114 protein-coding genes, 2 tRNA genes and 1 riboswitch (2 of these 117 running past the window's edge) are annotated in these 111141 nt (G+C 64.4%); of the genes, 66 read left to right on the forward strand and 50 right to left on the reverse strand.

Annotated features, from left to right (window positions below; all coding sequences use genetic code 11):
• The 4 genes in view from KUW62_RS17475 to puuE are tightly spaced (at most 27 nt apart) and all read right to left on the reverse strand, a layout consistent with a single transcriptional unit that may run on beyond the window.
• A protein-coding gene (locus tag KUW62_RS17475; RefSeq protein ID WP_224816737.1) for a uracil-xanthine permease family protein crosses the window boundary here: on the reverse strand, positions 1 to 268 show its 5' end (the start). It extends 1166 nt beyond the left edge of the window; the window shows 268 of its 1434 coding nt (coding positions 1-268); it begins with the start codon at positions 266 to 268; the stop codon falls past the left edge of the window.
• A gap of 27 nt (positions 269 to 295) precedes the next feature.
• Positions 296 to 787 (reverse strand): ureidoglycolate lyase, encoded by a 492-nt coding sequence (locus tag KUW62_RS17480; protein ID WP_224816738.1) that lies wholly within the window; start codon positions 785 to 787, stop codon positions 296 to 298.
• Entirely contained in the window at positions 784 to 1611 is an 828-nt protein-coding gene (locus KUW62_RS17485) for a bifunctional allantoicase/(S)-ureidoglycine aminohydrolase (RefSeq protein ID WP_224816739.1), read from the reverse strand. Before KUW62_RS17485 ends, KUW62_RS17480 begins: the two co-directional genes overlap by 4 nt.
• Positions 1608 to 3029, reverse strand: coding sequence for an allantoinase PuuE (gene puuE, locus KUW62_RS17490; protein ID WP_224816740.1), 1422 nt, complete (start codon positions 3027 to 3029; stop codon positions 1608 to 1610). The genes KUW62_RS17485 and puuE overlap by 4 nt, the downstream gene beginning before the upstream one ends.
• A 144-nt stretch (positions 3030 to 3173) precedes the next feature.
• Between puuE and uraH the strand changes: the two genes are divergently transcribed.
• Positions 3174 to 3530 (forward strand): hydroxyisourate hydrolase, encoded by a 357-nt coding sequence (uraH, locus tag KUW62_RS17495; RefSeq protein ID WP_224816741.1) that lies wholly within the window; start codon positions 3174 to 3176, stop codon positions 3528 to 3530.
• Here the strand turns inward: uraH and KUW62_RS17500 are convergent.
• Positions 3527 to 4429 (reverse strand): LysR family transcriptional regulator, encoded by a 903-nt coding sequence (locus tag KUW62_RS17500; protein WP_224816742.1) that lies wholly within the window; start codon positions 4427 to 4429, stop codon positions 3527 to 3529. The two genes, uraH and KUW62_RS17500, sit on opposite strands and share 4 nt — an antisense overlap.
• Positions 4430 to 4524: 95 nt before the next feature.
• On the opposite strand from KUW62_RS17500, the gene KUW62_RS17505 reads away from it, so the two are divergent.
• A complete protein-coding gene (locus KUW62_RS17505) occupies positions 4525 to 5772 on the forward strand; it encodes a urate hydroxylase PuuD (RefSeq protein ID WP_224816743.1) in 1248 nt (415 codons plus the stop codon).
• A gap of 14 nt (positions 5773 to 5786) precedes the next feature.
• On the opposite strand, the gene KUW62_RS17510 is transcribed toward KUW62_RS17505, so the two are convergent.
• Positions 5787 to 5863: transfer RNA gene (locus tag KUW62_RS17510), tRNA-Arg, on the reverse strand.
• Between the two features lie 142 nt (positions 5864 to 6005).
• On the opposite strand from KUW62_RS17510, the gene KUW62_RS17515 reads away from it, so the two are divergent.
• The gene (locus KUW62_RS17515) at positions 6006 to 6992 is read left to right on the forward strand and encodes a LacI family DNA-binding transcriptional regulator (protein ID WP_224816744.1); all 987 of its coding nucleotides are present in this window, start codon (positions 6006 to 6008) and stop codon (positions 6990 to 6992) included.
• Positions 6993 to 6999: 7 nt separating this feature from the next.
• Positions 7000 to 7683: a hypothetical protein gene (locus KUW62_RS17520; protein WP_224816745.1), complete on the forward strand. Its 684-nt coding sequence runs from the start codon at positions 7000 to 7002 to the stop codon at positions 7681 to 7683.
• A 22-nt stretch (positions 7684 to 7705) separates the two neighbouring features.
• Here the strand turns inward: KUW62_RS17520 and KUW62_RS17525 are convergent, their stop codons facing one another.
• The gene (locus tag KUW62_RS17525) at positions 7706 to 9118 is read right to left on the reverse strand and encodes an L-serine ammonia-lyase (RefSeq protein WP_224816746.1); all 1413 of its coding nucleotides are present in this window, start codon (positions 9116 to 9118) and stop codon (positions 7706 to 7708) included.
• A 161-nt stretch (positions 9119 to 9279) separates the two neighbouring features.
• On the opposite strand from KUW62_RS17525, the gene KUW62_RS17530 reads away from it, so the two are divergent.
• From KUW62_RS17530 to KUW62_RS17540, 3 genes are all read left to right on the forward strand, one after another.
• Entirely contained in the window at positions 9280 to 9990 is a 711-nt protein-coding gene (locus KUW62_RS17530; RefSeq protein ID WP_224816747.1) for a GntR family transcriptional regulator, read from the forward strand.
• A complete protein-coding gene (locus tag KUW62_RS17535) occupies positions 9987 to 10904 on the forward strand; it encodes a dihydrodipicolinate synthase family protein (RefSeq protein ID WP_224816748.1) in 918 nt (305 codons plus the stop codon). The genes KUW62_RS17530 and KUW62_RS17535 overlap by 4 nt, the downstream gene beginning before the upstream one ends.
• A 92-nt stretch (positions 10905 to 10996) precedes the next feature.
• Positions 10997 to 12325, forward strand: coding sequence for an FAD-binding oxidoreductase (locus KUW62_RS17540; RefSeq protein WP_224816749.1), 1329 nt, complete (start codon positions 10997 to 10999; stop codon positions 12323 to 12325).
• A gap of 33 nt (positions 12326 to 12358) precedes the next feature.
• On the opposite strand, the gene KUW62_RS17545 is transcribed toward KUW62_RS17540, so the two are convergent.
• Positions 12359 to 12434, reverse strand: a tRNA-Lys gene (locus KUW62_RS17545).
• A gap of 88 nt (positions 12435 to 12522) precedes the next feature.
• Here KUW62_RS17545 and dapF point away from each other — a divergent pair.
• From dapF to KUW62_RS17595, 10 genes are all read left to right on the forward strand, one after another.
• Positions 12523 to 13371, forward strand: a complete 849-nt coding sequence (gene dapF / locus KUW62_RS17550; RefSeq protein ID WP_224816750.1) for a diaminopimelate epimerase — start codon at positions 12523 to 12525, stop codon at positions 13369 to 13371.
• On the forward strand, positions 13371 to 14630 hold the full coding sequence (mtaB, locus tag KUW62_RS17555) for a tRNA (N(6)-L-threonylcarbamoyladenosine(37)-C(2))-methylthiotransferase MtaB (RefSeq protein WP_224816751.1): 1260 nt from the start codon (positions 13371 to 13373) through the stop codon (positions 14628 to 14630). The genes dapF and mtaB overlap by 1 nt, the downstream gene beginning before the upstream one ends.
• A gap of 33 nt (positions 14631 to 14663) precedes the next feature.
• Positions 14664 to 15317, forward strand: coding sequence for an FMN-binding negative transcriptional regulator (locus tag KUW62_RS17560; protein WP_224816752.1), 654 nt, complete (start codon positions 14664 to 14666; stop codon positions 15315 to 15317).
• A gap of 32 nt (positions 15318 to 15349) precedes the next feature.
• On the forward strand, positions 15350 to 15631 hold the full coding sequence (locus tag KUW62_RS17565; protein WP_224816753.1) for a hypothetical protein: 282 nt from the start codon (positions 15350 to 15352) through the stop codon (positions 15629 to 15631).
• Positions 15631 to 16230: a glutathione S-transferase gene (locus tag KUW62_RS17570; RefSeq protein ID WP_224817149.1), complete on the forward strand. Its 600-nt coding sequence runs from the start codon at positions 15631 to 15633 to the stop codon at positions 16228 to 16230. Before KUW62_RS17565 ends, KUW62_RS17570 begins: the two co-directional genes overlap by 1 nt.
• Complete coding sequence (locus KUW62_RS17575) at positions 16227 to 16652, forward strand: GNAT family N-acetyltransferase (protein ID WP_224816754.1); 426 nt, start codon at positions 16227 to 16229, stop codon at positions 16650 to 16652. The genes KUW62_RS17570 and KUW62_RS17575 overlap by 4 nt, the downstream gene beginning before the upstream one ends.
• Before the next feature lie 50 nt (positions 16653 to 16702).
• Positions 16703 to 17251 (forward strand): pyridoxamine 5'-phosphate oxidase family protein, encoded by a 549-nt coding sequence (locus KUW62_RS17580; RefSeq protein WP_224816755.1) that lies wholly within the window; start codon positions 16703 to 16705, stop codon positions 17249 to 17251.
• A gap of 231 nt (positions 17252 to 17482) precedes the next feature.
• Complete coding sequence (gene petA, locus KUW62_RS17585) at positions 17483 to 18058, forward strand: ubiquinol-cytochrome c reductase iron-sulfur subunit (RefSeq protein ID WP_224816756.1); 576 nt, start codon at positions 17483 to 17485, stop codon at positions 18056 to 18058.
• A 13-nt stretch (positions 18059 to 18071) separates the two neighbouring features.
• On the forward strand, positions 18072 to 19421 hold the full coding sequence (locus KUW62_RS17590; RefSeq protein WP_224816757.1) for a cytochrome b N-terminal domain-containing protein: 1350 nt from the start codon (positions 18072 to 18074) through the stop codon (positions 19419 to 19421).
• Positions 19422 to 19435: 14 nt separating this feature from the next.
• Positions 19436 to 20245: a cytochrome c1 gene (locus KUW62_RS17595; RefSeq protein ID WP_224816758.1), complete on the forward strand. Its 810-nt coding sequence runs from the start codon at positions 19436 to 19438 to the stop codon at positions 20243 to 20245.
• A gap of 159 nt (positions 20246 to 20404) precedes the next feature.
• Here the strand turns inward: KUW62_RS17595 and thiQ are convergent, their stop codons facing one another.
• From thiQ to thiB, 3 genes are read right to left on the reverse strand one after another with little or no spacing between them, the layout of a single operon-like run.
• The gene (gene thiQ, locus KUW62_RS17600) at positions 20405 to 21094 is read right to left on the reverse strand and encodes a thiamine ABC transporter ATP-binding protein (RefSeq protein ID WP_224816759.1); all 690 of its coding nucleotides are present in this window, start codon (positions 21092 to 21094) and stop codon (positions 20405 to 20407) included.
• Positions 21081 to 22646, reverse strand: coding sequence for a thiamine/thiamine pyrophosphate ABC transporter permease ThiP (locus KUW62_RS17605; RefSeq protein WP_224816760.1), 1566 nt, complete (start codon positions 22644 to 22646; stop codon positions 21081 to 21083). Before KUW62_RS17605 ends, thiQ begins: the two co-directional genes overlap by 14 nt.
• The gene (gene thiB, locus KUW62_RS17610) at positions 22622 to 23611 is read right to left on the reverse strand and encodes a thiamine ABC transporter substrate binding subunit (RefSeq protein ID WP_224816761.1); all 990 of its coding nucleotides are present in this window, start codon (positions 23609 to 23611) and stop codon (positions 22622 to 22624) included. The genes KUW62_RS17605 and thiB overlap by 25 nt, the downstream gene beginning before the upstream one ends.
• A gap of 38 nt (positions 23612 to 23649) precedes the next feature.
• Positions 23650 to 23766: riboswitch (TPP riboswitch) on the reverse strand.
• A gap of 71 nt (positions 23767 to 23837) precedes the next feature.
• Between thiB and aroC the strand changes: the two genes are divergently transcribed.
• Positions 23838 to 24938 carry a chorismate synthase gene (aroC, locus tag KUW62_RS17615; RefSeq protein ID WP_224816762.1) on the forward strand — a complete coding sequence of 367 codons (1101 nt, stop codon included), beginning with the start codon at positions 23838 to 23840 and terminating at the stop codon, positions 24936 to 24938.
• Positions 24939 to 25098: 160 nt separating this feature from the next.
• Positions 25099 to 25788, forward strand: a complete 690-nt coding sequence (locus tag KUW62_RS17620) for a hypothetical protein (protein ID WP_224816763.1) — start codon at positions 25099 to 25101, stop codon at positions 25786 to 25788.
• A gap of 12 nt (positions 25789 to 25800) precedes the next feature.
• Here the strand turns inward: KUW62_RS17620 and KUW62_RS17625 are convergent, their stop codons facing one another.
• The 8 genes from KUW62_RS17625 to KUW62_RS17660 form a co-directional block, all read right to left on the reverse strand.
• Positions 25801 to 26196, reverse strand: coding sequence for a thioredoxin family protein (locus KUW62_RS17625; RefSeq protein ID WP_224816764.1), 396 nt, complete (start codon positions 26194 to 26196; stop codon positions 25801 to 25803).
• A 26-nt stretch (positions 26197 to 26222) separates the two neighbouring features.
• Entirely contained in the window at positions 26223 to 26936 is a 714-nt protein-coding gene (locus KUW62_RS17630; protein ID WP_224816765.1) for a cytochrome c biogenesis CcdA family protein, read from the reverse strand.
• Between the two features lie 51 nt (positions 26937 to 26987).
• Positions 26988 to 27857 (reverse strand): DMT family transporter, encoded by an 870-nt coding sequence (locus KUW62_RS17635; protein ID WP_224816766.1) that lies wholly within the window; start codon positions 27855 to 27857, stop codon positions 26988 to 26990.
• A 97-nt stretch (positions 27858 to 27954) separates the two neighbouring features.
• Positions 27955 to 28245 (reverse strand): HU family DNA-binding protein, encoded by a 291-nt coding sequence (locus KUW62_RS17640; protein ID WP_224816767.1) that lies wholly within the window; start codon positions 28243 to 28245, stop codon positions 27955 to 27957.
• A gap of 135 nt (positions 28246 to 28380) precedes the next feature.
• Complete coding sequence (locus tag KUW62_RS17645; RefSeq protein ID WP_224816768.1) at positions 28381 to 29865, reverse strand: AMP nucleosidase; 1485 nt, start codon at positions 29863 to 29865, stop codon at positions 28381 to 28383.
• Positions 29862 to 30629, reverse strand: a complete 768-nt coding sequence (locus KUW62_RS17650) for a hypothetical protein (protein WP_224816769.1) — start codon at positions 30627 to 30629, stop codon at positions 29862 to 29864. The genes KUW62_RS17645 and KUW62_RS17650 overlap by 4 nt, the downstream gene beginning before the upstream one ends.
• Positions 30626 to 32410 (reverse strand): adenine deaminase, encoded by a 1785-nt coding sequence (locus tag KUW62_RS17655; RefSeq protein ID WP_224816770.1) that lies wholly within the window; start codon positions 32408 to 32410, stop codon positions 30626 to 30628. The genes KUW62_RS17650 and KUW62_RS17655 overlap by 4 nt, the downstream gene beginning before the upstream one ends.
• 284 nt (positions 32411 to 32694) lie before the next feature.
• Positions 32695 to 33393, reverse strand: coding sequence for an HAD family hydrolase (locus tag KUW62_RS17660; RefSeq protein ID WP_224816771.1), 699 nt, complete (start codon positions 33391 to 33393; stop codon positions 32695 to 32697).
• Positions 33394 to 33552: 159 nt separating this feature from the next.
• Between KUW62_RS17660 and msrA the strand changes: the two genes are divergently transcribed.
• Entirely contained in the window at positions 33553 to 34230 is a 678-nt protein-coding gene (gene msrA, locus KUW62_RS17665; protein ID WP_224816772.1) for a peptide-methionine (S)-S-oxide reductase MsrA, read from the forward strand.
• Here msrA and KUW62_RS17670 read toward each other — a convergent pair.
• Positions 34225 to 34512 carry a YggT family protein gene (locus tag KUW62_RS17670; protein WP_224816773.1) on the reverse strand — a complete coding sequence of 96 codons (288 nt, stop codon included), beginning with the start codon at positions 34510 to 34512 and terminating at the stop codon, positions 34225 to 34227. The two genes, msrA and KUW62_RS17670, sit on opposite strands and share 6 nt — an antisense overlap.
• A gap of 150 nt (positions 34513 to 34662) precedes the next feature.
• Here KUW62_RS17670 and KUW62_RS17675 point away from each other — a divergent pair, with 150 nt between their 5' ends.
• The 4 genes from KUW62_RS17675 to KUW62_RS17690 all read left to right on the forward strand — a co-directional run bounded on the left by KUW62_RS17675 (position 34663) and on the right by KUW62_RS17690 (position 38363).
• Entirely contained in the window at positions 34663 to 35193 is a 531-nt protein-coding gene (locus tag KUW62_RS17675; protein ID WP_224816774.1) for an acyl-CoA thioesterase, read from the forward strand.
• A 52-nt stretch (positions 35194 to 35245) separates the two neighbouring features.
• Entirely contained in the window at positions 35246 to 36670 is a 1425-nt protein-coding gene (locus KUW62_RS17680) for an MFS transporter (RefSeq protein WP_224816775.1), read from the forward strand.
• A complete protein-coding gene (gene mepA / locus KUW62_RS17685; protein WP_224816776.1) occupies positions 36667 to 37572 on the forward strand; it encodes a penicillin-insensitive murein endopeptidase in 906 nt (301 codons plus the stop codon). The genes KUW62_RS17680 and mepA overlap by 4 nt, the downstream gene beginning before the upstream one ends.
• Positions 37573 to 37772: 200 nt before the next feature.
• Positions 37773 to 38363, forward strand: a complete 591-nt coding sequence (locus tag KUW62_RS17690) for an outer membrane protein (protein WP_224816777.1) — start codon at positions 37773 to 37775, stop codon at positions 38361 to 38363.
• Between the two features lie 29 nt (positions 38364 to 38392).
• Here the strand turns inward: KUW62_RS17690 and KUW62_RS17695 are convergent, their stop codons facing one another.
• Positions 38393 to 39232, reverse strand: a complete 840-nt coding sequence (locus tag KUW62_RS17695) for a TIGR00730 family Rossman fold protein (protein WP_224816778.1) — start codon at positions 39230 to 39232, stop codon at positions 38393 to 38395.
• A 75-nt stretch (positions 39233 to 39307) separates the two neighbouring features.
• On the opposite strand from KUW62_RS17695, the gene KUW62_RS17700 reads away from it, so the two are divergent.
• Positions 39308 to 40036: a 1-acyl-sn-glycerol-3-phosphate acyltransferase gene (locus tag KUW62_RS17700; protein WP_224816779.1), complete on the forward strand. Its 729-nt coding sequence runs from the start codon at positions 39308 to 39310 to the stop codon at positions 40034 to 40036.
• On the opposite strand, the gene KUW62_RS17705 is transcribed toward KUW62_RS17700, so the two are convergent.
• Positions 40029 to 40424, reverse strand: coding sequence for a hypothetical protein (locus KUW62_RS17705; protein ID WP_224816780.1), 396 nt, complete (start codon positions 40422 to 40424; stop codon positions 40029 to 40031). The two genes, KUW62_RS17700 and KUW62_RS17705, sit on opposite strands and share 8 nt — an antisense overlap.
• A gap of 191 nt (positions 40425 to 40615) precedes the next feature.
• Here KUW62_RS17705 and dapD point away from each other — a divergent pair, with 191 nt between their 5' ends.
• The 3 genes from dapD to KUW62_RS17720 all read left to right on the forward strand — a co-directional run bounded on the left by dapD (position 40616) and on the right by KUW62_RS17720 (position 42309).
• Positions 40616 to 41443 (forward strand): 2,3,4,5-tetrahydropyridine-2,6-dicarboxylate N-succinyltransferase, encoded by an 828-nt coding sequence (gene dapD / locus KUW62_RS17710; RefSeq protein WP_224816781.1) that lies wholly within the window; start codon positions 40616 to 40618, stop codon positions 41441 to 41443.
• Positions 41443 to 41871 carry a hypothetical protein gene (locus tag KUW62_RS17715; RefSeq protein ID WP_224816782.1) on the forward strand — a complete coding sequence of 143 codons (429 nt, stop codon included), beginning with the start codon at positions 41443 to 41445 and terminating at the stop codon, positions 41869 to 41871. The genes dapD and KUW62_RS17715 overlap by 1 nt, the downstream gene beginning before the upstream one ends.
• A gap of 72 nt (positions 41872 to 41943) precedes the next feature.
• Positions 41944 to 42309, forward strand: a complete 366-nt coding sequence (locus KUW62_RS17720; RefSeq protein WP_224816783.1) for a hypothetical protein — start codon at positions 41944 to 41946, stop codon at positions 42307 to 42309.
• A 4-nt stretch (positions 42310 to 42313) separates the two neighbouring features.
• Here the strand turns inward: KUW62_RS17720 and KUW62_RS17725 are convergent, their stop codons facing one another.
• Both KUW62_RS17725 and KUW62_RS17730 read right to left on the reverse strand, forming a co-directional pair.
• A complete protein-coding gene (locus tag KUW62_RS17725; RefSeq protein ID WP_224816784.1) occupies positions 42314 to 43360 on the reverse strand; it encodes a Hint domain-containing protein in 1047 nt (348 codons plus the stop codon).
• Between the two features lie 16 nt (positions 43361 to 43376).
• Positions 43377 to 44900 (reverse strand): Hint domain-containing protein, encoded by a 1524-nt coding sequence (locus tag KUW62_RS17730; RefSeq protein WP_255599283.1) that lies wholly within the window; start codon positions 44898 to 44900, stop codon positions 43377 to 43379.
• Positions 44901 to 45253: 353 nt separating this feature from the next.
• On the opposite strand from KUW62_RS17730, the gene dapE reads away from it, so the two are divergent.
• The 3 genes from dapE to KUW62_RS17745 all read left to right on the forward strand — a co-directional run bounded on the left by dapE (position 45254) and on the right by KUW62_RS17745 (position 50541).
• Positions 45254 to 46405, forward strand: a complete 1152-nt coding sequence (dapE, locus tag KUW62_RS17735) for a succinyl-diaminopimelate desuccinylase (protein WP_224816786.1) — start codon at positions 45254 to 45256, stop codon at positions 46403 to 46405.
• Positions 46406 to 46587: 182 nt separating this feature from the next.
• On the forward strand, positions 46588 to 48840 hold the full coding sequence (gene rnr, locus KUW62_RS17740) for a ribonuclease R (protein ID WP_224816787.1): 2253 nt from the start codon (positions 46588 to 46590) through the stop codon (positions 48838 to 48840).
• Between the two features lie 186 nt (positions 48841 to 49026).
• Positions 49027 to 50541, forward strand: coding sequence for a lytic murein transglycosylase (locus KUW62_RS17745; RefSeq protein ID WP_224816788.1), 1515 nt, complete (start codon positions 49027 to 49029; stop codon positions 50539 to 50541).
• A 59-nt stretch (positions 50542 to 50600) separates the two neighbouring features.
• Here the strand turns inward: KUW62_RS17745 and KUW62_RS17750 are convergent, their stop codons facing one another.
• On the reverse strand, positions 50601 to 51068 hold the full coding sequence (locus tag KUW62_RS17750) for an MOSC domain-containing protein (protein ID WP_224816789.1): 468 nt from the start codon (positions 51066 to 51068) through the stop codon (positions 50601 to 50603).
• Between the two features lie 89 nt (positions 51069 to 51157).
• Between KUW62_RS17750 and KUW62_RS17755 the strand changes: the two genes are divergently transcribed.
• From KUW62_RS17755 to KUW62_RS17765, 3 genes are all read left to right on the forward strand, one after another.
• Positions 51158 to 52849 (forward strand): DUF6504 family protein, encoded by a 1692-nt coding sequence (locus KUW62_RS17755; protein WP_224816790.1) that lies wholly within the window; start codon positions 51158 to 51160, stop codon positions 52847 to 52849.
• A 263-nt stretch (positions 52850 to 53112) separates the two neighbouring features.
• The gene (locus tag KUW62_RS17760) at positions 53113 to 54804 is read left to right on the forward strand and encodes a calcium-binding protein (RefSeq protein ID WP_224816791.1); all 1692 of its coding nucleotides are present in this window, start codon (positions 53113 to 53115) and stop codon (positions 54802 to 54804) included.
• Positions 54805 to 54826: 22 nt separating this feature from the next.
• A complete protein-coding gene (locus KUW62_RS17765; RefSeq protein WP_224816792.1) occupies positions 54827 to 55261 on the forward strand; it encodes a VOC family protein in 435 nt (144 codons plus the stop codon).
• Between the two features lie 105 nt (positions 55262 to 55366).
• On the opposite strand, the gene KUW62_RS17770 is transcribed toward KUW62_RS17765, so the two are convergent.
• The 5 genes from KUW62_RS17770 to KUW62_RS17790 all read right to left on the reverse strand — a co-directional run bounded on the left by KUW62_RS17770 (position 55367) and on the right by KUW62_RS17790 (position 59577).
• Positions 55367 to 56224, reverse strand: coding sequence for a D-amino-acid transaminase (locus KUW62_RS17770; protein WP_224816793.1), 858 nt, complete (start codon positions 56222 to 56224; stop codon positions 55367 to 55369).
• Between the two features lie 33 nt (positions 56225 to 56257).
• Entirely contained in the window at positions 56258 to 57058 is an 801-nt protein-coding gene (locus tag KUW62_RS17775; protein ID WP_224816794.1) for a PHB depolymerase family esterase, read from the reverse strand.
• Positions 57059 to 57130: 72 nt separating this feature from the next.
• Entirely contained in the window at positions 57131 to 58081 is a 951-nt protein-coding gene (gene dgcA, locus KUW62_RS17780) for an N-acetyl-D-Glu racemase DgcA (RefSeq protein WP_224816795.1), read from the reverse strand.
• The gene (gene dgcN / locus KUW62_RS17785; RefSeq protein ID WP_224816796.1) at positions 58081 to 59082 is read right to left on the reverse strand and encodes an N-acetyltransferase DgcN; all 1002 of its coding nucleotides are present in this window, start codon (positions 59080 to 59082) and stop codon (positions 58081 to 58083) included. The genes dgcA and dgcN overlap by 1 nt, the downstream gene beginning before the upstream one ends.
• A 147-nt stretch (positions 59083 to 59229) precedes the next feature.
• Complete coding sequence (locus KUW62_RS17790) at positions 59230 to 59577, reverse strand: hypothetical protein (protein ID WP_224816797.1); 348 nt, start codon at positions 59575 to 59577, stop codon at positions 59230 to 59232.
• Positions 59578 to 59770: 193 nt separating this feature from the next.
• Between KUW62_RS17790 and KUW62_RS17795 the strand changes: the two genes are divergently transcribed.
• The 4 genes from KUW62_RS17795 (at position 59771) to cbiB (ending at position 63427) form a co-directional block, all read left to right on the forward strand.
• The gene (locus KUW62_RS17795) at positions 59771 to 60346 is read left to right on the forward strand and encodes an ABATE domain-containing protein (RefSeq protein ID WP_224816798.1); all 576 of its coding nucleotides are present in this window, start codon (positions 59771 to 59773) and stop codon (positions 60344 to 60346) included.
• 108 nt (positions 60347 to 60454) lie between these two features.
• The gene (locus KUW62_RS17800) at positions 60455 to 61444 is read left to right on the forward strand and encodes a glutathione S-transferase family protein (RefSeq protein ID WP_224816799.1); all 990 of its coding nucleotides are present in this window, start codon (positions 60455 to 60457) and stop codon (positions 61442 to 61444) included.
• Positions 61445 to 61496: 52 nt separating this feature from the next.
• Positions 61497 to 62522 carry a threonine-phosphate decarboxylase gene (locus KUW62_RS17805; RefSeq protein ID WP_224816800.1) on the forward strand — a complete coding sequence of 342 codons (1026 nt, stop codon included), beginning with the start codon at positions 61497 to 61499 and terminating at the stop codon, positions 62520 to 62522.
• Positions 62519 to 63427 (forward strand): adenosylcobinamide-phosphate synthase CbiB, encoded by a 909-nt coding sequence (cbiB, locus tag KUW62_RS17810; protein ID WP_224816801.1) that lies wholly within the window; start codon positions 62519 to 62521, stop codon positions 63425 to 63427. Before KUW62_RS17805 ends, cbiB begins: the two co-directional genes overlap by 4 nt.
• Before the next feature lie 4 nt (positions 63428 to 63431).
• Here cbiB and KUW62_RS17815 read toward each other — a convergent pair whose 3' ends face one another.
• Positions 63432 to 64190, reverse strand: coding sequence for a DUF2189 domain-containing protein (locus tag KUW62_RS17815; protein WP_224816802.1), 759 nt, complete (start codon positions 64188 to 64190; stop codon positions 63432 to 63434).
• A 415-nt stretch (positions 64191 to 64605) separates the two neighbouring features.
• Here KUW62_RS17815 and KUW62_RS17820 point away from each other — a divergent pair, with 415 nt between their 5' ends.
• From KUW62_RS17820 to KUW62_RS17830, 3 genes are all read left to right on the forward strand, one after another.
• The gene (locus tag KUW62_RS17820; RefSeq protein WP_224816803.1) at positions 64606 to 65562 is read left to right on the forward strand and encodes a calcium/sodium antiporter; all 957 of its coding nucleotides are present in this window, start codon (positions 64606 to 64608) and stop codon (positions 65560 to 65562) included.
• Positions 65563 to 65662: 100 nt separating this feature from the next.
• Positions 65663 to 66841, forward strand: a complete 1179-nt coding sequence (locus KUW62_RS17825; RefSeq protein WP_224816804.1) for a lytic murein transglycosylase — start codon at positions 65663 to 65665, stop codon at positions 66839 to 66841.
• A gap of 66 nt (positions 66842 to 66907) precedes the next feature.
• The gene (locus tag KUW62_RS17830; RefSeq protein ID WP_224816805.1) at positions 66908 to 67741 is read left to right on the forward strand and encodes a ParB N-terminal domain-containing protein; all 834 of its coding nucleotides are present in this window, start codon (positions 66908 to 66910) and stop codon (positions 67739 to 67741) included.
• 293 nt (positions 67742 to 68034) lie between these two features.
• Here KUW62_RS17830 and KUW62_RS17835 read toward each other — a convergent pair whose 3' ends face one another.
• The 4 genes from KUW62_RS17835 to KUW62_RS17850 form a co-directional block, all read right to left on the reverse strand.
• Positions 68035 to 69588 (reverse strand): RNA-directed DNA polymerase, encoded by a 1554-nt coding sequence (locus tag KUW62_RS17835; protein ID WP_224816806.1) that lies wholly within the window; start codon positions 69586 to 69588, stop codon positions 68035 to 68037.
• A gap of 198 nt (positions 69589 to 69786) precedes the next feature.
• Positions 69787 to 73242, reverse strand: coding sequence for an AAA family ATPase (locus KUW62_RS17840; RefSeq protein WP_224816807.1), 3456 nt, complete (start codon positions 73240 to 73242; stop codon positions 69787 to 69789).
• A gap of 180 nt (positions 73243 to 73422) precedes the next feature.
• Positions 73423 to 73644, reverse strand: a complete 222-nt coding sequence (locus tag KUW62_RS17845; RefSeq protein WP_224816808.1) for a helix-turn-helix transcriptional regulator — start codon at positions 73642 to 73644, stop codon at positions 73423 to 73425.
• Positions 73644 to 74186 (reverse strand): DUF2975 domain-containing protein, encoded by a 543-nt coding sequence (locus tag KUW62_RS17850; RefSeq protein WP_224816809.1) that lies wholly within the window; start codon positions 74184 to 74186, stop codon positions 73644 to 73646. Before KUW62_RS17850 ends, KUW62_RS17845 begins: the two co-directional genes overlap by 1 nt.
• Positions 74187 to 74256: 70 nt before the next feature.
• On the opposite strand from KUW62_RS17850, the gene KUW62_RS17855 reads away from it, so the two are divergent.
• The 3 genes from KUW62_RS17855 to rlmH all read left to right on the forward strand — a co-directional run bounded on the left by KUW62_RS17855 (position 74257) and on the right by rlmH (position 75838).
• The gene (locus KUW62_RS17855; RefSeq protein WP_224816810.1) at positions 74257 to 74775 is read left to right on the forward strand and encodes a hypothetical protein; all 519 of its coding nucleotides are present in this window, start codon (positions 74257 to 74259) and stop codon (positions 74773 to 74775) included.
• A gap of 150 nt (positions 74776 to 74925) precedes the next feature.
• Positions 74926 to 75354, forward strand: a complete 429-nt coding sequence (rsfS, locus tag KUW62_RS17860; protein ID WP_224816811.1) for a ribosome silencing factor — start codon at positions 74926 to 74928, stop codon at positions 75352 to 75354.
• A 16-nt stretch (positions 75355 to 75370) separates the two neighbouring features.
• The gene (gene rlmH / locus KUW62_RS17865) at positions 75371 to 75838 is read left to right on the forward strand and encodes a 23S rRNA (pseudouridine(1915)-N(3))-methyltransferase RlmH (protein WP_224816812.1); all 468 of its coding nucleotides are present in this window, start codon (positions 75371 to 75373) and stop codon (positions 75836 to 75838) included.
• A gap of 11 nt (positions 75839 to 75849) precedes the next feature.
• On the opposite strand, the gene KUW62_RS17870 is transcribed toward rlmH, so the two are convergent.
• On the reverse strand, positions 75850 to 76677 hold the full coding sequence (locus KUW62_RS17870; protein ID WP_224816813.1) for an ABC transporter permease: 828 nt from the start codon (positions 76675 to 76677) through the stop codon (positions 75850 to 75852).
• Positions 76678 to 76753: 76 nt separating this feature from the next.
• Between KUW62_RS17870 and KUW62_RS17875 the strand changes: the two genes are divergently transcribed.
• From KUW62_RS17875 to KUW62_RS17885, 3 genes are all read left to right on the forward strand, one after another.
• Positions 76754 to 77974 (forward strand): sugar transporter, encoded by a 1221-nt coding sequence (locus tag KUW62_RS17875; RefSeq protein WP_224816814.1) that lies wholly within the window; start codon positions 76754 to 76756, stop codon positions 77972 to 77974.
• Between the two features lie 10 nt (positions 77975 to 77984).
• Complete coding sequence (locus KUW62_RS17880) at positions 77985 to 78644, forward strand: ABC transporter ATP-binding protein (RefSeq protein ID WP_224816815.1); 660 nt, start codon at positions 77985 to 77987, stop codon at positions 78642 to 78644.
• Positions 78645 to 78769: 125 nt separating this feature from the next.
• Entirely contained in the window at positions 78770 to 81067 is a 2298-nt protein-coding gene (locus KUW62_RS17885) for a calcium-binding protein (protein WP_224816816.1), read from the forward strand.
• Here the strand turns inward: KUW62_RS17885 and KUW62_RS17890 are convergent.
• The gene (locus KUW62_RS17890) at positions 81032 to 84703 is read right to left on the reverse strand and encodes a glycosyltransferase (protein ID WP_224816817.1); all 3672 of its coding nucleotides are present in this window, start codon (positions 84701 to 84703) and stop codon (positions 81032 to 81034) included. The genes KUW62_RS17885 and KUW62_RS17890 overlap by 36 nt on opposite strands.
• Before the next feature lie 133 nt (positions 84704 to 84836).
• On the opposite strand from KUW62_RS17890, the gene gpmI reads away from it, so the two are divergent.
• Genes gpmI through KUW62_RS17915 form a run of 5 tightly spaced genes read left to right on the forward strand, consistent with a single transcriptional unit; the run spans position 84837 to position 89861 of the window.
• The gene (gpmI, locus tag KUW62_RS17895) at positions 84837 to 86357 is read left to right on the forward strand and encodes a 2,3-bisphosphoglycerate-independent phosphoglycerate mutase (RefSeq protein WP_224816818.1); all 1521 of its coding nucleotides are present in this window, start codon (positions 84837 to 84839) and stop codon (positions 86355 to 86357) included.
• Positions 86357 to 87484, forward strand: coding sequence for a peptidase M23 (locus KUW62_RS17900; RefSeq protein ID WP_224817150.1), 1128 nt, complete (start codon positions 86357 to 86359; stop codon positions 87482 to 87484). The genes gpmI and KUW62_RS17900 overlap by 1 nt, the downstream gene beginning before the upstream one ends.
• A 35-nt stretch (positions 87485 to 87519) precedes the next feature.
• Positions 87520 to 88845 carry a S41 family peptidase gene (locus tag KUW62_RS17905; RefSeq protein WP_224816819.1) on the forward strand — a complete coding sequence of 442 codons (1326 nt, stop codon included), beginning with the start codon at positions 87520 to 87522 and terminating at the stop codon, positions 88843 to 88845.
• A gap of 12 nt (positions 88846 to 88857) precedes the next feature.
• A complete protein-coding gene (locus KUW62_RS17910) occupies positions 88858 to 89334 on the forward strand; it encodes an RNA pyrophosphohydrolase (RefSeq protein ID WP_224817151.1) in 477 nt (158 codons plus the stop codon).
• Positions 89335 to 89381: 47 nt separating this feature from the next.
• Entirely contained in the window at positions 89382 to 89861 is a 480-nt protein-coding gene (locus tag KUW62_RS17915) for a hypothetical protein (RefSeq protein WP_224816820.1), read from the forward strand.
• A 53-nt stretch (positions 89862 to 89914) separates the two neighbouring features.
• Here the strand turns inward: KUW62_RS17915 and KUW62_RS17920 are convergent, their stop codons facing one another.
• Positions 89915 to 91093 carry a cupin domain-containing protein gene (locus KUW62_RS17920; protein WP_224816821.1) on the reverse strand — a complete coding sequence of 393 codons (1179 nt, stop codon included), beginning with the start codon at positions 91091 to 91093 and terminating at the stop codon, positions 89915 to 89917.
• Positions 91094 to 91258: 165 nt separating this feature from the next.
• Between KUW62_RS17920 and KUW62_RS17925 the strand changes: the two genes are divergently transcribed.
• Both KUW62_RS17925 and KUW62_RS17930 read left to right on the forward strand, forming a co-directional pair.
• Positions 91259 to 91567 (forward strand): twin-arginine translocation signal domain-containing protein, encoded by a 309-nt coding sequence (locus KUW62_RS17925; RefSeq protein WP_224816822.1) that lies wholly within the window; start codon positions 91259 to 91261, stop codon positions 91565 to 91567.
• 170 nt (positions 91568 to 91737) lie between these two features.
• Positions 91738 to 92031: a hypothetical protein gene (locus tag KUW62_RS17930; RefSeq protein ID WP_224816823.1), complete on the forward strand. Its 294-nt coding sequence runs from the start codon at positions 91738 to 91740 to the stop codon at positions 92029 to 92031.
• 61 nt (positions 92032 to 92092) lie between these two features.
• Here the strand turns inward: KUW62_RS17930 and KUW62_RS17935 are convergent, their stop codons facing one another.
• From KUW62_RS17935 to KUW62_RS17945, 3 genes are read right to left on the reverse strand one after another with little or no spacing between them, the layout of a single operon-like run.
• On the reverse strand, positions 92093 to 93025 hold the full coding sequence (locus tag KUW62_RS17935; RefSeq protein ID WP_224816824.1) for an alpha/beta hydrolase: 933 nt from the start codon (positions 93023 to 93025) through the stop codon (positions 92093 to 92095).
• 3 nt (positions 93026 to 93028) lie between these two features.
• Positions 93029 to 93730, reverse strand: a complete 702-nt coding sequence (locus KUW62_RS17940) for a hypothetical protein (protein WP_224816825.1) — start codon at positions 93728 to 93730, stop codon at positions 93029 to 93031.
• Complete coding sequence (locus KUW62_RS17945) at positions 93702 to 93995, reverse strand: hypothetical protein (protein ID WP_224816826.1); 294 nt, start codon at positions 93993 to 93995, stop codon at positions 93702 to 93704. Before KUW62_RS17945 ends, KUW62_RS17940 begins: the two co-directional genes overlap by 29 nt.
• A gap of 245 nt (positions 93996 to 94240) precedes the next feature.
• On the opposite strand from KUW62_RS17945, the gene KUW62_RS17950 reads away from it, so the two are divergent.
• From KUW62_RS17950 to KUW62_RS17970, 5 genes are all read left to right on the forward strand, one after another.
• On the forward strand, positions 94241 to 94699 hold the full coding sequence (locus tag KUW62_RS17950) for a hypothetical protein (RefSeq protein WP_224816827.1): 459 nt from the start codon (positions 94241 to 94243) through the stop codon (positions 94697 to 94699).
• A 149-nt stretch (positions 94700 to 94848) separates the two neighbouring features.
• Positions 94849 to 95325 carry a hypothetical protein gene (locus KUW62_RS17955; protein ID WP_224816828.1) on the forward strand — a complete coding sequence of 159 codons (477 nt, stop codon included), beginning with the start codon at positions 94849 to 94851 and terminating at the stop codon, positions 95323 to 95325.
• Positions 95326 to 95413: 88 nt separating this feature from the next.
• A complete protein-coding gene (locus tag KUW62_RS17960) occupies positions 95414 to 96013 on the forward strand; it encodes a ribonuclease HII (protein ID WP_224816829.1) in 600 nt (199 codons plus the stop codon).
• A gap of 108 nt (positions 96014 to 96121) precedes the next feature.
• Complete coding sequence (locus KUW62_RS17965; RefSeq protein WP_224816830.1) at positions 96122 to 97225, forward strand: site-specific DNA-methyltransferase; 1104 nt, start codon at positions 96122 to 96124, stop codon at positions 97223 to 97225.
• A 180-nt stretch (positions 97226 to 97405) separates the two neighbouring features.
• The gene (locus KUW62_RS17970) at positions 97406 to 98035 is read left to right on the forward strand and encodes an NAD(P)-dependent oxidoreductase (protein ID WP_224816831.1); all 630 of its coding nucleotides are present in this window, start codon (positions 97406 to 97408) and stop codon (positions 98033 to 98035) included.
• Between the two features lie 291 nt (positions 98036 to 98326).
• Here KUW62_RS17970 and KUW62_RS17975 read toward each other — a convergent pair whose 3' ends face one another.
• Complete coding sequence (locus KUW62_RS17975) at positions 98327 to 99460, reverse strand: alkane 1-monooxygenase (RefSeq protein ID WP_224816832.1); 1134 nt, start codon at positions 99458 to 99460, stop codon at positions 98327 to 98329.
• Between the two features lie 31 nt (positions 99461 to 99491).
• Positions 99492 to 100556 carry an A/G-specific adenine glycosylase gene (mutY, locus tag KUW62_RS17980; protein WP_224816833.1) on the reverse strand — a complete coding sequence of 355 codons (1065 nt, stop codon included), beginning with the start codon at positions 100554 to 100556 and terminating at the stop codon, positions 99492 to 99494.
• A gap of 81 nt (positions 100557 to 100637) precedes the next feature.
• On the opposite strand from mutY, the gene KUW62_RS17985 reads away from it, so the two are divergent.
• Both KUW62_RS17985 and KUW62_RS17990 read left to right on the forward strand, forming a co-directional pair.
• A complete protein-coding gene (locus KUW62_RS17985; RefSeq protein WP_224816834.1) occupies positions 100638 to 101162 on the forward strand; it encodes a DUF721 domain-containing protein in 525 nt (174 codons plus the stop codon).
• Positions 101163 to 101175: 13 nt separating this feature from the next.
• Entirely contained in the window at positions 101176 to 101865 is a 690-nt protein-coding gene (locus KUW62_RS17990; protein WP_224816835.1) for a DsbA family protein, read from the forward strand.
• Between the two features lie 57 nt (positions 101866 to 101922).
• On the opposite strand, the gene lpxK is transcribed toward KUW62_RS17990, so the two are convergent.
• From lpxK to KUW62_RS18005, 3 genes are read right to left on the reverse strand one after another with little or no spacing between them, the layout of a single operon-like run.
• A complete protein-coding gene (gene lpxK, locus KUW62_RS17995; protein WP_224816836.1) occupies positions 101923 to 102918 on the reverse strand; it encodes a tetraacyldisaccharide 4'-kinase in 996 nt (331 codons plus the stop codon).
• A complete protein-coding gene (locus KUW62_RS18000; RefSeq protein ID WP_224816837.1) occupies positions 102918 to 104210 on the reverse strand; it encodes a 3-deoxy-D-manno-octulosonic acid transferase in 1293 nt (430 codons plus the stop codon). Before KUW62_RS18000 ends, lpxK begins: the two co-directional genes overlap by 1 nt.
• Before the next feature lie 9 nt (positions 104211 to 104219).
• A complete protein-coding gene (locus tag KUW62_RS18005; protein ID WP_224816838.1) occupies positions 104220 to 104468 on the reverse strand; it encodes a DUF4170 domain-containing protein in 249 nt (82 codons plus the stop codon).
• A 173-nt stretch (positions 104469 to 104641) separates the two neighbouring features.
• On the opposite strand from KUW62_RS18005, the gene KUW62_RS18010 reads away from it, so the two are divergent.
• Together KUW62_RS18010 and KUW62_RS18015 are read left to right on the forward strand one after the other, a co-directional pair.
• Positions 104642 to 104848, forward strand: coding sequence for a hypothetical protein (locus tag KUW62_RS18010; RefSeq protein WP_224816839.1), 207 nt, complete (start codon positions 104642 to 104644; stop codon positions 104846 to 104848).
• 274 nt (positions 104849 to 105122) lie between these two features.
• Positions 105123 to 105305, forward strand: a complete 183-nt coding sequence (locus tag KUW62_RS18015) for a hypothetical protein (protein WP_224816840.1) — start codon at positions 105123 to 105125, stop codon at positions 105303 to 105305.
• A 3-nt stretch (positions 105306 to 105308) separates the two neighbouring features.
• On the opposite strand, the gene KUW62_RS18020 is transcribed toward KUW62_RS18015, so the two are convergent.
• The 3 genes from KUW62_RS18020 to KUW62_RS18030 all read right to left on the reverse strand — a co-directional run bounded on the left by KUW62_RS18020 (position 105309) and on the right by KUW62_RS18030 (position 109027).
• Positions 105309 to 106088 (reverse strand): 3'(2'),5'-bisphosphate nucleotidase CysQ, encoded by a 780-nt coding sequence (locus KUW62_RS18020; RefSeq protein ID WP_224816841.1) that lies wholly within the window; start codon positions 106086 to 106088, stop codon positions 105309 to 105311.
• Positions 106075 to 107424, reverse strand: coding sequence for a TldD/PmbA family protein (locus tag KUW62_RS18025; RefSeq protein WP_224816842.1), 1350 nt, complete (start codon positions 107422 to 107424; stop codon positions 106075 to 106077). The genes KUW62_RS18020 and KUW62_RS18025 overlap by 14 nt, the downstream gene beginning before the upstream one ends.
• 115 nt (positions 107425 to 107539) lie before the next feature.
• Positions 107540 to 109027, reverse strand: coding sequence for a DUF2125 domain-containing protein (locus KUW62_RS18030; protein WP_224816843.1), 1488 nt, complete (start codon positions 109025 to 109027; stop codon positions 107540 to 107542).
• Between the two features lie 146 nt (positions 109028 to 109173).
• Here KUW62_RS18030 and KUW62_RS18035 point away from each other — a divergent pair, with 146 nt between their 5' ends.
• On the forward strand, positions 109174 to 109926 hold the full coding sequence (locus tag KUW62_RS18035) for an SDR family oxidoreductase (protein ID WP_224816844.1): 753 nt from the start codon (positions 109174 to 109176) through the stop codon (positions 109924 to 109926).
• Positions 109923 to 110540, forward strand: a complete 618-nt coding sequence (locus KUW62_RS18040) for an enoyl-CoA hydratase/isomerase family protein (protein ID WP_224816845.1) — start codon at positions 109923 to 109925, stop codon at positions 110538 to 110540. The genes KUW62_RS18035 and KUW62_RS18040 overlap by 4 nt, the downstream gene beginning before the upstream one ends.
• Positions 110541 to 110599: 59 nt before the next feature.
• On the opposite strand, the gene KUW62_RS18045 is transcribed toward KUW62_RS18040, so the two are convergent.
• On the reverse strand, positions 110600 to 110905 hold the full coding sequence (locus KUW62_RS18045) for an HNH endonuclease (protein WP_224816846.1): 306 nt from the start codon (positions 110903 to 110905) through the stop codon (positions 110600 to 110602).
• A gap of 46 nt (positions 110906 to 110951) precedes the next feature.
• Between KUW62_RS18045 and KUW62_RS18050 the strand changes: the two genes are divergently transcribed.
• Positions 110952 to 111141, forward strand: partial view of a TIGR03862 family flavoprotein gene (locus KUW62_RS18050; RefSeq protein ID WP_224817152.1) — the beginning only. Its footprint extends 965 nt past the window's final position; only the first 190 of its 1155 coding nucleotides appear in the window; it begins with the start codon at positions 110952 to 110954; its stop codon lies beyond the right edge, outside the window.

Consider the following 111141-nt stretch of genomic DNA (forward strand, 5'->3'; position numbering starts at 1 on the left):
GCCCCAGGCCGATCGTCTGGAACAGCGTGGCGATGCCTGCGAATAGCATCGACATCTGGATCAGGTATGTCATGTCCGGGAAGCCATTGGCCCCCGCATCGGAGCCGAACCCGAACCCGGCGGCGCCGGAGATGATGATCGCGGGCGTGATGTTTGATACGAACATGGCCAGCACGTGCTGGATGCCCAGTGGAACCGCGCGGTGAAGCGCCGGTGTGTAATTCGGATCGCGGAGCTGCGCTGGCGTTCCGATGCTGTTGTCAGCCATCTTCTTGTCCCTCCAGATGACCTGTCGTCACCGTTTCGTTGATGTGACAAGCACCGGCTCCTCCATCCGGTACTCCTCAAGGTTGGGGCCATCGCCGACCCTGTCGATTACGGCGAAAAGGCCGGACCCGGCGATCGGCGCAAGAACGCCGTGCCAGGTGTTGCGTGCCAGGTTTACGGCGACCGAATGGGTGGCCAGAAATGCGGAAGCGGGGCCGGGTCGGCCCCCGTCGTCGGGCGCGACGATCACGAGATACGCGGCGTCGGACATCGGGATGAAGCATTGGGAGCCAAGCGGATGACGCTCCAGCAGGTCGCAGGTATACGGCATGTCGCGCAGCGTCGCCTGGAACAGGCTAAGCCCGACTGTGCCGTCTTCGATGTCGAATGTCGCAAGGTCGGTATACCGGTTGCACATCCCCGCATTGATCAACAGCGGTTGGACTGTGCCGACTTCGATCACTTCGCCGTAGGGCTTGAAAGCCTCCGCCGTGATCGCAGTGGCGACAAGCGATCTCATAGGTGCATCGCCGGATGCCGGTTGACGTCCTTGTAGAGCAGGTAGCGGAACGGCCCCGGCCCCCCGGCATAACAGGCCTGCGGGCAGAAGGCGCGCAGCCACATGAAATCTCCCGCCTCAACCTCCACCCAATCCTGGTTGAGGCGATAGACGGCCTTGCCTTCCAGCACGTAAATCCCGTGTTCCATCACGTGGGTTTCCGCGAACGGGATCACACCACCCGGCTGAAAGGTCACGACATTGACGTGCATGTCGTGGCGCAAATCGCTGGGGTCGACAAAGCGGGTTGTGGACCAGACGCCGTCCGTGTCCGGCATCGGCACAGGGTCCACGTCATCGTCATGGGTGAAGACCGGCTCGGGGCGGTCCAACCCTTCCACGGGTTGGTAACGTTTGCGGATCCAATGGAACTTTGCGTGGCCCGACGTCCGATTACGCAGGCTCCAACCGCTGCCGGCAGGAAGATAGGCATAGCCACCGGGGGTCAGGGTACGGGCGCTGTCGCCAAGGGTAATCTCGACCTCGCCTTCCATCACGAAGATCCCGGCCTGAACCGTCTCATCGGGCTCTGGCCTGTCCGATCCGCCACCCGGTGCCACGTCCATCACATATTGTGCGAAGGTTTCCGCAAAGCCGGTCATGGGCCGGGCCAGGACCCAGGCTCGGGTGTCATCCCAGAAGGGGAAGGCGCTGGTGACGATATCCTGCATCACCCCCTTGGGTATCACCGCGTAGCTTTCGGTGAACACGGCCCGATCGGTCAGCACCTGCGTCTGTGGTGCAAGCCCGCCCTGGGGCGCAAAATATGTGCGGCGTTCGGTCATTGTGCGAACAAATCCCTCAATCGGTGAAGCGCGATCCGTTCGACCTGGTGACAGGCCTCGGCGAATTCTGCGTCGCGGGAATGGGTCAGGCGCTCGTGAAAGGCCGACAGGATGCTGGCCTTGTCATGGTCGCGTACGGCGATGATGAAGGGAAAGCCGAACTGCGCCACATATTGCGTGTTGAGGTCCGTGAAGGTCTGGCGTTCGGCATCGGTCAATGCATCCAACCCGGCCGACGATTGCTCGGACGTCGATTCCGCCGTCAGCCGCTTGGCCTGCGCCAGCTTGCCTGCAAGATCCGGGTGTGCGTTCAACACGCCCAGCCGCCCCTCTTCACTCGCCAGCCGGAATTGCACGGTAAGGGCGGCATGGATGCCGGTGGCGCTGTCATGGGCGGGCCCAAGCTCCCCGTCAAAGACGCGCTCGGCGATCCACGGAGAATGCTCGAAGATGCTGCCGAACGCGGCCACGAAATCATCTTTCGACATGCGGGACGGGCGCAGGTCCGGCGCCTTGTAGGGATGCGTTTTCATCCAATGCTCCGCAATGTCGATCCGGCGCGCGACCCAGACGTCGTCATGGCCCTGCACATAGTCGAGGAACCGTGCCAGCGCCGCCGCCCTGCCGGGGCGTCCCAGAAGGCGGCAATGCATCCCAACGCTCATCATCTTGGGCGCGCCTGCCTGCCCTTCCGCATAGAGCGTGTCGAAGCTGTCCTTGAGATAGGCAAAGAAATGATCGCCGGTGTTGAACCCCTGCGGCGTGGCGAAGCGCATGTCGTTGGCGTCGAGCGTGTAGGGGATCACCAGCTGCGGGCGGTCGGCCACGTCGATCCAATAGGGCAGATCATCGGCATAGCTGTCGGAAACATAGTCGAAACTGCCGTCTTCCGCGATCAGCCGCACCGTGTTTTCGGAGCACCGCCCCGTATACCACCCGCGCGGCGCCTGCCCCGTGACGGCCTCGTGCAGCGCCTTGGCCTGCACGATGTGGCCGCGCTCGTCCTCCGGGGTGAAGTCCTTGTACTCGATCCATTTCAGACCGTGGCTCGCAATCTCCCACCCCGCGGCATTCATTGCGGCCACCTGCTCCGGCGATCGGGCCAAGGCTGTCGCCACGCCATAGACCGTCAGCGGTAGGTCGCGGGATGTGAACAGGTTATGCAACCGCCAGAACCCGGCCCGCGCGCCGTATTCATAGATCGACTCCATATTCCAGTGCCGTTGCCCGGGCCAAGCGGCGGCTCCGACGATCTCGGACAGGAACGCCTCGGATGCGGCATCGCCGTGGAGGATGCAATTCTCACCCCCCTCCTCGTAATTGAGGACGAATTGGAGGGCGATCTTCGCGCCACCGGGCCATTCAGCCGCCGGCGGGGTCGACCCATATCCGGACATATCGCGGTCATATCGTTTCAAATTGCACTCCTATCCCAATCTTCGCATAAACCGCGAGGACGCTTCGGTCTTTCAAGAAAAAGTTGAAAGTGTTTCAGAGCTTCTTGCATTTCAAAGCAATCTCCCATGTCTCAGTGACAGGGAACCAAGGCAAAGAGGTGCATCATGGCGGGATATCTGACAACACATGTTCTGGACACGGCCCGGGGTTGCCCGGCGGCAGGGCTGAAAATCATGCTCTACAAGCTGTCCGGCAATTCCCATCGCAAGCTTCTGGAGGTCGTGACCAACGATGACGGGCGCACCAATGCCCCGATCCTGCCTGCGGAGAGCTTTGAGACTGGTTCGTATGAACTGGTCTTCTGTGCGGGCGATTACCTGCGCGCCACGGGTCAGGCCGGGGATGATCCATTGTTCCTCGACGAAATACCGATCCGCTTCGGCATGTCTGACGCGGAGGCCCATTACCACGTGCCGCTGCTGTTGAGCCCCTTCAGCTACGGCACCTATCGCGGCAGCTAGGCCAATGCGGCTTTCAGCCGTTCGGACATGAAGTCGATGAAGAACCGGCTTTTCGGGTCTTGGTTCTTCTTGTGCGGGTAAAGGACTGCAAGTTGTGCGGGCAGGGGGTTGGAGGCCTCGCAGACGGCGACCAATTCGCCGGATGCCAGATGATCCTCCACCTCGAAAAGCGGCTTGTTGATGATCCCGCGCCCATCCAAGGCCCAAGCCGTCAACACATCCCCGTCGTCGCAGGCAAACGGCCCCGTGACGTCGAATTTCTCGTAGCCATCGCTGGTGCTGAGGGTCCATCTGAACTCGGTGGACCCGGGAAAGCGCAACAGAAGGCACGCGTGATTGTCATTGATCAGGTCGCTGCCATCCACCGGCATGCCCCGCCGCTCGATATAGGACGGCGCGGCGCATAGAACGCGGGGAAACTCGGCGATCGGCTTGATCCGCAGCCCGGAATCCGGCGGGTTCCCGACGACAAAGGCCACGTCGAGCCCTTCGCCCATCAGGTCCAGCGCGCGGTCCGACAGACGAAGGCGGGTGTGAACATCGGGGTACTTCTCGTGGAACAGGGCCACGTTCGGCGCGATCAGCCGCCGCCCGATCCCCAGCGGGGCCGAGACAAAGATCGACCCGCGCGGGTTCAGCGTGATCTCGTGCACGGCGGCCTCGGCTTCTTCCAGCGCCTCCAGCACCTTGATCGCCTTGGGATAGAAGATGCGCCCTTGTTCCGTCGGCTGGATCGACCGCGTGGTCCGGGTGAACAGGCGAATCCCCAAACGCTTCTCCAATTCCCCGATCCGCGATGACGCCACGGCGGCGGAGACGCGCAGATCACGGGCGGCGGCAGACATGTTCTCCAATTCATAGACGCGGGTGAACATGCGGATATTGTTGATGTTGGTCATTATTCGGCTTTTTTTGAAGCTGATGCAGATAATCGTGAATTATCATATAGCCGATGGGCAGTATAGCGTGTCCCGGATGTCAGGAGGGCCGCGCGATGTATGATCTAGCCGTATTCACAGATTGGTTGGCGTTTGCCGTGCGGTGGCTGCACGTCATCACGGCGATGGCGTGGATTGGCGCGTCGTTCTACTTCATCGCGCTCGACCTGATGCTGAAGCCCGCAGACGACCTTCCCGAAGGCGCCACCGGCGAAGAGTGGGAGGTTCACGGCGGCGGGTTCTACAACACGGTCAAATACAACGTCGCACCCGCTCGCCTGCCCGAACATTTGACATGGCACAAATGGCAAAGTTACTGGACGTGGCTGTCCGGTGCTGCCCTGCTGATGCTGGTCTATTGGGGCGGGGCGGAGATGTTCCTGATCGACTACGACAAGATCGAGCTGAGCGCGTTTCAGGCTATCCTGATCTCGGGCGGATCCTTGGCGATCGGCTGGGTGCTGTACGATTTCCTGTGCAAAAGCCCGCTAGGGGACCGCCCGACGCTCCTGATGCTGTTGTTGTTCGTGATCCTCGTGGTCATGGCCTGGGGCTACAACCAGGTGTTCACCGGGCGCGCCGCGCTTCTGCATCTGGGGGCCTTCACCGCCACGATCATGACGGCGAATGTGTTCTTCATCATCATGCCGAACCAACGGATCGTCGTGAAAGACCTCAAAGAGGGGCGCGTGCCGGATGCGAAATATGGAAAGATCGCCAAGCTGCGCTCGACCCACAACAATTACCTGACGCTGCCCGTCATCTTCCTGATGCTGTCGAACCATTACCCGCTGTCGTTCGCCACCGATTATTCCTGGATCATTGCGTCCCTCGTGTTCCTGCTGGGGGTGCTGATCCGGCACTATTTCAACTCGATGCATTCGGGCAAAGGCCGGCCCCACTGGACCTGGGGCGCAAGTGCCGTGATCTTCGTCATCATCATGTGGCTGTCCTCCGCCCCGATGTTCCGCGATTACGATTGGCAGGCAGAGGTCGTGGTGCCCGACGCGCTGGAATACGTCACCGCGTCCGCCGATTTCGACGATGTCCGCAATACCGTGCTCGGCCGTTGCTCCATGTGCCACAACGCGGAGCCCGTGTGGCCCGGCGTGAATTGGCCCCCGCGCGACGTGCGCCTGGACGACGACGCCCAGATCGCGCTCAACGCGCGGTCCATCTACCTCCATTCCGGCCTCAGCAACGCGATGCCGCCCGGTAATATCACCGGAATGACGGACGAGGAACGGATCCAGATCATCCGCTGGTATCGCGGCCTGAACCGGGACATCGCGGCAGCGGATTGATCCGGCAAGCGGGCTGGCGACCCCGGCAGGATTCGAACCTGCAACCTGCCCCTTAGGAGGGGGCTGCTCTATCCAGTTGAGCCACGGGGCCAGCCGATCCGTTTTCGGTGATTTGCCGGCATCCCGCAATCCCTTGCGGTGCTGCGCGTTGCGGGCGTATCAAAGGCGAAAGGCGCACACGACCAAAGGACGACCCCTTGCGCGGACGCAATCCATTCGACGGCAAACCCCAGATGACCCTGCGTGACGTGGCCGATGCAGCGGGCGTCAGTGAAATGACCGTCAGCCGGGTCCTGCGCAACCGGGGCGACGTGTCGGACCGCACTCGCGAGCGGGTGTTCGAGGCGGCGCGCACGCTGGGCTACGTTCCCAACAAGATTGCGGGCGCCCTGGCGTCGAACCGGGTGAACCTGGTGGGCGTCGTGATCCCGTCCCTGTCCAACATGGTGTTTCCCGACGTGCTCCACGGCATTGGCGCGGTGCTTGACGGTACGGAGTTGCAGCCAGTGATCGGCACCTCCCAATACGATGCCGACAAGGAGGAGAAGGTGATCTACGAGATGCTCTCGTGGCGCCCCTCCGGCCTGATCGTGGCGGGGCTGGAGCATACGGAACCGGCGCGGGCGATGATGCGCAATGCCGGTGTGCCGGTAGTCGAGGTCATGGACGTGGACGGCGATCCGGTCGCCGCTGCCGTGGGGATCAGCCACGAGGCCGCCGGGCGCGCCATGGCCGCCGAAATCGTCGCACGGGGCTATCGGCGGATCGGCTACCTCGGCTCAAGCTCCATCGCCGATGCGCGCGCCCAGAAACGCTATCGCGGCTTCCGCGCCGGTCTGGCGGAGGCGGGCTTGGAGCTTGCCGATGAGATCTTCTATGACGGCGCGTCGGGCTTCGGCACCGGACGTGGCATGACGCAGGCCCTGATGGATCGCACGCCCGGCTTGGATTTCCTCTACTACAACACCGACATGAATGCAGCGGGCGGGTTGCTTTATTGCCTCGACAAGGGCCTTTCGATCCCCGGCGACATCGGAATGGCCGGGTTCAATTCCTTCGAGGTGCTGGACGGCCTGCCGATGCGCATCGCGACCATGGACAGCCAGCGCGAAGCCATCGGTCGCCGCGCGGCAGAGCTGATGGTGGCCAACGAATTGACCACCGAGGTTGTACGGCTGGAGCCGGAATTTCTGCCCGGTGACACGGTGCGGGCGCGATAGGCAAGGCATGGCACTCGCCATGGGCACACCTTCAGACAAGGAAGTCGCACTGAAGGCCGGCTTGGATGCCTTCGAATCCGCGATGCGCCCGTGGTTGAGCCCGCGTTCTCCGCTATCCCCGCTCGTCATCGAGGCCACGACGCGGCCCGCGCCGCAGGTACCGCCGATGCGGCGCGATCCCATGGCGGTTCGGCAGACGGAGCGTTCCGCGGATCAGGTGCTGATCTCCTCGGGCGCAGGGCCGAGGCCTGACCAGTGGCAGGACCGACAATTCAGCGAGACCATCATCACGGTCCATAGCGATGAAGTTTGGTTGTCGTACAACGCCATGCACACCGTTTTCATACGCGGCTGGACCATCCGCGCACTGACGTTCAACGGCCTGCTCCGCGCACGGTTTGAACAAGCGCTGTTACGGGGCTTGCAAGACCGGTTAATCGACGTCTCGAAACCCAAGCATCGACAAGGTGGCGGCACAATGGCTGGCTTGGCCGGGCGGCGCAACCGTACGCTCGTGGGGCCTCGCCTATACCCTGACAGCGCATCGCAAGGAGAAGGGTTCAGCCCGAACTTGCGACTGGAATTGGGCCAAAAGATTAACGGTGTCCTGCGCACCACGCCCGAAATTCTCGGCGCTCAACGGATTATCTGGGGCGGCGACGATCCAAACCCGACGCCGTGGTTTCCATAGAGCGGCCTTTAGCCCATCAGCCTCAACATTCCGGCAAATTCACCGCCAACCCGCCCTGGCTCGTTTCCTTGTATTTCTTGCTCATGTCGATGCCGGTCTGGCGCATCGCTTCGATGCAATTGTCGAGCGGCATGAAATGGGTGCCGTCCCCGCGCAGGGCGAGCGATGCGGCGGACACCGCCTTGATCGCGCCCAAGCCGTTGCGCTCGATGCACGGCACTTGCACCAACCCACCTACCGGGTCGCAGGTCATGCCAAGGTGATGCTCCAGCGCGATCTCGGCGGCATTCTCCACCTGCTCATTGGTGCCGCCCAATGCCGCGCACAAACCCGCGGCGGCCATGGCTGACGCGCTCCCGACCTCCCCCTGGCATCCGACTTCCGCGCCGGAGATGGAGGCATTGTGTTTGATAAGCCCGCCAATCGCGGCGGCGGTCATCAGGAAGTCGCGCCGCCCGTCCTCCGTCGCGCCGATGCAGTGGTCGCGGTAATAGCGCAGGACCGCCGGTACCACGCCCGCCGCGCCGTTGGTGGGGGAGGTTACAACCCGGCCCCCCGCCGCGTTCTCCTCGTTCACGGCCATGGCGTAGACGCTCAACCAATCATTCGCGACATGGGGTTGCGCCTGGTTCGTGCCCGCCTCGGCTTTCAACTGGTCATGGATGTTCTTGGCCCTGCGCTTCACGGCCAGACCGCCGGGCAATTCGCCATCCATCCGCAGGCCCCGGTCGATGCAATCGTCCATCGCGGACCAGATCGCGTCCACGCGCGCCCGGACCTCCGCGCGCGGGGCCAGTGCCGCCTCGTTTTCCCACTTCATCTGCGCGATGCTCTTGCCCGAGGCACGCCCGAGCGCCAGCATCTCCTGTGCAGAGCCGAAGGGATGCGGGAACCCGGCTTGCGCCTTTTCCGCATGAAGGGCATCGGGGCCTTCCCCCTGGCCGTCCAATTCCCGCGCGGTCATCACGAAGCCCCCGCCGATGGAGTAGTATGTTTCCTCCAGGTAGAGGTTTCCGGCCGTGTCGAAGGCGCGCAGGATCATGCCGTTCGCGTGTCCGGGCAGCGTCGTGTCGTAATCGAAGACAAGGTCCTTGTCCGGAGCGAAGCGCAGGGGCGGCAGATCTGGCGGAGTGACGGTGCCGGTGGCGCGGATTTCGGCCTCCAGCGCCTCGGCCTTGTCGGGGTCCAACGTGGCGGGTTCGAACCCCGCGAAGCCCAGGATGACCGCGCGGTCCGTCGCATGACCTTTGCCGGTGAAGGCCAGCGATCCGTGGAGGGAGGCACCGAGCCCACCAAGTTCACCGGCCCCCGGCTCCTTCTCTCGTCCGTTACGCAGATCCTGCAAGAACCGCGCAGCCGCGGTCATCGGCCCCATCGTGTGGGACGAGGATGGGCCGACGCCGATCTTGAAGATGTCGAAGATACTCAGGAACATGGGCCGGGTCTCCACCGCTGGACTATGCCGCGCAATATACGACGCCGCCCGGCGGGGGAAGCGAAGGAAGCGACCGGCCAATGGCTCGGGCCGACGCAGCATATTTCTTTCCAATTGTATAAAATTTGTATAAAGCGGCTAGATCAAGGTAGGAGGCGTGTTTGGCGAGTGCCGTGCAAAGCAAGAAGGAAGAGGTCGCGCAGCACCTGCGCGCCGCGATCCTGACATTGGAACTCCATCCCGGTGCCGATCTTGATGAACCCGACCTGTGCGCCCGCTTTGATCTGTCCCGCACCCCGCTGCGGGACGTGTTTCGCGATCTGGCGGGCGAGGGCTATCTGTCTTTGCGCCCCAACAGGGGCGCGCGGGTGGCGGACCTGTCCCATACCACGCTGCGCGCATTCTTTCAGGCGGCCCCGATGATCTACGGCGCGGTTCTGCAATTGGCCGCGCTGTCCGCGACATCGCAACAGATCGAGGCATTGGAAGCCGCCCAGGCACGCTTCAAAGCGGCGCTGTCGAATGGATCGGTCGCGGCCCGCACCCTCGCCAATGCGCGCTTTCACGCAATCACCGGAGAGATGGCCGCCAATCCCTACCTTTTGCCGTCATTCCAACGGCTTCTGATCGATCATGCACGGATCGGCATGACCTTCTATCGACCCCAAACCAGCGAAGATTCCGACCGCCTCGCGACAGCCAGTACCCAGCATGACGCGATCATCGCGGCGATCCGGGCGCGCGATGGAGCCCTGGCGGGCCGCCTCGCGCTCGATCACTGGGACCTTTCGCGCAACCAGATCGCGCGCTTCGTGATGCCCGGCGGCCTCGACGTCGCGCTTGGCTCCCTTCCAGAAAGTGAACCCGCATGACCCCCCTGTTCCAATTCGACGGGATTTACACACCCGTTGTCACCCCGTTCCTTGCCGACGGCGGCGTCAATCGCGACGCCCTGGCCAATGTGATCGAATACCTGATCGGCGCGGGTGTGCATGGCCTGATTTCCGGCGGTTCGACGGGGGAGAATTATGCCCAAACCCTGGCCGAGCGGGTGGAGATCGCACGCTTCACCCATGACTGCGTCAAGGGCCGCGTTCCGCTGGTCATGGGCACCGGCGCGATGCTGACCGCTGACTCCATCGCCTTGGCGGAGGCGGGCAAGGTCATCGGGGCTGATGCGATCCTCGTGGCGTCGCCGCCCTATGCCGTGCCGACCGACCGGGAAAATGCCCTCAACGCCCTGGCCATCGACGCGGCGGCGGGTCTTCCGGTGATGCTTTACAATTACCCGCACCGCACCGGCACGATGATGGGGGAGGAATTCCTCACCCGTGTCGCTGGCAACCGGAATTTCTGCGGGATCAAGGAAAGCTCCGGCGACATCAACCGTCTGCATCTGCTGGCGACGGAGTATCCGCATTTCCAACTGGGCTGCGGGATGGATGACCAGGCGCTGGAGTTCTTCGCCTGGGGCGCGCCGTTCTGGGTCTGCGGCGGCTCCAACTTCCTGCCCGATGAACATGTCGCGCTTTACAACGCGTGCGTCGTGCAAGCCGATTTCGCCAAGGGCCGTCGCATCATGTCGGCGATGATGCCGCTCATGCGGGTGTTGGAGCAGGGCGGCAAGTTCATCCAGACGATCAAGTACGGCGTGACCCTGAACGGCATTCCCGTGGAAGACGTGCGCACGCCGCTGGAGGGACTGGCAGCAGAGGATAAGCAGGCGCTGGAACAGGTGATAGCTGACCTGAAACGCGCCGTCGCGGGCATTGTGGCCGAGGGCTGAGGCATGGCGGCGAGACGCGATTTGCAATGCGCAGGGCGGATGTCGGTCGCGATCCCGTCGAACCTCGCCGGTTCCACGAGAGAGGTCGTGACTTGACCCGGTACGTGGCGCGCAGATTGCCGCGGCTTGCAGGACCGGCGGCCTGGAACGAGATCCTGGGCCCCGCCCCCGCCTACCCGCCGCTGGAGGGCGACATCACCGCCGAATTCGTCGTCGTGGGGGCCGGGTTCGCGGGTCTATCCGCCGCGCAACGCCTGACCCAATTGCGCCCGAACGCCCGGATCGTCCTTCTGGAGGCCACCCGGATTGCGGAGGGCGCGGCGGGGCGCAATTCGGGTTTCATGATTGACCTGCCCCACGACCTGACCAGTGCCGATTACAAGGGCGCGGGCGACGATGCAGCCCGGATCGCGCTCAACCGACAGGCCATCGCCTTCGCGCGGGACGCCGTGGCGGAATACGGGATCAAGCCGGATTACTTTGATGAGGCGGGAAAGGTGAACGGCGCGGCCAGCCCGGCGGCGGAGGCCCATAATCAAAGCTACGCCGCGCATCTTGCGGGCTTGGGGGAAACCTTCGAACATCTAGACGCAAAAGCGATGCAGGACCTGACCGGCAGCGCCCATTACCATTCCGGCCTCTTCACGCCCGGCACGGTGATGCTGCAACCGGCGGGCTACATCCGTGGCCTTGCCGCCGGGTTGGCGCAATACGTGCAGGTCCATGAGCGGAGCCCCGTGATCTCCCTCAAGCGGCAGGGGAGTGGGTGGCAGGTACAGGTACCGGCGGGCACGATCTCCGCGCCGCGCGTCATTCTCGCCGTGAACGGGCACCTGGAAAGCTTCGGTTTCGCCAAGAACCGACTAATGCATGTGTTCCTCTATGCTTCGATGAGTTCCGTGCTTCCCGACGGCGCGATCGGTGGGGCTGCTCGGTGGGGTATCACGCCCTCCGATCCCATGGGCACCACGCTTCGCCGGATCGACACGGGGCAGGGCGGCAACCGGATCGTCACCCGAACCGTGGCCACGCTGCGCTCCGACATGAAGATCACCACCAAGGACATCGCGCGCGCCACGGCGGTGCAGCGGAAAAAATTCGATGCGCGGTTTCCGGGCTTCGCCGGTCTGATGCCGGAATACGAATGGGCGGGCGGGCTCTGCCTGTCGCGCAACGGCGTCTCGGTGACCGGGGAAATCGACGCGGGCCTCTTCGCCGCCTGTGTGCAGAACGGCCTCGGCACCGTGCGCGGCACGATGACCGGCATTGCCGCCGCCGAAATGGCCTGTGGTGAAAGCACCGCTTTCACCCGCCATTGCGCCGCCGAGGACGCGCCGACCAGGTTGCCACCGGCACCGATCCGCGACATCGGCGGCAACGCGGTCATCCGCTACAGGGAATGGAAGGCGCGGGCCGAATAGCGCGCGGGCCGGACCGTTCAGAGGCAGGAAAAATGGTGAGCCCGACAGGATTCGAACCTGTGACCAATTGATTAAAAGTCAACTGCTCTACCAACTGAGCTACGGGCCCACTCAGGGATGCGTACCTAGGAGAGCGCTTTTGCCCCGTCAAGCGAAAATCCCGCTGGGGTCTTTGAAGATCGGGGACTTGCGCGTATATGCCCCGAATGCCCGCGAACACGCCCCATACCCCTTTGCGCTTTGAGAAAATGCACGGCCTTGGCAACGACTTCGTTGTCATCGACGCGCGCGATGCGGCCCACGCGGTAACGCCTGCACTCGCGCGCGCCCTCGGGGACCGTCATCGCGGTGTGGGATTCGACCAGCTGGCCGTGATCGAGGCGGGCGAAGATACCGATTTGACCCTGACCTTCTGGAACGCCGATGGCTCGACCTCCGGTGCGTGCGGCAACGCCACCCGCTGCATCGCCCGGCGAGAGATGGAGCGGACGGGTGCATCCGCCGTGACCCTGCGGACCGAGCGGGGCGTATTGCATGCGATGGATGCGGGCAACGGGCGCACGTCCGTCAACATGGGGGCGCCGCAACTCGATTGGCAAAGCGTTCCGCTGAAAGGTGCCTGTGACACGCTGAACCTGCCGATTGACGGCGCGCCAGTGGCGACGGGCATGGGCAACCCCCACTGCACCTTCTTCGTGGAAGATGCCGACGCGGTGAATCTCGCCACGCTCGGCGCGAAGTTCGAGCGTCACCCCCTGTTCCCCCAGCGCACCAACGTCCAGTTCGCCCACGTGATCGACACCGACCACCTGCGGATGCGGGTTTGGGAACGGGGGGTGGGCGTGACGCTGGCCTCCGGCTCCTCCTCCTGCGCGGTGGCGGTGGCGGCGGCGCGGCGGGGCCTGACCGGGCGCAAGGTGCGCCTGACCCTCGATGGCGGTGACATCGCGGTGGAATGGCGCGACGATGGCGTCTGGATGACCGGGCCGACCGCCCATGTCTTCACCGCCGAGGTCAGCCCCGCCTTCCTGGAAGGTCTGTTGTGATGGACGCCAAGGCCCCGGTTTTCCATACGCTCGGCTGTCGCCTCAACGCCTACGAGACCGAAGCGATGCGAGAGATGACGTCCGCCGCCGGTCTGCAAGACGCGGTGATCGTGAACACCTGCGCCGTCACCGGGGAAGCCGTCCGCAAGGCCCGGCAGGAGATCCGCAAGCTCCGCCGCGACAACCCCACCGCCAAGCTGATCGTCACCGGCTGCGCCGCCCAGACCGAGCCCCAGACGTTTCAGGCGATGGAGGAGGTCGACCTTGTCCTCGGCAATTCCGAGAAGATGGACCCGGCCATCTGGCGCGCCCTGCCCGCCGACTTCATCGGAGAGACGGAGAAGGTGCAGGTCAACGACATCATGTCGGTGCGCGAAACGGCGGAGCATCTGATCGACGGCTTCGGCACCCGGTCCCGCGCCTATGTGCAGGTGCAAAACGGCTGCGACCACCGCTGCACCTTCTGCATCATCCCTTACGGTCGCGGAAACTCCCGCTCGGTGCCTGCGGGCGTCGTGGTGGACCAGATCAAACGCCTCGTGGACCGTGGCTTCAATGAGGTCGTGCTGACCGGCGTCGACATGACGTCGTGGGGTGCGGATCTTCCGGGTGCGCCGAAATTGGGTGATCTGGTGATGCGCATCCTCAAGCTAGTCCCGGACCTGCCGCGCCTGCGCATCTCCTCCATCGACTCGATCGAAGTGGACGAGAACCTGATGCAGGCCATCGCGACCGAGCCGCGGCTGATGCCGCACCTGCACCTGAGCCTGCAACATGGCGACGACCTGATCCTCAAGCGCATGAAACGCCGCCACCTGCGCGATGACGCGATCCGCTTTTGCGAAGACGCCCGCCGCCTTCGGCCCGACATCACCTTCGGCGCCGACATCATCGCCGGTTTCCCGACGGAGACCGAGGCGCATTTCGCCAATTCGCTCAAGCTGGTGCGCGAATGTGATCTGACATGGCTGCATGTCTTCCCCTACAGCCCGCGCAAAGGCACACCGGCCGCGCGCATGCCCCAGGTGCCTGGCCCCGACATCAAGGATCGTGCGCGGCGGTTGCGCGACCTGGGCGCGGCGCAGGTTGCCGCGCACCTGTCCAAACAGATAGGGCAATTGCACAACATCCTGATGGAAAACCCCCGCATGGGCCGGACGGAGCAATTCACCGAGGTTGCATTCCAGCAGGATCAACCGGAAGGGCAGATCATCTGCGCGCGCATAGGCGGACACGATGGACGGCAATTACGGGTCTGATCGGCGCGCGTCGTTCAACATTAGTGAGTAACGATGCATCCAAATCCAGCGTTTCGAAAAGAACCGGACTTCCTGAACCTCACCCTGTGCCGAAAGCGTGGGTTCGGAATGTTGTGTTTGAATGCCGACCCGGCCCCCTTGATCAGCCACGTGCCGTTCTTCCTCGACGAAGCCGGGCAGGTGGCGGAGTTGCACCTCGTCCGCTCCAATCCGATTGCGCGCCATGTCACGCAAGCGACGCCCGCCGTGATCGTGGTCAACGGGCCGGACGGCTATGTCTCGCCCGATTGGTATGACATGCCCGATCAGGTGCCGACCTGGAATTACGTCGCCGTGCACCTGCGCGGCGTGCTGCATCCGATGGACGAGGGCCTGATGCGTAAACATCTGGACCGCCTCTCGGGCCATTTCGAGGGGCGGCTGGCGCCCAAGCTGCCCTGGACCACGGACAAGATGTCCGACACTGCCTTGGAGCGGATGATGCGGCAGATCCTGCCCTTCCGGTTCGAGGTGACACAGGTCGATGGCACGTGGAAACTGAACCAGAACAAACCCGATGCCGCGCGGGAAGGCGCGGCGGAGGCGATCCGGCAAAGCCCCATCGGCCATGAACTCGAAACCCTGAGCGCATTGATGACCGGGGGCGTGCCGTCGATAGACAAGGGCACGCCGCTTACCTACATCTAGGGAAACGCCTCCTTTGTGAAAGGACGACCCCGATGGCCCTGCAAATTCCCCCGATGGCGTTCCTCGCCCTCAAATACGGCGCCGTGGCTGCCGCCGGCTTCACCGCGGCGCGCCTTGCCCCGCGCGGACGGTTCCCACAGGCCGTGGAGGCCGAGATGGACGCGACCCCGAACGGGCTCCGCTTTCGCAAGGCACACGGTCAGCTTTCGGCGGCCGGCCGGATCACGCGCGATTGGCGTGCCGGGCGGTTCGGACCGAAATTCCGGATCGACGGCACGGCGCTGGCGCGTCTCAGGATAAGGCGTCTGACATGATGGAACTCCTCGGCTCTCCGGCATCCCCCTTCGTGCGCAAGGCCCGCATCGCGTTGGCGGAGGCACGCATCACCGACATCCCGTTCGTGGAGGTCGCGGCCTCCCCCATGGGGGGTGACGACACGATCAACGCGGCCAATCCCCTGGGCAAGATCCCGGCCCTGCGCCGCGATGACGGCCCGACGATCTATGACAGCAACGTGGTGTGCCGGTTCCTCGACGATCGGGCCGATGCAGGTCTGTATCCGAAGGCGCGGCTTTGGGAAGTCCTGACGCTGGAGGCGACGGGCGACGGCATCATGGAGGCCGCGGTCGGCATGATCTACGAGAAGCGGTTCCGCCCCGAGGACAAACATTGGCAGCCCTGGTTCGACGGACAATGGGCCAAGATCAACCGTGCGCTCGACGTGCTCGGGCGGCAATGGATGAGCCACCTTTATGGACCCGTCGATATGGGGCAGGTCAGCGTCGCCTGCGCCCTGGGCTATCTGGATTTCCGCTTCCCGGACGACGATTGGCGCACCGGCCGCGACGGCCTTTCGGCATGGTACAAGACCTTCGCGGAGCGTCCCTCCATGGTGGAGACAGCGCCGGAGTGAGGATTGGACGCGCCGAAGACGACGCCGCGCGGCAGGCCTGTTTCGACATCCGCCGCGCCGTCTTCATCGAAGAACAGCGAATCCCGGAAGGTGAGGAATGGGACGCCCACGATGCGACCTGTATCCACTACCTTGCCGAGGATGCGACAGGCCCTGTCGGCACTGCACGGCTGATCGCGAAGGGGCAACGTGCCAAGATCGGGCGCGTGGCCGTCATGCCCTCCCATCGCGGCACCGGCCTCGGCGCGCAGATCATGCAGGCCGTGATGGACGACGCGAAAGCCCACGGCTTCGCCCGGGCGGAGCTGGAGGCGCAGGTTTACGCAATCGCCTTCTATGAGCGCCTCGGGTTCGTGGCCGAGGGGCCGGATTTCGACGATGGGTCCGGCATCATGCATCGGGTCATGCGCGCAGAGCTGTAGTCATCTCCACGTGTTCGCGATATGTTCTTTCTGAAACAGAAGGAATCGCCATGCCGCTTGGCCGGAAACTGAATGGAACGCTGCGCGCCTTTATCGAACGTCAGCAGGTGTTCTTTGTCGCGACCGCCGCGCCGACCGGGCGGGTGAACGTGTCGCCCAAAGGGGCGGACAGCCTTCGCATCCTCAGTGACACCCACGTCCAATGGCTGAACCTGTCGGGCAGCGGGAACGAGACGGCGGGCCATCTGCGCCAATCGAACCGCATGACGCTGATGTTCTGCGCGTTTGAAGGGGATGCCCTGATCCTGCGCCTCTATGGAACGGCCAGCGTCCTGCACCCGCGCGACGCGGGGTGGGAGGACGCGGCGGCGCGGTTCCCCAAGATGGCGGGCACGCGGCAGATCTTCGATATGCAGATCGCATCCATCAACATGTCCTGCGGGTCCGGCGTGCCGTTCATGGACTATCAGGGCGACCGCTCGGCCAAGGAAATGATCCCGTATTTCGAGGACCTGGGGCCGGACGGAACGGATGCATTCTGGCGTCGGAAGAACGTTGAGACCATCGATGGCCATCCCACGGGCCTGTTTGAGGATTAGGGCGCGGAGTTAATCCAGACGGGTCCCCTGGGTGCCGGTTTCGGGCTGCAGACATTGACGGGCGCGGATTCTGCGACATTTCGGCCAACATGCGCGTGTTTGTCCGCTGGACGCCTATACTGTCTGTCAGTAACACAAGCGCTAGCTTGGCGACCCAGAGATTCCTTCGCCAACGGAGCAGGTTTCCAGGTCCAAAGACGTTTGGACCCAGAGAGAAAGGACACAGAGCTCGTGTCAGATACGCATGATCAGTCCGGCGACCGCCGGGACTTTCTGTACTACGCCACCGCCGGCACCGGTGTTGTCGTTGCAGGCGCGGCTGCATGGCCGCTTGTGAATTCCATGAATCCCTCCGCCGACGTGCAGGCCGCCAGCCAGTTGCGCGTTGACGTGGGCGGTGTCGATCCCGGCACCCAACTGACGGTTCTGTTCCTCGGCAAGCCGATCTTCATCCGCCGCCGCACGGAGGAAGAGATCGAAGCCGCCCGTGCGGTCGAGATGAGCGAGCTTGTCGATACCGATGCGCGTAACGCCAATGCCGAAGGTGAAGACGCGGCCGACATCAACCGCTCATTGCCCACCCCCGATGGGGAAAACACCGGCGAATGGCTCGTGATGCAGGGTGTGTGTACGCATCTTGGTTGCGTTCCCATTGGCGAAGGTGCGGGCGATTTCGGCGGCTGGTTCTGCCCCTGCCACGGCTCGCACTACGACACCGCCGGCCGCATCCGTCGCGGGCCCGCGCCCGAGAACCTGCCGATCCCCGCGGCAGAGTTCATCGACGAAACAACAATCCTGCTCGGTTAAGGGAGAGATACGCATGTCCGGAATTCCCCACGACCATTACGAACCGAATTCGCGCGGCGAAAAGTGGCTCCACCGCCGCCTACCGATCGTCGGTTTGATGTATGACACACTGATGATCCCCACGCCCAAGAACCTGAACTGGATGTGGATCTTCGGTATCGTGCTCGTCTTCTGCCTGGTGATGCAGATCATCACCGGCGTTCTTCTGGTGATGCACTACACGCCCCATGTCGACATGGCCTTCGCGTCGGTCGAACACATCATGCGCAACGTGAACGGGGGATGGGCGATCCGCTACATCCACCAAAACGGGGCATCGCTGTTCTTCATCGCGGTCTACCTGCACATCTTCCGCGGCCTTTACTACGGCTCTTACAAGGCGCCGCGAGAGGTCACGTGGATTATCGGTATGCTGATCTATGTGCTGATGATGGGCACCGCGTTCATGGGCTACGTCCTGCCCTGGGGTCAGATGTCCTTCTGGGGCGCGACCGTGATCACCGGCCTCTTCGGTGCCATCCCGTTCATTGGGGAAAGCATCCAGACCTGGCTTCTGGGTGGACCGGCCGTGGACAACGCCACGCTGAATCGCTTCCTCAGCCTGCACTATCTGCTGCCCTTCGTGATCCTGGGCCTCGTGATCGTGCATGTCTGGGCGTTCCACACCACGGGCAACAACAACCCCACCGGTGTCGAAGTGCGCCGCACCTCGAAGAAAGAGGCGGAGGCAGACACGCTGCCCTTCTGGCCCTACTTCGTGATCAAGGACCTGTTCGCTCTGGCCGTGATCCTCGTGATCTTCTTCGCCATCGTGGGCTTCATGCCGAACTACCTCGGCCACCCCGACAACTATATCGAGGCGAACCCGCTGGCGACGCCCGCGCATATCGTGCCCGAATGGTACTTCCTGCCGTTCTACGCGATCCTGCGCGCCTTCGATAACGAGGTCTGGGTCGTGATCGCCGCCAATTGGCTGACCGGCGGGATCGTCGACGCCGCCTTCTTCGGCGTGGTCGCGATGTTCGGCGCGATCGTCGTGATGGCGCTGGCCCCGTGGCTCGACACCTCTTCGGTCCGTTCCGGTCGCTATCGCCCGATGTTCAAGTGGTGGTTCTGGGTCTTCGTGGTGAACTTCATCATGCTGACCTGGGTGGGCGCCCGCCCGGCGGAGGGGATATATCCCTATATCTCGCTGATCGGTGCCGCGTACTGGTTTGCGTATTTCCTCGTGATCCTCCCGCTTCTGGGCGTGATCGAGAAACCGCTGCCGCAGCCCGAGACGATCGAGGAAGATTTCCGCGAAAACATGGCCAAGCACGTCGGGGGCACCAAGACCCTCGGTGCCGAAACCCCGGCAGAATGAGAGAGGAGCTGACGATGCTCAGAAAACTAGCGATCAGCGCCACAGCCGCGCTGGCCCTCTCCACCGGGGGCGCGATGGCCGCGGGTGGCGCAGGTGAAATCACCAACGTCCCGTTCTCGTTCCAGGGGCCGTTCGGCACCTACGATCAGGACCAGCTTCAGCGGGGCCTTCAGGTTTATACCGAGGTCTGCGCGGGCTGCCACGGTCTGCAATACGTGCCGCTTCGCACCCTCGCGGATGAAGGTGGCGTCGGCTGGACCGAGGATGAGGTGCGCGCCTATATCGACGAGAACTTCATCGAGGTGTTTGACGAGGATCTTCAGGATTTTCGTCTGGCCACGCCCAATGACAACTTCCCGGCCAACGATGCCGTCGGTGCCCCTGATCTCAGCCTGATGGCCAAGGCCCGCACCGGCTTCTCCGGCCCGCGCGGTACGGCGATCTACCCGTTGCTCTACGGTTTGGGTGGTCCGGAATACATCTACTCGTTGCTCACCCATTACACGGGGGAGGAGGTCGAGCAGTTCGGCACCATCCTCTATGTGAACGAGACGATGGAAGGCGGCCTGATCTCCATGGCGCCGCCGCTGTGGGAAGGGGCCGTCGAATACGCGGACGGCACCGAAGCCACGGAATCTCAGATGGCCGAAGACGTCTCCGCGTTCCTGATGTGGGCGGCGGAACCGCACATGATGGCGCGCAAGCAGATGGGCCTCGTGGCGGTCATCATCCTCGGCATCTTCTCGGTCCTGCTCTACCTGACCAACAAGCGCCTCTGGGCACCGGTCAAGGCCCGCGCGAAGGGCCAGCAGCCCGCCGAATAAGCATCGGTCGTCCCAATTGAAAACGCGCTCCGGATTGCCGGGGCGCGTTTTTGTTTGTGCAGATGGGTTGCAGCGAATGTCGCTACCTTATTCTTATACTATAACGCGAATATATCCTGAAATCAGGGGCATGACCCCCCGTTTCAACCTTGAAACACCTCACATCCAAGGCTCGAGCACTGGTGCCCGTTCCGCCACGGAGCCCGCCAAGGGTGCATCCAAAACGACCGTTCCACCCTCCAGTAGCAGCAGATGGTCACACAGCCGCTCCGCATCCCGCAAATCATGGGTCACCATCACCAGCGTCTGCCCGGTCTCCGCACATAGCGCCTTTACGAGGTCCAGCATCTCCCTCCGCAAGCCAGGATCAAGCGCGGCAAACGGCTCGTCCAGCAAGACAAGCGGGCGATCCTGCAACAGCATTCGCGCCAGTGCGACACGGCTTTGCTGACCCCCCGACAGTTCCGCCGGTTTGCGGTGCCCCATTCCGTCCAGCCCGACCTTTTCCAAGGCCTCTGTGACACGCTCCTGATCCTCCCGGCGGAGCGTCAGGCCCGGCTCGATCCCGACCGCCACGTTCTGTTGCGCGGTCAGGTGCGGAAACAGGTTGCCGTCCTGAAACAGGATCGACATCGGGCGCTCGGCGACCGGGGCGTGGGTGACATCGGCACCGTTGATCCAGACGGTCCCGCGATCCGGCACGGAAAATCCGGCGATCACCGACAGCAGCGTCGACTTGCCCGACCCCGATGCACCCATCAGCGCCACGCGCGCCCCTTTCGGCACGTCAAGCGACAGGGACAGGGTGAACGCGCCCAGCCGCAGTGTCACATCCTCAAGTCGAAGCATTCACGCGCCCTCCCCGGTCGAACAGCCAGAACAGTCCCAGCGACAGGGCCATCAACAGAACCGCCGCCCCCTGCGCATCATCGGTGCGGTAGGACCCGAAGAGGCGATACATCTCCAGCGGCAACGTCTCCTGCCCCGGGGCGCTGAAAAGAGCGATGACACCCAAGTCGCCCATGGAAAACGCCGCCGCCAGCCCGGCTCCGAACCCAAGTGGGCGGCGCAGGCGCGGCAGGATCGCGTGGCGAAACCGCGCCATCCCATGCATCCCCAGCGCATCGGCCAACCGCCCGTGCGTGGCCTCTGCCTCCGTGGCGGCAGGGATGAGCGCGCGCAGCAGGAAGGGAAGCGCCACCAACGCATTGACCAGCCCCGTGATCGGCAGAGACAGGGCCACGGGATTGGCGACCGGAAAAACGATCAGGAACAGGCCTGTGCCGATGACGAGCGGCGACACGGCGATGGACAAAAGCCCCACGGCCTCCAGCCCCGCCCGCGCCGCCCGCCCGGCAATTAACAGCGCGATCGGCACGGCCAGCGTGACGGCCAATGCAGTAGACCCAAGCGCCACAAGGATCGACCGCAATGCCGCCGCCCAGGTCGAACCCGGCAAGCTTACGACCGCGCCGATCCCCTCCAACGTGACGGCCAGAAGGGGCAACAAAAGGAACAATCCCGCAAGGCCAAGCGCCAAACCATCCGTGAAACGGGCCGCTTGTCCATCCCCCGGCCATGACATTGCCGGACGGTCCAGCCCTGCCCCGAACGACGCCTGCGCGGCGAAAAGCCAGGCCAGAAGTCCCGCCCCGATGCAGATGCCGACCTGGACCATGCCCAGAAGGGCCGCGCGGCCAAGATCGAACTCGAACCGGAACGCCTGGTAGATCGCAAGCTCCACCGTCGTGGCCGACGGTCCGCCCCCCAATGTCAGCGCGACGGCGAAACTGGTGGTGCAGATCAGGAAGATCACCAGCGCGGCACCGGGAAGGGCGGCGCGCAGCACGGGAATTTCAAAATGCCGCCGCATGGCCCGTGGGCCGAAATTCAGCGCATGGGCCAGTCGCATCCGTTCCGACGGAATGGACAGCCACGCCTGCAACAAAAGCCGTGTTGCCAGCGGCAGGTTCAGGAAAACATGGGCCAGCACCACACCGCCAAGCCCGTAGATATCCACCGTCCCGGCCCCAAGGTCGGTCAGAACGGCGTTGACCCATCCCGCGCGCCCGAAGACGGCCAGCAAGCCAAGCACGGCCACGAGAACCGGCAGGATGAACGGCGCCCCCATCAGCGCGACATAGGCGCCGCGCCCGGTGAACCTGCGCCGTGCCAGGGCGCGGGCCACGGGAACCGCCGCCAGGCATGACAGGAGGGCGGACAGGGCGGCCTGCAACAGCGTAAACCGGATCGCGGCCCAGTCGGACGCGCCCAATCCGCCGAACCCCTCTGCCCGCAGCACGACGGCGATCAACGGCCCGAGGATCAGCAACGCGACCAGCAGGATGAACACCCCGCCGGTCGCCTGAACCCAGCTTAACGGCTGAGCGCGCGCTGCCATGTCTCAAGCGCCGTTTCACGGTTGGCCGGCACATCCGTATCCGGGAACAGAAGCGATGTGAGCGGGACGGTCAGGGTCTGGAACCCGTCGGGCAGGGCATCGGCGGGCAGGGCGGCGGGATACATCCAATTCGTGGTGGGGATCACCTGCTGGAAGTCCGGGCTCAGCATGAACTCCATGAACTGACCGGCCAGCGCGGTATCGTCGGCGGTGTTCAGGATACCGGCGACTTCAACCTGCATGTAATGACCTTCCTCGAACGCGGCGGCGGCGAAGCTGTCATCCTCTTCCGCGATCAGGTGGTAAGCGGGGGAGGTGGTGTAGGACAGGACCATGTCCGCCTCCCCCTCCACGAACAGGGCATAGGCTTCGGACCAGCCGGGGGTCACGGTCAGGATGTTGTCGGCAAGCCCCTCCCAGATCGCTTCCGCCTCATTCCCGTAGGCGCTTTGCACCCACATCAGAAGGCCCAGGCCCGGGGTAGAGGACCGAGGGTCCTGGATGACGATGCGCAAATCCGACGCGGCCAGTTCGATGAAACTGCCCGGAACGTCTTCCAGATCCGTGCGGTGGACGAAAGCGAAGTAGCCCCAATCAAAGGGCAGGAAGTTCGGATCATCCCACGTGACGGGCATGGTTAGGCCTTCAGGCGTGATCCCATGCTCGGCGATCAACCCGGCCTCAAGCGCGGCGGCCGTGAGGTTTGTGTCGAGGCCGAGGACGATGTCGGCCTCGGACCGATCCCCCTCCAGCCGCAGACGCGACAGGACGGCCGCGCCGTCGCCCGCGCCGACAAATTGCAGATCGCAGTCACAAACCGCTTCGAACGCCTCCTCGATCGCGGGGCCGGGCCCCCAATCGGCGACGAAACTGTCATAGGTATAGACCGTCAAGACCGGGGCGTCCTGCGCGAACGCGGCCCCCGCCATTACAGTCAATCCCGCAGCGATGATGGTGGGTTTCATACCTCACTCCTCCAAATACTGTGGGCGAAGTGAAGTCTTGGCGATTGCCGTACCCTTCCCTCCGCCGGTTCTAACCGGTTCAGGTTCAACGGGTCAGCTTTCGCAATCTCAGCCAGGCGTGGTGTTACCCGCGCAAGGCCCCCCGAGGTGCGACAAGAGGTAGGGCAAAGCGGCCGTGGCGGCAAGCGGCTTGGCATTTGTGTCGCACGGGGCTAACCCGGGGGCCATGAGCATGAATTCCTACGGTCACTTGTTCCGCGTCACCACCTGGGGCGAAAGCCACGGTCCCGCTTTGGGCGCGACGGTGGATGGTTGCCCGCCCGGCGTGCCGATTGACGCGGCAGAGATCCAGCATTGGCTGGACCGCCGCAAGCCCGGCCAGAACAAGTATACGACCCAGCGGCGCGAAGCCGATGAGGTTGAGGTCCTGTCGGGCGTCTTCGAAGGGCAAAGCACCGGCACGCCGATCCAGCTGATGATCCGCAACACCGATCAGCGGTCCAAGGATTACGGCGACATCGCCGAGAAGTTCCGCCCCGGCCATGCCGATATCACCTATTGGCAAAAATACGGTATCCGCGATTATCGGGGCGGGGGCCGATCCAGCGCGCGGGAAACGGCGGCGCGGGTCGCTGCCGGTGGCGTGGCGCGGGCGGCCTTGGCGCAGATGCTGCCGAATCTGCGGATCACGGGCTACATGGTCCAGATGGGGCCCCACGCCATCGACCGTGACCGCTTCGATCTGGCCGAGGTGGAGAATAATCCCTTCTGGGTCCCGGACACGCAGGCCGCGCAAGATTGGGCCGACTACCTTGATGCGCTGCGGAAATCCGGCGACAGCGTCGGTGCGGTGATAGAGCTGCGCGCTTCGGGCCTTCCCGCCGGTCTTGGTGCGCCGATCTATGGCAAGCTCGATACGGATCTGGCTGCCGCAATGATGTCCATCAACGCCGTGAAGGGGGTGGAGATCGGGGACGGCATGGCCGCCGCGGCCCTCACCGGGTCGGCCAATGCCGATGAGATTCACATGGGCGCGGACGGTCCGGAATACTCGTCCAACCACGCGGGCGGTATCCTTGGCGGTATCTCCACGGGGCAGGACGTGGTGGTGCGGTTTGCGGTCAAGCCGACCTCTTCCATCCTCACGCCACGGGCCACGATCACCAAGTCGGGCGAGCCGACGCAGATCGTAACCAAGGGTCGCCACGACCCCTGCGTTGGCATCCGGGCCGTGCCCGTGGGGGAGGCGATGATGGCCTGCGTTCTGCTCGACCACATCTTGCTCCACCGCGGGCAGATCGGCGAAAATCGCGGCGCGATAGGGTAAGCATTCCTTAATCCCTGCGCGGTGATTTGCCCAATCCCGGGAACCGGCTGGCTTTGGTTCCAAGCGGGCGACAATGTGTCAAAACTGCCCTGCCGTTGCCTTGTTTCTGCCTCAATTGGCCAAAATTAAGGCAGCACTGGGTTTTTGAATTGGATGTCGAATGGGGCAGAACGCTCGCATTGGGTCACGTCCGCGCGGGCTGATCACGATAGACTGGGTCCTTGCCTGCGTGGCAATGCTCTCCATCTTTCTGGCCGCTGGCGTGTTGATCCGGACCAGCGTGGAAACCGATCCCACGCGCGGCGTCGGCGGGGTGCGTATCCTGTCCGACAGCGACACGCTTCTTGCCTTCCAGGATTTCGAGTTCGAAGCCGAGGGGTGGCGCCCCGATCTGACGACCACCGAGATCGCCGGACTTGGCCCGGTCCTTGGCCCGTTCACGGATGATGCGGTGACGCGAAGCCTCTCCGTCGCGGACGACATCACCGACCTCTACATCGCGTTCGACCTGCACCTTCTGGGCGCATGGGACGGCGCGCTTGCGATTGCTGCCAACGAAACCGCATTGGCCGCGGTCACGCCGTCCGATCTTGCGGAAACCACGGCGGACAGGGGCGAGGGCTTCACGATCCTCACACGGGGGGAGGCAATCACGCCGCAACCGGGCGAAGCGGAACTGCCGGGCCGTGATGCAAGCTTCGTGACCCTGTCGGTCCGCATTCAGGCGCAGGACCCGGATACGAATATCGCCTTGCGCCTCTCGGCCTCCGATGCGGGCGAGGGCGCGAGCTGGGCCTTGGACAATTTCACCGTGATCGGCTTTGCCAGCGAGTTGAACGGGGGCCGCTAGACCCCCCAGATCTCAAAGCCCCGCTTCAAGCAACGCGCGGATATCAGCCTCCCGCGTGCCGGCCACGATGCGACCCACCTCGCGTCCGTCGCGGAACAGGACGAGCGTGGAGCGGCGCGGGATGTTGAGCTGCGTCGCCAGATCGCCGCGCCCGTAATCGTCCCAGTCCACCCGGTAGAAGGTGATGGCCTCCCCATAGGCCGGGTTATCGCCCAGAAGTGCGTTGATCGTGCGTTCCTGCGACCGGCAGGTTGAACACCAATCCGCTGCGAAATCGAGGAACACGGTCTCACCGGCGTTGATCGCCTGCTCCGCCGCGCCGGGCGTGTAATCGATCATGTTGGAGTGGGCGGCGAAGGGCGCCAGCGTGATTGCTGCGGCGGCGGCAAGTAGACTGCGACGGTTCATGGAAAGAACACTCCTGTAACAAGCGGTCAAAGTGATACGGACAGATCCTGAAGCCAGATCGGCATACGATCGAGGATCCAGATTTCGGCGACCAGATGCCAACGCATATAGATCGCCAGGCCGACAAGGAAAAACACGATCCCGAGAACGGGGCGGGACGCGGCGGCGAATTTGCGCAAGGTTCCCATGCGTTTCTGCATCGCCGCCCGCGCGCCGTAGCCAAGGGCGATGATGACGGTGCCGATGCCGAACGCGAACGCGACCATGATGAGGAAGGCGCGCACCAGCTCCTCCCCCTGTGACGCGAGCGAGATGGCGGAGCCGAGGACAGGGCCGACGCAGGGGCTCCAGACCGCGCCCAGAAGCAGGCCGCCCAGGAACTGCCCCTGCCAGCCGTCCGTCGACATCTCGCGCATTCCGTCATCGGCACGCGCGGCAATTCCGCCGGTCGCCGTGGCGAACCGGGCGGACAATTGCGGAACCAGCAGGACCGCACCGAACACCATCATCAGGATCGCGCCCGCCTGGCTGACGGTTTCCTCGCGCAGGCCCACAAGATGGCCCGCGGCGATCACCCCGAACCCGATGGTGACAAAGGCCAGTCCCATCCCACCGGCAAGCGCCAGAGGACCGTACCGGCTGGATTGGAGGGAGCCCGCCAGAACGATCGGCAAGACCGGCAGGACGCAGGGGTTGATGAGGGTCAAGAGCCCCGCAGCATAGGCAAGCAGAAATTCCATGGCGCGGTGATGCAGGAAGCCTTTCGCAGAGTCACATGAAATGCGCGTGAGTCAGCTTTTGATCCGTGCGCGCTGCACCGCAAGAATCCCGCCCGCGATGATCGCAACACCCAGCGCGTCGCTCCACCCCAGCGCCTCATTCAACAGCGCGAAGGCGATAGCGACGCCGAAGACGGGGTTGAGGAAATGGTAGGTCGCCGCCCGTGTCGGCCCGATGCGGCCCACCAGAAGAAACCAGATCAACGTCGCCGCAAGCCCGGGCATCAGGGTGGTATAGATGAACGCGAGGATGAACGGCGTGGTCCAATCGACGGCCAGCGTCTCAAGCATCAGGGCAGGCGGCAGCAGCGCGGCGGAGCCCACCAGCATCTGCAACCCCACGATCATCAGCACGTTGCCCCCGTCGGATGACGCGCTTTTGACGGTCAGGGTCGCGGCGGCCAATGCCACGGCGGCGATCAGGCACAACGCAATGCCAAGCGGGTCCGCCCCACCGCCGAAGCGTTGCGCCATGATGATCGCGACCCCGGTAAACCCCGCCACAAGGCCGAGGACGCCGAGGATCGGCAGCTTCTCGCGAAAGATTGTCCAGTTCGCCAGCGCCACCAGAAGCGGCATGGTCGAGGCGATGATCGCGGCCAGCGACGCCTCGATCCATTGCATCGCGACGAAGTTCAGGCCGAGGTAGATGGCGTTCTGGCAGATCCCGAACACCACGACGGCGCGCCATTGGTTGCGGGTCAGGCGGAAGGTCTGGCCAAGGGCCAAAGCGATGCCTATGCCGATGACACCTGAGATCGCGAAGCGCGCGGAGAGAGAGAAGAGCGGCGGCGCGGCCTCCACGATGATCCGGGCAGAGGTGAAGGCCGACGACCAGATCAGGGCGAAGGTCAGGCCCATGGCGACGGCGCGTAAATCCATCATGTCCCCGAACAGCAAAAGGGCCGCGACCCGTTGGGCGCGACCCTTTCAGAATTCAGTGGCGTGGGCAATCGGCCCGCGCCCGCAGCGTCCGGCTTCAGCCGTTCACGCTGTCCTTGAGTGCCTTGGCAACGGTGACCTTCACCTGCTTGTCGGCCTCTTTCTTGATCTGCTCGCCCGTGGCGGGGTTGCGAACCATGCGCTCGGGACGCTCGCGGCAATAGACCTTGCCGATGCCGGGAAGGGTCACGGCGCCGCCGTTGGACACTTCCTTGGTGACGACGGCCGTCACGGCGTCGAGTGCTGCACCGGCAGCTTTCTTGTCAGTGCCCATCTCATCGGCCAGAGCGGCGACGAGTTGCGTTTTGGTCATGGGTTTGGTTGCCATGTCTTTTTCTCCTGCTGTCTTTCCCCCGAGCCCTTGGGCCGGTTGCGGCGAAGCTAACCGAATATTGTGGCCGCACACAACGCCCCGGATGCGTTTTAGGCAGAAAAATAGGGGCTATGAGCGGATTTTATCGCCTCAAAGGAAGGCAGTTTCCTCGAACGAGCGCAATTTCCGGCTGTGAAGGCGTTCCAGCGGCATTTTCTGAAGGTGCTCCATCGCGCGGATTCCGATCAGCAAATGGCGTGAAACCTGGCTTTTGTAGAAGTCGGACGCCATGCCGGGCAGCTTCAATTCGCCGTGCAGCGGCTTGTCCGACACGCAAAGCAACGTCCCGTAGGGCACCCGGAAGCGGAAACCGTTGGCCGCGATCGTGGCGCTTTCCATGTCCAGTGCCACGGCACGCGATTGCGACAGGCGCTGCACCGGGCCGGTCTGGTCGCGAAGCTCCCAATTGCGGTTGTCGAAACTGGCGACCGTGCCCGTTCGCATGATCCGCTTCAGCTCGTAGCCTTCCAGCTCCGTCACGTTGGCCACGGCGGTTTCCAGCGCGACCTGGATCTCCGCCAGGGCCGGGACCGGCACCCAGACCGGCAAGTCGTCGTCCAGCACCTTGTCCTCGCGCAGGTAGGCATGGGCGAGCACGAAATCTCCAAGGCGCTGCGAATTGCGAAGGCCCGCACAATGGCCCACCATCACCCACGCATGGGGACGCAGGACGGCGATGTGATCGGTCGCGGTCTTCGCGTTCGACGGACCGACGCCGATATTGACCAGCGTGATCCCAGACCCGTCCGCCCGTTTCAGGTGATAGGTCGGCATTTGCGGCATCTTCACCGGCGGGGTGATCGCCGTTTCGGAATCCGTGATCTCCACGTTCCCGGTCGCCACGAAGCTGGAATAGCCGCTGTCCGCGTCGGCCAATCTGGTCCGCGCATAGGCTTCGAATTCGTCTACGTAGAATTGGTAATTGGTGAACAGGACGTGGTTCTGGAAATGGCTGGGGTCGGTGGCGGTGTAATGGGCCAGACGGGCCAGGGAATAGTCGATCCGTTGCGCGGTGAACGCGGCCAACGGCATCGCGCCGTCTTCATAGGTGAACCCCGTGCCGTTCACGATGTCATCGTTCGTGGTGGCAAGGTCCGGCACATCGAACACGTCGCGCAGGGTAAAATCGCCCGCACCTTCCTGCGGCACCGTGATCGCGGTGTCGTTGGCCACGGCGAAATGCACCGGCATCGGCGTGAGAGAGGGTCCGATACTTACCTGCACGGAATGGTTCTTCAGCAAAAGGCCGATCTGCTGGATCAGGTAATTCTCGAAAAGATCGGGCCGCGTGATGGTCGTGGCATAGGTGCCCGGCTCCGACACGTGCCCGAAGCTCAACCGGCTGTCGACGCCCGCAAAGGATGTCGTGCGCAGCCGGATCTCCGGATAAAAGGCCCGGTACCGCGTGCCAACGGGCGCGCCCGACGTCAGGGTTTCCGCGAAACGGGTACAGAGAAATTCCGAGGCTTCGGTATAGAGCTTTTGCAGATGCGCGACGGCCCCTGCGGCATCGGTGAAGGCCACGGGTTCACCGTGATCGGGCGTTTCGACGTGAAGGGTTGGGTGCGTGGTCATTCTTCCTCAATCACGTATTCATAGGACTCGCGCAAGATCGCGATTCCCTCTTCGCCCAGGATCTCCCTCAATTCGGAGGTGATGACGTAGGGATTTTCCGGCGTCATGCCGGGGATTGCGCCAATTTCGGGTTCGGGCATGACGGCTTCGATCCAGTCGCGGATCGGGTCCGGGGCAATGTCTGCGGGAATGGTAATGCCCAGGGCGCTGGCCCGGTCCGGCAGGGTGACGCCGAACGTGTCCGTCAAGAACGCGCGGAATTCCAGTGGCGGCACGGGCGGGTCCCCGAAATCCTGCAAGGCATGCTCGATGGGCGTCAGGCCAGGGTCGGTGATGGCGCCGGGTTCGGTGTAGCCAAGGGCAAGGAATTGCAGGGCGATCAATGCGTCGTCCGTCAGGACATAGGGGATGCCGTGATTGAAGACCACGATCCATTGCTTGCCGTCGTCGTCAAGCCAAAGCGAAAGGGTTCCGCCATCGCCCGCGATCTTGGCAATCGTGGCCACGCGCGCCATCGCTTCCGGCGGGGGCTGGTACAGGGGGGGTCCCGCCTCGAACCGGAACACGACATGGCTGGCCGATGGCAGGTTGCGCGCCGCCTGCGGGTAGATGAACAGCATCCGATTGCCGAAGTCCTGTGGGTCGCCGTTGGGAACGGTGTCGTGCCATCCCTGTGCCTCCAACCAGTCGAAGGTCCGCACGAAAGCGGTGGGCAATGTCAGGCCATCGGGCAGGTGCGTGGCCATGTCTTCGGCAAAGCTCACACGATCACCTCGGTCAGCTCGAACGCCCGCACATCCACCAGCCCGAGGTCCGAGATCCGCAATTCCGGGATCACCACCAATGCCAGAAGCGAATGCTGCATATAGGCGTTGTTGAGCGTGCACCCCGCCGCCGTCATTGCATGCACCAGCCCCGTGACCTTGGCCGCGACCTCCGTCGCCGGGCGATCCGACATCAGGCCCGCGATGGGCAATTCGACCAGCGCCCGCTCCGCCCCGTCCTGCCACAGGGTCACGCCGCCACCGACCTCCCCCAAACGCATCGCGGCTTTCGCCATCATCTCCCGGTCCGTGCCGACCACGATCATGTGGTGGCTGTCATGGGCCACGGTGGAGGCCATGGCCATGCCGGGGCCGTACCCGAAACCGCTGACCAAGGCATTGGTGACACCGCCGGTGCCGCGATGACGCTCCACCAGTGCGATCTGGGCGATGCCGTCCGGTTCCACCACGCCGTCCCGCACCGGCAGGTCCAGCCGCAGTGCCTTGGTGGGCGCCTGGTTTTCGACGACACCGATGACGTTGGCCGTCACCTGCGCGGCGTCCGAGCGGATTTCGAAATCCTGCGCCGTCAATGCCTTGCCCAGATGGACGGAGGCGCGGGTATCCTCCGGCCAGTCCAGATGCGGGCAATCGGCAAGACACTCCCCGGCCTCCGCCACCTTAACACCGCGCCCATAGACGATTTCGACAGGCAGCGTGTTCAGGTCGCTCGTGACGATCATATCCGCACGCCTACCGGGGGCGATCTGCCCGATCTCGCGCTCCAGCCCGAAATGGGTGGCGGTGTTGATCGTGGCCATTTGCAGGGCCACCAGCGGATCACAGCCGCAGTCGATGGCATGGCGCACGGCGCGGTTCATGTGGCCGTCTTCCACCAGCGTCTTGGCGAAGCAATCGTCGGTGCAGATAATCATGTTGCGCGGGTCTAGGCCGCGCTCGGTGATCGCGGTGATCTGGCTTTCGATGTCGTACCAGGCGCTGCCAAGGCGGATCATCGACCGCATGCCTTGCCTCATCCGTGCTATCGCATCGTCTTCGCAGGTGCCCTCATGGTCATCCGCCGGACCACCGGCGGCATAGGCATGGAAGGCAGGGCCCAGATCGGGGGAGGCGTAGTGCCCACCCACCGTCTTGCCCGCATCCTGCGTCGCGGCGATCTCGGCCAGCATCTGCTGGCTGCCGTTCACGACGCCGGGGAAATTCATCATCTCCCCCAAGCCAACGATGCCAGGCCACGCCATCGCCTCGGCCACGTCCTCCGGCCCGATCTCGTAACCCGTCGTCTCCAGCCCCGGCGCGGACGGCGCGCAAGAGGGCATTTGCGTGAACACGTTGACCGGCTGCATCAGCGCCTCGTCATGCATCAGCCGCACCCCGCGCAGGCCGAAGACATTGGCGATCTCGTGGGGGTCGGTGAACATGCTCGTCGTGCCATGGGGGATCACGGCGCGGGTGAATTCGGCGGGCGTCAGCATGCCCGACTCGATATGCATGTGCCCGTCGCAGAGTCCGGGGATCAGGTAGCGGTTGCCAAGATCCTGCACGTCCGTTTCCGGCCCGATGCAATGGGACGCATCGGGTCCGACATAGGCGAAACGGCCTTGTTTGACGGCGACTTGCCAGCCCTCCATCACCTCGCGCGTCTGCACGAGGACGACGCGGGCATGGATCAGGACAAGGTCGGCGGACGCGCGGCCCGCGGCGGTGGCGACAAGATCGCTTGCCACGTCTTGCCATGTGGGAAAGGAGTGATGTTCCATGTCCCAATTTCGCAAAGCGCACGGGGGGCCGCAAGGGACGATTGGAGGGCGGTGGCGGGTCGGTGCAGCATGACCAATCGAAGTGGAAACTTGGCCGGAGCCGCGACATTGACGGGCCTCGGGCTGGCGATCCAACCTGCCTTTTTTGAGCGCTTTATGGCGGCCAAGCCCTTCCTCAGAAGAAGCGTGGCGCCAACATCAACCAAATCGCCGGGCCGTGGGGAGGCCCGTCGATGGCGGGGCGGCTGCGCCGCTGTTAACCCCCTGATTAACAGAGAAAACAGTCAAACCCTCAACCGCCGCTCCCACATGGCGCAATAAATCGGCAGCGCCTCGTCCAGCAGAGCGCGGTGCGCGTCGTCCACATCCGGCAAGGCCCCTTCCGCCCCCGCGAACCCGATGGAGCGGTGGACCGCGTCGTACCAATGGGGGGCCCACGCGCCGTCGAAGGGCTTGGGTCCGGCAGGCCAGCTCAGCATGGCCTTGTCGAAGGGCAGATCAATGGCCCCACACAGCGCGCGCAGCATCGGCTCCGGGTCCGCCCTGATATCGGCGCTGTCGATAATGGGGCCGGGCAAGGCGTTGTATACACGGTCCACATCCGCGAAGCCGATATCGGCCATCGTGATGCTCCGTCGCTTCCGCCCGTAACTGGCAATCACCCGTGCGGGGTGGCGGATCAGGTGGACGTTCACGAAACCCTCCGCCCAATCCAGGGGCGTGTCGGGACCCATGTGATGGGTCATCAGCTTGAGGTATTGGACGGGTCGCGCGGGCCGTGCCAGCACCCGCTCCACCACCGCGCCGTAGTCGGGTGGCTGGCTGGCCAGCACCGCCGCGCGCATCGGGTGATCGGCGCCACTCTCCGCCAGATAGGCGGCGTAGAACGGCTCATCCCATGCTACGCAATCGGGGCGGTTTCCGAAGGCGTACATCATCGCCGTCGACAGGTTGCGTGGCCCCGACCACATCGCGATTCTCACAGGTCACACTCCTTGCGCAGGTGATGCACAGCCGATGCATACCGGCGATGCAGCCGCCGACGGGCGGTTTCACCCTTTCGTGACATCAAGCGCCTATGTCTTGCAATGGCGGGCCCGGCACGGTTCGCTGGACCCAACGGCAAGCAGAGGACCCGCGCCATGGCACGCACCCCGATCCGCGAAAGCGTCAAGACCCTGATGTTGAGCATCGGCATCCTGACCGGGCTGGCGCTCAGCCACGGCAAGGCCAATGCCGAGGATATCCGCACCACGATCGTGGCCGGTGGCTGCTTCTGGTGCGTGGAATCGGATTTCGAGCGGGTGGACGGCGTGATCGAGGTCGTGTCGGGTTTCGCCGGCGGGACGGTGCCGGACCCCTCCTACCGGGAGGTGGTCAGCGGCGGCACCGGGCATCTGGAGGTCGTGCAGATCACCTATGACGCGGATGTGCTGCCCTATGCCAGTCTGCTGCGCCTGTTCCTGCGGTCGGTCGATCCTCTGGATGCGGGCGGGCAATTTTGCGATCGGGGCGAAAGCTACACCACCGCGATTTTCGTCGATAACGCGCAGGAGCGGGAGATTGCGCGCGGCGCCATTCAGGAGGCGGAGGGCGTTCTGGGCCAATCCCTGGTGACGCCGATCCGCGACGCCGCGCCCTTCTATCCGGCGGAGGATTATCACCAGGATTACTACCGCTCCAACGACATAATCCTGACCCGCTTCGGCCCGCGACGGAAGGCGGTCGCCTACGAGCTGTACCGTCAGGCCTGCGGCCGCGATCAGCGGGTGCTCGACATCTGGGGGCAGGAAGCGGCCTTCGCCGCCGATCACCTATAGGAACAGCGCCACGTTGTTCCGCAAAACGATCTCCACGATGTAGAGGCCGAGGATCACGATCAGCGGTGCAAGGTCCAGTCCGCCCATATTCGGCAAGATACGCCGGATCGGGTCATAGATCGGTTGCAGAAGCCGGTTCAGCCCGTCCCAGATCTGCGCCACGATCGGTTGCCCCATGTTCAGGACGCCGAAGGTAATCAGCCACGACATGATGATGTGGACGATGACGATGAAGAACGCCACGTCGATCAGCAGCATCAGGATTTGAAAGATCGAGGTCATGGGGCAGGCCGTGAAGTTCGTGAATGATCCATGGCACATAGGCGGACATCGGCGTCGTCGCAAGCAATCGGCGCGCATTTGCAACAATGGGTCGGCCTTTGACGCAACGGCGGGCTTTTGGCCCCGCACGGTCTGCGGCAATGTCGCGCCATGTACCCCTATGCCCGTTTCGCCGCCCTGATCCTGTCCGAAAAGCGCAAGCCGCCCATCGGCCTGTTCGAGACCCACAGCCTGCCGATGCGGTGCTGGCCGCTCGACATCGACGGGTTTCTGGAGATGAACAACGGCCGCGTGCTGACATTGTTCGACCTTGGCCGGTTCGCGCTGGCGATGCGGATCGGCCTTTGGGATGTCCTCAACCGAGAGAAATGGGGGCTGGTCGTGGCGGGCTCGACCGTGCGCTACCGGGCGCGGATCACCACCTTCCAGCGCTTCGAGATGCGCACGCGGTTCCTGGGGTGGGACCACCGCTTCTTCTATCTGGAACAGGCGATGTGGCGCGGGGATACCTGTTGCAACCACGCGCTTCTGCGCACCGGGGTTACAGCGAAGGGCCGTCTTGCCCCGGTGGCCGACGTCGCACAAGCCATGGGGATCACCGACGGCTCCCCCCCGTTACCGGAATGGGCGCGCGCCTGGGCTGAGGCAGACGGGACACGGCCCTGGCCGCCCGAATTCTGACCACCACCCTATTCCATGGACAGGCGCGGCGGCGGAGGGCAGGGTTCGTCCCATGAAAACGCTCGCTGCCAGACGGCCCCTGCCGCCCTACGATTCCGCGTCCCCCGAGGGCAAACGTTGCATCTGGGGATGGTGGGCGTTCGACTGGGCCAGCCAGCCCTATTTCACCCTCGGACTGACCTTCATCTTCGGACCCTACTTCGCGTCTGTCGCGGCGGAGTATTACCTCGGCACCGGGCTGGATGAGCAGGCCGCGGATGCGCGCGCGCAAAGCCTGTGGTCGCTGGGCCAGACCGTGACTGGCGTTATTATCGCCATCTGTGCCCCGATCCTCGGCGCGCTGGCCGACAATGCGGGCAAACGGATGCCCTGGGTGATCGCGTTCTCGCTCTTCTACGTTTTCGGCGCGCTGTCGCTGTGGTTCCTGTTGCCCGACGGCGCGTTCCTGACCGGGGCGCTGATCGCGTTCGGTATCGGCCTGATCGGAGCCGAGTTCACCACGATCTTCACCAATTCCCTGCTGCCCGAGCTGGGCAAGAAGGATGAGATCGGGCGGATATCGGGCACCGGATATGCCTGGGGCTACGCGGGCGGCGTTCTGGCGCTGTTCATCATGTTGCTTCTGTTCGTGGAGCAAGACGGCGGCCGGACCCTGATCGGGCTGGCACCGCCCTTCGGGCTCGATCCAGAGGCGCGCGAAGGCACCCGCGCCGTGGGGCCGTTCATCGCCATCTGGTACGTGATCTTCATGATCCCCTTCGCCCTGTGGGTGCGCGAAGCCCCCCGCGCGCGCAAACCGGGCGGTGTGGCGCTTGCCATCAATGACATCATCACGGTGCTCAAAAGCCTGCCGCGCCGGATCAGCCTTGCGGCATATCTGGGATCGTCGATGTTCTACCGCGACGCGTTGGTGGCGCTTTATACCTTCGGGGGGACCTACGCGACGCTGGTGCTGAACTGGTCGATCACGCAGGTGGGCATCTTCGGCATCATCGCGGCAATCACCTCTGCCGTGACAACCTGGATCGGCGGCATCGTGGACGGGCGGGTCGGGCCGAAGCCGATCATCATCTGCATGATCCTGACCCTGATGGCGGTCTGCCTGTTCATCCTCGGCATGACGCGGGAGGCGATCTGGGGCATCGCGCTGCCCGAGGGGTCCGGCATACCCGACATCGCGTTCTTCATCTGCGGCGCGATCATCGGCGGGGCGGGCGGGGTGCTTCAGGCCTCTTCCCGGACGATGATGGTACGCCATGCCAGCCCCGACAAACCGACCGAGGCCTTCGGCCTTTACGCGCTGTCGGGCAAGGCGACCTCGTTCCTGGGACCGGCCTTGATCCTTCTGGCCACGTCGCTGTCAGGCGATGCGCGTCTGGGCATGCTGCCCCTTGTTTTCCTTTTCGCCATTGGACTTGTTCTATTATTCTGGGTGAACCCCGAAGGGGTGACGGACCCAAAGGAGGTTTCGCAATGAGACGCTTGTTTCCCTTCGCCATGATGTTTCTGGCCGCCTGCGGATCGGGCGGCGGGTCGTCGGTGCGACTTGATCCGACCGTCTCCGGGCAGGAAGCGCGGCAATATTTCGGGGCGGAGACAAGCGGATCGGGCGGGTCGAGCGAGGCGATCGGCTTCTATTCCAACGGGTGCCTTGCAGGGGGCGTGGAACTGGCCGAAAGCGGGCCGACCTGGCAGGCGATGCGGCTGAGCCGGAACCGCAATTGGGGTCATACGGAACTCATCGACTACCTCCAGACGCTCAGCGCAAACGTGGCCGCCAACACCTCTTGGCCCGGCCTCTATATCGGCGACCTGAGCCAGCCGCGCGGCGGGCCGATGTTGACGGGTCACGCCAGCCACCAGGTCGGGATCGACGCCGATATCTGGATGCTGCCGCCCTCGCGCCTCGACCTGACCGTGCAGGAGCGGGAGGATCTGTCGTCGATCTCCGTGCGCGCGCAGCGGGGCGCGTCGGTCAACGGCAACTGGACGGCGGACCATGCGGAGGTGCTTCGCCTCGCCGCCACCGACCCGCGCGTCGAACGCATTTTCGTGACAACCGGCGTGAAGGTCTGGCTCTGTCAGAACGTCACCGGCGATCGCTCATGGCTCAGCCATATCCGGCCCGCCAACGGGCACCATTATCATTTCCATGTCCGCCTGCGTTGCCCTGCGGGGGACCGCAATTGCGTGAACCAGGCCCCGCCCCAGGGCGATGGCTGCCAGGAGGCGTATGACCGCGCCGCCCGTATCCTCAACCCGCCGCCCCCCGGCCCGCCGTCCAACGACCCGCCGGTCGAACGACCGCCGCGCGGCATGCGCGTGGCCCTGGGGGACATCCCGAACCAGTGCGTGGGGCTGTTGAGCGGGTTGAACTAGGCCGGACAAAAACGCCTGATCAGGAATGACATGATCGCAGCGCACATCCGCGTTGGCGGAAAAACCGCGCTGCACCGGAGGCTATGTCATTTTCGCACCACGGCACGGTTTCTCTCCGAATTGGTATCGGCCTGAAGCTGGCCTCCGCTATGGTCGACACAAGGCCGAAAAGGTCGGGCAGTAAAATCATGGAGTTCTAAATGAACCGCTTAATCGTGCCATTGATCGCAATGGCGTTCTCAACCCCTGTTTACGCGCAAAGTAGTCTTTCAGGCGATGGCTCGCCCTGGTCCGGAAGCTATTTCGGATTTCAGTACGGTATTCCCACCGACAGCACGATCACCTCCGACGTGGCGCCCGCAAGCCGGGCTGAGATGAACGGCAACCTCGGCGGCGCGCAGATCGGGTTCCGTCGCCAGAACGGATCCCTCGTCTACGGGGCCGAAATCGCGTTTCTCGTGGGCGAACAGGTCATCGAAGAGACGGGCCAGCCCGACGTGGATGTCCGTGTCACCACAACCCGTTTCGGTGGGCAGGCCGGATACGCGTTCGGGCGTGTTCTCCCCTACGGGACCGCCGGTATCGGACGGATGACCTTTCAGGATACCACGGGGTTTGGCGACACCGCGTCCTTCGGAACCTATGCGGGCTTCGGGTTGCAATACCAACTTGCGGAAGACACATCCGTCGGGCTTGAGGCCGTGCGCCACAACTATTCAGATTTTGACCGTGGCAACAGTGTCAACGTGACGCAAACCAACATGAGTTTTCGGCTGAACTTCCACTTCTAGGCGGACGCGGCGGGGCGGGCCCGTGGGCGCTACCGCCCCGGGATCTCGCCGCGCTTGCCGCTGAGCGTCCAGCCGTCGATCACGTCCAGCGCATCCTGCGCCGTTTCCACGAACCGGAAGAGGTCGAGATCGGCCGCTGAAATCGTGCCCGCACGTACCAGCGCGTCCCAATTGACGATCTCGCGCCAGAACTCCTCCCCGAACAGCAGGACCGGCACCTGCTCCATCCGCCCTGTCTGGATGAGCGTCAGGGCCTCGAACGTCTCGTCCATCGTGCCAAACCCGCCGGGGAAGACGGCGATGGCCTTGGCGCGCAGCAGGAAATGCATCTTGCGGATCGCGAAGTAGTGGAAATTGAAGCACAGCTCGGGCGTGATGTAGTGGTTCGGCTCCTGCTCGTGGGGAAGCACGATGTTGAGCCCGATGGACTTGCCGCCCGCATCCTGCGCGCCGCGATTGCCGGCCTCCATCACACCGGGACCGCCACCGGTGACGACGACGTTCTCGGTGCAGCCGGACGCCACCGACCGCTCGGTGATCGCGCGGGCGAAATCCCGGGCCTCCTCGTAGTATTTCGACATGTCGCGCAAGGTGTCGCTGCGCGCCGCGTCGCGGTCTTCGGGGCGCGGAATGCGTGCGCCGCCGAACAAAACGATGGTCGACCGTATCCCATGTTCATCGAGGCCCAGTTCCGGCTTCATCAGTTCCAGTTGCAACCGGACCGGGCGCAATTCATCACGGCACAGGAAATCGTCATCGGCAAAGGCCAGACGATAGGCGGGCGATTGCGCCTGCGGCGTATCGGGCAGCGATTGCACCGCGCTTCGGTCCTGATGGGCGTCGCGGAAAGGCTTTCGGTCGTCTTTCATTACGGATTTCCGTAGTTGCAGGTTGGATGAACGCCTATACCCTTACCCGGGGCAGAGCGGCAACTGGACGTTTCGATGAATGCAATTCTCCGGCTTCTGGATGCGACCCTAGGGCGTATCCTTCGCCACGTCTTCTTCATCTGCCTGCGGACCTATTTCAGCCTGTTCTACAATATCAGCTGCTCCAACAAGCACCTGTTGCAGCCGTTGCCACGCGGGTTGATCCTCGCCACCCATGTGACGCGGCTCGACGGGCCGATGGTCGCCTCTTTGCTGTATCCCGCCCGCCGGGTGCTGCCGGCGGTGCATTATAACGAGTATTACCATCCGGCCCAGTTCCCGATCCTGATGCCGTCGGGCTGTATCCCGCTGTCATCGCCGAAAAGCTGGCCCGCGGAAAAGCGGGCGGAGCGGAAGGCCTGGGCGCAGGACAAGCTGAACAAGACGATCCGGCAGGGCAAGATCGTCCTGCTGTTCCCCGGCGGTCAGGCCAAGCGCCAGGAGCGGGAAGTCATTCAGCCCCATTTCAGCGGGGCCTACGACACCTTGAAAGCCAATCCCGATTGCCCGGTTTTGATCCTGCGCATCCGGGGCCTCAGCAAATACGACATTCCGGTCCATGATAGGTTCTGGAGTTTCCTGGGCATAATGCGCGGGCGCCGCCATGTGGGAATTTCCATCGAGCGGCTGGAGGATGGTCTCGACACCAGCGTCGGCCTTGAGCGCTTCAACCGCGAACTGGAAGAGAGGTTCAACGCCCCGCCCCACTGGCCTGCCGCTCACCCCGCCGAGGGGGTCAGTTGACCGCCCAGGATTCCTGAACGAACTCGCCAAGGGTGTCGTAGAGTTCGAGGAAGTCGCCGTCAAAGCGTACTGGGACACACGCGCCTCCGGCATAGGCGGCGACGGGGCCGGTGAAGCACATCGCGACCGAACTCTCCACCGTGCTCCAGGTCCCGAATGACTGCTGGTTTCCGGACGACATTGTGTAGCTGCCATCGCTCCACAGGTTCAGGGTTTGCCCGGTCTGTGTGTTCACATAGGCCCGTCCGCCCCCCACGGCACTGGCCAACGCACCCGTGGGTGCGGTCACGGATCCGGTGCCGCCGCCCTGCGGGCCAACGGGGACGGCCACGCAGCCCGCCGCCAGCAGTGAAAGTGCGGCCAATGCCGTCAGGCTAATCTTGTTCATTATGTCACATCCCCGTTTTCATGATCGGTGGAGACTGCGCGTATCTTGGCACGTGATGCAAGGACCTTGGCCTGGAGGGGAGCGCGTGACGGAGGGGGGTGTCGGCCAGTGCCCGCCCGCGTTGCATTGGGGCAGGCGCGCCACTATAGCCCTTTGCGACTGCCCAAAGCCGCAACCAGGAACCGCGCCCCATGTCCAACGCCCAACTTGAATCCGCCATCGAAACCGCCTGGGAGGCGCGCGACCAGATTACGCCGGCCACCCAAGGCGAAACACGCGAGGCGATCGAAGATACGCTGAACGCACTCGACAGCGGCAAGCTGCGCGTGGCCGAACGGCAGGAGAGCGGCGAATGGCACGTGAACCAATGGGCCAAGAAGGCCGTGCTGCTCGGGTTCCGCCTCAAGGATATGGAGATGCAGGGCGGCTCCGCCCAGGGCGGCAGCTGGTGGGACAAGGTCGACAGCAAATGGGCCAGCTGGGGTGAAAACGAATGGGGAGCCGCAGGCTTCCGTGCCGTGCCCAACTGCGTGGTGCGCAAGTCGGCCTATATCGCGCCGGGCGTGGTGCTGATGCCGTCCTTCGTGAACCTCGGCGCTTACGTGGACAGCGGGACGATGGTCGACACCTGGGCCACCGTCGGCTCCTGCGCGCAGATCGGAAAGAACGTCCACCTGTCGGGCGGCGTCGGCATCGGCGGCGTTTTGGAACCAATGCAGGCGGGTCCGACGATCATCGAGGATAACTGCTTCATCGGCGCGCGGTCCGAGGTCGTGGAAGGGTGTATCGTCCGCGAAGGCTCCGTCCTCGGCATGGGCGTCTTCATCGGCCAGTCCACCAAGATCGTGGACCGCGAGACGGGCGACGTGATGTATGGCGAGGTCCCCGCAGGCTCCGTCGTTGTGGCGGGGTCGATGCCGTCCAAGAACGGTGTGAACCTCTATTGCGCTGTGATCGTGAAGCGGGTGGACGAACGCACCCGCTCCAAGACCTCCATCAACGAGCTGCTGCGCGATTGATGCGCCGCGCGCTGGCTGGCCTCGCGCTGTTCGTGTGCCTGATGGCGGCGGGCTGGGCCTGGCAGGAGTTTGCGACAATCGCACCGGGCCCGGACCACGAAGGCACCTTCGTTCGTGTTACGGTGATGGAGGGGCGAGAGGCGCTGTGTGCTGACACATCGGACAGGGTGCCCGAGGGCACTATGCGCATCGGATCAACCGAGGTCTCTCGACCGGGGGGCGCATGCCGGATCGCATCCCGGGTGGCCACGGCGCAGGGCGGTGCCGAGCTTGCCTTGATTTGCGGTGATGATCCAAGGGGCCCCGATGGTTACGATGCGCTTTTGGCGCTATCGGGGCCCTATGCCGAATGGACGGGCTACGTCGAAACGGAGGCCGATGCATTTTTCGAAGCGCATGCCACGTTTATTCGGTGTGAAAACGTCTAGGCCGTGGGGCCACCCAAACGCCCCATACTTGCCGTGCTTGACACGCCGTCCTTGCTCCGCCATCCGCGACCCATGGCAGAAAAACCCGAAAAGAAATCGAAACACGCCGTCTACACCCTCCTTGTCCAGGTCGGCCGCAAGGAGGGCGACGGCCTGCCCGACGGATCGACAGGGGCGGGCCTGTTGTGCTTCGCCACCGGCGTCGATGAGGCGGAGGCGGTTCGCGAAACCGTGGCCGTCCTGAAGCAGGCGGACCTCGCGCCGCTCGATGTCACCGGCTACGGCACCTTGCTGGAGCGAGAGCAGCAGGGCGATGAGATCAGCGATGAGGAACGCGAACTCATGGCGCGCGCGCTGGCGGAAAACGCCGTGATCGTGGTTCAGATGACCCCGTTCTTCGACAAGGATGGCGGCGGCGCGGACGGCTCCGGGATCTGACGGCTCAGGCGGCGCGGGAATGCGCCGTGACCAGCGCGCGTGCCGTGGCGCGGTCCAGCAGCGGCAGGGATGGGGTCAGGTCCTGCTCCATCGGGGCGGCACCGTGGCTGATCTCCCGCCCGCCCTGTGCAAGCACATCGCCCAGATGCGCCGTCTCGACCGCGCAGCGTTCAACCACAACCTGCGTCGCATCATCCAGCATCATGTGAAAGAACATCCGCACGGGCCGGGACCGGTCGCGAAACACGGCGGAGCCATTGGTAAGGTCCCGCGCGTTGACCAGAACCGCCTCGGTCCCGCACAGGTATTCGACCATTGGCCCGGTCTGGAACAGGCGCGTCTGGGGCGTGACCACCAGATTGCGAGCCAGCCCGAAATACGGGGAGCGGAGCCGGATCGGCGCCATGCGCCCGAGGCAGAGGCGCGACCGGCCCTCGATCCAGCGGATCGGGTGCGCCTCCTTGTTACGATCCAGGATAAGGTCGCCCGGCCGCAGCATGTCCACGGGCCGCGGCCCCTGCGGCGTGTCGATCAGGGCGCCGCTTTCCACGCCCGGCAGGTCCGAGGCCGGTACGGCGGATGATGCGATGGCCACCACATGGGCCACCGTCAGGAAACCGCCCGAACGTGGCAACACTTCCGACAGGCGCGAGATGCGGCCAAGGCCCGATCGCAGGTGATCCGTCCGATCCTGATCGTAATTCGTCACCTCGAAGGCATCCGCGCGCCCCTCGGCGCAGGTGACATAGCGGATGCCGATGGTCTCTCCGGGTCGGATCAGGCCGGGCCGGGTGGCGAGGTCGATCTCGCCGTGGATCAGCCGCACGGCCCCGTCATGCATCATGTAGATGGCGACCGGGTCATCTGCGGACGCGCCGTGCCACAGGCGCAGGGGCATCGCCTTGCCCGGCCCAAGCTGGCCGCGTCCCCGCGGCAGGGGCAGCGGCCCGGACAGTTCCAGCCGCAAGGTCACGGACCGCAGCGGCGCGTCGCAATCGGCGGGTGGCGCGCGGCGTTCCCGCCCCTCGCTCCATATCGCCTGCCACGTCATCTGGTCGCTGCGCCGGTCAATTCAGCATCGCCTTCGCCTCGAACCCGCGCAGGGGGATGCGCGCCGCCGGGCCGTATCCCAGTTTCGTATCGGGGTCGATTTCCGGAAAGAGCGTCAGCACCTCATCCTGCACGTCAGCATCCAGATCGTTCAGGACGGTGGGGCCGGGCAGGAAGCTCTCCGTCGCCAGGCCCTCGGAAAAGACGATCTGGTGGGCGTCGAACAGAAGGTGGAAATACTCCACCTCGTCGCCCGCCAGCACCCGAACGGAGCATTCGTTGACCAGGTCCTTGGCGGCGACCAGCACCTCGTCCTCGCCGAACATCAATTCCGCCATCCAATGGGTCAGCATGATCCGGTGCTGCGGTGACACGACCAGCCGGCGATGCATCCCGAACGTGCCCGCCTCGATCACCACGGGGGCAAACCGGCCCTCCGCCGCGATCTTGCGCGATCCGATCCAGCGGATCGGTTGCAAGCCGTTATCCCGCGTCTCGACCAGATCGCCGGGGCGCAGGTCTTCCACCTTCTTTTCGCCCCGGTCGGTCAGGATATGGGTGCCGCGCACGAAGCACGGGATCGCCGTGACCGTGACGAAGGCGGTATCCGTGATCCCGGTGCCATCGTCGGCGGTATAGGTGAAGTTGATCGTCTCGTCCGCCGTCAGGCCGGTCTGCGTGGCGGGCGGATCAATCTCCAGGTCCCCGGTCAGCGTCAGAGTGATGACATGCCCGTCGCTGAGCGTGACGCTGTCGCCGGGACTGACCTCGATCCCGTTGATATGGGTGATGAACGCGATCCCGCCCGAGGTCGGATCATTCGCCAGCACGTCCAGGACGGTGGTGATCCCCTCCTGGTGGGTGATGCTGTCATCGTAGGCAATGAACTCGCCCTGGATCGAATCCGCCGCGATCAGGACCGAACTGTCGTAGGAGCTGTCGCCCACATCCGCGATGCCGATCTTGATGTCGTTGGCCGCATCCTTGATGACCGGAATGATGAACGACAGCGTCACCGTGAAGCCGTCCATCTCCGTGTTGAAGTCATCGTTGGTGTTGTCGTTGAATAGCGTCGCGTTCTCGGATTGGTTGACCGAGTTGATCTGGGTGACGTTCACCGTTGGCGAGGTGACGAGGTTGCCGTTGATCCACACCCCCACCGCGTCGTTGTAGATGGAGCCGGTGAATTCCGGATATTCCTCCGACGCGAAGGTGAATTGCATCGTCACGAAATCGGTCGTCGGCGTGAAGTTGATCTCCAGAAACGACGCATCATAGGTCGGCCCACCGGCGATCGCGTTGAAATCGGGGTCGTTGTTGGGGCCGGACGTGTTGGTCGATTCATTGGTCTGCCGGTTCGGATCACCGTTGGACCGCGTGATGTCGCTGGCCCGCCCGGTCGACAGGATCACGCCGGTATCCGCCGGTGTCAGCGCGCCCGAGACGCTGTCGCCATTGGTGTAGATGCCCGACGATTGGCTCCACCCCGTATAGGTTGCGCTGTTCACGGTCGTGCCGGGGCCGAAGATGGTCTCGGCCATCTGCAACGCCGTGGCGCTTTCATTGATCGGAAGCTCTTGTCCCGTTGCGGGCATGACCTGCCTTCACCCAATTCGGGCCGAGGTCTGGCAGACCGAAATATCCCCATCCCACAACGCAATGCGCCACGCGACGATGGCGTGTGCGGGGATGGTGAACCTCGTTACTCAACTCGATGTGGCGCGATTTTCCGCGTCCACTGCCTGCCTCGGCGTTATATTTATGAAGAAAGCGTTAACACGGCTGCCCGATTATTGGTCATGTTTCTGCACGCTTTGCGCCCTGTTCTTGTCGTATTGTGATCTTCCGGCCACGCCGATAGGGGTTGGAGAGGCCCTGACCAAGGAGGTTTCGCATGTCCCACACCCCCGTCGATCCCGTCGCCCTGACCGCCGATCTGGTGCGCTGCAATTCCGTCACGCCGCGCGAAGGTGGCGCGCTTGTGCTGCTGGAAAAGCTGCTCTCGGATGCCGGGTTCGACTGCACCCGTGTGGACCGTGGCGGCATCGCGAACCTCTATGCGCGCTGGGGCACGCGGGGCAACGGCAAGGCGTTCGGCTTCAACGGCCACACGGACGTGGTGCCGGTGGGGGATGAGGCCGCGTGGACCTTCCCGCCCTTCGGCGCGGTGATCGACGGCGACTGGCTCTATGGGCGCGGCGCCACGGATATGAAATCGGGGGTCGCGGCCTTCGCCGCCGCCGCCGTGGATTTCGTGCGCGACACCCCGCCGGACGGCGCGGTCATCCTTGCGATCACGGGCGATGAGGAAGGCGAAAGCACCGACGGCACCATCGCTCTTCTGGACTGGATGGCGGAGGCAGGCGAACGCATGGATGCCTGCATCGTCGGGGAGCCCACCTGCCCCGAGCGGATGGGCGACATGATGAAGATCGGCCGCCGCGGCGCGCTGACCGCGTTTTTTGAGGTGATCGGCAAGCAGGGCCATTCCGCCTACCCCCACAAGGCGCTCAACCCGATGCCCGCGGTCACGCTCCTGGGCCACCGGCTCGCGACCCACACGCTTGACCAGGGAACCGATCATTTTGATCCCTCCACGCTCGCCATCACCACGATCGACACCGGCAATCCGGCCAACAACGTCATCCCCGCGCGCACGAAAATGACCGTGAACCTGCGCTTCAACGATCTGCATTCCGGCGACAGCCTGACGGAATGGCTCCGGGCGGAGGCGGACAAGGTCGCGTCGGAAACCGGCACCCTGATCGAGATGTCCTCGAAGCTGAGCGGTGAGAGCTTCCTGACCCCGCCCGGCGACCTCTCCGCGCTGGTCGCCAAGGCTGTCACCGCCGAAACGGGACTCACGCCCGAGATGTCGACCACCGGCGGCACGTCGGACGCGCGCTTCGTGAAGAACCACTGCCCCGTCGTCGAATTCGGCCTTGTCGGCCACCGGATGCACGAGGTCGACGAACGGGTCCGCGTCAGCGACATCCACGCCCTCAAGGCCGTCTATGCTCGCGTCTTGAACGATTACTTCGCCTGATCACCCGCTAGGATCTACACGCGCCGACCCCCTACCCGTGGGGCGGCCCGGCCCGTGATCACGGCGGACGCCCCTCTTTGCTTTCCAAATACCTCCCCCGGAGGGTCCGCCCGCGCCACGCGCGCCAAACGCCCGCCAATTCCCCGATGACGCCCCCCCACGCCCATGATACGCCCGCACCCATGAGCAACATCCCCTCCAAAGACGAAATCCTGCAATGGATCACCGATAATCCCGGCCAGCGCTCCAAGCGCGACATCGCCAAGGCCTTCGGGATCAAGGGCGCCGCGCGGATCGACCTCAAACGCCTCCTGAAGGAGCTTGAGGCGGAGGGGCATCTCGAAAAGAAGGGCCGCACCTACCGCGACCCGGACAAGCTGCCTCCGGTCGGTGTGCTGATCGTGCAGGCCCCTGACAGCGACGGCGATCTTTTCGCGCGCCCGATGAACTGGGACGGCGACGGGGTGGAGCCTCGCGTGCTCTACACGCCCCGCAATTCGGACCCTGTTGTGGGTGAAGGCGACCGCATCCTCGCCAAGCTGTTCGCGGCGGACGGGGAAGATCACCAATATACCGCCAAACTGATCCGCAAGATCGGCACCAACCCGCGCAAGATCCTCGGCATTTTCCGCAAGGGCTCCGACGGTGGGCGCATCTCTCCCATCTCCAAGGGGTCCGACAAGGAATGGCTGGTCAAGCCCGGCGACACTCACGGCGCGAAGGACGGGGAATTGGTGGAGGGTGAGCTGGCCGGACCCAAGGCGCGCATGGGCCTGCCGCGCGCGCGGATCGTCACCCGGCTGGGTGATCCCGGTGGCCCCCGCGCCGTGTCCCTGATCGCGATCCATGAACACGGCATCCCCGACGCGTTTCCCGATGCCGCAATCGCCCAGGCTGACGCCGCTGAACCCGCCGGCCTGGACGGGCGGGAGGATCTGCGCCACCTGCCCCTCGTCACCATCGACCCGGCCGATGCGCGCGACCATGACGATGCCTGTTATGCCCACGCCGATGACGATCCCCAGAACAAGGGCGGCCATGTCATCTGGGTCGCCATCGCCGATGTCGCCCATTACGTGACCCCCGGATCGGCGCTCGACCGTGAAGCGCGCAAGCGTGGCAATTCCACCTATTTCCCCGATCGCGTCGTGCCGATGTTGCCCGACAGCCTCTCGGGGGATCTCTGCTCGCTCCACGAAGGGGTGGATCGCGCCACCATCGCCGTGCGCATGGTGATCAACGCAAACGGGGCCAAGATCGGCCACTCCTTCCATCGCGGCCTCATGCGCTCCCCAGCGTCACTGAATTATGAGGAGGTTCAGGCCGCCCGGGACGGCACTCCGAACGACAAGACAGCACCCTTGCTGGAGAACGTGATCGCCCCGCTCTACGCCGCCTATGACAGCCTTCTGACCGCGCGGGCCAAGCGGCAGCCGCTGGAACTGGACCTGCCGGAGCGGCGGATTGAGCTGGACGAGGATGGCACCGTCACCTCCGTCGCCTTCAAGGATCGCCTTGATGCGCACCGCCTGATTGAGGAATTCATGGTCCTGGCCAACGTCGCCGCGGCCGAGACGCTGATACGCAAGAAGACCCCGCTCCTGTTCCGGGTCCACGAAGAACCCTCGCCCGAGAAGCTCGATGCCCTTCGGGAAACGGCGCAGGCGTCCGGCCTGACGCTGGCCAAGGGGCAGGTGCTCAAGACCTCCCACCTCAACGCGCTTCTGAACGCGGCGGGGGAGGATCAGGCGGAACTGATTTCCATCTCCACCCTGCGGTCCATGCAGCAGGCCTACTACAATCCCGAGAATTTCGGCCATTTCGGACTGGCCCTGAAAAGCTACGCCCATTTCACCTCCCCCATCCGCCGCTATGCCGATCTGATCGTGCATCGCGCGCTGATCACCGCCCATGGCTGGGGAGACGACGGCTTGCAGCCCGACGAAATCGACCGCCTGGCCGAAACCGCGAAGCTGATTTCCGATACCGAGCGGCGGTCCATGGTGGCCGAACGCGACACGTCCGACCGCTACCTCGCCGCCTATCTCTCGGACCGGGTCGGCGCGGAATTTACCGGGCGCATCTCCGGCATCGTGCGGTTCGGGGCTTTCGTGAAGCTCGATGAGACCGGGGCCGACGGCCTTCTGCCGATGCGCGCGCTGGGGGATGAGTATTTCCACTACGACGACGAGACCCAGACCCTGATGGGGTCGGATACCGGCATCCTGATTGGCGTGGGCGAACGCGTGGTCGTGAAACTGGCCGAAGCGGTGCCCGTGACCGGTGGCCTGACGCTGGAGCTTCTGGAACATGCAGGCCAGGCCCGCCCGAAACCCGCGCGGCGCAACGGGCGACGCAAGGGGCCGGTCCGGCGCAAGGTTGGGGCCTCGAAATCCGGTAAGGCCAAGCTGCGAAAGAAGAAAGCGCGGCGGTGATCTTCACGCCCCGTTAATCGGACGCCGTGCATCGTAACCGGCAGAACCCCGCGCATTGGTACGAGGAAACCTGTCAGTTTCGGGCGAAAATGCTATATTGTTGCGCTATCGTGCACGATGATCCGACGAAGAATCCCTGTGACTGACCCACGTGACTGACCCACACCGATGAACCCACGTCCCCCCATGATCCTGTTCGCGCTTGCCTTGAGTGCCATGCCGGCCCTCGCGGCCCCGCCCGATGCGTCGCCCGTGCCGATGCCGCGCCCGGACCGCGCGCAGACGGAAGTGGCCCCGACCGCGGATCTGGCGGCAGAGCCGGCCGCGCCGCGCGGTGGCGTGGTGATCGAAGTGATTGCCCTTGCCGCCATCGAGGAGGCGGAGACGGAGCCGTCCGAAATTCAGCCCGCCGACGCCGCCAGCATCACCGGAACCGAGACCAGCGGCACCGGGGAGCCGAGCGCATTGGCCATCGCGACCTCCCGCAGGCCCGTCGCGCGCGGGGAGGTGCCCGAGGATTTCGCCGCCCGTGCCGCCGAGTTGCGCGCGGCCGCCGATGCGCCGACCCGCACGAATGATCCCGAATTCCGCGCCTGGATCACCGAATTCCAGGCCCGTGCGCGCGCCGCCGGGATCGCGCAATCCACCCTCGACGCCGCCTTCGCAGGCGTGCAGCTCAACACCCGCGTGCTGGAACGGGACCGCAACCAGGCCGAGTTTTCCCGCGCGTTGTGGGACTACCTCGACAGTGCCGTCTCCGACACGCGGATCCGCAATGGCCGCGCCCAGACGGAGGAGTGGTCCCAGACGCTCGCCCGGATCGAGGAGCAATACCGGGTGGAGGCCGAGGTTGTCGTCGCGATCTGGGGTTTGGAAAGCGCCTACGGGGCCGCGCGCGGCTCCACCGACATCATCGAAGCGATGGCCTCGCTCGCCTATGACGGGCGGCGGCGCGATTTTTTCGAGGAGCAGCTGATCGCCGCGTTGCAGATCCTTCAGGCGGGCGACACCAGCCCCCGCAACATGACCGGATCCTGGGCCGGCGCGATGGGCCACACGCAATTCATGCCGACAAGCTACCTGCAATATGCGCGGGATTTCGGTGGCGACGGGCGGCGGGACATCTGGTCGGACAATCCGCAGGACGCGCTCGCCTCGACCGCCCACTACCTGGCCGAACACGGCTGGACCTATGGCCAGCCCTGGGGGATGGAGGTGCGCATTCCCGATGGCTTCGATTACCGCCTTGCGGGGGAACAGGAACGCATCGGCGCGGCTTTCTGGAACGGGCAGGGGGTGCGCCTCATCAACGGCGACCCGATCCCGGATCACGGCCCGGCCTCCATCCTTCTGCCCGCGGGGCATCGCGGCGTTGCGCTTGTCGTCTACAACAATTTCCGCGTGATCGAACGCTACAACCCTGCGGACGCCTATGTGATCGCCGTGGGGCATCTGTCTGACCGGATACAGGGGCGGCCCGATTTCCGCGCGTCCTGGCCCCGTGGCGACCGCGCGCTGACCTTTGCGGAGCGGGAGGAGTTGCAGCGTCTTTTGCGTGCGGCTGGCCATTATTCGGAGGATATCGACGGCATCGTCGGGCCGATCACCATTGCGTCGATCCGCAGCTATCAGGATGCGATCGGCGTAACGCCCGATGGCTATGCGTCCCTGTCGATCCTGGAGCGGTTGCGCAACAGCTAGGCGGGAGGGAAGGCCCTTGGAAGGGCCTTGCCGGGTTTTTCGAAAAACCCGCCCCGCGCCTAGTCCGGGCGGACCGTATCCCCGATTGCGATGGCACCCGGTTCCACCACCTGCGCGCACCACCCGCCATGGCCCCGCATCGCGTTGTATCCGCCGGGGCCAAGGGCGGCTTCCATGCGCGAGCAGGGCGCGCAGGGGATCGTGATCTCCACCAGCGCGGAGCCGAGGCGCAGGCGCTTGCCGCGCAACGCGCCCAGGTTCAGACCCGCGATCACGAGGTTGCGGCGCAAGGTCTCCGGCGCGACCGCCTCGATATGGGCCAGCGCGGCGATCACCGGCAGATGCTCCGCCTGGATCAGGGTCAGCGCGCGCTTGCCCGGGCGGGCATGGTCGCCCTCCAGCCCCGTGTCGCGCAAGGCCGCGCGGTCGACGGCCACCATGTCGGCCAGGCGCTTGGGCCGCAGGCCGATCCAGTCGATCCGTCCGGTGCCCGCATGGCGCGCGGTAAGGGTGGCAAGCGTTTCCATGGGCTGACCGTATCAACATCGCACGGCGGACTCGACTCCCGGCAAGGGGCGTTCTAATTTGAGAACAAAGTGTGAACATAGCGTTGCCAATGCCCGCGTCTCCCGCCCAATTCGCCTTCACCAAGAACCGCCGGATCCTGTCGCTCTGGTTTCCACGGCTGGGAGCGGAGCGTGTCTTGCGCGCCGAGCCCAGCCTGGCGGAGGCCGCGCTTGTGACCGTGTCCCAGATCGGCAATACGCGGGAGCTTGCCACCACCACCGCCCCGGCCGAGGCGCGCGGCCTGTCGCGGGGGCAGCCGCTCAGCGAAGCGGTGGTGCTGTGCCCCGACATCATCACCCGTCCCGCCGAACCGGGGCAGGAGGCGGCGTTCCTGGCGGCCCTGCGCCGGTGGGCCGGGAGGTTCAGCCCGTGGGTGGCGGAGGAGGGGCCCGAAAGCCTTCTGATCGACCTGACCGGCTGCGCGCATCTGTTCGGCGGGGAACAGGCGCTGTTCGATCAGGTCCACGTGGATTGCGCCGATCTGGGGCTGACGGTCCGTGCCGGGATCGCCGATACCCCCGGCGCGGCCTGGGCCCTGGCGCGTTATGCGGGCGGCGGCGGCGTGGTGGCCGGGCGCAATGGCGATGCGATCGACCAGGAAGCGCCCGCAACCCGGTCCCGTGCGGGCAAACGCCATTGGGTGAAGGGCGGGGCCGCGCCCCCCGTTTCCGTCGCCGGCGGCGTGGTGGACCGGATCGCCGCCACGGGCAATACCCGCCGCGCCCTCGCCCCCCTGCCGATCGCCGCCCTGAGGGTGGATGCGGACCTCTGCGCGAGCCTCGCCCGGCTGGGCTTGCGCCGGATCGAGGATTTGCTGGGCCTGCCCCGCGCGGGCCTGACGCGGCGCTTTGGCCAGATACTCGTGCGGCGGCTGGATCAGGCCCTGGGCTTGCAGACCGAGTCGATTTCCCCGGTGGGGGCGCCGCTGCATTTCGCGGTCCGCATCAGCTTTCCCGATCCCATCGGGCTGGAGGCCGATATCATGGCCGGGCTCGACCGGGTCCTGTCACCCCTGTGCGAGAAGCTGCGCGCCAAGGGCCGCGGCGCACGGCGCGTCCGGCTGGAGGTCAGCCGCGTCGACGGCGATATCCAAACGGTGGAGATCGGGCTGGCCCGTGCCGCGGATCAGCCCGATACGCTTCGACCGCTGTTCGAGATGAAGCTGAAGGATGTCGATGCGGGCTACGGGATCGACCGGCTGCGGGTGCTGGCCCATGTGACCGAACCGCTCCACGCGGTGGAGCACAAGGGCGGATGGGCCGTCGCGCAGGAGGCCGCCGCCCCGCCCACCGACAGTCGGCTCATGGCCGACCTGATCGCGCGGCTGGGGGCGCGGGTCGGGCTGGACGCGATCCAGCGCACCCGCCCCGCCGACAGCCACATCCCCGAAAAGACCGACGTGTCCCTGTCGGCCGCCTGGTCCGAGCCCGAGCCGCCCGGCACCTGGCCCAAACCCGACCGCCCCCGGCCCCTGACCCTGTTCCGCCCCGAACCCGTCACCGCGCCGGATACGCCCGCGCTGCCCTTCGAGTTCCGCTGGCGGGGGCGGGTGTTCCAGACCCTCTCGGCGCTCGGTCCGGAACGGATCGCCCCGGAATGGTGGCTCGATGATCCCAACTGGCGTTCGGGCGTGCGCGACTATTGGCGGGTCGTCACCCAAGACGGTGTGATGCTGTGGCTCTATTACGCCCATGGCGGCCTGTCGTCTTCCGGTTGGTTCGCCCAGGGTGATTTCGGGTAGCCCCCCCGATTGGCTCCGAAGTGGAAACAACAAGCCGATTTTCGCGGAACTGTGGATCAAGATACTGAAAAACAGTCAAAAATTTGGCTAAAAAGAGTCTTCACAAAGACCCGCTATAGGTAAAAAATTAACACAATCATGCGGCCAGCCCGGATTCGTCTGCCAATGGACCGGGATCACCACAGAACGTGCCGCCGTAACGCGTTGAACAAAGCCAGCCGGGTCCCATTGGACCCGTGCGGCTCTGACCGGGGGAAATTTCAATGTTCACCATCTTACCGCTTCTGCTCATCGGCCTTGGCTTCGCGCTGTTTCTCGGGGGGGACGACGACGATGAAACAAGCGCGCCGCCCGTCGCCAATCCCGGCGGCAACGGCACGGCAGGCGCGGATGACCTCATCATCACCGATGCCTCGCAGCCCGACATCCTGACCTTCGCGGGCAGCGATTCCGTCGATGTGCAAGGCGCGGGCGATTACAACATCAACCTCGGCTTCGGGTCCGACACGATCAATCTCGGCGACGGCAACAGTACGGTGGATGCCAGCAACGGCCCCGACCTCGTGAATGGCGGCAACGGTCCCGCCACGGTCGATCTGGGCGCGGGCACCGACCGGCTTGTGGGCGGCGCGGGCGCGCTGGACGCCACGGGCGGCACCGGACAGGATTCCATGCTTGGCGGGTCCGGCGACGATACGCTGTCGGGCGGCAACGGCCCCGATACGGTGGATGGTGCCGGTGGCAACGACATCGTCGATGGCGATGCGGGCAACGATTCCCTCGATGGTGGGGACGGCAACGATACCGTGCGCGGTGGCCTGGGTGAGGATACGCTGAACGGCGGCGCGGGCGACGACAACCTGATCGGTGGGGCCGGCGCGGATTCCGTGCAGGGCTTCGAGGGTCAGGATACCCTGCGCGGCTATGGCGGCGCGGACACGCTTGATGGCGTCGGCACCGGCGGCGGCACGACCACCCAGGAATTGTTCGGCGGCTACGGCAATGATGAGCTGATCGGCGACAACGGCGACACCCTGACGGGCGGCGAAAACACCGACAGCTTCGTGGTCGACACCTTCTTCGGGAACGACAACGGCCCGGTTCTCATCCGCGATTTCGACCCGGATATGGAGACGCTGACCATCAAACTCGACGCGCTGCAATTCGGCGACCCGCGCGCAGATGACTTCGCCTTCGACGTCGAAACCCGTGACAGCGCCGACGGTATGGAAGTCCTGGTCGGCGGAGAGGTCTATGCCGTGCTGGCGGGCGTCACCGTCGATGATGAGATCGCCATCGAATTCGACGCCGACAACACGCTCTTCGCGGTGCCCGGCACGTTCGAGAACCTTGGACCGGAGGATGACACCGAAATGGGCGGCCCGCTCGATGACACGCTCAATGGCGGGGACGGTGCCGATGCGCTGGCCGGAATGGATGGCCGCGACGTGCTCAATGGCGAGGATGGCAATGATACCCTTGACGGCGGGGACGGTCGCGATGACCTGAACGGCGGCGCGGGGGACGACCTTCTGATCAGTGGCGGCTTCGACGGTGCCTTCACGACCACGCCGGTGGATGAGCAGCTGGACGGCGGCATCGGCAATGACACGCTACAGGCCGATGGCGCCTTCGTGGAGATGACGGGGGGCGACGGCGTTGACGTCTTCAACCTCACACGCTCCGCCGCGGATATGGATGACGGATCGGGCGCGGGCTTCCCCCTGAACACGATCACCGACTTCGATCCGGCGACCGAACAGGTGAACATCAACTACATCAACGGCGATGCGACCGCCGCATCGGTGCCCTACGTCCTGTCGAATGCCAGTGACGGGTCCGGCGTCGAGGTCAGGATCGACGGCGATGTCTATGTCCTGCTTGAGGGTCTGACCGTGGCGCAGGTTCTGGCCACCACGCCCACGCCGATCAACGTGACCGGCGCGGTTGCCTGATCGCGGCTTCCGTATACGGGGATTGGGTGAAATCGCCATCCGCTGCGACGATGTCGGGCGGATGGCGGACTTCTACGAAAACACGCTCGGGTTGGAGCGGATGGAGGGCAGTGCCGCAAGCGGCATCGTCTTTTTCCGCATTGCCGAAGGCTTCGGCGGCCATACCCAGATCTTGGCCCTGTTCGACAAGGCGATGACGGGCCGCCCCGGCCTGCACCCGACCGGCCCCGACGCGCCAGAGACCGGCGCGAAATCCTCGCTCCACCATATCGCGCTTAGCCTGCCTTACGCCGAACAGGACGCCGTGATGGCGTGGTACAACGCGCGGGGCCTGCCCTACCGGGTGGAACATTTCGGCTGGGTCGGCTGGCGCGGCGTATTCACCGAAGACCCCGAAGGCAACACGGTGGAGCTGGTCGCCTACCACCCGGATCTGCTCCAGCCTTCGGGCGCATAATGGGCCAATCGTGCCCTCTTTGCTTTGAAAATACCTCGGTGGGGGGTCTGGGGGGGAGGCAGCGCCTCTCCCCAGGCGGTCGACCGCGTCAGCGGGCGAAACCTCTCAGATCGCAGCCTTCCGCATCTCGTCGAGGTAAATCTCCCGCAGCCGGGCGGTCACATTGCCCGGTGCGCCATTGCCCACGGCCTCCCCGTCGATCTCCACCACCGGCATCACGAAGGTCGATGCGCTGGTGATGAATGCCTCATCCGCCGCCTTCGCCTCTTCCATCGTGAAGGGACGTTCCTCCACCTTCATCTGCGCCTCCTGCGCCATGCGCAGGACGGCGGCGCGGGTGATCCCGTGCAGGATTTCGTGGCCCAAATGCCGGGTGATGATCGTGTTGCCCTTGACGATATAGGCGTTGTTGGACGTGCCTTCGGTCACGACACCGTCCTCCACCATCCATGCATCATGGGCGCCCGCGGCCTTCGCCGCCATCTTGCCCATCGACGGGTAAAGCAGCTGCACCGTCTTGATGTCGCGCCGCCCCCAGCGTTCGTCGGGGATGGAGATCACCTTCATTCCCGTCTTCGCCATCGGGTTTTCCGCCAGCCCCGCCTTGGCCTGAGTGAACAGCACGATGGTCGGGTCTGTCTCCTCGGACGGGTAGGCGAAATCCCGATCCGCCGCCCCGCGCGTGACTTGCAGGTAGATCAGGCCCTCGGTCAGGTCATTGGCGCGCACCAATTCGCGGTGGATCTCCAGCAGCTCGTCCTCGGTGACGGGGTTTCGCATCTCCAACTCATCCAGCGACCGCTGCAACCGCTTCGCATGGCCCGCAAAGTCGATCAGCTTGCCGTCCAGAACGCTCGTCACCTCATAGACGCCATCGGCGAACAGGAACCCACGGTCGAAGATCGACACTGTGGCGTCGTGTTCGGGCAGGTATTCTCCGTTGACGTAGACGGTGCGGGTCATGGTCGGTGCTCCTGTATTCGTGTGGCGCTTGGTCTAGAGAGTGCCAAGGATCTGTTCAATCGCCCATTCGACCCGGTCCACGGAATAGCTGTGGCCGCCCTCGAACAGGCAGAGGGTCAGACCGATACCATCGAGGTTGAACCCCGCCGCACAGCTGGTGCCGTATGGGAAATCCAGGGGAACCGGCTGCAGGACCTGCATGTGGCGACCGTACATCTCGATGGCCCGCATCACGTCGCCCTGATGGGTCTGGCCGATAGGGCGCCCGGCAAGGGGAACCGTACGATCCTCGGTGCCGTGAATGTGGATGATATGGGCAGGCGGGGCCGGGCAGCTTTCGGGGACCGGGGCCCAGAACGTGCCAGCGTACGGTACAAACCCGGCGAAGACATCACCGCCCATCCCGCAGGCCAGGGTCCAGGTCATCATCCCGCCCGCGCTGAAGCCCGTGGCGATCAGGCGGTCGCGGTCCAGGTCGACCCGCCCCGCCACATCCTCGATCACCGCATTGACGTAATCGTATTCCGCCGCCTCGCTCTGGCCCGGGTTCCTTGGCCTGTGGGCGAGGTTCCAATCGTCCGCGTCGGCATTGATCGCGACGAAGACCATCCCCAGCCGATCCGCCATTGCCCGCAGGCTGGCATTGCGCATCGCACCGTTCGCGCTGCCGCGATAGCCATGGGCGTGGAAGAACGCGCCGACGGGCCCGTCGACCCCTTCGGGCATGTAGTAACGATAGGTCCGGTCGCCGAGGACGGAGCAGTCGGTCTCCGGCCCACATGCCAGCGCGGGGGATGCGGTCAGGGCAAGGAAGGCGGCAAGGATCAGGCGCATGGGGGACTCCATCAAAGCGTGAGCCGTGAGGGTGGAAGATCGCGCGCCGGGATGCACATCACACCCAAGTGATCACCCCCACAATTCTGCGTCGGGTGGATAGACAACGGACCCGTCGAACCGCAGCGGCGGCACGCGGTCTTCGGCCAGCAGCAGCGGACCGTCGAGGTCCACGATCTCCGCGCCCTGCGCCACGATCATCGCGGGCGCCATGGCGAGGGATGAGCCGACCATGCACCCGACCATGATCTTGTAGCCGTCCGCCCGCGCCGCGTCGCGCAGGGCCAGCGCCTCGGTCAGGCCACCGGTCTTGTCGAGCTTGATGTTCACCATATCGTATTTGCCCGCCAGCGCCGGAAGCGATTTGCGGTCATGGCACGATTCGTCGGCGCAGACGGGCAGGGGCCGCGCGATCTCCGCCAGCATGTCGTCGTCGCCCGCCGGCAGGGGCTGTTCCACCATCCGCACGCCCAACCGTACCAGGTGCGGGGCCAGCTCGGTGTAGATGTCCGCCGTCCAGCCCTCGTTCGCATCCACGATGATGGCCGCATCGGGCGCGCCCGCGCGCACGGCCTCCAGCCGCGCCATGTCGTCCGGCGTGCCGAGCTTGATTTTCAGAAGCGGGCGATGGGCGTGTTTCGCGGCGGCTTCGCGCATCCGCTCCGGCGTGTCGAGCGACAGGGTATAGGCCGATGTCACCGGGCCCGGCGCGGGCTCGTCGGCAATCTCCCAAACCCGCTGACCGGCGCGCTTGGCCTGCAAATCCCATAGCGCGCAATCGACCGCGTTGCGCGCCGCACCGGCTGGCATATCGTCAAGCGGCTGGCCGTCGCGAAAGGCCGCGATCTGCGCCTCAACACTGTCTAGCGTTTCGCCGTAGCGGGCATAGGGCACGCATTCGCCGCGCCCCGTCACGCCGTCTTCCTCCACCGTCACGGTCAGAACCTGCGCCTCGCTCCGTGATCCGCGCGAGATCGTGAAAACCTCGGCCAGCGGGAAGCTGTCGCGCGTGACGGTCAGCATCAGATCGCCTCCAGCGCATTGCAGAGCTTCGCCGCACCCTGCCGGAACGGATCGCAGGTCGGCAGGCCCATGCGCTTTTCCACGCCTTCCAGGTAGGACAGCGCCTCATCCTCGCCCATCGCGGCGGTGTTGACCGATACGCCCACGACCTGCGCCTTGGGATTGGCCACGCGGGCCAGCGGCAGGGCGGTATCGCGCAACGTCTCCAGCGTCGGCAGGCCATATCCGGGCAGGCCGCGCATGTGGGTTCGGGTGGGCTCGTGGCTCAGGATCAGCGCGTCGGGCTGACCGCCATGGACCAGCGCCATCGTCACCCCGGAATAGGAGACGTGGAACAGGCTGCCCTGCCCCTCGATCATGTCCCAATGGTCGTCGTCATTGTCGGGCGTCAGATACTCGACGGCCCCGGCCATGAAATCCGCGATCACCGCATCCAGCGGCACACCATCCCCGGTGATCAGGATGCCGGTCTGTCCCGTGGCGCGGAACGAGGATTTCAGGCCGCGCCCCTTCATTTCCTTGTCCATCGCCAGCGCCGTATACATCTTGCCCGCCGAACAATCGGTGCCCACGGCCAGGCACCGCTTGCCTGACCGCTTTTCACCATTGGCGATGGGATATTGCACCGACGGGATGCGCACGTCGTGCAGCTGGCGACCATATTCATGGGCGACGGCCACAAGGTCGGGCTCGTCCCGCAACAGATTATGCAGGCCCGAGGCGATGTCGAACCCCTGCGCCAGCGCCTCGATCAAGACCCGTTTCCAGGAGGAGGAGATGACGCCCCCCCGGTTCGCCACTCCGATCACCAGCGTCTTCGCGCCCGCCTTCTTGGCCGCGGCAAGGTCCATGTCGGGCACGCGCACATCGGCTTTGCAATCCTCCATCCGGAATTGGCCGACCACGTTGTCGGGCCGCCAGTCGCGAATGCCCTGGGCGACCTTCGCGCCAAGCTGGTCGGGCGCATCGCCCAAAAACAGAAGATATGGTGTCTGGATCATGGCTTGCCCCTCCGCCGTGCGTGTTCATTGCGCGGCACGTTAACCGCGATCGGGCGCAATTACTTGGGAAAGACGCCCGCTGATATCGCCAATCGAAGAAGATGACCGCGCCAATTCCGCCCCTTGCGAGGAAATCGTGCGCGACGCCTAGGTCTTGGTCAGAAGGGCGATGGGGCGGTTGTCTGGCTGTTCGAAATCCACCGGCGCGGTGTCGGAGGCGGCGGTGTTGCGCTTGAAATCGTAGCGCATCAATTCGCCATCCCGCGCGGCGGCCACGATCAGCGCCTGATAAAGGTGGCGCGGCCCCTCGAAAATGTCGACCAGCCCGCGCAGATGCGGGGTGGTGGTGTCGTCGACGGCGAATCCCTCATCGGACATGTCGAGGATCGCGAACGCCTCCTCCCCGATCTGGACGGACCGGGACGCGCGCTTGCGCCGCCCCTGCATCTGGGCCGCGGCAAGTTCATCGCGGATGCCTTCGGGAAGGAATTCCAATGTCTGACCCTCTGGGAATAGTTCCTGTTCGCAAGGCTATAGGTGAACCTGGTTAATGTCAGGTCAATGACAGAAGTTCGCCGATCCGGCGGCACTTGCGGGTCCAATATGGACATCACCCTAAAAACCCTGACATTACCGGTTGTTAGAAGTTGCGGCGCAACATCGTTGCATCTGAAGCTACGGGTAGAAGATGACAAAGGATCAGGGCACCGGATCGCATGTTGCAGGCGGGGATCACCCGTTTCTGGAATTCGTGAACACCGTGTCGGACGATGGCAAGACCCGGGCGGAGAACACGTTTCAGTCGCCGGCGGAACTCGCGGCGCGGCTGACCGAGCTTGGGATGCTGCGACAGGGCGCCCGGATCGGGGTCGAGGATATGGCCGCGCTCGTTGATTTCAGGGAAGCCGCGTATCGCGTCCTCTCCGCCCAGGCCGCCCGCAAGCCGCCCCCGGCGGAGGCTGCGGCAACGGTGGAGGACGCCCTGAAATCCGCCGTGACCCATGGCCAGTTCGTCTTTCGCACCAAGGGCTTGCGGATCACCTCTGCGCCAAGGGGGACCAGCCTTGATCGGCTCGCTCTCGCCATGCTCGACCTGTTGCAATCGGACGATGCCGCGCGCCTGTCGGAATGCCGCCGCTGCACGCGGTTATTCATCGACCGGGGTCGCGGACGCGGGCGGCGCTGGTGCGACATGGCCCGCTGCGGCAACCGCGCCAAGGCAGAGAGTTTTCGCGCGCGCAGGCGGGCTGCCAGAAGCGGCTGATCCGCCGATCCTGTGCGCTGATGCAAGGCCGCCCCTGCGCCGGTCCGCGTTTTCCGTCCACGCCCACCGCCCTATCTGTGTGCCGACACGAGATGAAGGAGTGAAGTGATGGGCCTTTTGGTGGACGGAAAGTGGCAGGACAAATGGTATGACACCAAGTCCTCCGGTGGCGCGTTCAAGCGTCAGGAATCGCAGTTCCGCAACTGGATCACCGCCGACGGCTCCGCCGGGCCAAGCGGGGAGGGCGGGTTCAAGGCCGAATCCGGCCGCTATCACCTCTACGTCTCCCACGCCTGCCCGTGGGCCAATCGCACGATGATCTTCCGCGCGCTCAAGGGGCTTCAGGATCACATCGACATCTCCGTCGTGCATCCCGACATGCTGGGTGACGGCTGGACGTTTGACACCGATTTCCCCGGTGCCACCGGCGACACGCTCTATGGCCTGCCGTTCGCCCGCGACCTCTACACCAAGGCGCAGCCCGATGTGACCACCCGCGTCACCGTCCCGATCCTTTGGGACAAGCAGCGGGAGACCATCGTGTCCAACGAATCCGCCGAGATCATTCGAATGTTCAACAGCGCGTTCAACGGGATCACCGGCAACACGGACGACTACTATCCCGAACCCCTCCACGACCGGATCGAGGAGGTCAACGCCCGCGTCTATTCCGACATCAACAACGGCGTCTACAAATCCGGCTTCGCCACCACGCAGGAGGCCTACGACAAGGCCGTCACGGCGCTGTTCGACGGGTTGGATTGGGTCGAGGGCCTTCTGGCGCAGTCCCGCTACCTGACCGGCGACCGCCTGACGGAAGCTGACTGGCGCCTCTTCACCACGCTTGTCCGTTTCGATCTGGTTTATCACCTGCACTTCAAGTGCAACCGCGCGCGGATCGTGGATTACCCGAACCTCTGGGCCTACACGCGCGAGCTGTACCAGCGTCCCGGCATCGCCGACACGATCAACTTCGACCACATCGTGCGCCACTACCATTACAGTCATGAGAGCATCAATCCGCACCGCATCATCCCGATCAATCCGGTGATCGACTGGCACGAGCCCCATGGTCGCGCGTCCTCGCGCGCTGCTTGAGGCGGATCGCGAGGGCTTGCGGGCCGCCTGAATTCAGGCTTCAACCGGGACCATGACCGGCCCCGGTAACACACGCGACCACGGTGGCGGCCTCGACGCCGCCATGGCCCGCTACGGCGGGTCGCGCGACCAATGGCTCGACCTGTCCACCGGCATCAACCCGGTGCCATATCCGATCGGTGACATCCCGCCCGATGCGTGGCACCGCCTGCCCGATGAAGGTGCAATGGACGCGCTCCTGCAAGCGGCCCGCCGCTTCTGGAACGTCCCCGACAGCGCCCAGATCATCGCCGCCCCGGGCGCGTCTGCCCTGATCGCGCGAATGCCTCTGCTGACCGGTTCCACCACCGGCGGGGTCCATATCCCGCGGCCCACCTACAACGAACATGCCGCCGCGTTTGAGGCCACTGGCGATCATTGGCTCTCCGATGACCCGAACGATGCCTTCACCCACGTCTATGTGCACCCCAACAATCCCGATGGCCGGCTGTGGAGCGCCGATCATATGGGTGGCCGGACGCTCACGGTGATTGATGAAAGTTTCTGTGACACCGATCCCGGGGAAAGTCACATCGCGCTGGCCCCCGACAAGGGGATCGTGGTGCTGAAGAGTTTCGGCAAATTCTGGGGTCTCGCCGGTCTGCGCCTCGGGTTTCTCATTGGCACGCCGGAAACACTCGCTCCGGTGGATCGCGCCAAACGCTATGGCATCTTGGGGGCCGAGCATGAGATGCGGCTGCAATCCATGGCCGATGCGCTCGGCCCCTGGCCCGTCTCCGGCCCGGCCCTCGAAATCGGGACCAGAGCGCTCGGTGACACCGCATGGGCCGAAGCCACCCGCGCCCGCCTCGCCCAAGATGCGGCGCGGCTGGACGATCTGATCTTGCGTACACGCGCCGAACTGGTCGGCGGTACAGGCCTGTTCCGCACCTATGCCGTACCGGACGCCGCCGCGCTCCACGACCGCCTCGCGCGCGCCCGTATCCTCACCCGCATCTTCCCCTATTCCGAACGCTGGATGCGCTTCGGCCTGCCGGGAACCGAGGCCCATTGGGCGCAACTCGAAGCCGCTCTATGAGCGCCGCGATTCTTGCCGCCGCCATGGCCCTTGACGCCCTGCTCGGTGAACCCAAATGGCTCTGGTCCCGCGCGCCGCATCCCGCCGTGCTCATGGGCCGCCTCGTGGATTGGTTTGACCGGCGGTTCAATCTCGGTGCGGCCCGAACCCTCAAAGGCATCGCCGCCACCGCCGCCCTCTCCGCCCTCGCCATAGCCCTCGGCCTACTGATCCAGGCCCTCCCCCTCGGCTGGCTCTGGTCGCTCCTGCTCACCGCCATCCTGCTGGCCCAACGCAGCCTCGCAGACCACGTTACCGCCGTCGCCGACGCCCTCCGCCGATCCCTGCCTGAAGGCCGCAAAGCCGTTTCCATGATCGTCGGCCGCGACCCCGACCAACTGGATGAACCCGCCATCGCCCGTGCCGCCATCGAATCCGCGGCCGAGAACCTGTCGGACGGCGTCGTCGCCCCCGTCTTCTGGTTCGCGGTCGCGGGCCTGCCCGGTATTCTCTTCTGCAAGATCATCAACACCGCGGATTCCATGATCGGCCACCGAACGACGCGCCACGCCGAATTCGGATGGGCCGCCGCTCGCCTCGACGATGTCCTCAACTACATCCCCGCCCGCCTCACCGCGCTTCTGATCGCGATCACCACCAAGCCAAGCGCCCTCAAGATCGCCGCCCGGGACGGCCCCAAACACCGCTCCATCAATGCCGGCTGGCCCGAGGCTGCCATGGCCGCCGCCCTCGGCCTGTCCCTCTCCGGCCCCCGCGCCTATGGCGGCGAGATGACCGACGACCCCCCCATGAACGCGACCGGCACGCGCGAGGCCACACCGGGCGACATCGCGGCTGCGGTCGGCGTGCTGTGGCGGGTATGGGTGGTTCTGCTCATCATCGTGGCCGCCTTCACGCTGGTCTAAAGTCTCACTCCTCCACCGGCGGCACGGCGCGCCGGTACAAGTGCCATGTCGTGTGCCCAAGGATCGGCAGCGTAAAGATCAGGCCCAGAAAGGCCGGCACAAGCGACAGCACCATCGTGACCGAGATGATCGCCGCCCATCCCAGCATCACCACCGGGTTCTCCGCGACGACCCGCACCGATGTGACCATGGCGGTCACGAAGTTGGTCTCCCGATCCAACAGCATCGGCATGGCCACGACCGTCACCGCAAACAAAACGGCGGATAAGCCCGCGCCAACCAATGTCCCCACGGCAAGGAACGTCCAGCCCTCCGGTGTGAAGAAGACAACGTTCAGGAACCCGCCCATGTCCGAGAACGACGAATTCTGCAGGATCAATGCCAGCCAAAGCCGGATCTGGTAAACCCACACCCAGAATACGAACAGCGTCACGAAGGCCATCCACCCCATCTCGCGGTTCCTCTGGTCCGCCATGACCGTCAGGATATCCGACCAGCCGAAGGGCTCGCCCCGCTCCATCCGGCGCGACATCTCGTACAGGCCCGCTGCCGCGAACGGGGCCACCAAGGGAAAGCCGACAAGTGCGGGAAGGATCATCCACAACATCTCGAGCCAGACGAGGCTCCAGACGATGAAAATTCCGAAAAGCGCGTAGAACAGGCCGAAAAAGCCGCTCATCACCGGGCGCGCCAGAAAGTCGGAAAACCCGGCTTTCAGGGCCGCGCGAATGTCGTCTGCGGTGATCTTGTTGATCTCCGGCATTTCTTTTCGGCGCGGCGCAAGATCATTTTGGGGTGCGGAGCCTGATGAACCGGACGCCATGTCATATCCTTCCAAAGCATGGCACCGCCCCGGTCACGTGCCACACGGCCCGGCGGTGATCCTGACATCGCGCTTCCAAACCAGATGCTGCCTCAGATGCGCCCTCGGAACAAGGTTTGGCTGACGACCTTTGCATCTGAATGGCGCATCTCGCCCCGCGTGCTGTCCGCCGCTCGTGACAGGGTCTGACGTCCTCAGACCGCTGAATTCCTAGCCTGAAATCCAAGCATCGACGATCTGCCCACCGTATCGGATCAGCCAATTCCAAGCGCGCAGCATTCTTTTTCGACACCCCTTGCAACGGCACGAAACGCACCGATTTCCTGTGGGCAAACCTGCCCCATGGACCACCGCGATGGCCGCTTCCCTCCTTGTCATTCTTGGCCTCGCCGGGCTGATCGTCGGCGGCGAATTGCTGGTGCGGGGCGCGGTCTCGGCGGCAAAATCCTTCGGCCTTTCACCCATGGTGATCGGCTTGACCCTCGTGGGTTTTGGCACATCCAGCCCCGAACTCGTCACGAGCCTTCAGGCGGTTTTGTCCGGGTCGCCCGGCATTGCCATCGGTAACGTGGTCGGAAGCAATATCGGGAACGTTTTGCTCATTCTCGGTGTCGCAGCCTGTCTTGCGCCTGTCGCCGTCGATCCAAGGGCATTCGGGCGCGACGGCGGCATGATGATCGCCGCAACGCTCCTCTGCCTCGGTGCGGTGCTGATCGGCGATATCAACCGCATCACCGGCGCGGGCTTCGTAGCCGTTCTGCTCGCCTATCTCAGCTACACGATCTGGTCCGAACGGCGCGCGGGCGGAACCGCCGCGGCGGAGGTCTATGTGGGCGAAGCGGAAATCGTGCCGGGCACCGATTATTCCCTTGGCCTGGCCATCCTCATCGCCGTCACAGGTCTCATCATCACGATTTTCGGGGCCCGGTTCCTCGTCTCCGGCGCGGTCTCCATCGCCGAGGCGGCGGGCTTGTCGGAAACCGTGATCGGTTTGACCATCGTGGCGATCGGCACCTCGATGCCCGAGCTTGTGACGTCGATCATCGCGGTGCGGAAAGGGCAGGGCGATGTGGCGCTTGGCAACGTCATCGGCAGCAACATTTTCAACATCCTCGGCATTCTGGGCATCACCGCCCTCGTTCAGCCCTTGGCGGTCCCGGCAGAGATCCTGCGCCTCGACATCTGGGTCATGTGCGCCGCCGCCGTTCTGCTGGTGCTCTTCGCTAGAACCGGCTGGCGCGTCAGCCGCCGCGAAGGTGCGATCCTTCTGCTGGCCTATGCAGTCTACCTCGGCGTTCTCCTCACCCGGTGATTTCGGGATCATCCGCCGGGGGTGCCAACCCACCCCCTTGCCTCACATTCCCCACCCTGTATCTTCCGGCGCAAACGCTTCTCCAACAGGGTCTTTTCACATGCGCCGTTTCCTCGCTCCGCTGCTCCTTTCCCTCACCCTTGGGACCACCGCCAATGCCCAGCAATGCGGCGGGGATTTCGGGCAATTCGTTCAAGGCCTCCGCGCGGAAGCGGCTGAGCGCGGCCATTCGCAGGAGAATATCGACGCCTTCTTCCGCCATGCCTCCTACTACCAGCGCGCGCTCGATGCGGACCGGCGGCAGGGCATCTTCACTGTCCCATTCACCGATTTCGCCCGCCGCCTCATCAGCCAGGGCCGCATGGACAATGGCCGCCGCAATGCCGACCGCTACGCCTCCGTCTTCAACGAGATCGAGCGTCGCTTCGGCGTCTCCCGCGGTATCCTGCTCTCCTTCTGGGCGTTCGAGACCGATTACGGCGCGTTCCAGGGCGATTACAACACGCTCGACAGCCTTGTGACGCTCGCCCACGATTGCCGCCGGCCTGAGCTTTTCCGCCCCGAGGTCTTCGGCGCGCTGGAACTCTTCGAGAACGGTGATTTTGACCCCGTGAACACCCAGGGCGCATGGGCCGGGGAAATCGGCATGGTCCAGATGCTCCCCGAAGACATCGTGAATTTCGGCATCGACGGCGATGGCGACGGCCATGTCTACCTGCAAACCTCCGCCCCCGACGCGCTCATGTCCGGCGCCAATATCCTGTCGTCTCTCGGCTGGCGGCCCAATGAGCCCTGGCTCGTCGAAGTCACGCTCCCCGATAATCTCGACTGGTACCAGACCGGCGTCCACACCACCCGCTCCGTCGCCGAGTGGGAGGCTGACGGCGTCCGCGCCCGCGCCGGTGGCAACCTGCCCATGCGCAACGCCCAGGCCTCCATCGTCATCCCCCAGGGCCGCAACGGCCCCGCCTTCATCGCCTACCCGAACTTCTCCGTGCTGTTTGAGTGGAACCAGTCCTTCACCTACGTTCTGACCGCCGCCTATTTCGCCACCCGGCTTGAGGGCGCGCCCGTCTTCGACGCCGGCAACCCCGAGCCCGGCCTCGACGGCAACCAGATGCGCCGCCTGCAAGAGATCCTCTCCGCCCGCGGCTATGACGTGGGCCGCATCGACGGCATCCTCGGCGCCGGCACCCGCGCCGCCGTGCGGGAGGAGCAACGCCGCCTCGGCCTGCCCGCCGACGCCTGGCCCACCCGCGCGCTCCTGAACGCGCTCTAGGTTAACCGAAACCTAACCCAACCGGTCGATCCTGCTTGCCCTCCAAGGCTTGCAGGATCGCCAAACATGCCCGACATCCATCACATCCCCCTCACCGACATCGACGAACACGCGCTGCCTCGCGACCGCGACGCCCTCGACGCGACCTCCCTCTCCGACCTCACCCTCTCCATCGCCGCCCACGGCCTCCGCATGCCGATTGAGGTCTTTCCCGCCACCGGCCCCAAACCCTACGGCCTCATCTCCGGCTTCCGCCGCCTCAAAGCCCACCGCGAACTGACCCTCGACACCATCCCCGCCTTCATCCGCCAACCCGCCGACATTCCCTCAGCCCTCGCCGCCATGATTGAGGAGAATGAGATCCGCGCCGACATCACCCCGTGGGAGCGCGCCAAAATCGTCCTCACCGCCATCGACCACGGCCATTTCGACACCATCGACCAGGCCCTGCCCCGCCTCTACCCCACCTACGACCGCAACCGCATCTCCCGCCTCCGCGCCATCGCAGAAGTCGTACAACACTTCGGTGACCACGCCCTCACCGACCCACGCAGCCTCTCCCAACAAAAACTCACCCGCATCGCCACCGCTTTGCGCGCGGGGGTGGGAGACACCATGCTAGTCGCCCTGCAAGAGTGCTCCGACAAATCCCCGGCAACCCAATGGAGCCTGCTGCAAGCCATCATCGAAGACGCCGAGGCCGAGGCCAAAGCCCCCAAACTCCACTACAAACCCGGCCGGCCCCGTTATCACCGCCGCGTGCAAGACGACCTCACCGTCCGCCGAGAGCGCACGAAAGACGGCTGGACACTCCGGTTTACGGGGAGAACAGCGAAAGGCCCGCTGATGGAGGACATCATGGATTATGTGGAGGATATGTTTGGACGGCGGCAGCGGTAGACCGGGCCTTGGCCCGGCTGCACAACCCGTAGGGCGGGACTTGTCCCGCCGCTCCGTCACCCGGAACTCCCAACCCACATTCAACGCACCCGGGCAGAATCAAGCGCGCAAGCGCGCTGCCCATCGCCGGGCCGCCCCCCGGCACGGCGATTTGTCTGATCTTGGCTCGCCGATCGTTCTGTGGGACGTGCTTGGCCACCATAAAGCGCGTTAGAACGACGGCTGGATCGCCGCACCGCGACCCGTCGAATAGCGCAAAATTTTGAGCCGGGTGATAATAAGAAACCTGTGGACTATCCCAATGGCTTGGTTTCTTGGACAGTAGCGCACCAATTGATGAAATCATTGGACATAGGAAACTGAAGTCTGCTCTTGATGCTTCTAAGCCAATGAGAATACTCGTCTTTTGGCAAACAGCTCGCTCCAAAAATGAAGCTAGGCTGTGCCCATGAATGGATTTCGTTTACTTTTGTTTTTCGAGATCTAAAATAGTTGAGATCGTTAGCGCGCCATCGGAGAAGATGGATCTGCCTTTGGTCGATCGTGCCTGTGAGGGCGTCAAGTTTACGGATTTGTGACGAGTTGAAAGATATACGCTCGCGCACACCTAATTCGAGAAACCAAGAGCGAGCAAATTCAAGTGGCTGCATCCGCGATGAGAGTAACAGCTCCGTTACTTCGTCTCCCATGTTCTCAAATCCGCTGACATCAGAGGTAACAAACTCCTCAATGAGCAAGCAAACGTCCTTTGCAAATGGTACCAGCTGAGACAAATTTGACCGAATGTACGCAGCTACGTCGGAGTTCTTAACCAGCCGCATTGCATGCAATACTATCCGAATTTGGCCCATGTCCCAGAATGGCTCTTTTAGAAGGTCTTCTAATTCTTGCCTTAGGTCCTTGAGCATGAGCGCTTCTAGCGCATCTTCATCGATCTCCTCTTGGCCATATGCAGCCCAAAAGAGTTTCTCGGTTGCGAACTCCTCTTTTGCGTCGTCGTCCTCGCCACCCGACAAACCACTCGACTCCACGAATTCTTGCCAAGCCATAATTTTTGTTTTCTGAACATTGAGGCTAAGGCCCTCATTTTCAGAAAGGTGTTTCGCAAGGTAGCCTAGAGCTGCGTAGGGGTCCTGATCCTGCCTGATGAATATTATCATATCATCGACGTATCGCGTATGATCGTAGTCCTCAGATATTAATGCCATGTCGGTGTCATGTAATGCTGCTTCCGCCAGAAGACGTGATGCATTGGTTCCGACTGGAAGCCCAAATGATTGGCGCCCTCTCCAATCCGAAATGAAGGCCTCCAGCTTCTTGACGATCTTTGATTCTCCAGAAAGGCTTTCAAGGATATTCTCCAACCTATGCCTATAGATGCGAGAATAGAAATCAGATATATCAGTTCGAATGACGTACCTGTATTCGCCGAAAAGAACTTTTGCTTGAATTGTGTTCAGCCAATGTCGATAAGAATGGTCTTCTTCAAAAAAATTTGGATCAAGTCCCTTTTTCTTTCGATACGAAAAGGCACGATGAAGTTCGATAGGGTCGCGCTGGGATTCGACTAAATCGAAGATTTTGAGGACAAGCGCTGTATAGATAATGGTGTCGATTGGAAACGGCTGATGAGCGTTTCGAAATCCAAAGCGAGACTTTGGAACTAAGGCTTCCACCAAACTCATGGGGTGGTATTGACCTAGGTCAATATTGCTTAACTTGCTAACTAAGACGTCCCTACTATCCTTCAGAAAACTAAGTTCAAACGGGTAAGGGAAGATATCTGTATCGCCAAATTGAAGAATATGGTCGAGCGCACAGGAATAGTAGCTTTCCTCAAGTCTCATGAAGAGGCCTTTTTATATGGGTCGTGTATGCCCTAGATTACCGCGAATTCTGCTTGTTGCGCGATGTAAGTCCACCGTGAACCCAAATGAGGGTATTCCAGCCAAACGTCTCAAACCCCCTAACAAATCCTTAACGCCAAACCCAAAACCCAACAATACCAATCACTTAACCCCTCTGCTCAACCTTGAGCAGCCCCCTCACGCCACCAGGGCCTCGGCCTTTTTCAGGTCCACCGACACCAGCTGGCTCACCCCCTGCTCGCCCATCGTCACGCCGAACAGGCGGTCCATGCGGGCCATCGTGACCGCGTGGTGGGTGATCGTCAGGAACCGTGTATCCGTCTGGCGGGTCATCTCGTCGAGCATGTCGCAGAACCGGTTCACGTTCGCATCGTCCAGCGGCGCGTCGACCTCGTCCAGCACACAGATCGGCGCCGGGTTCGCAAGGAACACCCCGAAGATCAGCGCCAGCGCCGTCAGGGTCTGCTCGCCCCCGGAAAGCAGCGATAGCGTCGAGAGTTTCTTGCCCGGCGGCTGACACAGGATCTCCAGCCCCGCCTCCAGCGGATCGTCCGATTCCACCAGCACCAGCCGCGCTTCCCCGCCGCCAAAGAGGTGTGTGAACAGTTTCGAGAAGTTCGCGTTCACCTCGTCAAACGCTTTCAACAACCGCTCCCGCCCTTCCTTGTTGAGCGAGGCAATCCCGGTGCGCAGCTTGGCGATGGCGCCTTCCAGGTCGGTCTTTTCGGAGGCGAGCGTGTCATGCTCCTCCCGCACCTCCCGCGCGTCTTCCTCGGCCCGCAGGTTGACGGCTCCCAAGGCGTCGCGCTGACGGCGCAGGCGCATGACGTCCGCCTCGATCCGATCGACGGAGGGCATCGGGTCCGGCAGGTCGCCCAGGCTTTCGCGCAGGGCATCGGGGGTCAGTTCGGTGTCCTCGAAGATGCGCTCCGCGGCGGCCTGCACAGCCTCCATCGCGGCATCGCGTCGGGCCTCGGCCGCGGCGCGGGCCTCCCGGGCCTCGGACGCTTTGCGCTCGGTGTCCCGCTCAGCCCCGCTTGCCGCGCGCAGGTTCGTCTCCCCCACGGACAGCGCATCGGCGGCGGCGGCCTTGCGCGCCTCGGCGGCCTGGATCTGCTCGGCCAGGGCTTCGCGGCGTCGGGCGATTTCGTCGGGCTTCTGGCGCGCGTCGGCAAGGGCGATCTCGGCCTCCCCCTTGCGCTTCTCCAGCTCCGCAAGGCGCGCCGCGGCGTTGGTCAGGCGCGATTGCCAGGTGGTGATTTCCGTCCCGATTTTCGCGATCCGGGAGACGCGATCCTCGCCGTCGCGTTTCACTTCGTCGAAAGTGGCGCGCTTGGCCAGCATCGTCATGCGCGCGGCCTCGACCGTTGTCTTGACGTCGTCTAGCCGCCCGCGCACGGCGTCCAGATCGTCTAGCTCCGCCAAGGCATCCTGCGCGCGGACCAGCTCGGCGCGGGCGCTGTCGGCCTCCTCGGCATGGCGCGAGGCGGTCAGGCGAAGGGTTTCCAGTTTTCCGTCGAGGACGCTTTGATCGGCCTCGGCCCGGGCGGCGGCGCGGCTGGCCTGGCTCAATTGGGTCTCTGCGTCCCGGCGGGCGGTGCGGGCGGCCTTGTCGGCCTCCGTCAGGTCCGCAAGCCGGGTGGCGAGGGCGTCGTGGGCGGCCTTCGCCTCATCCGCAACGGCGCGGGCCTTGCTGCGTTCGCTTTCAAGCTCGGTCAGCCGGTTGGCCTGTTCGAGGCGTCGGGCGGCGGTGGACACGGCATCGGCGGCGGCCACGGCAAACCCATCCCACCGCCAGAGATCCCCGTCGCGGCTGACAAGGCGCTGACCGGGGCGCAGGTCGATTTGAAGGCGGGGCCCGTCAGAGGCGTCGATGATCCCGATCTGGGAAAGGCGGCGACCCAGCATCGCGGGGGCCTCGGCCACGTCGGTGGCGGGTTGTGAGCCGGATGGAAGGGGGGCGCAGTCATCGTAGCCCGGCAAATCGGTCCAACCGGTCGCGCCGGGCGTTTCGGCGCGCGCGGCCTTCAGATCGTCGGAAAGCGCCGCGCCGATTGCGGCCTCAAAGCCCGGGGCGACGCTGATTTCGTCAAGGATCTGGGCGCCATCGCCCCGGTCCCGTTCCAGCACGCGGGCCAGTGCGGTGACTTCGGCGTCAAGCGTGCCGGCGCGGCCTTCGGCTTCGGACCGTGCGGCGCGGGCCTCCGCCTCGGTGGTCTGCAGTTCGGCGCGGGCCGCCTCGGTTTCCAAAAGCGTGTCTTCGGCGCGGGCGGCAAGGTCGGTGGCGCGTGCGAGGGCATCTTGCGCCTCCTCCGCCTCTCGTTTGAGATTGGTGAGGCGATCGGCGGCGTCGAAGGCGGCCGTTTCCGCGGCCTGCGCCTCCGCACTGTTGCGGGCGACGGCTTTCTCGGCCTCGCCCATGCGGCGTTCGATGGCCTGGTGACGCGCGGCAAGGGCGGCGGATTGTTCCGTCAGATCAGATAGTTCCGCCTCCTGACCGGCAAGAACGCTGCGTGCGTCGGTGACGGCATTGCGCGCATCGTCAAGTCGTTCGTCCTGCCCGTCCTGGGCAGCCTGAAGCTCCGCCCGTTCGGTGCGCAGACGCTCCACCGTTTCGCCCGCATCGGCGTTCAGGGCGTCCTCCCGCTCCCGATCCCGGTCGATCTGGGCAATGCGGTTGGTGAGGGTGTCGATGGAGGCGGCGGCGCGGTCCGCCTCTGCCTGGAGAGAGTCGCGTTCGACCAAAAAACGTTGGAGAATTGCGGCGGAAACGGCGTCTTCCTCGCGCAGGGGCGGCAGGGCGTCTTCAGCGGCTTCGCGGGCCTTCACGGCCTCCCGCGCGGCGGCTTCGGCCTGTGCCGCGGCGGTCAGTCCGTTGCGCAGCGCCTCTTCCGCGCGAAGGCGGGCGGCATCGGCGTCGCGCCAGCGCAGGAACAGGAACAGGCCCTCGGCAAGGCGAAGCTCGGACCCGATCTCCCGATAGCGGGCGGCTTGTTTTGCCTGTCTTGCAAGGGCGTTGAGCTGGCTGGCGAGTTGTTCGAGGACGTCGTCGATCCGCGCCAGATTGGCCTCCGCCCCCTTTAATTTCAGCTCCGCCTCGTGCCGGCGCTGGTAGAGGCCGGAGATTCCGGCGGCTTCCTCCAGTACGCGGCGGCGGGCTTTGGGGCGCGCGTTGATGAGCTCCGAAATCTGGCCCTGACGCACCAGGGCGGGGCTGTGCGCACCGGTGGAGGCGTCGGCAAACAGCATGGAGACATCGCGGGCGCGGACGTCTTTTCCGTTTAGTTTATAAGCACTTCCGGCGTCCCGCGTGATGCGGCGAACGATGTCGATCTGGTCTTCTTCGTTGAACCCGGCGGGGGCGAGACGGTCCTGATTGTCGATCTGCAAGGACACTTCGGCGAAGTTGCGGGCGGGCCGGGTGGCGGCACCGCCGAAAATCACATCCTCCATCCCTGCGCCGCGCATGGCGGTGGGACGATTTTCGCCCATCACCCAGCGTAACGCCTCAAGAAGATTGGATTTTCCGCAACCGTTGGGGCCGACAACACCGGTCAGGCCATCGGCGATCACAAGGTCAGTGGGATCGACGAAGGACTTGAATCCATTGAGCCTGAGCTTGGTAAACCGCACGTTGCCTGCCTTGTTCTGTCGCGATTCTGGTGTCGCAGGAGTTTCGGGACGGGATGGGGTCGAGTCAACATCGACCCGCTGCATATCGGTGCGATGGGCGGGTTATCCCCAAGATATGTGACGTTTCACGAAATCTATGTTAAGCCATTCCGCCGCCCACAAGGGTAGATCAATGCTATATCAATCTTTCGGCTTCGACGACGGGACCGCTTCCAGAATATCGCCCGGCTGACAGTCGAGGGCAGCGCAGATGCGCGCCAGCGTCTCGAACCGAATCCCCTTCACCTTGCCGCTTTTCAGCAAGCTGAGATTTTGTTCGGAAATGCCGATCTGGGCCGAAAGCTCCCGTCCCTTCATTTTGCGCAGGGCCATCATGACGTCGAGGCGGACGATGATGTCCATCACACGAACGCCCTGTTTTCGTCGGCGATCCGCACCGCCTCTCCCATGACCCAGCCGATTACGACGATCAGGCCACCGCCGAGGAAAAACCCGGCATTCCCGCCTGAGAGTTGTACCGCCAACGTCCGGTCCCCGGTCTCGTTCGCAAGGGTCAGCAGAAGTACGATCACGGTGTTCGAGAGCACGCCGAAGATGCCGATGGTCACAAGCGCCTGACCGCAGCGCAGGATGACCGCGGCGCAGCGGGTGCTCAGGATCTCTCCGCTTTTGTAGAGGCCGAACAGAACGCGCATCTGCCACAGGATGTAGAGCGTGATTGCGAAGCCGATCACCTGGATCGCGCGCACGGTAAGAACGATGGCGGGAGGGATCACGTCGGGCAGGGCGTAGTCGGCATAGCTGCGCCGCAACGCAGCCTCCCCGGCATCGCCGATTGCGATCATGTAGATCAGGAGGGCGGGCATCACGATCAGCGAAAGGGTGCAGGCCCAATGGAGTATCCGCGCCAGCCGTTGCACACGGGAAATCTGAGAATCATTCATTTTTGGACTCCAAACATTATCTTTTTCATGTTTTACGATAAATAATGGCGACATGAAAAGAGGAATCACCATGGAACAGCGAAAAACCTTTGCGGCCGTCACCCTTGTGACGGTGTTGTCCGTTCTGCCCGGCGCGGTCCGGGCGCAGGACCCCGATCCGGTCACGGCCGATCCCGACCAGATCGCCGCGCGGATCACTCTGCCGGAGGGGCTTGCGATGCAGGACGGCGGCGTCGTCATGACAATGGGTGCGATCAACGAGGTCACGGGCGCGCAAACCCTTGAGGTCTATGCCCTGGTCCCATCGCGCACCGAGCCGCATATGGTGCTGAGCGGCCCGGATCGGGCACGGCTGGCGGCGCAGCAGGCGCTGATCGTTGGATGGATGGACGCAGGACACGAGGTCGACGGCAGCTTTGCCGTAACGCTTGCACCTTGTCGGACGGGGGTGGAGGTGCCGGGGCGCGCGCGGGCGTCCATGGCGTTGCGCGCCGATGCCGAAAGCGGGTTCCAGGTGGTTGTCGAGGACATGCGTGTGCGCCGCCTGATCGGGCAGCCGATCCGCGATCTTCCGCCCTGCGAAGGATAGGGCCGGGATCGGATTTCGCGGCACGCGGGTTCGGGGAACCATATTGTTGCTGCAACACTTCGCCTATTCCCCGCCGTTACAGTTGAGATGGTGGGGGGGCGATGCTATCTTGAGAATATCCCGGCGCCGGGGCTTGTCAGGCGCGTTGCGATGGAGGACAGAGTCCTGACCGGACTTAATCAAGTGGTGGCTGAGACCACCGCCGCACCGGGGGCCAAGGCCCCGACCCAGACCGCCTATACCAGCGAAGAGCTGCTGGAGGCCGTCATCCACTCTCTCGAAAGCGACAAGGCCGAAGAGCTTGTGCAGATTGACCTGCGCGGCAAATCCTCGATCGGGGATTACATGGTCATCGCATCGGGCCGCTCCACCCGTCAGGTGGCGGCGCTGTCCGAAAAGCTGGTCGAGCGGCTGAAGGCCGATTTCGGACTGGTCTCGAAGATCGAGGGCAAGGATGCGGGCGATTGGGTGTTGATCGACACGGGCGATATCATCGTCCACGTGTTCCGGCCCGAGGTGCGGGAGTTCTACCAGCTCGAGAAGATGTGGCAGCCCCCGGCGGAAGCGGCGTCCAACTGACGCCGGCCCGGTTCCGGTGAAGGTCCATCTTTGCGTTGTCGGCCGCCTGCGCGGTGGGCCGGAGAAGGCGCTGATTGACGATTATCTAGACCGTTTCGACAAGACGGGCCGTGGCCTTGGGCTGTCCCTTGGGCAGGTGCTGGAGGTCGAGGACCGCAAGGGCGGCGGGATGGCGGCGGAGGCGGCCCTGTTGCGCAAGGCGTTGCCCGGGCCGGTGTTCTGGGTCCTGGACGAGCGTGGTCGCACCCAGACCTCCCCCGAATTTGCGCAAAGCCTTGGGCGGCAAAGGGATGCGGGGCAGGGGGATCTTGCGCTGGTGATCGGCGGCGCGGACGGGATCGACCCGGCGCTGCGCGCCGATGCGGCGATGACCCTGTCGTTCGGCAAGATGGTTTGGCCGCACATGCTGGCCCGCGTGATGCTGGCCGAACAGCTTTACCGTGCGGCGTCCATCCTGGCGGGAAGCCCTTATCACCGCGTGTGAAGCCACCGCTTTCAGCGCATCAGAATGTCCTGACGGTAGCGGCGCAAAAGCAGCAGCCCGAAAAAGAGCGGCACCAGCCCCCAGATCAGCACCAGCGGGATGGAGATGAAATCCGGCGCATAGGTCGGAAACACGCCTTGCCGGAAAAGTGCCGTGAAGTGGATCCAAGGGGTCCAGTCGAGGATGGATTGGATCATCGGCGACAGATCCTCGTACAGAAAGAAGATGCCTGACGCGATCAGAAGCGGGCGCGTGGCGATGTTCCACACCGATCCGTAGACAGGGAAAAGGCCGACCAGCGCGCAGTTGAACGTGCCGTGGGCAAGGCCCAGAAGGCCCGCCAGCGCCATCGAAAGGATCATGTACCGAAACTCCAACACCGCGGTGGCATCGGTGAATTCCAACACCCCGAACAACACGATGCAGCTGACCGCGATGGAGGTGAGCGCGTTCAGGGCGAAGCGCGCAAGGATCGCGTCTAGCCAGTTGACGGCGGGATATTGCAGCAGGGGTTTGGAGAAGTTCAGCGCGTTCATCACCGTGGTCAGCGTGAGCGAATAGAGCAGGTAGGGCAGGTAACCGGTCGTGTAGAACAGCAAGAAGGAATTGCCGAGCGACGGGCTGCGCAAGAGCGCCGCGAAGACGAAGGACATCAGGAGGAGCGCGCCGAGGGGTTCCACGATTGCCCAGATATAGCCGCCGGGCGATTTGCCGTAGCGCGTCGACATCTCTCGCAAGATGAGGGCCACGATGGCGCGGCCACTGGCGAAGCTGCGCGCGCGGGGGCGGGCGCGGCCCGCAGGCGGATGGGGGACGTTCGCGGCGACCGGATGATCCATCACATTTCCTTAAGTTTTGGCACGTATCCAATTCGAGATCACCGCATCTAACGAAACATGGATTGCGAAAGTATTGATGGAACCTGTCAAAGCGATCACGCCGCCAGAAGGCGGACCGAAGGGAAGCACCGCCGCGGGTGGCGGGCGGCGCATCCGGGTCAATACCGTGGCGGCGGGACCCGCGCGGATGGGACGGCGGCATTGGGGCCTGTTCGGGTCGTTCATCTTGCTGGTTCTGGGGCCGTTCATCGCCGTGGCGATCTACCTCTATACCGTGGCGGTGGACCAATATGCGTCGACCACCGGCTTCACCGTCCGCCAGAACGAGGCGGGGGCGGCCACCGATGTGTTGGGGGGGCTGGCGCAATTCGCGGGCAATCCGGCGCAGGTCGATGCCGATATCCTGTTCGAGTTCATCGTGAGCCAGGAATTGGTGCAGCGCCTGAACGCGCGCATGGATTTGTTGAGCCATTACAGCGCGCCCTACGACGAGGACCCGATCTTCGCCCTGTCGCCCGACGCCTCCATCGAGGCGTTGCTGGACCAGTGGCAGCGGATCGTGCGGGTGAGCTATAGCCAGTCCACCGGCCTGATCGAGTTGCGGGTGCTGGCCTTCGATCCCGACACGGCGCAGGCGATTGCGCTTGCGATCATCGAGGAAAGCCAGACGCTGGTGAACGAGTTGAACGCCAATGCCCGCGCCGACGCGATGCAATTCGCCCAGGCCGATCTGGAAAGCGCGGTGGAGCGCCTGCGCAATGCACGAGAGGCGCTGACGCGGTTTCGCACCCGCACGCAGATCGTGGACCCGGACCGGGATCTGCAGGGGCGCATGGGGGTGCTGAACAACCTTCAGCAGCAACTGGCCGAGGCGTTGATCGAAAACGATCTGCTGTCGGAGAATACCGGCAATCCCAATGATCCCAGGTTGCGCCAATCCTCCCAACGGATCGAGGTGATCCGCGCCCGCATCGCACAGGAGCGGGAGAATTTCACCCTCGCCGAGGCGCAGGTGGGCGGGGAAGATTACCCGACCCTGATCGCGCAATTCGAGGGGCTGATGGTGGACCGTCAGTTTTCCGAGGAGAGCTATCGCGCGGCGCTGACGGCGCTGGACCTTGCGCGCACCAATGCCAGCCGCCAGAGCCGGTACCTGGCCGTGTTCATCCCGCCGACCACACCGGAGATGGCGGAATTCCCGCGGCGGGAGGTGATCCTTGGACTGGTCGGCCTGTTCCTGATCCTCGGCTGGTCAATCCTGGCGCTGATCTTCTACGCGATCCGCGACCGGCAATAGGCGCGCCCAGATGATCCGGTTCGAGAACCTGACGAAATCCTTCCGCGTGGCAGGGCATCGCCGGGTCGTGATCGACAACCTGACCCTGTCGCTGCCCGCCGGACGGTCGCTGGCGTTGCTGGGGCGCAACGGGGCGGGCAAGTCCACGCTGATGCAGATCATCGCGGGCAACATGCGCCCCGATCATGGGCGCGTTGTATCGGATGGCACGATCAGTTGGCCCGTGGGTTTCGCAGGATCGTTCCATCCGGAGCTGACCGGAGCACAGAACACGCGCTTCATCGCGCGGGTCTACGGCGTCGATACCGGGGAGCTTCAGGACTTCGTGCGCGACTTCGCGGAGCTGGGGCACCATTTCCACATGCCGGTGCGCACCTATTCCTCGGGGATGCGGTCGCGCCTGACCTTCGGCCTGTCGATGGGAATCGAGTTCGACACCTACCTGGTGGACGAGGTGACATCGGCGGGTGACGCGGCGTTCCGGGCCAAGTCCAAGGCCCTGTTTGCGTCACGCATGGAACAGGCGGGCGCCCTAATGGTGAACCACAACCTCGACGAACTGCGCCGGTATTGCGACGCGGCGCTGGTTCTGGAGCACGGAAAACTCGAATATTTCGAGGACCTTGATGAGGCGATTGCGCTACACGAGCGCAACATGGGAACGGCGTGAAACGCGGTTAACAATCCGTTCCATATTTGATTCCTTTCGCCCGCGCGCCGCCACAAAGGGGCGCGATCTTCGCACCACATGACCCCCAGATTGTCCTTCGTTCACAAACGGAGGAACGCGGGAAGATGGTTGCATTGGTGGTTCAAGGACAGGTTCAGACGGGGCAGACCGCTCTGGACTTCGGGATCACCGATTTGATGGTGATCGAACGCAACGGGCAATCGGTGCTCTATGCAAGCTCGGGCCAGACCGGGGGGCTGACGGCCTTCACGCTTGGCCCGTCGGGCACGGCCAATTTTCTTGATGCCGAGCTCTACAATTCCGCGTGGTCCGATGGTGCCCTGCGCGACATGGCCCTGATCGAGGTGAACGGCGCGCCCTGCCTTGTCGTGGCCGGGTCGGGCGAGGACCAGCTGCGCCTGTTCGATGTGAACCCCGACGGCACCATCGGCGCGGCGCAGCAACTCAGCGGCATGTCGCCCGCGTTGAACCGTCTTCTGGATGTCGACCAGGCCGGGACCGGCACGATCTACATGGCCGATACCGGAACCGGCACGATCCGCGGGTTCGAGCTTGGCACCGGCGGCAGCATGTCGGAGGCCTTGTCGGTCACCGACACGGCGCAGACCTACGCGGCGGAGGTCATGGCGATCAATTCCGTCCATGTGGGCGGGCGCGATTACATCATCAGCGCCAGCCAGACCGAACGCGGCGTGTCCGCCTATTGGATCGACGGCAACACCTTGTCGAATACCGGCAATGCGGGCGTGTCCGAAGGGCTGGGGATCATGACGCCGACCGCCATGGAAGTGGTGGAGATCAACGGAAGAAGTTTCATCATCCTCGCCTCCGCCCCCAATGACGGGCAGGGGCAATCGGGCGCGATCACCGTGATCGAGGTGGCCGTGGATGGCAGTCTTGTGGACACCGACCACGTGATGGATACCACCACCACGCATTTCGGGCAGGTCCAGTCGCTTGAGGTGATCGAGGCCGATGGCCGGACCTACGTGATCGCGGGGGGCGGAGACGATGGCCTGACGCTGTTCGTCCTGCTGCCCCACGGACGACTGCAATTCCTGAGCACCATTGCCGACACGCCGGGCGCGGGGCTGGAGAACGTTTCGGCCATGGCCGCCCACCACGAGAACGGGCAGTTGCACATGTATGTCTCCTCCGAAATCGCGGGCGGGGTGACGCAGATCACGGCGGATGTGTCGGGCCACGGGATGATGATCCAGGGCGACCACAATGGCGGTACGATCACGGGCGGTGCGCTGGACGACATCCTGATCGGCGGAGCGCAGAACGACAATATTCTGGGCGGCGCGGGTGATGATCTGATCGAGGACGGCCTTGGCGTGGACACGCTTCACGGGGGAAGCGGCGCGGACATTTTCATCCTGCGGTCCGATTTCACCCATGACGTGATTGCCGATTTCGAGGTGGGTAGCGACCGGATCGACCTGTCGTCCTGGCCGATGCTCTATGACCTTTCGGCCATCGGCTACACGGCCACGGCCACCGGCGCGATCCTGGATTGGCGGGGTGAAACGTTGGAGATCATCACCGAGAACGCCACCACACTCAGCTTTTCCGACGTGCTGAACGCGATCCTTGAAGCACCGGACCGGGTGCCGGATTTCTCCAGCTTCGGGGGCAATGACGGCGATCAGTTGATCGAGGGGACGGCGATTGACGACGCCGTGGCCGCCGGTGCGGGGGCCGATACGGTCCTGACCGGGGCGGGCGCGGATTTCGTGAGCGGCGGGGCCGGCAATGACCTGATCGAAGGCGGCGGCCAGAATGACACGATCTACGGCGATGACGGCCATGACATCATCCGCGGCAACCTCGGCAATGACCTGCTTTACGGCGGTGAGGGGCGCGACACGATCCTGGGCGACAATCGCAACGACACGATCTTCGGAGAGAACGGTAACGACGTTCTGCGCGGCGGCAATGGCGATGACGTGGTCGATGGCGGCGCGGGAGAGGATCGGCTGTTCGGGGCGGATAACGAGGACACGATTTTCGGCGGTGACGGCAATGACCTGATCCGGGCGGGCGCACAAAGTGACGTGGCCTACGGCGGCGCGGGCGACGATTTCATCGTCGGTGGCGGCGGGTTCGACACGCTTCAGGGCGGGGAAGGCAACGACACGTTGCAGGGCAATTTCAATGCCGACCAATTCGTCTTCGAGGACGGCCACGGGCAGGACGTGATCCTTGATTTCGAGGCCCTGTCGCGCCCCGAGAAGCTGGTCTTCGAGAACCTGTCGACGCTCAATTCGCTGGACGACGTGTTCAATGCCGCCACCCAGCAAGGCGCGGACGTCTATATCGACACGGGTGGCGGCAACGGCATCCTGTTGCACAATGTCCTGCTAAGCGACCTGGATGTGCACGACTTCATTTTCTGAGGTGCCGCGCCCGAGGATGCGGCGGTAGAGGGCGACCAGATCCTCCGCTTGATCCGCGCTGGAGCGCAGGGCCGGGATGATGGCGGGCGGCTGGGCATACCGCTCCGGCGCGGCGTCGATCCGGGCGAGGATATTTGCAAGCGCCCGGTGATCGTCCACGGGAACCACGTGTCCGTTCGCCCCTTCGGTGATGTCCGCGCCGATTGCGCCGCGATCCGACGCGACGACCCAAAGGCCCATCGCCAACGCCTCTCGCGCCACAAGGCCATAGCTTTCGGGCCAGACAGACGGTGCCAGCAGGACGTCGAAGCTGCCGTAAAGCGCGCCGATCTCCGATTGCGGGCGGCGGGGGATGCGGGTGACGGGGGTGGTGTTCCAGACCTCCTGCACCTGGGTGCCGGGGGGCAAGGCGTGATCCACGATGACGAGGTCGATATTGTCAAAGCTGCGCGCGCAGATGGCGGCGCGCAGGATGTCATGGCCCTTGTGCCGGGCCGCGCCGCCGATCAGGCCAAGCCGCACCCGACCCGGCGCAGGGGGCGTGCGTTTGCGGGCGGGCAGGGGTGAGACGCCGTTTTCGATCACGGTGATATCGCGAAGGCCGACGGCGCGGTGCAGATCTGCAAAGGGGTCGGACACGGAGACAAGGGCGGAGGCATCGCGCAGGCACCGATGGGCGATCTTTGCGCGTTCCGATTGCGGATCGGTGAAATCGTAAAGCGCGGGCGTACCGTCCGGCCCGACAATGAATTGGTGCGGGGAGGTCCACCAGCCGTCATGGAGGGTCAGGACATAGGGCACACCCCGCCTGCGGCAGATGTCGATCAGGCCCACGCCCATGCGCTGCATGCAATGGATATGGACGATCTGCGGATCGACCCGGTCGAAGATCGCCTCCAGCCGCGCGTCCATGACGGGGTCGCGCATCGCCCCCTCATCGACGCCATTGGCGGCGGTGACGGCCCAGACCTGCGTTTCGTCGCGCGTGGTGCGCGTGATGCCGTGGGCCGATGTCCCCCCCTCCAACGTCGTGATGACGTCGATCTGGAACGCGTCGCCGTAATGGTCCTGGATGTGGTCGATATTGTCCGCCACGACGCGGGTCGCGCCGCCGATATCCTGCGGCGGGAAGAAGACGTTGGCGACCAACAGGCGGATCTTGTCGGGCTGTGGCGGAGGTGCCATGGCGCGGGCAAGCGCGGGGCCGAGGGTCTCACAGCCGTACTTGTGCAGGACGTCGGCCTGCGCCGCGCGACCCACCCGGCGGCGCAGGGGCGCGTCTTCGATGAGGCGGGAGAGGAAGTCCGTAAAGGCCTTTGTGTCCGCCGCGAGAAACCCGGTTTCGCCATCCACGATCGCGTGTTGCATCGTGCGCGTGGGGCTGACGACGGAGGGGATGGCAAACATGGCCGGTTCCATCCACTTGATCTCCGACTTGGCGTCGGACGCTTTGGACGGGGCGAGGACGGAGAGGGCGATGTCAGCCTTTGAGAGGTGCTGGGCATAGACCTCAAAATCCCAGACGGGCGCGATGATATGGACGTCCGGATGCGCGGGGTCGAGGTGGACGAGGTCCGGGAAATCCCCCATCAGGTGCAGGGCGACCTGACCGGGATAGGTGGCGAGGATCTGCGCGAGGGCAGGTTCCAGGATCTCCCGGAACTCCCCCTTATGGGCCTTGGTGCCGGAGCCGTAGAAGAGGATCAGCTTGCCGTCCGCATCGCGCGGCGCGCAATGGGCCATTGCGGCGTTGTGCAGGCCGCCGAGCCCGTTGGGATGGTGGATCGCGGTGCCGGACACGGTCAGCGGCGCAAGGGCCGCGCGGATGGTTTCGGTGGAGGCGATGCCGGTGGTACAAAGGGCGGCGGCGGCAGCGAAAAGCGGCACGCCACAGGCGATGCGCGCGTGGTCCGTGGCCGTGATCTGGCCCGCGTAATCGGCAAGGGGCGGCGGGAATTGCGCGGCGTCGAAGATCAGGTCGTCGATGTCGTAGAAGGTCGGAAGGCCGCGAGTTGCGGTCTCAAGCATCACGTCGGCGATCTGGGGGAAGGCGGGATTACGCTGAAAGATCACCGCATCGAATTGATCGAGATCGGCGTGAAGCGCGGCCACGTCGCGGCTTTGCAGATAGATGCGCGCGGAGATGCCCGCCGCGCGCAATTGATCCACCTTCTGATCGGCGCGGTAGAGCTTGCATTGGTAGAGGTCGTCATTGGCAAGTATCGCGACATTGCGCAGGGGCCGAGGGCGCGGTGCCGCGGTGGGCGGCGGGGCATAGGCGGTGATCGCGAGGGTGAGCAGGCGCTGAACCGCGGGGACACTTTCGATTGCGATGTGGTGGTCGAGGTTGGACCAGACGTGATCGAAGGCCCCGCGTGCCACCTGTCGCGCGCGGGAATGCAGGGCAACGTCGCCGCGATGAGCATCGGGGAGCGCGTCGAGAAGGTCGAGCGCATTGGCCACGCGGCCCTTCGACAGGTGCAGCTCGGCCAAGGTGATGGCATTCGCGCCGCTGTCGAAATCGACGGGCGGGATCTGGCGCAGGGTGACTTCGCGATCAATGTCGTCCTGGCCGTGGATCAGGTCCGCAAGGTCGAGCGCCGCACGGGGATCATCGGGGCAAGCGCACAGGATGTGCGCCAACAGCGCCTCCGCCCGCCGCCGATGGCCGGATTGGCGCGCATGGCGCGCGAGGTCGAGGAGGAAACGGCGCAGGTCGGGATGCGTGGGATCAAGGAGGGGCAAGTGCGGCTCGGGCCGCGAGATGAGCCGCGCAATCGCGCCTGCCGAGCGGGTCTGGGCCGGAAGGCGCTTGGGCAACTCGGCCGGAAGGTGGAGGCCGTGGGCGTGGCGCAGGCAAGCCGCCGCATTGGCATGGGCCCCGGCGCGCAGGCCGATACTGGCCCAGTGGCGGTGCAGCGACCCCGGCGGGCAGGGTAACGACAGATCGGCCAAGCTGGCCCGGTAGAAGGCCGGGTCGAGCCGGTCATCGGGGTGCGGCGGAAGCCCATGGTCGAGCCCGACGCCCACGAAATGCCTGATGCAGGACAGGCGGTCGGGTGCGGGCAAGGGCAGGCTGGCCGCGTCGATCGCGGCGAAATACGTCTCATGATGAAAGATGTCGGCCAGGGTATGGTGCAGGCCGTGGAGGCACCAGAAATCCCGCTCCTCTAGGGCAATTTCGGTGATCGCGATGCCGGCCTTTTGCAGGGCGAATACGGCGTCGGTGGGGGACAGATGATCGGGCAGGACATGGCCGTGGTAGCGGGCGATGAAGCCATTATCGACGTGTGTGGGGCGGGCCAAGCGCCCCTCCGCCACACCGAATTCGAGGTAGTGAAACGTAGCCTCCACCGGGGATTGGGCGGTGTCCGCAACGTCCGGGTTCAGGCGGAGATAGGTGCCGAACGTGATCCCATCGGCAAGTTTGCGCGCGTTAGAGTGGGTGGCGAGGATCCGGGACGCGGATCGGGTGCGAAGCGCGCGGGAGAGCCAGCCCTGCCAGTCGTCGCGATCCCGCCGGGAGGTCAGCAGGCATGGGCGGTGATCGGGAAGGGGTAGTGTCGGTTCGGATGTTCGGGAAACGCGCCGGAAGACGCGCCGCGATACCCGTTCCACCACCTTGTTTTGCGCCATTCTGGCAAACATTGTCGTTTCTCTTCCCACCCAGGCGACCGGACATGATCGGCGATGGGCTGCGATGGCGTCTTGCGCGCTTGCAGGCCCTCGATCCCCTGCCTAGAACAACTTGGTAAAGGAGTTCTGAACGATGCCCGGTCCCCCCCGCCCCGTTGTCTTGTGCATTCTGGACGGCTGGGGCATTGGACAGACCCGCGATGACAACGCGCCCTTGCTTGCCGACACCTCCAATTTCGACGCCCTGATGGCGGAATGTCCGAACGCGACCCTGCGCACCCACGGGCGCGATGTGGGTCTGCCGGACGGACAGATGGGCAATTCGGAGGTCGGGCACACGAATATCGGCGCGGGCCGGGTCGTGAAGATGGACCTGGTGGAGATCAATGACGCGATTGCCGAAGGCTCATTCGCCAGCCGCCCCGCGCTGGAAGATTTCATCGCAACGTTGAAGGACAACGGCGGGACCGCGCATCTGATGGGGCTGGTCAGCGACGGCGGCGTACATTCGCAACTGGCGCATCTGGAGGCGGCGGTGAAGGTGATTGCGGGCGCCGGTGTTCCCGTGGCGATCCATGCAATCACCGATGGGCGCGACGTTGCTCCGAAATCGGCGGCGGAGTTCATCGAGGGCCTGATGGCGCGGCTGCCGGAGGGCGCCGTGATCGCCACTGTTCTGGGCCGCTATTTCGCCATGGACCGCGATAATCGCTGGGACCGGGTGGAGCGGGCCTACGACGCCATGGTGCGCGGTGAGGGGACGGAGGCGGACACGCCGCTGCATGCCGTGACGGCCGCCTATGACGCGGAGAAGACCGATGAATTCATCCCGCCCTCGGTGATCGACGGGTATGGCGGGATGAGGGATGGCGACGGGATCTTCATGCTCAATTACCGCGCCGACCGCGCGCGGGAAATCCTCGCCGCCCAGGGCGATCCGGGGTTTGACAGCTTCGACGTGGGCGGGCGTCCGGACTTTGCCGCCAAGCTGGGCATGGTCGATTATTCCAAGGCCCACGATGCCTATATGACGACCGTGTTCCCCAAGCAGCAGATCAAGAACACGCTGGGGGAATGGGTGGCAAAGAAGGGTCTGCGCCAGTTCCGCTTGGCGGAGACGGAGAAATACCCCCACGTGACGTTCTTCCTGAATGGCGGTGTGGAAGTGCCTGAGAAGGGTGAGGATCGGGAGATGCCGAAATCCCCGGACGTCGCCACGTATGATCTGCAACCGGAGATGAGCGCGGGGCAGGTGACGGACCTGTTCGTCAACGCAATCCGGGAGCAATACGACCTGATCGTGGTGAATTACGCGAACCCGGACATGGTGGGCCATACTGGCGATCTGGCCGCGACGATGGCGGCTTGTGAGGCGGTGGATGAGGGGCTTGGGAAGGCCGTTGCGGCCCTGCGGGAGGTGGGTGGTGCGATGATCATCTGCGCCGATCACGGAAATTGCGAAACCATGGTGGACCCGGAGACCGGGGGGCCGCACACGGCCCATACCACGAACCTGGTCCCGGTGATCCTGGTGAACGGCCCGGAGGATACGGGCCTGCGCGACGGGCGGCTGGCCGATCTGGCGCCGAGCCTGTTGCAGCTGATGGGGTTGGAGCAGCCCGAGGAGATGACCGGTGAAAGTCTGCTGACGTGATCCTGCGCGCGCTCCTCCTGGGCCTTGCGGGGCTTGTCGCGGCGGCACCGGTCGCGGCCCAAAGCGATCCGGCGATGACCGCGCGGGAAGCAAGCCGGATGCTGGAGGATGCGGCCGAGGCGCTGGCCGATGCCGACAGCGCGCGGGACCGGGTGGAGGCGCTGACCGAAACCGTGCGCGCCTATGAACACGGGCTCGATGCCCTGCGCGCCGGGATCCGCGACGCGGCCCTGCGTGAACGCACGATCCTTTTGGTCTTTGAGGCCGAGCGGGAACGGTTGGCCCGGCTTCTGGGTGTGTTGCAGCGGATCGAGGAAGCCCCTGCGCCCGCCACCCTGCTGCATCCCGAAGGGCCGTTGGGGACCGCGCGGCTGGGAATGATCGTGGCCGAAGTCACGCCCGCCGTCGCGCGACAGGCCACCGCTTTGCGGGGCCAGCTGGAAGAACTGGCGGTTCTGCGCGCGTTGCAGGACGGTGCGGTAGGGCAGCTTGAGGCGGGATTGACCGGCGTGCAGGAGGCGCGCACGGCCCTGAGCCAGGCGATTGCCGACCGCGTGGACTTGCCGGAGCGATTCTCCCTCGACACGGATGCGATGCGGCAATTGCTGGAAAGCGTCGACAATCTGGGCAGCTTCGCATCACTGCTGGGGGAAAGCCCGGCCTCCACCACCGCGGACCTGCCCGATTTCACGGCGGCGCGCGGCAGATTAGAGCTTCCGGTGCTGGGCGCGCTTTTGCGGCGGTTCAACGAGGCCGACGCCGCGGGTATTTCGCGTCCGGGTGTGCTATACGCGGTGCCGCCCCGCGCGCTTCTTACAGCGCCCTGGCCCGCGTCGATCCGTTATGCCGGACCGCTGCTGGATTACGGAAATGTCATTATCCTGGAGCCCGATGCGGATTATCTACTTATCTTGGCCGGTGCGGGCGATCTGTTCGTCACCGCCGGGGAATTGGTACCGGCGGACGCGCCGCTGGGCCTGATGCCGGGGGGATCAGACATCCCCGGAGAGGAATTGATCGTTTCCGATGCGCAAGGTGGTGGTGCCGGGCTGACGGAAACGCTTTATATGGAACTGAGACAGGGCGGGAGCCCGGTGAACCCGCTGGACTGGTTCGCCGCCGAATAGGCCCCGCGATGGCACGACAAGAAGGACGACGATCCATGAAGAGACTGATGTTTGCAGCGATTGGCGGGATTGCCGGTGGCGTGTTGCTGAGCACGCAGGTGGCCGGGCCGCTTCTGGCGCAGGAAGAGGCGCGAAACTCCTCCGTCTACGAGCAGCTGGACCTGTTCGGCGACATCTTCGAGCGCATCCGTCAGAATTACGTGGAAGAGGTGGATGAAGCCGAACTGATCGAGGCGGCGATCAACGGGATGTTGATCTCGCTCGATCCCCATTCCTCCTATATCTCGGCCAGCGATTTCGAGGATATGCAGGTCCAGACCCGCGGCGAATTCGGCGGCCTTGGCATCGAGGTGACGCAAGAGGACGGTTTCGTGCGCGTCATCACGCCGATGGACGGCACGCCCGCGATGGAAGCCGGGGTCGAGGCCGGGGATTTCATCACCGGCGTGGACGGAGAGGCGCTTCTGGGTCTGACGCTGGAAGAGGCCGTGGACCTGATGCGCGGCCCCGTCGGCAGCGACATCGTCATCACCATCGTGCGGGAAGGCGAAGAAGAGCCGTTCGACCTCACCATCACCCGCGACCGTATTCAGCTGACCGCCGTGCGCGCGCGGCTGGAGGGGAACACCGCGATCCTGCGCGTGTCGACATTCAGTGACCAGACCTATCCGAACCTCCGCGACGGGCTGGAAGGCCTGATCGAGGAAGTGGGCGGGCTGGAGAACCTCAACGGCGTGGTGCTGGATTTGCGCAACAATCCCGGCGGTCTCCTGACCCAGGCGATCCGCGTGTCCGACGCGTTCCTTGAGCAGGGGGAAATCGTGTCCACCCGCGGTCGGGAGCCGCAGGACGGCGAACGCTACAACGCCACGCCCGGCGACATGATCGAGGGCCTGCCGATGGTGGTGCTGATCAACGGCGGCTCTGCCTCCGCCTCCGAGATCGTGGCGGGTGCCTTGCAGGACCATCGCCGCGCGGTTGTCGTGGGCACCAATTCCTTCGGCAAGGGCTCCGTCCAGTCCGTCATGCCGTTGGCCGGTGACGGTGCGATGCGGTTGACCACGTCGCTTTACTACACGCCGTCGGGACGGTCGATCCAGGCCCTTGGCGTTGCGCCCGACATCATCGTGGAACAGCGCGATCCGATCGAGGTGGAGGAGGATGAAGATGGCCGCCCCGCCCGGACGGAAGCGTCCCTGCGCGGGTCGATCGAAAACGAATCCCTCTCCGAAGACGAAATCCGCCAGCTGGAGGAAGAGCGGGCGGAGGCCGAAGCCACCGCGGCCTTGCGCAACGAGGATTATCAGCTGGCCTATGCCATCGACATCCTGACCGGCCTGAACGCGCTTGGCCCGAACTGAGGCTTGGCGGCGCTGACGCCAGAGGAGGCCGCAAAGCTTCCCTATCGCCCGTGCGTGGGGGTCGTTCTGACCAATGCGGACGGGCGCGTATTTGCCGGGCAACGGGCGGATATGGACACGCCCGCGTGGCAGATGCCGCAAGGCGGTGTGGACAAGGGGGAGGCCCCGCTTGACGCCGCCTACAGGGAGCTGGAGGAGGAGACGGGCGTGGGGCGGCACAACGTCTCGTTGATCCGGGAGAGTGCTGATTGGCTGCATTACGACCTGCCGCTGGACGTGATCCCGACCCGTTGGAAGGGCAAGTATCGCGGACAGAAGCAGATGTGGGTCCAGTTCCGGCTGGAGGCGCCCGACGACGTGATCGACCTGACCCACATGGATGTGGAATTCCGGGACTGGACATGGATGACCGCCGACGAGATCCTTGCCGCCATCGTGCCGTTCAAGCGGGATATCTATGCCGCCGTGATCCGCGAATTCGGTCTGTGATCGCGGCTTGGGCCGGTGCGGCATGACCATGAGCAGGAGAGATTGAGATGATCCGAACCCTGACCTACGCCATCATGGTCATCGCCGCTGGCCCGGCCTTCGCGCTGAGCTGCGTGCGGCCATCGGTCGAGCAGAGCTATCGCAACGCCGATGCCAGCCCCCATGACCATTCCATCGCGGTGGGGCAGTTGCATCTTCTGGCGGCGCCGGGGCCGGTGACGGAGGGGCGGCCGAGGGGCCAGGGCTTCCAGGTGCCGACAGGTTACACCGTTCCGGCACGGTTCGACGGGGAGTTTTTCGACGGCAACGGCTTTACCCTGTCACGGGACGTGTCCGTGACCGTCAACGTGACCTGCGTGTCGATGTGGTGCGGCGCGGCGCAGGATGTGGATTACGGGCTGTTCTTCTTCCGCATCCAGAACGGGAATTACGTGCTCGATGCCAATGCCTGCCCGGGGACGGTTTTCGACGACGCGCATCCAGGGATGCTTTCGGCGGTCGCGCGGTGCCACCACGGCGGATGCTGATCGCCCGGGCGCGGTAGGACGCGCCCGACGGCACATTTCGCGGTTGAGGCGCGTCAGAGGACCTGAACCAAACCTTCACGCGCCATGCGACGGGCAAGCACCAGTTTACCGTCATCGTCCAGATCGCCGCCCATGTCGCGCACGGCGAAATCGGGGGTTGTCAGGCAGAACTCCATCGCCGAGCGCGCGAAGTCCGGCAGCACGATTTCCGCCCCCTGACAGACCAGGCAGACCTGATCCTCATCCGGCACATCGTGGAGTGCGAATATCAGATGCGGGCGACCGCCCACGCGACTGTCGAGGGTCAGATCCTCCAGCGCCGCGAGTTGCGCCATCTGCCCTTCCACGCGCGGCACACGGCCAGTCAGGAATTCCTCCCGAAAGCCGGACAACAGCTTTCCGGCGGGCGCATCGCCCACCAATGCCACAAGCTCCGCGAAGGTCGCGTCATGGGCGTCGAGATCGGCGCCGTGATTGGCGTATCCCGGAGGCAGGGCGCGGCGCATGGCCGGTTCGCGATGCGCCTTTGCGATCACCGCTTCGGCCAGCACGTCGGCCCAGGTGCGGAACATCAGGCCGGTGGTGATATGCAGCGATGTCTCATCCGTGGCGACGGCGTCGTGGGCCATGCCGCGCGGCAGGTAGAGCGTGTCACCGGGTTCCAGCATGAAGCGCATCTGTTCTTCGCCCACATCCATGCCCCGCTCGAACCCCTGATCGTTGAGGGGCAATTCGACGGGGGTGCCGTAGACGCGCCATTCCTTGGATCCGGCGATTTGCAGGACCAGCACATCGTGACTGTCGTAATGGGGGTTGAAGCCCTGGTTGCCCGGCGGTGTCATGTAGATGTTGGTCTGCACGCGGGCCGACATCACGGCCTCCATCGCGCGGCAATAGCGGGCGAGTTGCGGCAGGCGTTCGTGCAGGCCCGACAGGATGACGGTCGCGCCATCGGCGAAAAGCTGGCTTACACGGACCGGGTCGATCTGCCCCGTCTCATAGGCGAAATCGGCGGGCGTGATGTTGCCGTCGGACTTGGTGACGTTGACCTCCGGATGGCTCAAACCCATCGTGGAGACGACACGGTCGATGTCATCGTAGCCAAGCAGGTCGGCGAAGTAATCGCTTTGCCCGCGCTTGATGACGAGGGGCTTCTTCTCAAAATAATCCGCGAAAAATGTCTCGGGCGTTTCGGGCGCGATGGCCCAGTCAAAACTGAAATCGTTGGTCATTCCTGGCTCATCCGCTTGAAAACCGATCCGTGACACTCTGACCACGGGTCCGGGTATTGTTCAACAAGCCAGGCCACATATTCCAAGTGGATTATTGACCGGATGATGTTCATCGGTCAGGGTCCGGGAAAATTCGAGCCAGACACTGAAAGGAGGCTTCGGCCCATGTCCAGCGATCACAAGAAGAAGACCCTGACCGACACCGATATTTCGACGGATCGTGCCAAGGCCCAGACCTCCGGCCGCCGTGGCTTCATGGGTCTGATGGCCGCAGGTGGTGTTGCCGGTGCAGCCGCCACGCTTACCCCGCGCGAAGCAAGCGCACAGGGTACCGACAGCGACAACGGCGCGTGGACCGATGCCGGTGGCTGCGGCCGTGGCAGCGGCGGTGTGTCCACCGGGTTGGTGGATGCCGACAACGGCTCCGGCGGGACCGATGCGCCGGGTTTTGGCCGGGGCGCGCCCTACTGCTGAGCTGACGCTTCGCGATGAGATGTCAGGCCGCCGTCCCCATGGGGCGGCGGTTTTTCGTGACGGGGCCGCTCGCCTGGAATGCGGGTTTGCCTGCGTTGACCGTGCGGGGTGCATTTGGCAGACTCGGCCCGTAATGCATCCGCCCAGACCGCGAAAAGGCGCATTTGCCCATGTCCGACGATACCAAGAAGCACAAGCTGACCGATGCCGATATCACGACGGAGCCCCGTTCCGGTCGCCGCCGGTTCATGGGGCTTATGGCGGCAGGCGGTGTCGTTGGTGCCGCCAGTGCCATCACGCCCCGCCCCGCCAGCGCGCAGGCCACGGATGCCGATAACGGCGCGTGGACCGATAGCGGCGGATGCGGGCGCGGACCGGGCGGCGTGGCCACCGGCGCGACCGATGCCGACAGCGGCAACATCACCGACGCGGCTGGCTGGGGCCGTGGCGCCCCGCGCTGCTGATCGACCGAGTTTTTTGAATGTTTGACAAGCGGGTTGGCGTTAGGCCGGCCCGTTTCGCGTGTCAGAGCCGCGCCCTGATCGCATCGAGTGCTGCCTGAAACGCGGCTTGCGCGGCCGGGGCAGAGTGGCGGAAGCGGAGCAGGCCGTGGATCAACCCCTCGGCCCGGATGTAGTCGAGCGGCACATGGGCGTCACGCAACAGGCGCGCGAGGTCATCGCCTTCGTCGATAAGCGGATCGAGCGTGGCGTTCAGCATGATCGTTTGCGGCAGGCCCGCCATGTCAGCGCGGGCGGGGGCGGCGTAGATGTCGGGCTCCTGACCGCCCAGATATTCGCGCCAGAACCGGTGCATCAGTGCCGTCGACAGGAATGGCGCGTCGGCCTGTGCCTCGTAGGACGGAAACGCGCAGGCGGGATCGGTACAGGGATAGACCAGGAAGAGGCCCGCCGGGACGGGCCCATTGTGGTCGCGCAAGCGCAACGCCGTGCCAAGCGCCAGGTTGCCCCCGGCGCTGTCGCCGCCAAGCCACGTGTTCCGCACGGGTCCAAGCGGGCTTTGACCCCCTGCGATCACCTCAAAGGCTGCGATGCATTCATCGAGGGCGACGGGATAGCGATGCTCCGGCGACAGGGCGTAGTCGATGGACACGACGCGAAGCCCCGTTCCATGGGCGAGATCGGCACAGACCTGATCGTGCCCTTTGATGGAGCCGAGCATCCAGCCGCCGCCATGCATGTAGAGCAGTGCGTCGGAACCGGCATTGTCGGGCAGGTAGGCGCGCAGGCGGACGTCCCGGCCAGCGATCGTAAGGTGCCAATCGCGCGTGGTCAGGCCCGGGGGCGGGACCATCGGGGATTTCGCCGCCATCTCCTCCAACCGTTTGCGGAATGTGGCGACGGGCAAAGTGTCCTGCGGTTCGGGAAAGGCGTCCTCGATACCGCGCACGATGTCCCACAGATCGGGGTGCAATCCGGGATAGGGCGCGCGCGCCATCGGTCAGACCATCTTGATGACGTCTTTGTCGATGGCGAGGATATAGCCCCGCCGCGCGATGTTCTTGATCAGGAGTTCCGACACCATCTGGTTGCCGAGCGTATCGCGCAGGCGTTTGATGCGGGTCGCGCCCGCGGCCTCATCGACATCCGATTCCAGCTTGCCGGAGACCATCGCCTCGATCTGCGCGCCGCTGAGCACGTCATCGTCCAGGCGCGCCTCGGCAAGGACGGAAAGTGTTTCCATCGCGGCATCGGTCAGCTTGAATTCGAGGTTGTTGATCAGGACCACCCGTTCCTCCCGCGACAGAATGAGGGAGGAGACCTGGATGCCCTGGCGCTCGATCTCTCCGATCCGGCGGTTGAGCGTGATGATGGTGACGAGGAAAACGAGGCAGGCGACCAGAAGGGCAGTTGCGAAGATCATCAGCACGAAGATCACAGCCCGGTAGCTGGCCAGCACCTTTGAGAAGGTGGTGCCGGATTGGGCCAGAACCTCCAGCATCCGAATGGCATCGGGGTCGCGGACATCGTTGGCCTCGAACACTTGAACGACCGCCTCGTTGAAGGCATCCGCATCGGGCAGGTTCACAAAAAGCAGAACGGCGGAGGTCACGAGAACAGCGACCACCGCCAGAATGCCAAGTTGTACGACGCGCGTCGACGCGATGCGCGTGTCAGAAACGGAGGTAGTATTCTCCGGCATCCGCTCTCCTCGACGCGAGGCCGGAATCGTCAAAGACCGAGCTCACGTTCACCAACGTCCAGCCTTGGGCGGCAAGACGGCTGGAGACGACGGAAGACGCGGCACCGACCGAACATGCGCTTTGGGGCACTTCGATCACACCGTAATGCAGACGCAGGGGGTTATCCATCCTTGCGCGATAATCGGCGTAACACGCCGCGTGGAGGGGGCCAGCCAGAACCGCAAGGGCGGCGGCGGCGAGAAGGGGTTTGAAGAATCGTTTCATCGTGAGTGCTCATGTATAATTGCCAGAAGGGGGCAGCTTCACGAATGAAGATGGGTCATTCGGGACCTGTCATTCAATTACGAGACCCCGTTCACAGCCCTGTTATCGGATAGCAAATGCACGCTTTTGCCTTGCGATGCGGGGTTTGAGACATCTGACGCGACGGCAATTACCGCCGGTCAGAATATTATTTTTCCAAGCGGGCGTTTTTTGGCCCGCACCTGATTTCAAGAAAGAGATTTGTCATGATGAAACCGATTTGCACCCTTGTGGCGGCGCTTCTTTGCGCTGGCCTTCCGCAGACATCCGCGGCCCAGGATTTGGGCGCGTTTACTTACGAGTCCCGCATCACGGGCGGCGTGCAGGCGGGCGGCGTGTTGACGCTTCCCCCCGCACCGTCCGGGGCGACGCCCTTCATCGTCTACAATGATCCCTTCACGGACGGGCAGGTCGCAGCGCTTGACCGGTTGCAGCATCTTCTGTCCCAGGTTCCCGGCCATGGACCGGACCGGATACGACCCTATCAGGTCGCGGTACCGGGACCGAGCTATGTCGGGCTGATCCCCGGCCCGATCCCCGAAGGTTGGGCGCGCACACAGGAATGCCTTGGCTGGGACGCGACCTATGTCAGCGCCGATGCGCCACTGGGCGATTGCTACATCTATGCGATCCGCCCCGTTGCCGACATCCTGCACCTGCGCTGATCGCTGCCGTTATCGGATAGCAAAGCGCCCGGTATCCGATAGCGCGACCGCGTAATTGCATGGCGGAATGGTCAGGGGGGATGGTGATCCCACAAGCGCCGAATGAGTGCGCCCCCTCCTCCAAGACCCCGGGCCCAAGACCCGGGGACATGACCACGCAAGCAACGAAAGGGAACAAGACGATGCTGCGCACCATGACCAAGACACTGACCGCCGGGGCATTGGCCGTGACCCTCGCCCTTACCGGCCTGACAACCACCGCCACGCCCGCTGCCGCCAATGGCCACCGCAACAATAACGGGGCAGAGGCCGCCGCGATCTTCGGTGGGCTTCTCCTGCTGTACGGGTTGAGTCAGGCGAACCGGCACGGCAACCGCCACAATCCGCCGGTCATCCATAACCCCCGCCCGCAGCCGCAACACCGCGTGGCGCCCGCGCGCTGTCACATTCAGGGCCATGGCTATTACGGCAATTACAGCGGCTACCTGCGCCGGTGCATGCAGAACCACGCCCAACAGGCGCATCTTCTGCCCCATGCCTGCCTGCGCCAGGTTCAGACCCAACGCGGTCAGCGCCAGATCTACGGGGCCCGCTGCCTCGCCAACCACGGCTGGTCGCACGGTTAAGTCATTTCAGGCAGTTATTTCGAGCAGCAAAGACGGGCGGCGCGGCCAGATGGTTGCGCCGCCCATTTCTTTGGCCCATCACCGATCCATGGGACCAGATTATCAGTTGGAAGCCGCCCTTGATGGCCGCGTGGCGGGGGTGGACGAGGTGGGCCGTGGCCCCTGGGCCGGTCCCGTAACGGCCTGCGCCGTGGTGCTGGACCCGGCCCGCATCCCCGAGGGCCTGAACGATTCCAAGAAGCTGAGCGAGGCGAGGCGGGAGGCGCTTGCGTTGAAGATCGAGGCGGTCGCCGATGTCTCCCTCGGGTGGGCCAGTGTGGAGGAGATTGATGCCCTCAACATCCGGGCCGCGACCTTCCTTGCCATGACCCGCGCCATCGCGGGCCTCACCCACGCCCCGACCCACGCGCTGATCGACGGAAACGCCATCCCCCCCGGCCTGCCCTGTCCGGCCACCTGCGTCGTGAAGGGCGACGGGCGGTCGGTGTCCATCGCGGCGGCGTCAATTGTGGCCAAAGTGCGGCGCGACACCTTGATGAAGGAGCTTGCCGTGATGCATCCGGGTTACGGTTGGGAGACGAACATGGGCTACGGCACGGCAAAACATCAAAGCGGCCTACACGATCTAGGGGTGACGCAACATCACCGGCGCAGCTTTGCCCCCATCCACAAGATGTTGTGTGGATAAAATCGTAATCCCCTGATTCGATTGAAAATTGACCGATTCGAGCAGATCGGTGATTCTGCCCTCAGTGGACATCGAGCGCCCAAAAGAGGCGCCTTCCAGAGGCAGAAAATGACAATAAAAACCAAGCCGCAGGCAGCGGTCTCGTTGCCCTTGAACACCATCCTCCCCGGCGATTGCATCGACGTGATGAATAGCCTACCGGAGGCGTCCGTGGACCTGATCTTCGCGGATCCCCCGTATAATCTTCAGCTTAAGGGCGACCTGCACCGCCCGAACAACACCAAGGTCGACGCAGTGGACGACGCGTGGGACCAGTTCGACAGCTTCAAGGCCTATGACGCCTTCACCCGCGCCTGGCTGGCGGCTGCGAAACGTCTGCTGAAGCCCGGCGGCGCGATCTGGGTGATCGGCTCCTACCACAACATCTTTCGCGTCGGCGCGGAGTTGCAGACGCAGGGCTTCTGGATTCTCAACGACGTGGTCTGGCGCAAATCCAACCCGATGCCGAATTTCCGGGGCAAGCGGTTTACCAACGCCCATGAGACGATGATCTGGGCCTCAAAGGACGAGGGCGCGAAATACACCTTCAACTATGAGGCGCTGAAGGAGCTGAATGAGGGTATCCAGATGCGCTCCGACTGGGTGCTGCCGATTTGCAATGGCGGGGAGCGGTTGAAGGATGAAAACGGCGACAAGGCCCATCCGACCCAGAAACCGGAGGCGTTGTTGCACCGCATCCTTGTGGGTGCGACCAACCCCGGCGACGTCGTTTTGGACCCGTTTTTCGGGACGGGCACGACCGGGGCCGTGGCCAAGATGCTGGGACGCGATTTCATCGGGATCGAGCGGGAAGAGGCCTATCGCAAGGTCGCCGAAAAGCGCCTGTCAAAGGTCCGCAAGTTCGACAGATCCGCGCTTGAGACGACCCAAAGCAAGCGGGCAGAACCGCGCGTGCCGTTCGGGCAATTGGTCGAGCGCGGACTTTTGCGCCCGGGCGAGATGCTGACCAATCCGCGCGGCCAGCAGGCCAAGGTGCGGGCCGACGGCACATTGATTGCCGATGATGTGAAAGGCTCCATCCACAAGGTGGGGGCCGAACTGGAAGGCGCGCCGTCGTGCAACGGCTGGACCTACTGGGCCTTCAAGCGCGACGGCAAGACAGTCTCAATCGACGTGTTGCGCCAACAGATCCGGGCAGAGATGTCCGGCTAGGGAATATCCGGGGCCCTCCAAGACCCCGGATTGCCGAACCTTGCCGCCCGCGTACAAATTATCAGGTGTGGCGCGGGCCACCTTTACCCGCCGGTTCGTTCCGGCGGGCTTTTTCGTGCCGGTTTTCCCCGTTGGAACCGCGCCCGACCCTCCTATCTATCACAGCAGGAGGTATCGCCCATGAAACTCGCCATTATCGGAGCCAGCCGCGGGATCGGCCGCAGGACCGTCGAAGAAGCCCTGGAACGCGGCCATAAAGTGCGCGCCATGTCGCGCAGTGGAATGGATCTGGAGGCCGAAGGACTGGAAGTCATGGAAGGCGACGCCACCAACGACGTCGATGTCTTCAACGCCATTGATGGCTGTGACGCCGTGATCCTGACCCTCGGCGTGCCCAAGGATTTGCGCGTCCTGAAGCAAACGACGCTTTTTTCCGATGCGACACGGGTGGTGATCGCCCAGATGAAAAAGGCGGGGATCAAGCGGTTCCTGACGGTCACGGGCTTCGGGGCGGGCGACAGCGCCGAAAAGCTCTCCACCCCCGAACGGCTGACGCAAAAGGCCTTTCTCGGCCGCGCCTATGCCGACAAGGATGTGCAGGAGCAATTGATCCGCGACAGCGACCTCGACTGGACCATCGCGCGGCCCGGTATTCTCAGCGACAACCGCAAGAGCGGGAAGTACAAGGTGCTGACCGAAAAGGCGGAATGGCGCAACGGGTTGATCAGTCGCGCCGATGTGGCGGATTTTCTGGTGACGGCGGCGGAAGGCCCGGCAATGGTGGGAAAAACCCCCGCATTGCAGCGTTGAGAACCTAGGCCGAACGTCGGAGATTGTGTTTCCATGAAGGAATACGCCTTTATTCTTCTGACCTATGCAGTTGTATTCATTGCTTGGTTCGGCTCGCTTTGGCTATTCACCTATCCTCCGGAAGGTTGGGACGAGAGCATATTCTACCGAAATTTGGGTTGGGTCGTCTTGGGAGGGCCATTTGTCATTGTATGGGGCCTAGCTCGGGATTTGTCGCGCGCTTACCGGGCCAGCAAATCGTCAAACGAAGACTTCGATGATCAAAGCTAGATGGAGTTCGTTGCGGTTGGGTCACCTCGGAAGCGGATGCAGGCCCTTGTTATAGGCATGCCATTCCGTGATCTCCGGGTAATACATCGCCCGCCATCGCTTCACGCGCTTGTTCATGATCCGTTTCCAAAGCGGCGGCACCATTGCAGCCACAGTCATCACGGGATAACCGAAAGGTAATTGTGGCGCGTCAGCCTCGGTGTAGTTTTGCAAAAGCGGGAAGCGCCGGTCGGGTTTGTAGTGATGGTCGGAATGGCGCTGCAGGTTGATCAGTAGCCAGTTTGACGCCTTGTGCGCCGCGTTCCACGAATGGCGCGGTTGGACGTGTTCGTATTTGCCATTGCCTAGGTGCTTCCGCGTCAGGCCATAATGCTCGATGTAGTTGGTCAGCTCCAACTGCCAGATCGCCACGAAGGCCTGGTTGAGGAACATCGCCAGGCCGACCCAGCCCCCGACGAGAAGCGCAAGCGCGAGGAACCCGGCCTGCAAGGCGAGGTAGCGCCAGAACGGGTTCGATCCGTCCCAGGCAGGCAGGCCCTTGCGCGCCAGCATTGCCTTTTCCGCGTTCCACGCCGAGGCGAAGCATTCCCGCAGCACCCGCGGGAAAAAGCGGTGAAAGCCTTCATTGTAGCGCGCCGTGACCGGATCGCGGCGCGTCCCGACGTAGCGATGATGGACCAGAAGATGTTCGGACCGGAAATGGGAATAGAGCACCATGCCAAGCAGCAGATCCCCCAGCCACCGTTCCAGCTTTGATTTCTGGTGCATCAATTCGTGGGAATAATTGATGCCGATGGTTCCGCTGGCCACGCCCAAGCCAAAGGACAGCGCCCAAAGCTCCACCCCGCCCAGGTGGGAGGCGCGCGTGGCGTACCAGATGACCCCGAAGATCAGCCCGGATTGCACGAAGGGCCAGATCAGCGTGATGAGGCGATACCAGAACAGCTGATCCTCGCCGGTGTCCAGATCGGCATTTTCCAGTTCCAGCCCCGCGAAGTGGTCGAGGATGGCGAACAGCCACCAGGTGCTGAGCGGCGCGAGGATCAGGAACCACCCACCCTGCACGGCGCCGAGCACGATCACGGGGACGAGCAGAAGGCACGCCCAGAAAGGCAGCGCGCGATGAAGTTTCGCCATGGTGCTTGGTGCGATCATTGCGTCAGGGTCCCTGGTCACCGGTACAGGTTCAACCGTTCCGGCGCGCGCCGTCAACACTGACGCCACGGCTCAAATCGAAGGCTTTCCGAAACACCGTAGGCAATGTCTTGGGCGAGAATTGGGCGAGGGGCACGAATGCGCCCCGCGTCGGTGTCGCATCTTGTGCCACGCTGGCCACGCGCAGGGCCATGCGCAGGTGGAAATGGGTGAATGTATGGCGGACCTCCAAATCGGGGTCGTGCCATTGCGTGTCCACCGGGGGGTCTTCGGCGGGCGCGTCGGACCAATCGGAGGTCGGGATCGCCAACATGCCGCCCAGAAGGCCCCTGTCGGGCCGGGTTTCCAACAGGATCGCACCGTCGGGCTTCCGGGCGATATAGGCATATCCGAACCGCACCGGCTTGGCCTTTTTCGGGGATTTGCGGGGCAGTTCCGCCGCGATCCCGGCCGCCCGCGCCGCGCAATGCTCAATCACCGGGCAGATGCCGCAGGCTGGCGATTTGGGTGTGCAGATCGTGGCGCCGAGATCCATCAGCGCCTGCGCGTGATCGCCGGGGCGCGATTGCGGTGTCAGACGGGTCGCGTGGTCTTTAAGCACTGGTTTGCTGCCCGGAAGGGGTGCCTCCACCGCGAAGAGCCGTGCCATGACCCGTTCGATATTGCCGTCCATCACCGGAGCCGGTTCGTCGAACGCGATGGAGGCGATGGCTGCGGCGGTGTAGGGCCCAATGCCCGGAAGCGTCAGCAATTCCGCCTCGGTTCTCGGGAAGGTGCCGCCATGATCGGCCACGACGACACGGGCGCATTTCAGAAGGTTGCGGGCGCGGGCATAGTAGCCAAGGCCGGCCCATTCGCCCATCACCGCCGCATCATCGGCGGCGGCGAGGTCACCTACCGTCGGCCAACGGGTCGTGAACCGCTCGAAATAGGCTTTCACGGCGGCGACGGTGGTCTGCTGCAACATGATCTCGGACATCCAGACGCGGTACGGGTCCGCGCGTTCTGCCGATCCGGGCGGCACCCGCCATGGCAATTGCCGCGCATGTGCGTCATACCAATCCAGAATTTCCGCACCGATCAGATCTTCACGCACCCGTTATCGCGCCCCGGTCGCTTGTTATTGGTTAGCATCGTTGAAACGCATAGAGTGCGCGGGACAAAAGGATCAACCACAATGCCCCCGAACGCGCAGAAATCGAGCCCCGACATGCCCCGCCGCAGGCGCGGGTTCGAGCGTGCGGTGACACTTGTGGGGGCGGAATTGCGCAGCCCGGCGGAAAAGCGCGGGTTTGCAGAGACCAAGCTGCTGACCCATTGGGAAGAGATTGCGGGGCCCGAGATTGCCGATATGGCTGTGCCGGTGCAGATCAGGTACGGGCGCGGCATGGGCGGAACGCTGATCTTGCTGACCACGGGCGCGAAGGCGCCGATGCTGGAGATGCAAAAAGAGGTGATCATCACCCGCGTTAACGCCTGCTACGGCTATTCCGCGATCAAGGATGTACATATCACCCAGACCGCGCGCACGGGCTTTGCCGAGGGGCAGGTGGCGTTTGCGCAAAAGGCCAAGAGCCAATCCGCTCCCGATCCGGCCCGGCTACAGGCCGCGACCCACGATCTGGACAAAATCGAAAGTCCGCTTCTGCGCGATGCCTTGCGCAAGCTGGCGGGACACATAGTTACGAATACGAAAGTTTAAGGAGAACAGACCGATGCATCGCAGGGCCATGATCTTGGGCGGCGCCACCGGCGTCTTGGGCGCGGGCGCGTACCTTTGGTGGGATGGGCGCAGTGTCCCGACCACGCAGGCGCCCGCGGAACTGACCCCCTTCGGCGCGGCCAACGCGCAGGAAGTCGCGGCAGAGGATCTGCCCGACGTGATCGAGATGTCCAAGGGCAATCCGGACGCGCCGGTGACGCTGATCGAATATGCGAGCTTCACCTGCCCCCATTGCCGCAACTTTCACGAGAACGTCTATCCGCAACTGAACCGCGATTACATCGAACCCGGCCTGATCAACTTCATCTACCGGGAGGTCTATTTCGACCGCTACGGCCTGTGGGCCGGGATGGTGGCGCGGTGCGGCGGCCCGCTGCGGTATTTCGGGATTGCCGACCTGATCTATGAGCAGCAGGGGGAATGGACCCAAGGCTCCCCCGCTGAAGTGGCTGAAAGCCTCCGTCGGATCGGGCGTACGGCGGGCCTCAGCAACGAAGAACTGGACGCCTGCATGACCGACGCCGCCATGGCCCAGGCCATGATCGCGACCTACGAGGCGTATATGGAGGTCCACGAGATCCCCGGCACGCCCGCCTTCGTGATCAACGATACGCTCCACGGCAACATGAACTACGCCGATCTGAGCGCACTTCTGGACGCGGCGGCGGAAGCCGCGGGCTGATCGCCACCCGCTTTCGAAGAGTTTGAACCGGCCCCGCATCGCGCGCGGGCCGGTTTTCTATTCCGGGCGTTTGCCGACCAGTTGATCGAGTGCCGCGTCGAGCGGTTCCCAATCCGTCAACTCCAGCCGCACAGGCAGCGTCATCACCTCGGACCGGAATTCGGGCTTGAGGCGCACCGCGTCCTTTTCCGTCGTCACGACCTGCGCGCCGCGCATCTTCGCTTCCCGCAACAGGCGGGTCATCAGTGCATCGCTGAGGGGTTGGTGATCGGCGAGCGCGTGGGCCGCGTGCAGATCCGCGCCAAGGCTGCGCAGGGTCTGGAAGAATTTCTCCGGATGGCCGATCCCCGCGAAGGCCAGAACCGGCAGCCCATCGAGGGGGAGGCCGGTGGGCAGGGGCGTCAACTCCCCCCTCAGACGCGGCACGTTGATCTTTGCGTCCCATTGAGAGTCGAACCGCTCCTGCGCGGGCTGCGGCCCGATGCTGAGCACGAAATCCGCGCGGCTCAACCCGACATCGACCGGTTCGCGCAGCGGACCCGCCGGGATGACCTTGCCGTTTCCGAAGCCGCGCCACGCATCCACGACGACCAGGGAGAGGTCATGGGCCAGGCCGGGATTCTGGAACCCGTCATCGAGGATCAGGGCTTCCGCACCATGGGCCACTGCCGCCTTGGCCCCGGCAACACGGTCCTTCGACACCCAAGTGGGCAGGAACGCGGCCAGCAGCAGCGCCTCATCTCCGGTCACGCCGGCGCTGTGTGTCCGCTCCTCCACCAACAGGGGGCCATCCGCCGATCCGCCATAGCCGCGCGTCACCGCGTGGGCCACAATTCCGCGCGCCGTCAGCCTCTGGGCGACGGCGATGGCAGTGGGTGTCTTGCCCGTCCCGCCCGCATTCAGATTGCCGACACAGATCACCGGGACGCCGACGCGCGCCCTGTCGCCCCCAGCCAGACGTCGGGCCGTGCCCCGCGCATAAAGCGCGCCGAGCGGGGATAACGCTGTGGCGAGCAGCCCCGGCTTTTCGTGCCAGAACCCCGGTGCGCGCATCAGGGCGCCTCCGCCGCGTCCAATGTGTCCATCACCAGAGCCAGGGCGCGGTCCGTCACATCGGCTCCGTCTGAAATGACGCTCCACGCGGCGGCGGCCATGCCTGCGGCCTCTTCCGGGCTGAGAAGGGCGGCCACCGCGCTTGCGAGCTTCTCGGGGGAGGAGACAAGGCGTGCGGCGCGGGCCTCCGTCAATCGGCGGTAGATGTCGACGAAGTTCGACACGTAAGGCCCGTGCAGGATGGCCGATCCAAGGGCGGCAGGCTCGAACGGGTTGTGCCCGCCGATCGCCACGAGCGAGCCGCCCACGAAGCTGATCGGCGCAAGGCGGTACCAAAGCCCCATCTCCCCCATCGTGTCGGCAAGGTAGACATTGGCGTCTTCACTCGGGCCTTCATCAGCGGCGCGGCGGGTGAACCGCCAGCCATCACTTTGCAGCATTGCCGCAATCTCGTCGCCCCGTTCGGGGTGGCGGGGAACAAGCACCAGCATCAGCCGGGGGGAGGACCGGATCGCGAGGCGATGGGCCTGAAGCACCATCTTCTCCTCCCCGTCATGGGTGGAGGCGGCAAGCCAGATGGGCCGCCCGGCCAGTTCATTGGCCAGGGCCGCGCGATCATCCTCGTCGCAGGGCAGGGCGGCCGCCCCTTCCTTGAGGGTGCCAAGCACGTCCATACGCTCCGCCGGCAATCCGAGGCGTCGCAGGTATCCGGCGGTCAGGTCATCCTGGACCATCGCCCGATCGAACCGTTCCAGAAGGCTGCGCGCGGCGCCCTTGGCGAAGCGCCACTTGTCGTGGCTTGCCTTGGACATCCGGGCGTTGAGCAGCAGCATCGGCGTCCCGCGGTCGTGGGTTTCCACGATCAGGGTCGGCCACAGCTCGCTTTCTGTCCAGATCGCCACGTCGGGGCGCCAATGATCGAGGAACGCGGTCACGAACGGTTTCGCGTCGAGCGGCGCATATTGATGGAATGCCCTGTCCGGCAAACGCTCGGCCATCACCGCGCCAGAGGTCTTGGTGCCGGTTGTGATCAGAACGCTCAGGTCCTCGCGTTCCTCCAACAGGCGGCGGATCAACTCCAGGACCGCAAGGGATTCCCCGACACTGGCGGCGTGAAACCAGATGAGCGGCCCGTCGGGGCGATGCACGCCTGCAACGCCGCGGCGTTCGTCCAGGCGCGCGGGGTCTTCCTTGCCCGCCTCCTGTCGCTGCCTGAGCTTGCGTTCGGCAAAGGCACGGGCGCCCCGGGCGGACCAGGCGAGGTAGAGACCAAGGAACAGCGACCGCGCCATGGGAATACCCTAGCTGCCGGTGCCGTCGTCGGCCGGATTGTCCTCCGCCCCGCCTTCGCGCAGGCGGTGAATGTCGGCGATGAAATAGCGCATATGGGCGTTGTCGACGGTGCGTTGAGCTTCCGCCTTCCAGGCGTTGTAGGCGGTGTCGTAATCCGGGAACAGGCCGACGACGTGGATGTCTTCCACGTTCTCGAACTCGGTTGTCTGGGGATCGGTCAGCTCGCCACCGAAGACGAGGTGCAGGCGTTGGGCCATGGGAAACTCCGCTCGCTTGAATTGCGCCTGCACCCTTAAAGGGCAGGGCAGGGGCGTCAAGCGCGCAAGGGTCGTTTCAGCGATATGACGCGGTTGTGAGGGTCAGGTTTCCCTCCATCGCGGGTCTGGGCGGCACGGTGCATATTCATCCCATCGAAACGAGGGCTTTTCCAATGACCAAGACATTTTCCATCCTGATCGCAGCACTGGCAATTACCGCCAGCCTGGCCGCTGCTTCCGCCCCCGCTTCGGCAATTACCGCGTCCGGAAACGTCACACCCGTTTCCGGGCTCGACCTCGGGTCAAGCCGAATTTCCGGCGGTGACCTTGGCTCTGGCCGTCTTTCCGGCACGGATCTGGGTTCCGGTCGCTTACGCTGATCAACCCTGCGAGGCGGCCCCACTCTCTCCCTCCCCTTCTCTCCGCATGGGGCCGCCTCGCCAAATATCTCACGACGTCCACCGTTCTCCCGCCCCTCGGACCCCCGCCTGCGATCCCCCGTCGCGGCGGGGGTTTTCCTTACCGGTGCCGCTTCCAAAGGTAAGGTCCGCCTTACTCGCGCGCCTTGCCGGGACGGCGTAGATTGATCCTGCAAGCAACGATGAGTGAGCGAAGATTTCGGCCCCTCTTTTTCAAACGAAGTTCATAGCTGCCATGACCATTCGCATCTCCCTTTTAGCACTGGCCACGCTTCTGTTCCTCGTCGTTCTTGCAACAATTTCCTCCCCCGCAGTCGCCCACGCCACCGACCCCGATTTCGAGGATGGGCTGGTGTCGAGCCGGATCCTGTCCACCGGTCCGCTGAACGTGGTCGTGTTCGAGGTGTCGCGCCGCTAGGCGTCAGGCGCGGCGTCGATCCACAAGGGACCCGTGCACCGATGGCGCCCCGGCCAGGATGCCCGGGACCTGCGGATGCGGGTTGTTGAGGCGAAGTGGCGCGCCTTGCCCGTCCGTCACAACACCGCCCGCCTCCGAAATGACCAGCGCGCCCGCCGCGATGTCCCATTCCCAGGTCGGGCGGAGGGTCATCATGGCGTCGAAGCGCCCTTCCCCCACCAATGACATGCGGTAGGCCAGAGACGGGCGGTAGGATTTCCTGAATTCCGGCACGCCGCGGGGCCAATGCTCCGCCTTCATATTGGCCTTGGTCGTCAGGATCGTCGCATCACCAAGCGCGGCGGGGTTCGTGACGCGAACCGACTCTCCGTTCAAATGCGCCCCTTGGCCGAGGGCCGCCGTATAGAGCTTGTCGCGCATCGGCAGGAACACCGCCGCGGCCACGGGCACGCCATGGCGCACGACGGAAAGGGAATGTGCAAAGCTGCGCCCGCCTTCGATAAAGGCGCGGGTGCCGTCGATCGGATCGCAAATGAAGACATGCTCGGCCGACAACCTGTCCGGCCCGTCGGCGGTCTCCTCGCTCAACCAGCCGTAATGGGGTCGTGCGCCCAGGAGCGTTTCGTTCAGCATCCGGTCGATGGCCAGATCAGCCTCCGTTACCGGGCCTTCGTCGCCCTTGTCGAAGACATCGGGATTCTGGCCGAAGAATTGCCTTGCGATATCGCCCGCGCGCAGGGCCACATGGGTCAGCAGGTCAAGGTCGTCATCAGGCCCCGGCAATCGTCATCCCTTCGACAAGCAAGGATGGAACGACCCGGCTCAGATGCGGGCGGGCATCGTTGGCCGGTACGATCGAAAGCAACATGTCCCGCAGGTTGCCCGCGACGGTGCATTCGTTGACGGGATAGGCGATCTCTCCATTCTCCACCCAGAAGCCAGAGGCGCCCCGCGAATAATCGCCCGTGGTGGCGTTGATCGAAGACCCGATCATGGAGGTAATCAGAAGGCCGGTTCCCATCTGCGCGATGAGCGCGTCCCGGTCCAGATCACCCGCCGTCAGACGCGCATTCCCCACGGAGGGGGAGGGCGGGCTGCCGGTGCCGCGCGCCGCCGACGCGGTGGACGTCAGGCCCAATTGCCGTGCGGTCGACAGATCCAGCGTCCAGCCGGTCAGGACGCCGTCCCGCACGATGGCGCGGTCGGCGGTTGGCAGGCCTTCCGCGTCGAAGGGGCGGCTGGCGGATGTGCGGGGGCGGTGCGGCTCCTCGATCAGGGACAGGTGGGTCGGCAGGACGGCCTCTCCCAACAGATCACGCGCCCAGGACGAGCCCCGCGCAATCGACGTCCCGTTCGTTGCCGCCAGTAGATGCCCGATCAGCGTGGAGGAAATGCGCTCATCGTAAATTACCGGGAATGCCCCGGTCGGCGGTTTTTTCGCGCCCGCCCGCGCCACAGTCCGTTCGGCGGCGATCCGCCCGATCTCGGACGGTGACATCAGATCGCTGAGGTGATTGCGCCCGTCGCCGAAATAATCCCGCTCCATCCCTGTGCCTTCGCCGGTGATCGCCACGCAATGCACGCCGTAATCGGACCGCGCGTACCCGCCCGCGAAGCCGTTTGTGGCCGCCAGATGGATACGCCGACGCGAAAAGCCCGCCCCGGCATTCGACACCTGGCTGATGCCCGCCACGCCCATGGCGGCGGCCTCCGCCTCCAGCGCCATACGCTCCAACGCCGCCGGGTCAGGGTCCTGGCCGGGGTCGTTCATATCGAGCGCCGCGCCATCGCGTACATCGCTCAACTGGTCCGGCTCGGCCAGTCCGGCGTTGGGATCTTCGGGGGGCAGCCGTGCCATGGCGACGGCGCGTTCGGCCATCTCGTCGATCGTCGCGCGCTCCGTGTCGGACGCGGAGACGCAGGCTTGCCGCTGTCCCACCAGAACGCGCAGGCCCAGTTCGATGCCCTCCGACCGCTCCGCCTGTTCCAAAGCACCGTTGAGCACACCGATGGACATCGACGTTCCATCGACCACGAGCGCATCGGCGGCGTCGGCACCCGCGGCGCGCGCGGCGTCCAGAAGGGCTTCGGCAAAGGGCGAAAGGGCGGTGTCTGTCATATTCTGTCCTTGGACGCTGGGCTGGGGATGGAGGTAGGGCCATGGACAGGGCGGTGCAAGCGAAACGGCCCGCGCGGAGGGATCGCGCGGGCCGACAGTTTGCGAAGATCACGGTTTACTGGATCGGAATGCCGTTGGCGGTGATCGACCCGTCCGCGCCGAATTCCACCGTCGTCTCCAGCGTATCGGGGGCCGCGCCGGGGCGGGCGAAGACATTGGCCATCCCGCGCACGAAGGCGCCCTGTTCGTTGGGCACCAATCCACCGGCGATCAGCGCATCCAGAAGCGCGTTGCCGCCCGACAATTGCAGCTCCGCCGCGCCTTGGGGCACCGGCATGATCTGTCCGGGCGCGAAGGTCAGGTCGGCCGTTCCGGTCAGGGATGCCCCCCCGGCGGAGACGTTCAACTCGTTGACGGTCAGCGCGCGCAATTCACCCGGGGGGGCGTCCATTTCGTCCGGCTCAAGGGTCAGGAGATCGACCATGACCTGGACCTGCGCGGTGGCGTCCAGAATGACGGAGATCGGATCACGCGGGATCGCCTGGGCCGGGTCAAACATGGCCCACATCGGCTCCGCCATGGTGACACCTTCATAGGCAAGCCGTGCGCTGACATCTTGCGGCGCGTCGCCCGCGGCAAGGGGCACGGCAAGTTGGAACTGGCTTGCCGCGACAGAGATGTTGATCGGCACCGGCAATTCGCTGCCGCCGATCCGGGTGTTCATGCCGCGCGCCGCGATGTCATAGCTCACCGCCTCGTTCGACAGGCCGAACCCGATAGAGCCGCCTTGATTGGTCGAGGCCAGCTCGAACATCTCGCCGGGTTCCTCGAACTGCATCTCGAAGCCGAAGGACTCGTAGGCCGTGGTGCCGGAGATTTCGAGGCCCGGGGGCACCTCCCCCGCAAACTGGTTCATCGTCGCCAGCGACAAGAGCGTGCCTTCCGACGTGCCGCTCAACCCGGTTGAGACCAGGCCCACCTTCAGGTGTCCCTCCTGATCGCGGACGTCGACGAAAAGCGACGCGGTGTCGAGCCGCCCGTCAGAGGAGAAGCGCATGGATTCGGGATCGTCGCCGGTCAGCGTATAGGTCGAGTTCAGGCCGGTGAGCCGCCCGTCGATATCGAACATGGGGGGCTCCTCTCCGCCGCCCCAGACGCGCCCTTCGGAAATCGTCAGGACATCGGCGACATAGAGATATTCCCGGGCCGACGCTTCGCCCGAAACCGTGACCGACAGGTTCTCGTGCCCGATCAGAACCTCGATATTGCCCGGCGGGTCGCCTTCATCGACCTCGAAGGTGAAGACCATCGAATAGGGTTCGGAGAACGTGATGCTTACCGTGCCGTCGGCATTTTCCGTCAGCACGACCTCGTCCATCGCCGCACGGATCGACACCTCTTCTTGCTCCATCACGGAGGTGAAGGATGACAGCATCAGGCCGCTCTCGGTCTCGGTCACGGTGGCGTTGATCGTTTGGCCGGACAGGGCGCCCTGTGCCTGCCATTCCGCCCAGACCTCGGCGGCGAGCGTGTCCGACAGCGCCGGACCGGCCCAGGCGGCGACAAGGGCAAGTGTGGAAAGACCATGAGAAAAGCGATGCATAGGACTATATGCTCCATCAATTTGTGAAGTATCGGGGACGATGTTCAAGGGGCGCGTGGCGTCCGTCAAGGGTGGATCCCCGTAGGGGGGTGGCCCCTTGCGCCGTCGGGCGTTACGCCTAGGGCAACATATGGGGGACGTGAGCCATGACACATGACGTGAACGGAAAAGTCGTTGCCATCACCGGGGCCAGCCGGGGCATCGGGGCGGCGGCGGCGCGCGAGTTCGCCGCTTTGGGGGCCAAGGTTGTACTCATGGCCCGCAGCCGCGATGCGATCGCCGATCTGGCCGGTGAGATTGGCGATACCGCGTTGGCCGTACCCTGCGATGTCGCCAGGTTCTGGGAGGTTAAAGCCGCGTTCAATGCCGCCGTGGATACGTTCGGATCGCTGGATGTCGTGATCAACAATGCGGGCGTCATCGAACCCGTCGCCCGGATCGAAGACGCCGATCCAGACGCCTGGGGACAGGCGATCGACATCAATCTCAAGGGCACATTCAACGGCATCCATGCCGCCTTGCCCCACATGCGCACGGGCGGGGGCACGATCATCGGCATCTCGTCGGGCGCCGCGACGAGCGCGCTGGAGGGATGGTCCCACTACTGCTCCTCCAAGGCGGCGGCGCTGATGCTGACCCGGTGCCTCCACAAGGAGATGGGGGCGCAAGGCATTCGCGCGCTTGGCCTGTCGCCGGGAACCGTGGCCACCCAGATGCAGCGGGAGATCAAGGCCTCCGGCGTGAACCCGGTGGCGCAGCTGGATTGGGAGGATCACATCCCCCCGGAATGGCCCGCCAAGGCGCTCGCGTGGATGTGCACGCCGGCAGCCGACGCTTACTTGGGCGGCGATATCTCGCTCCGGGATGAGGCGATCCGGGGCGCGGTCGGGCTGGCATGAACGCGCCTGTCGACGTTGCGCGCGATGACGGGTTGCTGACCATCCGTCTGAACCGCCCGGACAAGGCCAATTCCCTGACCGCTGCGATGCTGGAAGACCTGGCGCGTGTTCTGGACGGTGCAGGCGACGCGCGCGCCGTGATCCTGACGGGCGCGGGTGACAAGGTCTTCTCCGCCGGTGCCGATCTGGAGGAGGCGCGGACGGGCCTTGCCACCTCACCGCTCTGGGAACAGGTATCCGGCGCGCTGGCGGCTCTGCCCTGCCTGACCATCGCCGCGCTCAACGGAACGCTCGCAGGCGGCGCGTTCGGCATGGCGCTGGCCTGTGACCTGCGGTTGTCGGTGCCATCCGCCAGTTTCTTCTACCCGGTGGCCAAGCTCGGGTTCCTGCCGCAACCCTCTGATCCGGGTCGGATGCGCGCCCTGATCGGCCCCGCGCGTACCAAACTGATCCTGCTGGGTGGCGCGCGGCTGACCGCGGACGAGGCGCTTCAATTCGGCCTGATCGACCGCATTTGCGCCCGTGATACCCTTCTGGAGGACGCCCGCGCCCTGGCCGCGCCCGCCCTGGAGGGCGATTCCGAAAACCTGCAAGCGATCAAGCGCATGATCTGAACGCGCCCGCCCCTCTTTGCTTCGAAAATACCTCGGGGGTTTGGGGGCTGGCCCCCAAGTTACCGCCGCTTCCACCCGCGCCGCGCCCCGGGCGTTTTGGAATGGAAATCGTCCGGGCGCTTGGCCACCCAGGCCACGAATTTCGCCAACCTCGGATGGGCGCGCAACGCGTCTGGCGTGTTGTAGACCCGGGCCAGGTCCGCCTCCGATAATGTGGCGTGGATCTCGCTATGGCAGATCTGGTGCAGCAAAACGACCGGCCCGCCCTTGCCACCGCGCAGTTTCGGGATCAGGTGATGCAGGCTCTGTTTTGCGCCCGGCGGGATCGGACGCTGGCAGAGGGGGCAGATTGGGGGCTCTTGCATAGCCGTGAAGGATGGCGCTTTGAACACGACAGACAAGGTAGAGGTGTTGGACGCGCTGGTGATCGGCTCCGGCCCCGCCGGATTGATGGCCGCGGAAACGATTGCGCGGGCCGGGCGCGATGTCACGATCGCGGAGGCCAAGCCGTCTGCCGGGCGCAAGTTCCTGATGGCGGGCAAATCGGGCCTGAACCTGACGAAGGAGGAACCGACCGACCGGTTCATCCGCGCCTATGGCT

Origin of the sequence: Hasllibacter sp. MH4015 (genome assembly GCF_020177575.1) — a bacterium.
Lineage (GTDB): Bacteria > Pseudomonadota > Alphaproteobacteria > Rhodobacterales > Rhodobacteraceae > Gymnodinialimonas.

Bases quoted from the DNA above. Each gene is read 5' to 3' on its own strand.
- KUW62_RS17800 (WP_224816799.1), top strand. From the start codon at position 60,455: ATGGGCCTTTTGGTGGACGGAAAGTGGCAGGACAAATGGTATGACACC.
- KUW62_RS17695 (WP_224816778.1), bottom strand. From the start codon at position 39,232: ATGAAAGACGACCGAAAGCCTTTCCGCGACGCCCATCAGGACCGAAGC.
- KUW62_RS18025 (WP_224816842.1), bottom strand. From the start codon at position 107,424: ATGACAGACACCGCCCTTTCGCCCTTTGCCGAAGCCCTTCTGGACGCC.
- KUW62_RS17890 (WP_224816817.1), bottom strand. From the start codon at position 84,703: ATGGCGCAAAACAAGGTGGTGGAACGGGTATCGCGGCGCGTCTTCCGG.
- gpmI (WP_224816818.1), top strand. From the start codon at position 84,837: ATGCCCGGTCCCCCCCGCCCCGTTGTCTTGTGCATTCTGGACGGCTGG.
- KUW62_RS17720 (WP_224816783.1), top strand. From the start codon at position 41,944: ATGGCAGAAAAACCCGAAAAGAAATCGAAACACGCCGTCTACACCCTC.
- KUW62_RS17875 (WP_224816814.1), top strand. From the start codon at position 76,754: ATGGAACCTGTCAAAGCGATCACGCCGCCAGAAGGCGGACCGAAGGGA.
- KUW62_RS17680 (WP_224816775.1), top strand. From the start codon at position 35,246: ATGAAAACGCTCGCTGCCAGACGGCCCCTGCCGCCCTACGATTCCGCG.
- KUW62_RS17965 (WP_224816830.1), top strand. From the start codon at position 96,122: ATGACAATAAAAACCAAGCCGCAGGCAGCGGTCTCGTTGCCCTTGAAC.
- KUW62_RS18030 (WP_224816843.1), bottom strand. From the start codon at position 109,027: ATGCATCGCTTTTCTCATGGTCTTTCCACACTTGCCCTTGTCGCCGCC.
- KUW62_RS17820 (WP_224816803.1), top strand. From the start codon at position 64,606: ATGGCCGCTTCCCTCCTTGTCATTCTTGGCCTCGCCGGGCTGATCGTC.
- KUW62_RS17515 (WP_224816744.1), top strand. From the start codon at position 6,006: ATGACCCTGCGTGACGTGGCCGATGCAGCGGGCGTCAGTGAAATGACC.
- KUW62_RS17755 (WP_224816790.1), top strand. From the start codon at position 51,158: ATGCCCGCGTCTCCCGCCCAATTCGCCTTCACCAAGAACCGCCGGATC.
- KUW62_RS17985 (WP_224816834.1), top strand. From the start codon at position 100,638: ATGCCCCCGAACGCGCAGAAATCGAGCCCCGACATGCCCCGCCGCAGG.
- KUW62_RS17505 (WP_224816743.1), top strand. From the start codon at position 4,525: ATGTATGATCTAGCCGTATTCACAGATTGGTTGGCGTTTGCCGTGCGG.
- KUW62_RS17845 (WP_224816808.1), bottom strand. From the start codon at position 73,644: ATGGACATCATCGTCCGCCTCGACGTCATGATGGCCCTGCGCAAAATG.
- KUW62_RS18040 (WP_224816845.1), top strand. From the start codon at position 109,923: ATGAACGCGCCTGTCGACGTTGCGCGCGATGACGGGTTGCTGACCATC.
- KUW62_RS17805 (WP_224816800.1), top strand. From the start codon at position 61,497: ATGACCGGCCCCGGTAACACACGCGACCACGGTGGCGGCCTCGACGCC.
- KUW62_RS17670 (WP_224816773.1), bottom strand. From the start codon at position 34,512: ATGACCTCGATCTTTCAAATCCTGATGCTGCTGATCGACGTGGCGTTC.
- KUW62_RS18015 (WP_224816840.1), top strand. From the start codon at position 105,123: ATGACCATTCGCATCTCCCTTTTAGCACTGGCCACGCTTCTGTTCCTC.
- KUW62_RS17880 (WP_224816815.1), top strand. From the start codon at position 77,985: ATGATCCGGTTCGAGAACCTGACGAAATCCTTCCGCGTGGCAGGGCAT.
- KUW62_RS17870 (WP_224816813.1), bottom strand. From the start codon at position 76,677: ATGGATCATCCGGTCGCCGCGAACGTCCCCCATCCGCCTGCGGGCCGC.
- KUW62_RS17885 (WP_224816816.1), top strand. From the start codon at position 78,770: ATGGTTGCATTGGTGGTTCAAGGACAGGTTCAGACGGGGCAGACCGCT.
- mtaB (WP_224816751.1), top strand. From the start codon at position 13,371: ATGGACGCCAAGGCCCCGGTTTTCCATACGCTCGGCTGTCGCCTCAAC.
- dgcA (WP_224816795.1), bottom strand. From the start codon at position 58,081: ATGCTGACCGTCACGCGCGACAGCTTCCCGCTGGCCGAGGTTTTCACG.
- KUW62_RS17835 (WP_224816806.1), bottom strand. From the start codon at position 69,588: ATGAGACTTGAGGAAAGCTACTATTCCTGTGCGCTCGACCATATTCTT.
- KUW62_RS17675 (WP_224816774.1), top strand. From the start codon at position 34,663: ATGTACCCCTATGCCCGTTTCGCCGCCCTGATCCTGTCCGAAAAGCGC.
- KUW62_RS17715 (WP_224816782.1), top strand. From the start codon at position 41,443: ATGCGCCGCGCGCTGGCTGGCCTCGCGCTGTTCGTGTGCCTGATGGCG.
- lpxK (WP_224816836.1), bottom strand. From the start codon at position 102,918: ATGCGCGCACCGGGGTTCTGGCACGAAAAGCCGGGGCTGCTCGCCACA.
- KUW62_RS17620 (WP_224816763.1), top strand. From the start codon at position 25,099: ATGGGGCAGAACGCTCGCATTGGGTCACGTCCGCGCGGGCTGATCACG.
- KUW62_RS18000 (WP_224816837.1), bottom strand. From the start codon at position 104,210: ATGGCGCGGTCGCTGTTCCTTGGTCTCTACCTCGCCTGGTCCGCCCGG.
- KUW62_RS17905 (WP_224816819.1), top strand. From the start codon at position 87,520: ATGAAGAGACTGATGTTTGCAGCGATTGGCGGGATTGCCGGTGGCGTG.
- KUW62_RS17580 (WP_224816755.1), top strand. From the start codon at position 16,703: ATGCCGCTTGGCCGGAAACTGAATGGAACGCTGCGCGCCTTTATCGAA.
- KUW62_RS17855 (WP_224816810.1), top strand. From the start codon at position 74,257: ATGGAACAGCGAAAAACCTTTGCGGCCGTCACCCTTGTGACGGTGTTG.
- KUW62_RS17990 (WP_224816835.1), top strand. From the start codon at position 101,176: ATGCATCGCAGGGCCATGATCTTGGGCGGCGCCACCGGCGTCTTGGGC.
- KUW62_RS17725 (WP_224816784.1), bottom strand. From the start codon at position 43,360: ATGACGTGGCAGGCGATATGGAGCGAGGGGCGGGAACGCCGCGCGCCA.
- KUW62_RS17525 (WP_224816746.1), bottom strand. From the start codon at position 9,118: ATGTTCCTGAGTATCTTCGACATCTTCAAGATCGGCGTCGGCCCATCC.
- cbiB (WP_224816801.1), top strand. From the start codon at position 62,519: ATGAGCGCCGCGATTCTTGCCGCCGCCATGGCCCTTGACGCCCTGCTC.
- KUW62_RS17795 (WP_224816798.1), top strand. From the start codon at position 59,771: ATGACAAAGGATCAGGGCACCGGATCGCATGTTGCAGGCGGGGATCAC.
- KUW62_RS17935 (WP_224816824.1), bottom strand. From the start codon at position 93,025: ATGGCGCGCGCGCCCTATCCCGGATTGCACCCCGATCTGTGGGACATC.
- KUW62_RS17500 (WP_224816742.1), bottom strand. From the start codon at position 4,429: ATGACCAACATCAACAATATCCGCATGTTCACCCGCGTCTATGAATTG.
- rnr (WP_224816787.1), top strand. From the start codon at position 46,588: ATGAGCAACATCCCCTCCAAAGACGAAATCCTGCAATGGATCACCGAT.
- KUW62_RS17485 (WP_224816739.1), bottom strand. From the start codon at position 1,611: ATGACCGAACGCCGCACATATTTTGCGCCCCAGGGCGGGCTTGCACCA.
- KUW62_RS17590 (WP_224816757.1), top strand. From the start codon at position 18,072: ATGTCCGGAATTCCCCACGACCATTACGAACCGAATTCGCGCGGCGAA.
- thiQ (WP_224816759.1), bottom strand. From the start codon at position 21,094: ATGCTTCGACTTGAGGATGTGACACTGCGGCTGGGCGCGTTCACCCTG.
- KUW62_RS17560 (WP_224816752.1), top strand. From the start codon at position 14,664: ATGCATCCAAATCCAGCGTTTCGAAAAGAACCGGACTTCCTGAACCTC.
- KUW62_RS17915 (WP_224816820.1), top strand. From the start codon at position 89,382: ATGATCCGAACCCTGACCTACGCCATCATGGTCATCGCCGCTGGCCCG.
- KUW62_RS17645 (WP_224816768.1), bottom strand. From the start codon at position 29,865: ATGACCACGCACCCAACCCTTCACGTCGAAACGCCCGATCACGGTGAA.
- KUW62_RS17705 (WP_224816780.1), bottom strand. From the start codon at position 40,424: ATGAACAAGATTAGCCTGACGGCATTGGCCGCACTTTCACTGCTGGCG.
- KUW62_RS17925 (WP_224816822.1), top strand. From the start codon at position 91,259: ATGTCCAGCGATCACAAGAAGAAGACCCTGACCGACACCGATATTTCG.
- dapE (WP_224816786.1), top strand. From the start codon at position 45,254: ATGTCCCACACCCCCGTCGATCCCGTCGCCCTGACCGCCGATCTGGTG.
- KUW62_RS17520 (WP_224816745.1), top strand. From the start codon at position 7,000: ATGGCACTCGCCATGGGCACACCTTCAGACAAGGAAGTCGCACTGAAG.
- dapF (WP_224816750.1), top strand. From the start codon at position 12,523: ATGCCCCGAATGCCCGCGAACACGCCCCATACCCCTTTGCGCTTTGAG.
- KUW62_RS18005 (WP_224816838.1), bottom strand. From the start codon at position 104,468: ATGGCCCAACGCCTGCACCTCGTCTTCGGTGGCGAGCTGACCGATCCC.
- KUW62_RS18045 (WP_224816846.1), bottom strand. From the start codon at position 110,905: ATGCAAGAGCCCCCAATCTGCCCCCTCTGCCAGCGTCCGATCCCGCCG.
- KUW62_RS17950 (WP_224816827.1), top strand. From the start codon at position 94,241: ATGATGAAACCGATTTGCACCCTTGTGGCGGCGCTTCTTTGCGCTGGC.
- KUW62_RS18010 (WP_224816839.1), top strand. From the start codon at position 104,642: ATGACCAAGACATTTTCCATCCTGATCGCAGCACTGGCAATTACCGCC.
- KUW62_RS17745 (WP_224816788.1), top strand. From the start codon at position 49,027: ATGATCCTGTTCGCGCTTGCCTTGAGTGCCATGCCGGCCCTCGCGGCC.
- KUW62_RS17775 (WP_224816794.1), bottom strand. From the start codon at position 57,058: ATGCGCCTGATCCTTGCCGCCTTCCTTGCCCTGACCGCATCCCCCGCG.
- KUW62_RS17955 (WP_224816828.1), top strand. From the start codon at position 94,849: ATGACCACGCAAGCAACGAAAGGGAACAAGACGATGCTGCGCACCATG.
- KUW62_RS17700 (WP_224816779.1), top strand. From the start codon at position 39,308: ATGAATGCAATTCTCCGGCTTCTGGATGCGACCCTAGGGCGTATCCTT.
- KUW62_RS17770 (WP_224816793.1), bottom strand. From the start codon at position 56,224: ATGACCCGCACCGTCTACGTCAACGGAGAATACCTGCCCGAACACGAC.
- rsfS (WP_224816811.1), top strand. From the start codon at position 74,926: ATGGAGGACAGAGTCCTGACCGGACTTAATCAAGTGGTGGCTGAGACC.
- KUW62_RS17730 (WP_255599283.1), bottom strand. From the start codon at position 44,900: ATGGCCGAGACCATCTTCGGCCCCGGCACGACCGTGAACAGCGCAACC.
- KUW62_RS17930 (WP_224816823.1), top strand. From the start codon at position 91,738: ATGTCCGACGATACCAAGAAGCACAAGCTGACCGATGCCGATATCACG.
- KUW62_RS17655 (WP_224816770.1), bottom strand. From the start codon at position 32,410: ATGGAACATCACTCCTTTCCCACATGGCAAGACGTGGCAAGCGATCTT.
- KUW62_RS17480 (WP_224816738.1), bottom strand. From the start codon at position 787: ATGAGATCGCTTGTCGCCACTGCGATCACGGCGGAGGCTTTCAAGCCC.
- KUW62_RS17595 (WP_224816758.1), top strand. From the start codon at position 19,436: ATGCTCAGAAAACTAGCGATCAGCGCCACAGCCGCGCTGGCCCTCTCC.
- KUW62_RS17760 (WP_224816791.1), top strand. From the start codon at position 53,113: ATGTTCACCATCTTACCGCTTCTGCTCATCGGCCTTGGCTTCGCGCTG.
- KUW62_RS17850 (WP_224816809.1), bottom strand. From the start codon at position 74,186: ATGAATGATTCTCAGATTTCCCGTGTGCAACGGCTGGCGCGGATACTC.
- KUW62_RS17635 (WP_224816766.1), bottom strand. From the start codon at position 27,857: ATGGATTTACGCGCCGTCGCCATGGGCCTGACCTTCGCCCTGATCTGG.
- KUW62_RS17830 (WP_224816805.1), top strand. From the start codon at position 66,908: ATGCCCGACATCCATCACATCCCCCTCACCGACATCGACGAACACGCG.
- KUW62_RS17565 (WP_224816753.1), top strand. From the start codon at position 15,350: ATGGCCCTGCAAATTCCCCCGATGGCGTTCCTCGCCCTCAAATACGGC.
- dgcN (WP_224816796.1), bottom strand. From the start codon at position 59,082: ATGATCCAGACACCATATCTTCTGTTTTTGGGCGATGCGCCCGACCAG.
- KUW62_RS17975 (WP_224816832.1), bottom strand. From the start codon at position 99,460: ATGATCGCACCAAGCACCATGGCGAAACTTCATCGCGCGCTGCCTTTC.
- KUW62_RS18035 (WP_224816844.1), top strand. From the start codon at position 109,174: ATGACACATGACGTGAACGGAAAAGTCGTTGCCATCACCGGGGCCAGC.
- uraH (WP_224816741.1), top strand. From the start codon at position 3,174: ATGGCGGGATATCTGACAACACATGTTCTGGACACGGCCCGGGGTTGC.
- KUW62_RS17920 (WP_224816821.1), bottom strand. From the start codon at position 91,093: ATGACCAACGATTTCAGTTTTGACTGGGCCATCGCGCCCGAAACGCCC.
- KUW62_RS17940 (WP_224816825.1), bottom strand. From the start codon at position 93,730: ATGCCGGAGAATACTACCTCCGTTTCTGACACGCGCATCGCGTCGACG.
- thiB (WP_224816761.1), bottom strand. From the start codon at position 23,611: ATGAAACCCACCATCATCGCTGCGGGATTGACTGTAATGGCGGGGGCC.
- dapD (WP_224816781.1), top strand. From the start codon at position 40,616: ATGTCCAACGCCCAACTTGAATCCGCCATCGAAACCGCCTGGGAGGCG.
- KUW62_RS17640 (WP_224816767.1), bottom strand. From the start codon at position 28,245: ATGGCAACCAAACCCATGACCAAAACGCAACTCGTCGCCGCTCTGGCC.
- KUW62_RS17570 (WP_224817149.1), top strand. From the start codon at position 15,631: ATGGAACTCCTCGGCTCTCCGGCATCCCCCTTCGTGCGCAAGGCCCGC.
- KUW62_RS17605 (WP_224816760.1), bottom strand. From the start codon at position 22,646: ATGGCAGCGCGCGCTCAGCCGTTAAGCTGGGTTCAGGCGACCGGCGGG.
- KUW62_RS17815 (WP_224816802.1), bottom strand. From the start codon at position 64,190: ATGCCGGAGATCAACAAGATCACCGCAGACGACATTCGCGCGGCCCTG.
- msrA (WP_224816772.1), top strand. From the start codon at position 33,553: ATGGCACGCACCCCGATCCGCGAAAGCGTCAAGACCCTGATGTTGAGC.
- KUW62_RS17825 (WP_224816804.1), top strand. From the start codon at position 65,663: ATGCGCCGTTTCCTCGCTCCGCTGCTCCTTTCCCTCACCCTTGGGACC.
- KUW62_RS17690 (WP_224816777.1), top strand. From the start codon at position 37,773: ATGAACCGCTTAATCGTGCCATTGATCGCAATGGCGTTCTCAACCCCT.
- KUW62_RS17535 (WP_224816748.1), top strand. From the start codon at position 9,987: ATGACCCCCCTGTTCCAATTCGACGGGATTTACACACCCGTTGTCACC.
- KUW62_RS17630 (WP_224816765.1), bottom strand. From the start codon at position 26,936: ATGGAATTTCTGCTTGCCTATGCTGCGGGGCTCTTGACCCTCATCAAC.
- KUW62_RS17750 (WP_224816789.1), bottom strand. From the start codon at position 51,068: ATGGAAACGCTTGCCACCCTTACCGCGCGCCATGCGGGCACCGGACGG.
- mepA (WP_224816776.1), top strand. From the start codon at position 36,667: ATGAGACGCTTGTTTCCCTTCGCCATGATGTTTCTGGCCGCCTGCGGA.
- KUW62_RS17970 (WP_224816831.1), top strand. From the start codon at position 97,406: ATGAAACTCGCCATTATCGGAGCCAGCCGCGGGATCGGCCGCAGGACC.
- KUW62_RS17625 (WP_224816764.1), bottom strand. From the start codon at position 26,196: ATGAACCGTCGCAGTCTACTTGCCGCCGCCGCAGCAATCACGCTGGCG.
- aroC (WP_224816762.1), top strand. From the start codon at position 23,838: ATGAGCATGAATTCCTACGGTCACTTGTTCCGCGTCACCACCTGGGGC.
- KUW62_RS17945 (WP_224816826.1), bottom strand. From the start codon at position 93,995: ATGAAACGATTCTTCAAACCCCTTCTCGCCGCCGCCGCCCTTGCGGTT.
- KUW62_RS17960 (WP_224816829.1), top strand. From the start codon at position 95,414: ATGGGACCAGATTATCAGTTGGAAGCCGCCCTTGATGGCCGCGTGGCG.